Source organism: Nostoc sp., from assembly GCF_036916985.1.
Classification (GTDB): Bacteria; Cyanobacteriota; Cyanobacteriia; order Cyanobacteriales; family Nostocaceae; genus Nostoc.
In genome coordinates this window covers 57,672-173,014 of the sequence record NZ_JBALFD010000027.1, presented here as the reverse complement: position 1 = coordinate 173,014, position 115,343 = coordinate 57,672, and the positions used below count along the sequence as shown (strand labels likewise).

General features: G+C 41.9%; 101 protein-coding genes and 1 pseudogene (1 of these 102 only partly in view). 58 read left to right on the top strand and 44 right to left on the bottom strand.

The features are described 5' to 3' along the window. Positions 1-217: 217 nt before the first annotated feature. From V7L07_RS10950 to V7L07_RS10940, 3 genes are read right to left on the bottom strand one after another with little or no spacing between them, the layout of a single operon-like run. On the bottom strand, positions 218-1,597 hold the full coding sequence (locus tag V7L07_RS10950) for a DUF1802 family protein (RefSeq protein WP_335057644.1): 1,380 nt from the start codon (positions 1,595-1,597) through the stop codon (positions 218-220). 10 nt (positions 1,598-1,607) lie between these two features. After that, entirely contained in the window at positions 1,608-3,512 is a 1,905-nt protein-coding gene (locus V7L07_RS10945; protein ID WP_335057642.1) for a hypothetical protein, read from the bottom strand. Positions 3,513-3,550: 38 nt separating this feature from the next. Beyond that, positions 3,551-4,198, bottom strand: a complete 648-nt coding sequence (locus tag V7L07_RS10940) for a hypothetical protein (RefSeq protein ID WP_335057639.1) — start codon at positions 4,196-4,198, stop codon at positions 3,551-3,553. Positions 4,199-4,674: 476 nt separating this feature from the next. On the opposite strand from V7L07_RS10940, the gene V7L07_RS10935 reads away from it, so the two are divergent. Together V7L07_RS10935 and V7L07_RS10930 are read left to right on the top strand one after the other, a co-directional pair. Then, complete coding sequence (locus V7L07_RS10935) at positions 4,675-5,163, top strand: hypothetical protein (RefSeq protein WP_335057636.1); 489 nt, start codon at positions 4,675-4,677, stop codon at positions 5,161-5,163. Positions 5,164-5,258: 95 nt separating this feature from the next. Further along, on the top strand, positions 5,259-5,615 hold the full coding sequence (locus tag V7L07_RS10930) for a translation initiation factor (protein ID WP_335057634.1): 357 nt from the start codon (positions 5,259-5,261) through the stop codon (positions 5,613-5,615). 419 nt (positions 5,616-6,034) lie between these two features. Here V7L07_RS10930 and V7L07_RS10925 read toward each other — a convergent pair whose 3' ends face one another. From V7L07_RS10925 to V7L07_RS10910, 4 genes are all read right to left on the bottom strand, one after another. Then, on the bottom strand, positions 6,035-6,250 hold the full coding sequence (locus V7L07_RS10925; RefSeq protein WP_292776191.1) for an NAD(P)H-quinone oxidoreductase subunit O: 216 nt from the start codon (positions 6,248-6,250) through the stop codon (positions 6,035-6,037). An 86-nt stretch (positions 6,251-6,336) separates the two neighbouring features. Continuing rightward, positions 6,337-7,197: a DNA-formamidopyrimidine glycosylase gene (locus V7L07_RS10920; RefSeq protein ID WP_335057632.1), complete on the bottom strand. Its 861-nt coding sequence runs from the start codon at positions 7,195-7,197 to the stop codon at positions 6,337-6,339. Between the two features lie 251 nt (positions 7,198-7,448). Next, entirely contained in the window at positions 7,449-7,664 is a 216-nt protein-coding gene (locus V7L07_RS10915) for a photosystem I reaction center subunit IV (RefSeq protein ID WP_069073932.1), read from the bottom strand. A gap of 280 nt (positions 7,665-7,944) precedes the next feature. Beyond that, positions 7,945-8,529 (bottom strand): PAP/fibrillin family protein, encoded by a 585-nt coding sequence (locus V7L07_RS10910; protein WP_335057630.1) that lies wholly within the window; start codon positions 8,527-8,529, stop codon positions 7,945-7,947. Between the two features lie 244 nt (positions 8,530-8,773). On the opposite strand from V7L07_RS10910, the gene V7L07_RS10905 reads away from it, so the two are divergent. Together V7L07_RS10905 and mraY are read left to right on the top strand one after the other, a co-directional pair. Beyond that, positions 8,774-9,013, top strand: a complete 240-nt coding sequence (locus V7L07_RS10905; RefSeq protein ID WP_334776108.1) for a DUF3134 domain-containing protein — start codon at positions 8,774-8,776, stop codon at positions 9,011-9,013. Between the two features lie 79 nt (positions 9,014-9,092). Further along, positions 9,093-10,184, top strand: a complete 1,092-nt coding sequence (gene mraY / locus V7L07_RS10900) for a phospho-N-acetylmuramoyl-pentapeptide-transferase (RefSeq protein WP_335057629.1) — start codon at positions 9,093-9,095, stop codon at positions 10,182-10,184. Between the two features lie 119 nt (positions 10,185-10,303). Here the strand turns inward: mraY and V7L07_RS10895 are convergent, their stop codons facing one another. The 5 genes from V7L07_RS10895 to V7L07_RS10875 form a co-directional block, all read right to left on the bottom strand. Then, positions 10,304-12,055 carry a diguanylate cyclase gene (locus V7L07_RS10895; RefSeq protein ID WP_335057628.1) on the bottom strand — a complete coding sequence of 584 codons (1,752 nt, stop codon included), beginning with the start codon at positions 12,053-12,055 and terminating at the stop codon, positions 10,304-10,306. A gap of 136 nt (positions 12,056-12,191) precedes the next feature. Next, entirely contained in the window at positions 12,192-12,704 is a 513-nt protein-coding gene (locus V7L07_RS10890; protein WP_335057626.1) for a MogA/MoaB family molybdenum cofactor biosynthesis protein, read from the bottom strand. Between the two features lie 99 nt (positions 12,705-12,803). Next, positions 12,804-13,145 (bottom strand): photosystem II reaction center protein Psb28, encoded by a 342-nt coding sequence (gene psb28, locus V7L07_RS10885; RefSeq protein ID WP_292853702.1) that lies wholly within the window; start codon positions 13,143-13,145, stop codon positions 12,804-12,806. Positions 13,146-13,257: 112 nt separating this feature from the next. Next, complete coding sequence (gene dtd, locus V7L07_RS10880; RefSeq protein WP_335057624.1) at positions 13,258-13,701, bottom strand: D-aminoacyl-tRNA deacylase; 444 nt, start codon at positions 13,699-13,701, stop codon at positions 13,258-13,260. A gap of 103 nt (positions 13,702-13,804) precedes the next feature. Then, positions 13,805-14,911, bottom strand: coding sequence for a CobW family GTP-binding protein (locus V7L07_RS10875; protein WP_334699317.1), 1,107 nt, complete (start codon positions 14,909-14,911; stop codon positions 13,805-13,807). Between the two features lie 137 nt (positions 14,912-15,048). Here V7L07_RS10875 and cysS point away from each other — a divergent pair, with 137 nt between their 5' ends. From cysS to V7L07_RS10860, 3 genes are all read left to right on the top strand, one after another. After that, on the top strand, positions 15,049-16,542 hold the full coding sequence (gene cysS, locus V7L07_RS10870; RefSeq protein ID WP_335057621.1) for a cysteine--tRNA ligase: 1,494 nt from the start codon (positions 15,049-15,051) through the stop codon (positions 16,540-16,542). A 109-nt stretch (positions 16,543-16,651) separates the two neighbouring features. Then, positions 16,652-18,091: a TldD/PmbA family protein gene (locus V7L07_RS10865; protein ID WP_335057618.1), complete on the top strand. Its 1,440-nt coding sequence runs from the start codon at positions 16,652-16,654 to the stop codon at positions 18,089-18,091. A 62-nt stretch (positions 18,092-18,153) separates the two neighbouring features. Next, positions 18,154-19,500, top strand: a complete 1,347-nt coding sequence (locus V7L07_RS10860; RefSeq protein WP_335057615.1) for a TldD/PmbA family protein — start codon at positions 18,154-18,156, stop codon at positions 19,498-19,500. Positions 19,501-19,874: 374 nt separating this feature from the next. Here V7L07_RS10860 and V7L07_RS10855 read toward each other — a convergent pair whose 3' ends face one another. Both V7L07_RS10855 and coaD read right to left on the bottom strand, forming a co-directional pair. Continuing rightward, a complete protein-coding gene (locus V7L07_RS10855; protein ID WP_335057613.1) occupies positions 19,875-20,543 on the bottom strand; it encodes a DivIVA domain-containing protein in 669 nt (222 codons plus the stop codon). Continuing rightward, complete coding sequence (gene coaD, locus V7L07_RS10850) at positions 20,453-21,004, bottom strand: pantetheine-phosphate adenylyltransferase (RefSeq protein ID WP_334699322.1); 552 nt, start codon at positions 21,002-21,004, stop codon at positions 20,453-20,455. Before coaD ends, V7L07_RS10855 begins: the two co-directional genes overlap by 91 nt. 309 nt (positions 21,005-21,313) lie before the next feature. Between coaD and lgt the strand changes: the two genes are divergently transcribed. The 5 genes from lgt to V7L07_RS10825 all read left to right on the top strand — a co-directional run bounded on the left by lgt (position 21,314) and on the right by V7L07_RS10825 (position 25,517). Further along, positions 21,314-22,189 (top strand): prolipoprotein diacylglyceryl transferase, encoded by an 876-nt coding sequence (gene lgt / locus V7L07_RS10845; protein ID WP_335057611.1) that lies wholly within the window; start codon positions 21,314-21,316, stop codon positions 22,187-22,189. 222 nt (positions 22,190-22,411) lie between these two features. Then, complete coding sequence (gene cobM / locus V7L07_RS10840; RefSeq protein ID WP_335057609.1) at positions 22,412-23,236, top strand: precorrin-4 C(11)-methyltransferase; 825 nt, start codon at positions 22,412-22,414, stop codon at positions 23,234-23,236. A 142-nt stretch (positions 23,237-23,378) separates the two neighbouring features. Beyond that, a complete protein-coding gene (locus tag V7L07_RS10835) occupies positions 23,379-23,732 on the top strand; it encodes a phenylpyruvate tautomerase MIF-related protein (RefSeq protein ID WP_335057607.1) in 354 nt (117 codons plus the stop codon). Between the two features lie 78 nt (positions 23,733-23,810). Beyond that, positions 23,811-24,905: a 23S rRNA (adenine(2503)-C(2))-methyltransferase RlmN gene (rlmN, locus tag V7L07_RS10830; protein WP_335057605.1), complete on the top strand. Its 1,095-nt coding sequence runs from the start codon at positions 23,811-23,813 to the stop codon at positions 24,903-24,905. Between the two features lie 78 nt (positions 24,906-24,983). Continuing rightward, entirely contained in the window at positions 24,984-25,517 is a 534-nt protein-coding gene (locus V7L07_RS10825) for a hypothetical protein (protein ID WP_335057603.1), read from the top strand. A gap of 421 nt (positions 25,518-25,938) precedes the next feature. Here the strand turns inward: V7L07_RS10825 and V7L07_RS10820 are convergent, their stop codons facing one another. Both V7L07_RS10820 and uvrC read right to left on the bottom strand, forming a co-directional pair. After that, the gene (locus V7L07_RS10820) at positions 25,939-26,118 is read right to left on the bottom strand and encodes a replication restart DNA helicase PriA (protein WP_334977755.1); all 180 of its coding nucleotides are present in this window, start codon (positions 26,116-26,118) and stop codon (positions 25,939-25,941) included. A 528-nt stretch (positions 26,119-26,646) separates the two neighbouring features. Then, positions 26,647-28,524 carry an excinuclease ABC subunit UvrC gene (gene uvrC / locus V7L07_RS10815; RefSeq protein ID WP_335057601.1) on the bottom strand — a complete coding sequence of 626 codons (1,878 nt, stop codon included), beginning with the start codon at positions 28,522-28,524 and terminating at the stop codon, positions 26,647-26,649. A 762-nt stretch (positions 28,525-29,286) separates the two neighbouring features. On the opposite strand from uvrC, the gene V7L07_RS10810 reads away from it, so the two are divergent. After that, positions 29,287-29,466, top strand: a complete 180-nt coding sequence (locus tag V7L07_RS10810; RefSeq protein ID WP_335057599.1) for a hypothetical protein — start codon at positions 29,287-29,289, stop codon at positions 29,464-29,466. Between the two features lie 21 nt (positions 29,467-29,487). Here the strand turns inward: V7L07_RS10810 and V7L07_RS10805 are convergent. The 7 genes and pseudogenes from V7L07_RS10805 to V7L07_RS10775 all read right to left on the bottom strand — a co-directional run bounded on the left by V7L07_RS10805 (position 29,488) and on the right by V7L07_RS10775 (position 37,432). Then, positions 29,488-29,911: pseudogene (locus V7L07_RS10805) on the bottom strand (response regulator). Between the two features lie 544 nt (positions 29,912-30,455). Further along, positions 30,456-31,412 (bottom strand): NF038130 family PEP-CTERM protein, encoded by a 957-nt coding sequence (locus V7L07_RS10800; RefSeq protein WP_335057597.1) that lies wholly within the window; start codon positions 31,410-31,412, stop codon positions 30,456-30,458. A gap of 778 nt (positions 31,413-32,190) precedes the next feature. After that, positions 32,191-33,429 carry an LL-diaminopimelate aminotransferase gene (locus tag V7L07_RS10795; RefSeq protein ID WP_335057594.1) on the bottom strand — a complete coding sequence of 413 codons (1,239 nt, stop codon included), beginning with the start codon at positions 33,427-33,429 and terminating at the stop codon, positions 32,191-32,193. A gap of 45 nt (positions 33,430-33,474) precedes the next feature. Continuing rightward, positions 33,475-33,810: a thioredoxin family protein gene (locus V7L07_RS10790; RefSeq protein WP_179067658.1), complete on the bottom strand. Its 336-nt coding sequence runs from the start codon at positions 33,808-33,810 to the stop codon at positions 33,475-33,477. Between the two features lie 151 nt (positions 33,811-33,961). Then, a complete protein-coding gene (locus V7L07_RS10785; RefSeq protein ID WP_334767305.1) occupies positions 33,962-34,744 on the bottom strand; it encodes a PspA/IM30 family protein in 783 nt (260 codons plus the stop codon). Between the two features lie 342 nt (positions 34,745-35,086). Continuing rightward, positions 35,087-35,842 carry a PspA/IM30 family protein gene (locus V7L07_RS10780; protein ID WP_335057913.1) on the bottom strand — a complete coding sequence of 252 codons (756 nt, stop codon included), beginning with the start codon at positions 35,840-35,842 and terminating at the stop codon, positions 35,087-35,089. A 234-nt stretch (positions 35,843-36,076) separates the two neighbouring features. Beyond that, positions 36,077-37,432, bottom strand: a complete 1,356-nt coding sequence (locus tag V7L07_RS10775) for a hypothetical protein (protein WP_335057591.1) — start codon at positions 37,430-37,432, stop codon at positions 36,077-36,079. Between the two features lie 222 nt (positions 37,433-37,654). On the opposite strand from V7L07_RS10775, the gene V7L07_RS10770 reads away from it, so the two are divergent. Continuing rightward, the gene (locus tag V7L07_RS10770; protein ID WP_335057589.1) at positions 37,655-38,194 is read left to right on the top strand and encodes a DUF721 domain-containing protein; all 540 of its coding nucleotides are present in this window, start codon (positions 37,655-37,657) and stop codon (positions 38,192-38,194) included. A 442-nt stretch (positions 38,195-38,636) separates the two neighbouring features. Further along, positions 38,637-38,951, top strand: coding sequence for a hypothetical protein (locus V7L07_RS10765; protein ID WP_335057587.1), 315 nt, complete (start codon positions 38,637-38,639; stop codon positions 38,949-38,951). 127 nt (positions 38,952-39,078) lie between these two features. Here V7L07_RS10765 and menB read toward each other — a convergent pair whose 3' ends face one another. Further along, positions 39,079-39,912, bottom strand: coding sequence for a 1,4-dihydroxy-2-naphthoyl-CoA synthase (gene menB / locus V7L07_RS10760; RefSeq protein ID WP_334699338.1), 834 nt, complete (start codon positions 39,910-39,912; stop codon positions 39,079-39,081). 51 nt (positions 39,913-39,963) lie between these two features. Here menB and V7L07_RS10755 point away from each other — a divergent pair, with 51 nt between their 5' ends. The 8 genes from V7L07_RS10755 to V7L07_RS10720 all read left to right on the top strand — a co-directional run bounded on the left by V7L07_RS10755 (position 39,964) and on the right by V7L07_RS10720 (position 50,174). Then, on the top strand, positions 39,964-40,122 hold the full coding sequence (locus V7L07_RS10755) for a hypothetical protein (protein ID WP_335057585.1): 159 nt from the start codon (positions 39,964-39,966) through the stop codon (positions 40,120-40,122). A gap of 847 nt (positions 40,123-40,969) precedes the next feature. Further along, on the top strand, positions 40,970-42,787 hold the full coding sequence (locus tag V7L07_RS10750) for a cytochrome b5 domain-containing protein (RefSeq protein ID WP_335057583.1): 1,818 nt from the start codon (positions 40,970-40,972) through the stop codon (positions 42,785-42,787). 86 nt (positions 42,788-42,873) lie between these two features. Next, positions 42,874-44,184, top strand: a complete 1,311-nt coding sequence (locus V7L07_RS10745; protein ID WP_335057581.1) for a type III polyketide synthase — start codon at positions 42,874-42,876, stop codon at positions 44,182-44,184. A 58-nt stretch (positions 44,185-44,242) separates the two neighbouring features. Then, entirely contained in the window at positions 44,243-46,090 is a 1,848-nt protein-coding gene (locus V7L07_RS10740) for an ATP-binding cassette domain-containing protein (protein ID WP_335057580.1), read from the top strand. Between the two features lie 143 nt (positions 46,091-46,233). Next, complete coding sequence (locus V7L07_RS10735; protein WP_335057578.1) at positions 46,234-46,431, top strand: hypothetical protein; 198 nt, start codon at positions 46,234-46,236, stop codon at positions 46,429-46,431. A gap of 87 nt (positions 46,432-46,518) precedes the next feature. Next, complete coding sequence (locus tag V7L07_RS10730; RefSeq protein WP_335057576.1) at positions 46,519-48,102, top strand: efflux RND transporter periplasmic adaptor subunit; 1,584 nt, start codon at positions 46,519-46,521, stop codon at positions 48,100-48,102. 112 nt (positions 48,103-48,214) lie between these two features. Beyond that, complete coding sequence (locus V7L07_RS10725; RefSeq protein ID WP_442936042.1) at positions 48,215-49,504, top strand: ABC transporter permease; 1,290 nt, start codon at positions 48,215-48,217, stop codon at positions 49,502-49,504. Position 49,505: 1 nt separating this feature from the next. Then, positions 49,506-50,174 (top strand): ABC transporter ATP-binding protein, encoded by a 669-nt coding sequence (locus V7L07_RS10720; protein WP_335057574.1) that lies wholly within the window; start codon positions 49,506-49,508, stop codon positions 50,172-50,174. Here V7L07_RS10720 and V7L07_RS10715 read toward each other — a convergent pair. Further along, the gene (locus V7L07_RS10715) at positions 50,171-50,626 is read right to left on the bottom strand and encodes a helix-turn-helix domain-containing protein (protein ID WP_335057572.1); all 456 of its coding nucleotides are present in this window, start codon (positions 50,624-50,626) and stop codon (positions 50,171-50,173) included. The genes V7L07_RS10720 and V7L07_RS10715 overlap by 4 nt on opposite strands. Before the next feature lie 1,232 nt (positions 50,627-51,858). Here V7L07_RS10715 and V7L07_RS10710 point away from each other — a divergent pair. From V7L07_RS10710 to V7L07_RS10700, 3 genes are all read left to right on the top strand, one after another. Next, positions 51,859-53,577, top strand: a complete 1,719-nt coding sequence (locus tag V7L07_RS10710; RefSeq protein ID WP_335057570.1) for a diflavin flavoprotein — start codon at positions 51,859-51,861, stop codon at positions 53,575-53,577. A gap of 136 nt (positions 53,578-53,713) precedes the next feature. Next, positions 53,714-55,426: a diflavin flavoprotein gene (locus V7L07_RS10705; protein ID WP_335057568.1), complete on the top strand. Its 1,713-nt coding sequence runs from the start codon at positions 53,714-53,716 to the stop codon at positions 55,424-55,426. Between the two features lie 686 nt (positions 55,427-56,112). Beyond that, on the top strand, positions 56,113-56,292 hold the full coding sequence (locus V7L07_RS10700) for a hypothetical protein (protein WP_334709481.1): 180 nt from the start codon (positions 56,113-56,115) through the stop codon (positions 56,290-56,292). 40 nt (positions 56,293-56,332) lie between these two features. On the opposite strand, the gene V7L07_RS10695 is transcribed toward V7L07_RS10700, so the two are convergent. Next, positions 56,333-57,625 (bottom strand): dicarboxylate/amino acid:cation symporter, encoded by a 1,293-nt coding sequence (locus V7L07_RS10695; RefSeq protein WP_335057566.1) that lies wholly within the window; start codon positions 57,623-57,625, stop codon positions 56,333-56,335. 193 nt (positions 57,626-57,818) lie between these two features. Here V7L07_RS10695 and V7L07_RS10690 point away from each other — a divergent pair, with 193 nt between their 5' ends. Both V7L07_RS10690 and tnpA read left to right on the top strand, forming a co-directional pair. Then, positions 57,819-60,494: a DNA polymerase III subunit alpha gene (locus tag V7L07_RS10690; protein WP_335057564.1), complete on the top strand. Its 2,676-nt coding sequence runs from the start codon at positions 57,819-57,821 to the stop codon at positions 60,492-60,494. Between the two features lie 270 nt (positions 60,495-60,764). Continuing rightward, positions 60,765-61,175: an IS200/IS605 family transposase gene (gene tnpA, locus V7L07_RS10685; RefSeq protein ID WP_335057561.1), complete on the top strand. Its 411-nt coding sequence runs from the start codon at positions 60,765-60,767 to the stop codon at positions 61,173-61,175. Between the two features lie 131 nt (positions 61,176-61,306). Here the strand turns inward: tnpA and V7L07_RS10680 are convergent, their stop codons facing one another. Together V7L07_RS10680 and V7L07_RS10675 are read right to left on the bottom strand one after the other, a co-directional pair. Further along, the gene (locus V7L07_RS10680; protein WP_335057909.1) at positions 61,307-63,040 is read right to left on the bottom strand and encodes an Rqc2 family fibronectin-binding protein; all 1,734 of its coding nucleotides are present in this window, start codon (positions 63,038-63,040) and stop codon (positions 61,307-61,309) included. A 37-nt stretch (positions 63,041-63,077) separates the two neighbouring features. Beyond that, complete coding sequence (locus tag V7L07_RS10675) at positions 63,078-63,254, bottom strand: hypothetical protein (protein WP_335057559.1); 177 nt, start codon at positions 63,252-63,254, stop codon at positions 63,078-63,080. Positions 63,255-63,822: 568 nt separating this feature from the next. Between V7L07_RS10675 and V7L07_RS10670 the strand changes: the two genes are divergently transcribed. The 8 genes from V7L07_RS10670 (at position 63,823) to V7L07_RS10635 (ending at position 70,933) form a co-directional block, all read left to right on the top strand. Further along, the gene (locus V7L07_RS10670) at positions 63,823-64,428 is read left to right on the top strand and encodes an alpha/beta hydrolase (protein ID WP_442936047.1); all 606 of its coding nucleotides are present in this window, start codon (positions 63,823-63,825) and stop codon (positions 64,426-64,428) included. 154 nt (positions 64,429-64,582) lie between these two features. After that, positions 64,583-64,795 carry a protein IsiD gene (gene isiD / locus V7L07_RS10665; RefSeq protein WP_179064795.1) on the top strand — a complete coding sequence of 71 codons (213 nt, stop codon included), beginning with the start codon at positions 64,583-64,585 and terminating at the stop codon, positions 64,793-64,795. Positions 64,796-64,891: 96 nt separating this feature from the next. After that, complete coding sequence (coaBC, locus tag V7L07_RS10660; protein ID WP_335057557.1) at positions 64,892-66,103, top strand: bifunctional phosphopantothenoylcysteine decarboxylase/phosphopantothenate--cysteine ligase CoaBC; 1,212 nt, start codon at positions 64,892-64,894, stop codon at positions 66,101-66,103. 223 nt (positions 66,104-66,326) lie between these two features. After that, complete coding sequence (locus tag V7L07_RS10655; protein WP_335057555.1) at positions 66,327-66,857, top strand: pentapeptide repeat-containing protein; 531 nt, start codon at positions 66,327-66,329, stop codon at positions 66,855-66,857. Positions 66,858-67,140: 283 nt separating this feature from the next. Further along, positions 67,141-67,536: a response regulator gene (locus V7L07_RS10650; RefSeq protein ID WP_335057553.1), complete on the top strand. Its 396-nt coding sequence runs from the start codon at positions 67,141-67,143 to the stop codon at positions 67,534-67,536. Positions 67,537-67,621: 85 nt separating this feature from the next. Beyond that, positions 67,622-67,873 carry a hypothetical protein gene (locus tag V7L07_RS10645; RefSeq protein WP_335057551.1) on the top strand — a complete coding sequence of 84 codons (252 nt, stop codon included), beginning with the start codon at positions 67,622-67,624 and terminating at the stop codon, positions 67,871-67,873. A 517-nt stretch (positions 67,874-68,390) separates the two neighbouring features. Beyond that, positions 68,391-69,905 carry a DUF1565 domain-containing protein gene (locus V7L07_RS10640; RefSeq protein WP_335057905.1) on the top strand — a complete coding sequence of 505 codons (1,515 nt, stop codon included), beginning with the start codon at positions 68,391-68,393 and terminating at the stop codon, positions 69,903-69,905. Positions 69,906-70,141: 236 nt separating this feature from the next. Continuing rightward, positions 70,142-70,933: a hypothetical protein gene (locus V7L07_RS10635; protein WP_335057549.1), complete on the top strand. Its 792-nt coding sequence runs from the start codon at positions 70,142-70,144 to the stop codon at positions 70,931-70,933. A gap of 25 nt (positions 70,934-70,958) precedes the next feature. On the opposite strand, the gene V7L07_RS10630 is transcribed toward V7L07_RS10635, so the two are convergent. Beyond that, entirely contained in the window at positions 70,959-73,028 is a 2,070-nt protein-coding gene (locus tag V7L07_RS10630; protein WP_335057547.1) for a tetratricopeptide repeat protein, read from the bottom strand. Positions 73,029-73,339: 311 nt separating this feature from the next. On the opposite strand from V7L07_RS10630, the gene V7L07_RS10625 reads away from it, so the two are divergent. Together V7L07_RS10625 and V7L07_RS10620 are read left to right on the top strand one after the other, a co-directional pair. Further along, positions 73,340-73,600: a hypothetical protein gene (locus V7L07_RS10625; RefSeq protein WP_194043036.1), complete on the top strand. Its 261-nt coding sequence runs from the start codon at positions 73,340-73,342 to the stop codon at positions 73,598-73,600. A gap of 258 nt (positions 73,601-73,858) precedes the next feature. Further along, positions 73,859-74,518 carry a class I SAM-dependent methyltransferase gene (locus V7L07_RS10620; protein WP_335057545.1) on the top strand — a complete coding sequence of 220 codons (660 nt, stop codon included), beginning with the start codon at positions 73,859-73,861 and terminating at the stop codon, positions 74,516-74,518. Between the two features lie 78 nt (positions 74,519-74,596). On the opposite strand, the gene V7L07_RS10615 is transcribed toward V7L07_RS10620, so the two are convergent. Then, positions 74,597-75,553 (bottom strand): aldo/keto reductase, encoded by a 957-nt coding sequence (locus V7L07_RS10615; protein ID WP_335057543.1) that lies wholly within the window; start codon positions 75,551-75,553, stop codon positions 74,597-74,599. 240 nt (positions 75,554-75,793) lie between these two features. Here V7L07_RS10615 and V7L07_RS10610 point away from each other — a divergent pair, with 240 nt between their 5' ends. Both V7L07_RS10610 and V7L07_RS10605 read left to right on the top strand, forming a co-directional pair. Further along, complete coding sequence (locus tag V7L07_RS10610) at positions 75,794-76,654, top strand: Tab2/Atab2 family RNA-binding protein (RefSeq protein WP_335057541.1); 861 nt, start codon at positions 75,794-75,796, stop codon at positions 76,652-76,654. A gap of 352 nt (positions 76,655-77,006) precedes the next feature. Then, positions 77,007-78,320 (top strand): TldD/PmbA family protein, encoded by a 1,314-nt coding sequence (locus V7L07_RS10605; protein ID WP_335057902.1) that lies wholly within the window; start codon positions 77,007-77,009, stop codon positions 78,318-78,320. A gap of 217 nt (positions 78,321-78,537) precedes the next feature. Here the strand turns inward: V7L07_RS10605 and V7L07_RS10600 are convergent, their stop codons facing one another. After that, positions 78,538-79,203, bottom strand: coding sequence for a class I SAM-dependent methyltransferase (locus V7L07_RS10600; RefSeq protein ID WP_335057539.1), 666 nt, complete (start codon positions 79,201-79,203; stop codon positions 78,538-78,540). A gap of 67 nt (positions 79,204-79,270) precedes the next feature. Between V7L07_RS10600 and V7L07_RS10595 the strand changes: the two genes are divergently transcribed. After that, positions 79,271-79,678 carry a hypothetical protein gene (locus V7L07_RS10595; RefSeq protein WP_334777985.1) on the top strand — a complete coding sequence of 136 codons (408 nt, stop codon included), beginning with the start codon at positions 79,271-79,273 and terminating at the stop codon, positions 79,676-79,678. Positions 79,679-79,718: 40 nt separating this feature from the next. On the opposite strand, the gene V7L07_RS10590 is transcribed toward V7L07_RS10595, so the two are convergent. After that, positions 79,719-80,186: a hypothetical protein gene (locus V7L07_RS10590; protein WP_334777981.1), complete on the bottom strand. Its 468-nt coding sequence runs from the start codon at positions 80,184-80,186 to the stop codon at positions 79,719-79,721. A gap of 113 nt (positions 80,187-80,299) precedes the next feature. Between V7L07_RS10590 and V7L07_RS10585 the strand changes: the two genes are divergently transcribed. The 4 genes from V7L07_RS10585 (at position 80,300) to V7L07_RS10570 (ending at position 85,619) form a co-directional block, all read left to right on the top strand. Then, positions 80,300-81,073, top strand: a complete 774-nt coding sequence (locus tag V7L07_RS10585; RefSeq protein ID WP_334777980.1) for a hypothetical protein — start codon at positions 80,300-80,302, stop codon at positions 81,071-81,073. A gap of 263 nt (positions 81,074-81,336) precedes the next feature. Further along, on the top strand, positions 81,337-83,448 hold the full coding sequence (locus V7L07_RS10580) for an O-linked N-acetylglucosamine transferase, SPINDLY family protein (protein ID WP_335057537.1): 2,112 nt from the start codon (positions 81,337-81,339) through the stop codon (positions 83,446-83,448). A 78-nt stretch (positions 83,449-83,526) separates the two neighbouring features. Next, complete coding sequence (locus V7L07_RS10575; protein WP_335057535.1) at positions 83,527-84,612, top strand: DUF4350 domain-containing protein; 1,086 nt, start codon at positions 83,527-83,529, stop codon at positions 84,610-84,612. 56 nt (positions 84,613-84,668) lie between these two features. Continuing rightward, positions 84,669-85,619 (top strand): AAA family ATPase, encoded by a 951-nt coding sequence (locus V7L07_RS10570; protein WP_335057533.1) that lies wholly within the window; start codon positions 84,669-84,671, stop codon positions 85,617-85,619. A 468-nt stretch (positions 85,620-86,087) separates the two neighbouring features. On the opposite strand, the gene V7L07_RS10565 is transcribed toward V7L07_RS10570, so the two are convergent. Further along, positions 86,088-87,971 carry a protein kinase domain-containing protein gene (locus tag V7L07_RS10565; protein ID WP_335057531.1) on the bottom strand — a complete coding sequence of 628 codons (1,884 nt, stop codon included), beginning with the start codon at positions 87,969-87,971 and terminating at the stop codon, positions 86,088-86,090. 686 nt (positions 87,972-88,657) lie between these two features. Here V7L07_RS10565 and V7L07_RS10560 point away from each other — a divergent pair. From V7L07_RS10560 to V7L07_RS10550, 3 genes are all read left to right on the top strand, one after another. After that, on the top strand, positions 88,658-89,932 hold the full coding sequence (locus V7L07_RS10560) for a DUF4255 domain-containing protein (protein WP_335057529.1): 1,275 nt from the start codon (positions 88,658-88,660) through the stop codon (positions 89,930-89,932). Continuing rightward, the gene (locus V7L07_RS10555; RefSeq protein ID WP_335057527.1) at positions 89,929-91,920 is read left to right on the top strand and encodes an ATP-binding protein; all 1,992 of its coding nucleotides are present in this window, start codon (positions 89,929-89,931) and stop codon (positions 91,918-91,920) included. The genes V7L07_RS10560 and V7L07_RS10555 overlap by 4 nt, the downstream gene beginning before the upstream one ends. A 100-nt stretch (positions 91,921-92,020) precedes the next feature. After that, positions 92,021-92,659 carry a lysophospholipid acyltransferase family protein gene (locus V7L07_RS10550; protein ID WP_335057525.1) on the top strand — a complete coding sequence of 213 codons (639 nt, stop codon included), beginning with the start codon at positions 92,021-92,023 and terminating at the stop codon, positions 92,657-92,659. Between the two features lie 254 nt (positions 92,660-92,913). Here the strand turns inward: V7L07_RS10550 and V7L07_RS10545 are convergent, their stop codons facing one another. From V7L07_RS10545 to pilM, 4 genes are all read right to left on the bottom strand, one after another. Further along, positions 92,914-95,079 (bottom strand): AMIN domain-containing protein, encoded by a 2,166-nt coding sequence (locus V7L07_RS10545; RefSeq protein ID WP_335057524.1) that lies wholly within the window; start codon positions 95,077-95,079, stop codon positions 92,914-92,916. Positions 95,080-95,218: 139 nt separating this feature from the next. Further along, positions 95,219-95,989 carry a pilus assembly protein PilO gene (locus V7L07_RS10540; RefSeq protein ID WP_335057522.1) on the bottom strand — a complete coding sequence of 257 codons (771 nt, stop codon included), beginning with the start codon at positions 95,987-95,989 and terminating at the stop codon, positions 95,219-95,221. Then, on the bottom strand, positions 95,986-96,762 hold the full coding sequence (locus V7L07_RS10535) for a PilN domain-containing protein (RefSeq protein WP_335057520.1): 777 nt from the start codon (positions 96,760-96,762) through the stop codon (positions 95,986-95,988). The genes V7L07_RS10540 and V7L07_RS10535 overlap by 4 nt, the downstream gene beginning before the upstream one ends. A gap of 4 nt (positions 96,763-96,766) precedes the next feature. Then, entirely contained in the window at positions 96,767-97,873 is a 1,107-nt protein-coding gene (pilM, locus tag V7L07_RS10530; protein ID WP_335057518.1) for a type IV pilus biogenesis protein PilM, read from the bottom strand. A 152-nt stretch (positions 97,874-98,025) separates the two neighbouring features. On the opposite strand from pilM, the gene V7L07_RS10525 reads away from it, so the two are divergent. Next, positions 98,026-99,324: an ABC transporter substrate-binding protein gene (locus V7L07_RS10525; protein WP_335057516.1), complete on the top strand. Its 1,299-nt coding sequence runs from the start codon at positions 98,026-98,028 to the stop codon at positions 99,322-99,324. A 69-nt stretch (positions 99,325-99,393) separates the two neighbouring features. Here V7L07_RS10525 and V7L07_RS10520 read toward each other — a convergent pair whose 3' ends face one another. The 3 genes from V7L07_RS10520 to V7L07_RS10510 form a co-directional block, all read right to left on the bottom strand. Further along, the gene (locus tag V7L07_RS10520) at positions 99,394-100,716 is read right to left on the bottom strand and encodes a bifunctional folylpolyglutamate synthase/dihydrofolate synthase (protein ID WP_335057514.1); all 1,323 of its coding nucleotides are present in this window, start codon (positions 100,714-100,716) and stop codon (positions 99,394-99,396) included. Between the two features lie 287 nt (positions 100,717-101,003). Beyond that, complete coding sequence (locus V7L07_RS10515) at positions 101,004-101,129, bottom strand: photosystem II protein Y (RefSeq protein ID WP_179067906.1); 126 nt, start codon at positions 101,127-101,129, stop codon at positions 101,004-101,006. Between the two features lie 211 nt (positions 101,130-101,340). Further along, positions 101,341-101,868: a gamma carbonic anhydrase family protein gene (locus V7L07_RS10510; RefSeq protein ID WP_335057512.1), complete on the bottom strand. Its 528-nt coding sequence runs from the start codon at positions 101,866-101,868 to the stop codon at positions 101,341-101,343. Positions 101,869-102,110: 242 nt separating this feature from the next. Here V7L07_RS10510 and V7L07_RS10505 point away from each other — a divergent pair, with 242 nt between their 5' ends. The 5 genes from V7L07_RS10505 to map all read left to right on the top strand — a co-directional run bounded on the left by V7L07_RS10505 (position 102,111) and on the right by map (position 108,001). Further along, positions 102,111-102,620: a TIGR02652 family protein gene (locus V7L07_RS10505; RefSeq protein ID WP_442936046.1), complete on the top strand. Its 510-nt coding sequence runs from the start codon at positions 102,111-102,113 to the stop codon at positions 102,618-102,620. A 162-nt stretch (positions 102,621-102,782) separates the two neighbouring features. Continuing rightward, a complete protein-coding gene (locus V7L07_RS10500) occupies positions 102,783-103,226 on the top strand; it encodes a VOC family protein (RefSeq protein ID WP_335057510.1) in 444 nt (147 codons plus the stop codon). 137 nt (positions 103,227-103,363) lie between these two features. Next, positions 103,364-106,264 (top strand): M16 family metallopeptidase, encoded by a 2,901-nt coding sequence (locus V7L07_RS10495; protein WP_335057900.1) that lies wholly within the window; start codon positions 103,364-103,366, stop codon positions 106,262-106,264. A gap of 97 nt (positions 106,265-106,361) precedes the next feature. Continuing rightward, positions 106,362-106,886: a plastocyanin/azurin family copper-binding protein gene (locus V7L07_RS10490; RefSeq protein WP_335057508.1), complete on the top strand. Its 525-nt coding sequence runs from the start codon at positions 106,362-106,364 to the stop codon at positions 106,884-106,886. Between the two features lie 287 nt (positions 106,887-107,173). Next, complete coding sequence (gene map / locus V7L07_RS10485; protein ID WP_334983560.1) at positions 107,174-108,001, top strand: type I methionyl aminopeptidase; 828 nt, start codon at positions 107,174-107,176, stop codon at positions 107,999-108,001. Positions 108,002-108,084: 83 nt separating this feature from the next. On the opposite strand, the gene V7L07_RS10480 is transcribed toward map, so the two are convergent. After that, positions 108,085-109,590, bottom strand: coding sequence for a hypothetical protein (locus V7L07_RS10480; RefSeq protein ID WP_335057506.1), 1,506 nt, complete (start codon positions 109,588-109,590; stop codon positions 108,085-108,087). 411 nt (positions 109,591-110,001) lie between these two features. Between V7L07_RS10480 and V7L07_RS10475 the strand changes: the two genes are divergently transcribed. Next, positions 110,002-111,405, top strand: a complete 1,404-nt coding sequence (locus tag V7L07_RS10475; protein ID WP_335057504.1) for an amidase — start codon at positions 110,002-110,004, stop codon at positions 111,403-111,405. A 2-nt stretch (positions 111,406-111,407) separates the two neighbouring features. Beyond that, a complete protein-coding gene (locus V7L07_RS10470) occupies positions 111,408-111,629 on the top strand; it encodes a hypothetical protein (RefSeq protein WP_335057502.1) in 222 nt (73 codons plus the stop codon). Positions 111,630-111,700: 71 nt separating this feature from the next. On the opposite strand, the gene V7L07_RS10465 is transcribed toward V7L07_RS10470, so the two are convergent. After that, positions 111,701-112,240: a GNAT family N-acetyltransferase gene (locus V7L07_RS10465; protein ID WP_335057500.1), complete on the bottom strand. Its 540-nt coding sequence runs from the start codon at positions 112,238-112,240 to the stop codon at positions 111,701-111,703. A gap of 354 nt (positions 112,241-112,594) precedes the next feature. Beyond that, a complete protein-coding gene (locus tag V7L07_RS10460) occupies positions 112,595-113,461 on the bottom strand; it encodes an aldo/keto reductase (RefSeq protein WP_335057497.1) in 867 nt (288 codons plus the stop codon). 356 nt (positions 113,462-113,817) lie between these two features. Between V7L07_RS10460 and V7L07_RS10455 the strand changes: the two genes are divergently transcribed. Continuing rightward, positions 113,818-114,369: a hypothetical protein gene (locus V7L07_RS10455; RefSeq protein ID WP_335057495.1), complete on the top strand. Its 552-nt coding sequence runs from the start codon at positions 113,818-113,820 to the stop codon at positions 114,367-114,369. Between the two features lie 343 nt (positions 114,370-114,712). After that, a complete protein-coding gene (locus V7L07_RS10450; RefSeq protein WP_179067550.1) occupies positions 114,713-114,976 on the top strand; it encodes a DUF3146 family protein in 264 nt (87 codons plus the stop codon). 112 nt (positions 114,977-115,088) lie between these two features. On the opposite strand, the gene V7L07_RS10445 is transcribed toward V7L07_RS10450, so the two are convergent. Next, positions 115,089-115,343: the 3' portion of a resolvase gene (locus tag V7L07_RS10445; RefSeq protein WP_334697721.1), read on the bottom strand. Its footprint extends 198 nt past the window's final position; 255 of the gene's 453 nt are visible here — the last part of the coding sequence; its start codon lies beyond the right edge, outside the window; the stop codon is at positions 115,089-115,091.

Sequence of the window (115,343 nt, the reverse complement as noted above, 5' to 3'; positions counted from 1 at the left end):
TAACATTTACTGAGAAAAAGATTAAGGATTACGATACCTGGAGTTGCCTGAACTAAGCTTTTTGTTATTTATCATAAAATAAAATTAAGTCAATAGATAGTATTAATTATTTATGAATGAATCAACCGCAAAACAATCTGCACTTCAGTTATTTTGAAACGAACCGCAAAGTACGCAAAGAGCGCGAAGGGAAGAAAAGGGATATATTTTGCTACATTTAGTTAATAAGTAAATCGCGGAGAAAGTAAAAGCGATCGCTCTTCCAATCACTACCCTTAATTCGCCCCAAATATCCTGTTAATGGTGAAGAAAGTTCAATCAGAATTTCGTGCATTTCTAGTGTTTTTATTGGCTGTGGCGGATGTGAGCCAAAATACGCACCATGTAGAGATTCAACACCAGCAGATTCTATACCTGAGTTTTCTAAATAGTTTTTGACAAGCTGAACAATGTGCGATCGCAACTTAATCTCTCTCTCAGCTTTATCAATATATTCATCAATTTTATAGTCAATTTGCCCAGGTTCTAGATATTGCTGCAATTCGACTAAGTTAATAGCACCTGGATATTTTGCCTTTAATTCAACTAGCTTTTGTAGAGTCATTACATTTATAATACTGATTTTAGATATCTGAGCAGATTCTTTCAGATTTTTAGTTGGTTGGCCTGGGCCAATAATCAACCGCATAGCTTGAAGATAATTTTCTTTAAGATGCCTTTTACCAATCCTATCTAATTCTTCTACTGCACGATCAGGAATGCTTTTACCTGCTTTACATTCGCAAACAAGAGGATAAGGTTGTGAGCAAAATAAGTCTAAGCCACCTGCACCGCCTTTGTAGTTTTCTTCAACTTTGAATCCTAAAAAATTAAGGCTACGGTGTGCGATGATTTCAAAATCTGTACCAGCTTGATAGTTGCTTTTACCCTCATCTTTTTCTATGCTGCGATCGCCCAATTTTGCAATATCATTTATCCAAGCTAAATTTGAGTCGGGTTGTGTAATTAGCTTGTCACTACTCCAACCTAAGAATACTTTGATATCGTCGTCTAATTGTTTCGCTGCTGGTTGGCTAATGCTTAGGGATGCGATCGCACTCTGCAATTCCTCCAATTCAGGATGTAGCGGGGGTTCTAGCTTTTCTAATTGGCGTTTGCGTTGGGCGAAGGTGCGATCGTTTATTACTGGCTTTTCTTCAGAAACCGTTAGAGAATTAGGTAAACTAACAAATTTTCCTAACTTTTCCTGAATGTTGGGATTAACTGATATTTCTTGCAACTCAGATAACTGATAGACGCGCAAGTAAGCCAGGAAAAGATACTGTTGTTTTTGTAGTATCTCCTTTAATACTTTTGGTGTCCATATTGTTAATTTAGACAAAATATCTAATGGCTTAGTCTCGTCTAAAATTTGGCAAAGTTCACATTTAGCCCAAGCTTTAATTGAAACTGAAGAGTCAGCAGGATAAAGTGCAAATCTCTGCCCAGGACGAATAAACATTTTGGGTAAAGCTGCAATTGTTCGTCCCTGTATTAAAGCTTCAATATCAGGGACGGGTAGACATAGTGCTGTTGGAATTGAAAACTGCTGATTCATTTCTAGTTAGCTATAGATTTAGGTCGATATTATCAGCATTAGCAATAGGCTGAGGAATACTAATAGGTAATCCATCATCAGTTAAATTAGTAGGTTCTTGCCCAGAAGGATCGCTGAGTATTTCTCGAATCAAAGGATTATTTATTGCTAGTTTTTCTTGACCGATAAAATCAAATATCTGTTGATCTGTGAGTTCGTAACTCTCACTGTTATACCAAACAAAGTAGATAGCTAAAAGAGGTTTAATGTCTTGGCTTTGCAAGCCTACCCATTCTCCACCCTTTTCTTGTAAGAGTATTCTTAGACGTTCTCTAGCTAATTTTGCACCTGAATTAATTTTCTTTGATCGCACCAAGCAACCGCGAGTTATATTAAATTTTCTGTAATCAGTTAGCCGCTTTAATGCAGCACCTATAAACTGACCATCTTGCTGAACTACGCTTACTCCAATCCTCACTTTTCCCTTACTGCCGATAATTTTAAAATCGATAAAGCGTTGGTCTGCCGTACTAACTTGAATTTCTTCAATTTCTTCAATTTTAACTCCTTCTACAGTTTCACCAGTTAAGGTAGTGAAAGCCAGCCAAAGGGCATCAGCAATTGTTGCTTTTTCTTCCATTAATGAATCAATAGAAGCCTCAACTTGTACTAATTCATTATCAAAATACGGTTTAACTGGATGTGCTGGTGGTGTAGGCGGTATTACAGGTAATGGTGTAGGCGGTAATCTTTTCCCACCTGGAGGTAAAGGAGGTACAAAATTCTCTGCACACCATTTTAAAACTGACCTTACAGTAGGTCTACTCTTACCAAGTTCTCTGAGTTTAGTTTCATCAAATGGATAGAGAGGATGAGGCGGGATTTGTTGATGTTCCTCATAAAAATCTTGTAACCATTGACTAACTAGAGCAACGATATCATCAGAATTGAGATACTTTAATGCAATTGGTTGCCTCTCAACTTGTTCACTTGCTAATCTATCTATAACTGCTTCCGCTTCTGGTAAAGCCTTAATTTGGTCTTCCCAGGTACGAGGATACATTGCTAACAATAAAACACCTTGTTTTAGACTGTTATATAAATCCTTAACTAAATTTGCAATAACTTGTGCTGCTAAAAATCCATTATCAGCAGCATCGGCTATATCTAATTCGTCAAAACAAATCACTGGAACTCGATAATTACTAGTGATATCTAGAATTTGACGAACAGTGCTTAATGCTTCAGCTTCTCTATCTTCACTTTTAGGATTTGGCAACCCCATTTCTTCAGCTTGTGATTGTGCTAATTCCAAACCAGATAACCAATAGCTTGCATAATTAATATGGGCTGGAGAAAGTGTCCATAAAATTGCTTTCACTATGTAAGGGTTGGTTATTTCAGGCTTGACTTTCAGAACACTTTCTGTCAAATGAACTATCGCCTTACTTGAGTGTTGGCTCAACCAACCTGGATACATATTAATATACTGTTGTGGTGTATATTCCCACTGTTTGGCTTCGTTAATTAAAGCTGCTGCAATTTCCTGCCATTGCATTACTTTTTGACTACCAAAAGCTCTGAGACTAGATGCGACACTTTGCAGAAACAGAGACTTAATTTGATTCAAGTTATCATACTTACTCATATAGATAAATAAGCTACCATCCCCTGTCTGTAATTGGTGGCGAATCCGACTAATAATATGGCTTTTACCTAACCCTTTTTCTGCTGTAATTGTGATACCTACAGTTTCACGTTTGCGTTTACGGACTTTATCAACAGCATCAAAAACTGCATTAGAAGCATGAGCATTAATTGAGGGAACATCAGGAAAACTTTTACCCCATATTTGTTGCGGTCTGACCACAATATGTCCTGCAAAAGGGTTTTGATTTCTAATCAGATCATCAATGGTAGATGTGGTGACAGTCATAGTGTTATGAAGCTAATGTGTGAAGAGTCAAATAAGGTTTAAGGTTTCAGGCGTGTGGCGTAGCAGCGTAATCCATCTAATTCTGTAGCTACCGAATCTTCAATTTTGTCGGGTGCGCTGTCTTCTACACTCCCGCCCTGTAGTTGCAAAATATCGTTAGCTTGCGTTTCCAGCAGCCAATCATTAAACTCTGTACGACTCACGCGATCGCCAATTCCTCTTCTAATGCGATAAATTGGCACTAGATTATTAAAGTTGTACTCATAGTTCAGCTTGTCGTAGACTTCCAACGCCACAGATTTAAACTCGTCGTAAGAAGCGATCGCACCTTTCCCATTAACCAGTACATCTGCACCAGTCACCGCAACATCAATCTGACTAATCCACTTCACCAACGCATTCGCCGCCCAAGTACCGACAATCGTCCCTTCAAACTTAAAATCGCTACTTCTCAAACCCTCACCCAATACCTCTAAACCCTTGCCAGATGTCAGAGAATATCCCTTTTTGGAGATTGCGATCGCACCCTCTTTCTGTAATTCCTCGAATATGCCCTGATAATCTGCTACCTTCTGGCTTTTCAATACAATTCGCTTTGTAAGCTGACCTTTCTTAACTTCCTGCTGCGTTCCTCCCAAATCCCACAAAGCTAAAAGAAGACGAGTGCTAGTATTTTTTGATGTCATATTGAGTGTACTTTTTGACAAAAAGTATCATAGTAACTGTATCTTTCTAAATTATTTACACAGAAAAAATAACCGAGAAATTGCTGAATATTTCGGCGTTTCAGCTAAATAGACTCATCAAAAATCAAACTGCAACCCCTAATTAATCCGTGAGATACCACGCCCACTAATCGAGTATGGTTTGAATTAGTCCGAAATCATAAAATTTTTTCCCACTCGTAAGAGCAAGGTCTTTACCAAAAAACTCTTTATCAATGACCAATGACTAATATATTTCCTTGGGATGAATGCAGTTTCTCTCAAAGGCAGGATGGAATACTTGAGAAAATCCACGATCATGATAGAGAAACGCTCTAGCTGTGCAGTTGTAAATTAAGTGGTATGTGTTTTTTCAATTCCCCGCGAAACAACAGGAATTCCAACTTTGTTTTTGCAACAGCAGGGCTTTTAGCAAATACAGGTGAGAACGAAAACCAATGAACACAATATATAAAGAACGTAAAATAGTTTCGCGTCTATTTGCAGTGATGCTTTCAGCATTGCTAATGGTGCCCTTGCTGAGTAGCTGTGGAGGCGGTTCCAGAAACGCTTCAGTTCCACCACCAGTGGATGATACCGTCAGTAGAACAGTAAGCGATCGCACCAACCAACCCGAAGCGAAGAAGGGCTTGTCTACAGGGCAAAAAGTTGCTATTTTGGCAGGAGCAGCTGGACTTTATTACCTCTACAACCAGCATAAAAATGCTTCCCAAGAAGGAGCGCAAGGTAAATACTATCTTTCCAAGAATGGTCGTGTATACTACCGTGACGCTGAACATCGCGCTCACTGGGTAACGCCACCATCAGAAGGAATTCGCGTACCAGAATCAGAAGCACAAAAGTATCGGGAATTCCAAGGCTATAACCGGAGTGCCACGGGTCGCGATCTCACTGGTATAACTTCATCCGCAGCACCAGCACTCTAGATCGGCGAGGCGTGTGTAAATAAGAAAGCGGGTTTCCCAGAGGATAACGCCGATCGCGCCCGTCGGAAACACGAACTTAAATCAGGAGACAGATTATGGTAAATGAATTTTTCCAAAAGGCGAAAGACTTACTTTTGGGGTCGAACAGCGATCAAGCTGAAGAAGATGCCAAATTGCGCGATGGGCAACGCCCCGCCGGAGGCGATCGCAATGTACGTCCAGCCAGCGAAGATCCTTATGGCGATCCCGCAGATCCCGCATCTTACGGCAACGTTACCCCAGCCAGTCAAGACCCCTACGGCGACCCCGCAGATATCGCGTCTTACGGCAACGTTCGCCCCGCTAGCGAAGACCCTTACGGCGACCCCGCAGACACAGGGGAGTTTGGTGATGTCCGTCCAGCCAGCGAAGACCCCTACGGCGATCCCGCAGATCAGGATTCTCGCCGCTAACGCCAAACCAATCTGGTGATATTGGTTTTCATAGGGTAATGAATTTTGGAATAATAAGGAAGGCAGTGGGATTTGAACCTACTGCCTTTTATTTTTGCTGCTATTTCTAAAAATAATGAGTTATATCATGTCCGCTTGATTACTTACTAAATTCCAAGAACCCATTAGTGTCAACTTAAGCTCAAATGCTTATCCCACAGACGTTTTACCCCCCTTAATCCCCCCTTGTAAAGGGGGGAAAAAGAAATCAGGTTCCCTCCCCTTTACAAGGGGAGGGTTAGGGTGGGGTAACGTAGTGAGTAATACTAAGCAAGAGAATTGAATATCACGTCTTGACAAGGGTTTCACGTTAAGTTGATACCAATGGCGAGACACCCACCCCACAAGAAGTAATTGAGGATTTTTTATGTGGAAGTCCCTTATTTAAACTCTTCGAGTTGATCCACACGTAACCAAATATTAGGTGTTGGCACTTTCCCAAACTTAATCAGGGCGTAATCACCTTTGATATCTACAATTTCGCCCTTGGTTTCAAACAAATAAGAAGGAAAGCGAGGATCACTGGCTTTAGCCTCCAGACTGTTTTCTAATTTTTCGCGCACAGCGCGAACCATATCCCCTTTTTTTACTGCCATGAATTCCTCTCTGAAATTTGTAACGTCTTTCACCTGCATTTTAAAAGAGTTCTGAGTTAGAACTCCTAACTCTTGCAAAGACGGGATTAATCGCGTCTCCTAACTCCCCCCAGCGTTTGACACTGGGAGCAAAAATGACTAGATCGCCCAGCTAACCTGATCCGTTGAATTGCTGTACCACAAACTCGACAGGGTTCACCAGCGCGGTTATAAACCCAGGCTACACCACCATAATTGCCGTTAGTGCCTTTAACATTTAAGAAATTACTAAATGTCGTACCCCCAGCCTCAATACTGGTTTCTAACACTTGAATGATGGCGGTTCGCAAAGGCTTAATTTGCTTTAGCTGCAAATCTATACACAAGGTTTCAGGTAAAATCCCACTCTTAAATAATGCCTCATCAGCATAGATGTTACCTAATCCTGCCACCACCGATTGATCCAGTAGCGCAGTCTTAATCGGACGGCGGCGGTTTTGGAGTTTGCTTGCGAGATATTCAACAGTAAATTCTGGTGAAAATGGGTCTACTGCCAATTTTGCCAAACCAGTGATAATACTTTCTACAGCAACACCAGGCGGAACCCACCATATTTTACCGAAGGTACGCTGATCGACAAAACGTAATTCCTGCTGATCCCCAAAGAATAATCTAACCCGCGTGTGCTTGTGTAATGGTTCATCTCGATGTAACCACAGTAGTTGACCGGTCATTCGCAGATGAACCCCTAGCCAGCCGGAAGATGAGGAGAGTTCGGCGAGGAGATATTTACCGCGACGATGCCAAGTAGCGATGGCATTTTTTTCAATTCCATTAATAAACTCACCAACAGAAAACGGGTAGGCGATGGTGCGATCGAGCAACACATCTCCACCCGTGATTTCTTGGTTGAGGGTCAATTGATTTAGACCCCTTCGGACTGTTTCAACTTCAGGCAGTTCAGGCATTCAAGCTGAGTTAAGCAGGCAATTGTGATTTATTTGAGCGATCGAGGAAGAAGAGATGGGGTAGTAACTTACATAGCCGTATATAGCTCGTATTACTACCCAAGAGAAACCGTAAATACCCGCAGGGCGGCTCTCACAGATTAGGGTAGGCTAGGATGAAGAATGAATGAACTGAAAATTTCAGATTTCATACTTCAGACTTAAGACTACCCTTCATCATCGCATCAAACAACCCCTTTATAGCGTTGCTGCTATTTTTTAGGTGGTTTAGCCTTTGGTGCTTCAACCTCGACTAATTCATCCTGAGCAAAGTTGTTGGTATTGATACCAGAGTAATTGACCTTTTCAAAGCGGACAATTACAGGGTATTTGATGCCGCTTTGGTCAATGGAAGCCACAGTTCCTAAATCCTGAAACCAGTAGGATTCAGGGCGGAGAATACGTACTTTAGAACCACGTTGAACCATGATTATTTTCCCTTTTAGTTATCAATCGCCAATCTAGAGGGCTAATTGATTTCACTCTACATCCTCAAGGTCGCAGCAGGAGTATTTGTTAAGTTATTTGTCTGAATTGGGGGCTGGGGATTGGGGATTGGGGATTGAATATTAGTTATTCTTTCTTCCTTCTCTCCCCTCATCTCCCCGATCACATAGCACATCTAAAATTGCAAAAGGTATCATACCCTACTTGACAAGGTAGACGTTATAGTGTACTTTCATTCGCAAAGAGCTATTTTGTAAAAGCTTATGTTTTAGTTAAGACAAACACACTTCCCTCGTTACCTCTGCTGATCCGTAGGTCGTTATCTATATAAGTGATATCTAACCAGCCTTGCTGTTTGTCACTTTTTATAGCAACATCAATTCCGGGAAATTTTCTACCTTCTTCAATTTGTTGGATAAAAGTTACCGGAGAATTGTATTCTATTAAACGTTGTAAGCCGATAATAGAACGCTCAAATTTCACTTGGACACGCCGACCTGAAACAGGCTCAAATTTAGCAGCAACGCTGACTAATCCTTCTAAATAAGGTAAGCCATAAATCTCAGCTATGTTGTAAACACTGGTAGTCTCTACCCGGATACACTGATAGATTTGACCCAGTTTACATAAAGGTAGATGATCTAAGTTTAAAAGAGCTTTGCTAGTGGTGTATAGTAATCGCCAATTGCCATCTAGCAAATTACTAGCTTCCACCGGACGGGGTGTAGGATTAAAGTCTTCTAAAGTAGCGATCGCTGCTAAGATAGCCTGTTTCTGTGCTTCGGTCGCTAGTAGACCGCGATTTGTACCAGCGATCGCATCGATAAGAGCCGCTTTTCCCATCATCGCCTGTCACCTCTAAAATCACTCACTTTCCATCAGCATAAACAAGATATTAATGACATATATGTAGAGCCATAAAAATTACTAAGAATCGCTTGGACTAAGCCTTATGCTTATTAAATAAAAAAATTTCTATCTGAATGCGGATTTATTAACCAAAGGGTTGAAAAGATAACTAAATTAATCCGTGCCAAGTGATAGACTCTAAATGTCAACTTACGTCAACCTTTTCTTGTCCTCACTCGATATGTTGAACTCTCCATTACGTGAAGAACCCCGTAACCAGCGAGCCGATGTCATCCCCCTAAAGCCAGAGTCTTCTTTGTTGGACTGGTTACAAAATAATGGTCGCATCATTGCGCGTGACGTTCACGAACCGGATTTTCAAGCTGACGAAGAAGGAATAGACTCTCTAATGGGTGTAGAAGATGGAATTGGCTACGACCTCGATGATGATGATGACGATATAGGAATCGCTGAAGATTAGCCTTTTGAGGCTAGGGACTTGGTAGTATCCCTAGTTAATAGTATTCAATTTTACAAGTGTGGAGTGAAGGGAAACTTTTGTGGACGCTAAATTATCTCCTGAGCAAGGATTAAATATTTCTGGAATCGCTCTCGCCTCTTTATTAGCCATAGGGCTAGGTACAACAGCATTTTTCTTGGATTCGATGGCCAATCGGCTCCCCTGGCAAAGCGTGTCGCTAACTCTGCCACTGCTGTTGTGTGCGGTGGGTTCAGCTGTGGTGGGCTATTGGGTAATACCTTTACTTCAAGCACTTAAAACTGGGCAAATAATTCGCGAAGATGGGCCCCAAGCTCATCTCAAAAAGGCAGGCACTCCCACAATGGGCGGTATATTTTTTATACCTGTATCTGTGCTGCTTGCCTGTATATTGTCTAACTTTTCTCAACAGGTAGTTGCAGTTTCGGCTTTGACAATCAGCTATGGATTGATTGGCTGGCTTGACGATTGGCAAATTCTGCGCCGGAAATCAAATAAAGGTATATCTCCCCGGACAAAACTAGCTTTGCAGGTGAGTTTTGCGGCTGTGTTTTGTCTATGGCTGATGTTTAATCAACCTTCTAATATTACAAATATTGCTTTGCCTTGGGTCGGCTTCACACTACCATTAGGATTTCTATTTTGGCCTTTAGCTGGTTTTGTGCTAGTTGCAGAAAGTAATGCGACTAATTTAACAGATGGTATTGATGGCTTGGCAGCAGGAACAGTTGCGATCGCACTTTTAGCATTAGGTGCTTTAGTCGCCCCAACAGCACCAGGATTGATGGTTTTCTGTGCTGCTTTAAGTGGTGGGTGCTTAGGTTTCTTAGCCCATAATCGCAACCCAGCCCGCGTTTTCATGGGTGATACTGGTTCCCTAGCACTGGGAGGAGCTTTAGCTGCTGTAGCATTATTAACAAACACCTTAGTAGGTCTGTTTATTCTCAGTGGTATTTTCTTCGTAGAAACCCTTTCGGTAATGGCACAGGTAAGTTATTACAAAGCCACGAAAGGCCCCGATGGCAAAGGTAAACGTCTCTTTAAAATGGCACCTTTACATCATCATTTAGAACTTACTGGCTGGTCTGAATTGCAAGTAGTTGGAGTATTTTATATAATCGCTGCTATCTTGGCTACCATCTGTTTAGCGTAGGTACAGCCCGCCGCAGACCTCGCTCCATTCTGAATGTTTTAAAAACTGCTTGAATATTAAAAAACAACTCCCAAATCTTCAGGGAGTTGTTTTTTTGGTAGGAGGAAAAAATGCCGAAATTAATTATAGGTATTTACATACTCCCTAACCCGATTCTTCCCTGTTCGCTTTGCCTCAAGCATCGCTTGATTTGCCCGATTCAGAAAATCATTAACCGTAATCCCTGGTTCTGATACAGCTATTCCAAAAGAAGCAGTGATGCCTTCGAGGATCTGATCACTGTCCTTCAATTGCATTTGTTCAACATCTAGTCTTAATTGTTCTACCCGCTTCCTAAGCGTTTCCAGTGTTATATTAGGCATCACAACCACAAATTCTTCACCACCCCATCTGCAAGCAATGTCAAAGGAACGAATAGATTTTAACAGTAACTTTGCTAATCCCTGGAGAACAATGTTGGCAGTCAAGTGCCCATAACGCGAGTTGTAAGATTTAAAGTTATCGATATCAAGGAAAATAATACTAAGAGGTTGTCCCGAACGTTCAGCTTCAGCTAACCTTTGTTCCGTTATACTCTGCATATAACTTTGATTGAATAGTTGGGTCATCCCATCCCGCAAGTTATCATGGGTTAGACGTTGTTTTATCGATAAATTATTCAGTGCAATACCTAAAGTTCTAGCAATAATCTCAATAATTTGTTGATCTTCTGGACTGATTTCTTCAAGCGCATCGATGTGTAAGATCCCAACTACTTCGCCTTGTGCAAACAATGGAACACACAAATGTGTCCCGCTAACTGGCTGTATTAAGTGACTGCACATCAGTCCTGAATTACGAGGCGATAAAAGATTTAATTTTCCTCTCCGCAATGCCCAACAATCAGATAGTGAAAATATTTCTTTACTGCTTCTTTCACCTCCCCAAAAACTATTCATCTGAACATAATTTTTGGAATTGGAAATGATATAGATAGAACCACTGATATTCGGAAATAGCTTGGAACAAGTTAAAGCAACTACTTTATATACCTCATTTTCAGACTCGCAAGAATAAAGCATATCCGCCATATCTGAGAGAGATATAATTTCTCGTTTTTTTGCCTCTAATTCCAGTGTTTTTTCTGCTAGCTGCCGATTTAGATCAGTGAGCGATCGCTGTGCTTCTATGGTTTCTGTAATATCGATACTGATCCCACCGATGCGGTTAGCGCCTGTTGCATAATCGCTAAACGGAAACTTAAATGATAGCCAGTAGCACGGCTGATTATTACCACGTATCTTTACCTGTTCAATCAGCTTCAAAGGGCGTACAGTTTTCAAAACGACTTGATCGTTTTCCATTACCCGCCGCCCCTCTTCTGGATCTGGCAAGAATTCGCTATCCGTTTTCCCCAACCATTCTTGTGGATCTACTGAAAATCTAGACTGTATTTCCTGGTTGTAGTAAAGCACTCTAGATTGGTCATCTTTGATATAGGCTCCAAACGGCCCCTGATCTAGAAATAGCTGTTGCATCTGCTGGCTGCGTTGAAGTTCGCGGGTATCTTCTTGAGATTTAGCGATCGCCTTTACAACTAGATAAGCGGTTGGTATCAGGTAGAGTAAGGCAGACAAAGAAATAAATGCCATTACATCTAGCACGCCTAAGTGTAGCAGCGATACTGGCATATACGGCTCAAATATCGCCAGTAAATGATGAAATCCGCAAAATAGCACGAATCCACCTGATAATAAAAAGGCTAGCCAAAACTTAGAAGGGATAGTTGCCTTAGTTTTAGCAAAGAAAACCCCTATGACTGTGGGGATGCCAAAGTATGAAAATGCAGTGATGCCGTGAGCAATTATGCAATTCCAGTAAATAGGCTCCATGCTGATCTGATATTAAAATTTCATTCGCTTCACTATAATTCTGGGTAGCCTCAAGATGTAACGATAGAAAGGATGATTTCAGTGCCTCATGCCTCAGTTTTACAAAAGTTATCATGGTAACTTTCTAAACGGCTGCTCATGTTATCCCCTTACCAACCTGACTTACCAAGTGAGTGAGTTCGGGTAAAATGAGTTTTTCCATCGCCAGGCGTACAGCATTACTGGAACCAGGAAGCGAGAAAATTAATTTATCTTGATAAACACCAGCAACAGCGCGAGAAGCGATCGCCCGCGAACCAATTTCTTGATAACTTAAAAAACGAAATAACTCACCAAATCCCGGCAAAGTCTTCTCCAGTAGCTTCTCAATGGCATCATAAGTGGTATCTCTTGGTGCAATACCTGTACCACCATTGAAAATTACAGCATCTAAATTTGCACTTTTACCCAGATTTTCTATCTGCCCTTGAATTTGTGTTGGTTCATCTTTGATAATCGTGTAGCCTCCCACAGTATGGTTAGCACCAAGAAGTAACTGCTGAATTAGCTGGCCACTTTTGTCCGTTTCAAAAGTGCGTGTATCGCTAACAGTAACCACAGCACAAGTTACCGTAATTATCGGCGAGTCTGGGTGAGGTTGTGGCGTCATAAGTCAGTCCTGAACGTTTGATTGTGGATATTGGGCATGGGGAATGGCGCATTGGGTATGACAATAATTACCGATGCCCAATGCCCAATGCCCTATACCCTATGCCTCATTTTTGCTCAGTCCCAGATCGTTTTCTTCAGCATATCGCTCCATGAAGCGTATAAAGCGATCCCATTCTTGAACAGATTTCATCACGTAAAGTGCTTCTAATTCTTCCGGTTTCCCGTTGACAAATTTAGCTTTGACTTCGCGGGTAATTATCTCTCCTTCTTCGTCAATCAAGTACATCCCGGTAATATCTTCGGTGCTACCTTGATCTAAAATCTTTGGATTCGTAAAAATAAATGTTGCTGTACCACTATCGCCACTGCGCGATCGCGTCAAGCGCACATCTGGAGTTACTTCTTCGTCAAGACCTCTAGAAAACTGGATTTTCGCCATGATAAATGAATTTAAATTTTGGTGATGGTTAATTTAATATTCTCTCATCAATTAGAACACCACGGTCTAGAAGCTATTGTTATTCCTCTTTGAGTGTATATACTTAGGCTAGTTATTTTTCCAGTAACAAAGTTACGGGGCCATCATTTTCAATTGTCACTTGCATCATTGCACCAAATTGACCTGTTTCCACCTGCAAACTGCTAGCTCTTAATTTGCTAACAAAACGATTATACAAATCTTCTGCTGATTGGGGAGCCGCTGAACGGTCAAAAGAAGGACGACGACCTTTGTGGCAGTCACCATAAAGCGTAAACTGACTAACTACCAACAAATCACCGCCAATTTCTTGTACAGATTTTTGCCAACGGTAATCTTTTTCCTCGTCAGTAAATAGCCGCAATTCTAAGCACTTTCGCACCATCCAGTCGATTTCAGCATCAGTGTCGGTATTGGCAATACCTACAAGTAAATTTAGCCCCCGCCCAATTTTGCCGATAATTTCACGATTAACTGTAACTTGAGATGATTTAACTCGCTGGATAACAACACGCATTTTAATCAGAACGCTTAAAATTGATGGCAGAGTCATTAAGAATGCATTCCCAGGTTCCACCTGGGAACGAGTAGTAAGTAGGTAAACTTCTCACTCCTAACTTTTATTTGCCAAAGCCTTTACCGCGAGAGGTTGAAGGTAGACAAATACAGTTTTCGAGTTGACTGATTAAAGCCTCACGATCTAAATTTTGACCAATCAGCACTAACTGATTTTTCAATTTACCTTGCCATTCATCATCATCCAAAGTGAAGCGTTTACCGCAAAGGTGGAAAATATGACGCTTCGGACTTTCATCAAACCACATAATACCCTTGGCTCGGAAAATATTTGAGGGTAGCTGGTTATCTAAGAAATACTGAAACTTCCTAATAGAAAAAGGCTTGTCACTTTGGAAAGAGATGGAGGTAAAACCATCATTTTCTAAATGGTCAGAATGATGGTGATGATCGTGGTGATCGTGATCATGGTCATGATGATCGTGACCGCATGTTGAGTGATCGTGGTCGTGATGGTCATGATCGTGATGGTCGTGTTCATCCACCACTGTGTCAAAATATTTATCAGACTCAAACAGACCAACACTCAGAATTAAAGGAAGTGGAACTTGCGATCGCGTTGCGCGAATGATTCTCGCTCCTTCCTTAACTTCGTTAATTTTTCTTTCTAACTCCTTCAAAGTGGCTTCATCAACTAAATCAGCCTTGTTCAGCACAATCACATCACCATAAGCAATCTGGCTGTACGCTGCCTCGGAGTTAAATAAATCTAGGCTGTAATTCGCCGCGTCTACCACGGTAATAATCGAATCCAAACGGGTTAAATCTCGTAATTCTGTGCCCAGAAATGTTAAAGCGACTGGGAGCGGATCTGCCAATCCAGTTGTTTCCACTACGAGATAATCTAGATTTTCTTGGCGTTCTAAAACTTTGTAAACTGCATCTACTAAATCATTATTAATAGTACAGCAGATACAACCATTATTTAGTTCTACCATGTTCTCACCAGTGGAAACAATTAGCTCGTTGTCGATGCCAATTTCGCCAAATTCATTCACGAGAACAGCGGTTTTTAAACCCTGTTGGTTGTTGAGGATATGATTAAGTAAAGTCGTCTTACCACTACCGAGGAAGCCCGTAATAATTGTTACTGGCATCCCTTGTTTAGGCGTATCCATTGCGGAAGATTCGGGTGTAACTGCTGATTGCATAGCGCTGTTATCAAATAGTCAAAAAATAGTAATGTAGCGGAAATAGTCCAGAAAACACTAGCATAGGGATGCTGGACTGTCATCCCAGCTGCCTTACCCTATTATTACGTATCTCCTTATTTCAGCATTACTCTGTTATGACCCTAACTCTTTACAATACCCTCACCCGTCGTCAAGAACCGTTTGAAACAGTCGAACCAGGCAAGGTTAAGATGTATTACTGCGGCGTGACGGTGTACGACTACTGTCATTTGGGTCATGCTAGAGCTTGCATCGTTTGGGATGTAGTGCGCCGATACCTCCAGTTTATCGGTTATGAAGTCCGATATATCCAAAATTTTACTGATATTGATGACAAGATTCTCAATCGAGCTTGTGTTGAACATTCATCAATGGAAGCTGTAGCCGATCGCTTCATCAAAGCATATTTTGAGGATATGGCGCGGCTGGGAATCAAGGAAGCTGATGAATATCCCCGCGCTACCCACACAATGAATGGCATTCAGCGGTTAATTCATGAATTGGAAAATAAAGGTTTTGCCTACCCTGCTGATGGCGATGTGTATTATGCAGTACGAAAGTTTTCTGAGTATGGCAAGCTTTCGGGACGCAAGTTAGAAGATATGCAGGCGGGGAAAAGCGAACGCGTCAACGTCGAAGATCCAGAATATCAGAAAAAGAAAGATCCCTTTGATTTTGCTTTGTGGAAAGCAGCAAAACCGGGAGAACCTGCTTGGGAATCAGCTTGGGGCGCAGGTCGTCCGGGGTGGCATATAGAATGCTCGGCAATGGTGCGCGATCGCCTGGGTGATACCATAGATATTCATGCTGGTGGTGCTGACTTAATTTTTCCCCACCACGAAAACGAAATTGCCCAATCTGAGGCTGTCACTGGAAAACCTTTAGCGCGTTACTGGTTACATAACGGTATGGTGAAGGTAGATGGTGAAAAAATGTCCAAATCTTTGGGCAACTTTACCACTATTCGAGAATTACTGGATCGAGGCGTTGACCCGATGGCGGTACGCTTGTTCGTGTTAACCGCTCAATATCGTACACCGATAGATTTTACCGACGAAGCGATCGTCGCAGCAACCAATGGCTGGCACACCATTAAAGAAGGTTTACTCTTCGGCTACCAATACGGCAAAAAACTAGGTTGGGATTTAGGGACTGGGGACTGGGTATTGGGTACTGGGAATATCCCAATACCCAGTACCCAATACCCAGTAACCAATCCCTATGTTGAACGCTTCCAAGAAAGTGTAAATAACGACTTTAATTTTCCCGGTGGATTAACAGTATTGTTTGAATTAGCTAAAGAATTGCGCCGTGAGGGAAATATTCTTGTGCATGAAGGGAAAACCGAAACGTCAGCAGAGGAGTTACACCAGCAATGGCAAACACTCGTCACATTAGCTGGAGTCTTAGGTTTAGAAGCCGAGATAGAAACCGAAACTCACACGAGTAATGGTTTAAGCGATGCGGAAATTGAGGCGAAAATTCAGCAAAGGCAAGAAGCACGTCAAGCCAAAAATTTTGCCGAAAGCGATCGCATTCGTGACGAACTTCAAGCACAAGGTATTACGCTAATTGATAGCCGTGATAGCACGCGCTGGCATCGTAATTAGAGAAGACTGAGGACTGGGTACTAGAGACTAGGAATTGAATTCTTCCCAATCCCCAATCCCCAATCCCCAATCCCCAATCCCCAATCCCCAATCCCCAATTCCTTAAATTATGTGGTCTGAACTTAAAAAAGCGATCGCTAGTTTCGATATACCCGCTGATTGGATTGGTATTAGAGCCGTAAAGGAAACTTCTACTACCCGTTTCGTCCGTGACGCCTTACCCCAACTAAACGGCAAATCCTTCACTGCTGGAGCCATGCTGGAAGTTTTGGTTAATGGCAGTCTGGGTTATGCAGCTACTAACTCTCTGGAACTATCTTCCCTGCAAGCGGCTGCTCAAACAGCCTATAAACAGGCACTAGCAGCTAGTGAATGGTGGATACATCCCTTCCGTGAAAGTGAGCGTCCGAAAGTCGTTGGTGAATATAAATCGCCATTTCTTGAACCATTAGATGCTCTGAGTCCGGGAGAAATCAACGATTTACTAATTCGGATTTGCCAAACGCTCAAAGTTGACGACAAGATTGTGCAAACCATAGCCAGTGCCAGCACCACCGAAAGAGAATCTTGGTTTGTCAGCAGCAATGGCTCAGAAGTTTATCAAAAAATACTATCTATAGGCACTAATTACGGAGCCACTGCCCAAGATGGAGCAATTGTACAGCAGCGCAGCAATAACGGCTCCCAAGCAAACTGCTACCAAGGTGGACTCGAACTATTAAAACAAGAAAATTTATGGCATCGGGTGCGGCAAATTGGCGAACAAGCAGTAGAACTTTTGACAGCAGAAGAATGCCCAACCACCCGTACAAATTTAGTTTTAGCCCCAGATCAAATGATGCTGCAAATTCATGAAAGTGTCGGGCATCCCCTAGAAATTGACCGAATTTTGGGAGATGAGCGTAACTATGCTGGAGGCAGCTTCGTTAATAAAAGCGATTTTGGCAACCTAGCTTATGGTTCGCCCCTGATGAACATTACTTTTGATCCCACCGTGGCTGGTGAATTTGCTAGCTATGGCTTTGATGATACGGGTGCTGTCGCAACGCGGGAGTACTTGGTTAAAGAAGGTGTACTGCAACGGGGTTTAGGCAGTCTGGAGAGTCAAGCAAGAGCTGGTGTAGCAGGAGTTGCCTGTGCCCGTGCTTCCTCATGGAATCGACCTGCGATCGATCGCATGGGTAACTTGAATTTAGAGCCTCTCAATGCTACTTTTGAAGACATTATTGGCGGGATAGAACACGGCGTTTATATGGAATCTAACCGTTCTTGGTCAATTGACGATCGCCGCTACAAATTCCAATTTGGTTGCGAGTACGCTAAATTAATTGAAAACGGTAAACTTACCAAAACCCTCCGTAATCCTAACTATCGCGCCACAACACCAGAGTTTTGGCATAGTTTAATTAAAGTTGGAGATGCCACAAACTGGCAAATGTATGGTACTCCTTATTGTGGTAAAGGAGAACCAAATCAGGCCATTTGGGTAGGACATGGTTCACCTGTCTGTGTATTTGCTAACGTCGAAGTTTTTGGTGGAGGAACTTAGATAATTCGTAATTCGTAATTGCGTCATCCCATCTACCTATTCCCTATTAATATTTAATATCCATGAAAATTGAGGAATTATCTGCATTAGAAGTCAGCTTTAATCGACTGATTGAAAGTTTGCTGATCAAAAAAGCAGAAGATGAACAATTTACTGTGAGACTCAGCAGTGAAATAAGTCAATTTACTCGTTTTAATCATGCGAAAGTGCGACAAACTGGTTGTGTTGCAGATGGTTGGATCGAACTGACTTTGATGAAAGAGCAGCGCAATAGTGTTCGGCAGTTTCCCTTTACTGGAAATTGGGAGGTAGACTGGCAGTTAGCATATACCGCTTTGCAGGAATTACGCGACGAACTTATTCTACTACCCATCGATCCATATCTAGTTTTGCCATCAGGAAATAATACCAGTCGAGAAATAAATTCTGGGAATTTATTGGTGGCTGAGGCAGTAGTGTCAACTGTGCTAGAACTAGTTGCTGAATTAGATTTTACCGGGATATATGCAGGGGGAGTGGTAATTAAAGCTTATGGTGATTCTAGCGGTCAAAAACACTGGTTTGCGACTGATTCTTTTACCTTAGATTATTCTCTATTTTCCACCTCTGGACAAGCCGTTAAAGGCACGTTTGCCGGGAGTGATTGGGATGAATCTGCTTATATCGCCAAAATTAGCGAAGCGAAAAAACAACTAGAATTGCTTGCCCGTCCAGTTAAAGAATTGCCACGGGGACAGTACAAAACTTACTTTGCACCTGCTGCTGTTGCAGATTTATTATTAATGCTTTCTTGGGGATCTGTGAGCGAAGCTGATATTCAGCAAGGAAACAGTTCTTTAGCTGCTCTATGGCGTAAAGAAAAACAGCTTTCCACTGCATTTAATTTGAAAGAAAACTTTCAACGGGGATTAGTACCACGCTTTAATGAGTTGGGAGAAATAGCAGCACCGGAGTTATCTGTAATAGAAAAAGGATATTTAGTAAATACTTTAGTGAATTCTCGGACTGCTAAGGAATATCAAAAAATTGCCAATGGCGCTAATGGTTCGGAGACTTTACGAGCGCCAGAAGTGAGTCCAGGAAATTTAGTATTTGAGCAGATTCTTCCGAGTTTAGATACAGGATTATATGTATCTAATTTGCATTACTTGAATTGGAGCGATCGCCACACTGGTAGAATCACAGGTATGACCCGTTATGCTTGTTTTTGGGTAGAAAATGGAGAAATTATCGCACCCATTGAAAACTTGCGTTTTGATGAAAGTCTTTATCGCTTCTGGGGAGAAAACTTAGTCGATTTGACTACTTTTCAAGAATTCATTCCCGAAGTAGGAACTTATGAAAGTCGCCAACTGGGAGGTAGTTTGGTTCCCGGTATGTTGGTGGAAGATTTTACATATACTTTGTAATTAGGTGTTGAATTGTAGTTTTGATGAATTTTAAATATAAATATAGCAATCATATTTGATTTGTGAGAATTGCAAGCCCCAAATCCCTGACTTCTCAAATAAGTCGGGGATTTGTTTGATCGCAAATGCTAAAATCATCCACCTCTACAAACTGCATTAATTACAAGCCAAAATTTTAAATCTATTAAGCTAAAAAACATCTAATTTGCATAATTGAATTCAACATAACTCCTGTGGAGTGGGCAATATGAGCGCCCAGCTTATGCAATTTAAATATGGAACAGCTTCCCAAAAATTCTTCATTCACGAGGATTTTTGGGTTAGGCAGTAGCGAAACCCAACCGATAATTTTTCCCCATTTCTTGTTAAAACCTCTATCTTTTTTTGCTAGGAGGTGAATTACGCTGGGTGAGGTTATCAATTTGTAGTTGTTGCCGTCCGTTGGTGACAATTCGCAACATCTCTTTGAGATCCTGCTCAATATTTCCCAAAAGTCCATCGGCATATTGATCGGCACCATCTTCAATTTCTTGAGCCTGAGCGATCGCAGTTTGTCGCATCATCTCTAACTCTTGCTGACAAGCATACCGCTTACGTTCAATCTCAGCGAGGGTTTCTTGCATTATTCCCTCACATTCTTGTTGCACTTGTCGCCGCAGTTGTTCAGCTTCTTGTTCTGCTTGGTGAATAATATCGCTTTCAGCTAAAATTTGCGCTCTTTTTGCTTGTGCAGCCTCAACAACCTGCTGTCCATACTCTTCCGCTTCCAGCAAAATTTCGTCCTTTTGCTCAAGAACTGCTGCTGCTTCTTGAAAAAGCGATGGTAAAGCCACCCGGATGTAATCAAGCTGATCCAGGAACTTTTCTTCATCGATGAGCGTGCGTCCCGTCAGCGGAATCCTAAGACTAGAGAGAACTATTTCCTCTAGGCGGTTGAGTTCTTGTTGAATATCTATGCTTCCCTCTCCACCGAGATATTCTTGAGGGGGGGGATTGCTTCCGTTGAGATTGGGTTCAACATTGGAGATTTCTGATTGTAGCATTGGTATATATCCAGGGCAATGTGTGGGGGAACGAGATGATCGATAGAGCCACCAAACCTTGCAATCTCTTTTACCACACTACTACTTAAAAAACTATATTCATTTGAGGTTGCAAGAAAAACTGTTTCTATTTCGGTAGAAAGAGTTTTATTGGTGTGAGCCATTTGCAGTTCCACTTCAAAATCTGACACAGCCCGTAAACCCCGCAGCAAAACTTGTGCTTGTTGCATTTGAGCATAGTTGACGGTAAGACCATCAAAGCTGTCTACTTCTACATTCGATAAATGTTGTGTAGAATGGCGTATCTGATCTAGCCGTTGCTCCACACTAAAAAGTGGCATCTTGTTGGGGTTCCGCAGTACAGCGACAATCACCCGCTCAAACAGCCGGCTACCGCGCTGGATGAGGTCAAGGTGTCCCAAGGTGATGGGGTCGAAGCTACCAGGATAAATAGCGATCACAATTTTAAATATATCAAAGTTGTTTAGGTGATTATATCGAAACCGTTTTGTGTAACTTACTCAAATCTACCATCTTGCGCTCTGAGTAAGGATGCTAAATTCAATTGTTTTAGTGACACAAGTTATGCTCAACTAGGCGTTAGGAACTAGACTCCTAAATCTAGACTCCTAAATCTGGATACGGGATTTTTACCTACATCCCCACAATATTGTGGAGAATTCAAGGGTAGTTCCAGTATTCGAGATGCAAGAAACTCCGTACTTAGCAAAGTGCGAGGGTAGTTAACGAACTCTTCTAGGTAATTTTTCATGGCACTGGATTTTTCCACCTTGCCTTTGGCATTTCAATTCACCTCACCAGGGCCAATTCTGGTGAAAATAGGGCCACTAAGTATCCGTTGGTATGGCTTGTTGATTGCCACAGCAGTATTAATTGGCGTTATCCTTTCCCAGGAATTGGCAAAGCGCCGTAATGTTAATCCTGAGTTGCTAGGAGATTTGTTTTTTTGGTTGCTGATTGGCGCAATTCCTAGCGCACGACTATATTACGTTTTCTTTGAATGGCCAAAATATGCCCCAACTCCAGAAAAAATCTTTGCAATCTGGGAAGGAGGTATTGCCATTCACGGAGCGATTCTTGGTGGCGTTGTGGCTGCGTTAATCTTTGCCAAAATCAAGCAGGTTTCTTTCTGGCAACTAGCAGATTTAGTAGCACCTTCGCTGATTTTAGGGCAAGCGATCGGACGTTGGGGCAATTTCTTTAATTCTGAAGCTTTTGGCGATCCGACTGATTTACCCTGGAAGCTCTATATTCCACCAGATCGTCGGCCTCTAGACTATGCTAGTTTCGATTATTTTCATCCCACCTTCCTCTACGAATCTCTGTGGGATTTAATGGTGTTTACGCTACTCATAACGTTGTTTTTCCGGTCTTTATCCGGTAAGCCACGCCTGAAGGTAGGCACACTATTTCTAGTTTACTGGCCAGCCTATAGCTTAGGACGCTTATGGATTGAAGGCTTTCGCACTGATAGCTTGATGCTGGGGCCATTAAAAATGGCACAAGTAGTCAGTAGTCTAGGAATTTTATTGGGATTAGTTGGATTAGCTTGGCTTTACTTACTCAAACGCCCTTTGCCCGATGTAGTTCCTACTCTTAAGGGTAATGGGGAGAGTGGGAGATGAGGGGGATGCAAGGGAGCAGGGAGCAAGGGAGAAGAGTTTTTTCCCCTCCGCCCCCTGCCCCTCTGCCTCTTTTTAATGCCCAATGCCCAAAAATAAAAAATGCCCCAGAGTATTCTCTAGGGCTTAACCAGGGTGCATCTACCATTACTATCTACTAGGGAAAGAAGATGAATCCGGAAACATACTGAAGAATTTGCCACAAAAATTTTTTGAGGGATTGCCGTGTGTTCTTTTAAAAGTGAATATACAGAAGACTATAGTGATAAAAAAACACTATATGGTTTAGAACCATCTGTGTATATTGTGGGAGCGGGGCCTGGAGATCCTGATTTATTAACGGTGAAGGCGCAAAAACTACTGGCTGCTGCTGATGTGATTTTATTTGCTGATTCTTTAATACCCGAACAAATTTTAGAACTTTGTCGAGAAGATGCGGAGATCATTAGAACTGCGAATCAGACTTTAGAAGAGATTTTGGCGATTATGATCGATAGAGTGCGATCGCAGCAAAAATCTCTAGTCCGTCTTCATTCTGGCGATCCTAGTCTCTACAGCGCCATCCACGAGCAAATGCACCTCCTCGCAGAGGCAGATATTCCTTTTGAAGTTATACCTGGTATCAGCGCCTTTCAAGCCGCTGCTGCCAAACTAAAAATAGAACTGACTGTACCGGGTTTAGTCCAAACCATCATTTTGACACGCATCAGTGGACGTACAGAAGTCCCCGCCACTGAAGAATTAGCGACTCTTGCAGCACATCAGGCTAGCCTCTGCCTATACCTCAGTGCGCGTCATGTCGAAAATGCCCAAGCTAAATTACTCGAACATTACCCAGCCGAAACCCCCATTGCGATTTGCTTTCGCATTGGCTGGCCTGATGAAAAAATCAGGGTTGTCCCTCTGACTCAAATGGCAGATTGTACTCATAAAGAAAAACTAATTCGCACTACACTTTATATAATCAGCCCAGCACTCTCGACAACAACAGGGCGATCGCGTTTATATCATCCCGAACATAGTCATCTATTTCGCTCATCTCATAACTAAGTGTTGGGCATTGAAAAGAGTCAGAGGGGCGGGGGGCGGAGGGGAAAATTCTTCTCCCTTGCATCCCCCTCATCTCCACACTGCTTCTGCATTTCGATAAACTTAACAATGTCAATAAAATTCAAAATCCCAATTCGGTACTATGCCTTTAATTAAAGTGCAAACTTCTGCATCTGCTCCTGAAAAAGCTGAAATTGAGTCGATGCTTTTAAACCTATCAGCCAAGTTGGCGAAACATTTGGGAAAACCAGAATCTTATGTAATGACTGCTTTTGAACCAGGAATCCCCATGACTTTTGCAGGGAATACTGACCCGGTTTGCTACATAGAAATTAAAAGCATCGGTACAATGAAGCCAGATCAAACCACAGCAATGAGTCAGGACTTTTGCCACCAGATTAACCAAACTCTAGGCGTGCCGAAAAATCGCATTTATATAGAGTTTGCGGATGCTAAGGGGGCAATGTGGGGCTGGAATGGCACAACCTTTGGTTAATTAACCATTTTCTTTGGTCAAGACTAACTTGATCTGGCAGGTGTAGGATAGAGATTCAACACCAACTCGTGATTTTTTATGTCTGCTACGCCTCTTGTATCTCAGGTTGACTCACACAACCCAGAAAAATCAGAATTAATCTCTCCCCTTCTCGGTGCTTCTTTGGCGGAGTTAACTGCTTGGGTTCAGCAGCAGGGACAACCTACTTACAGAGGAAAGCAACTGCATGAATGGATCTATGACAAGGGAGTGCGATCGCTAGCTGATATTTCTGTCTTCCCCAAGCAATGGCGTGCAGAATTAGCAGAAATCCCTATTGGGCGCTCAATTTTACATTACCGCTCTGAGGCCCCCGATGGTACAGTTAAATATCTTTTACGATTAACGGACGGACAAATTATTGAAACTGTTGGTATCCCCACCTTCGCAGAAAGGGGAGAAGGCCCAAAAGCCCGGTTGACAGTTTGCGTCTCTACTCAGGTGGGTTGCCCGATGGCGTGTGATTTCTGCGCTACTGGGAAGGGAGGCTACAAACGCAACCTAGCACGGCACGAAATTATCGATCAGGTGTTGACTGTCCAAGAAGATTTTCAGCAACGGGTTAGCAATGTCGTGTTTATGGGACTTGGTGAACCGTTGTTAAATACTGAGAATGTTCTAGCAGCCCTGAAATCTCTGAATCAAGATGTCGGTATTGGCCAGCGATCGCTTACAGTTTCTACAGTTGGCATTCGCGATCGCATCCGTCAGTTCGCGGAAAATAATTTGCAAATCACTCTGGCTGTGAGTCTCCACGCCCCCAATCAAGCACTACGAGAAAAACTCATCCCCAGCGCCCGCGCTTATCCTCTAGAAGATTTGCTGGCTGAATGTCGGGAATATGTAGAAATCACTGGCCGCCGGGTTACTTTTGAGTACGTTCTTCTCGCTGGTGTTAATGATTTACCAGAACATGCATTAGAACTTTCAAAATGCCTGCGAGGATTCCAAAGTCATGTAAATTTGATTCCTTACAACCCCATTCAAGAAGTAGACTACAAACGCCCCAACCGCGATCGCATTGAAGCATTTGTGAACGTCCTCAAGCAGCAAAATACTGCTGTTAGTGTCCGTTATTCTCGTGGTTTAGAAGCTGATGCTGCTTGTGGGCAATTAAGAGCAAGTAAGAATTAAATCTGTTGCATTCAGTAAATTGAATTACTTTGACCTTACGTATATCTACATATTAGTCGCAATTGCTGCAAGAAGACGGTGGTAGAAATTGTTATATTAAGGTTAAGCGATCGCTCAACCAAACCTATAACAACTAACCGTATGTTGAATCGCTCATTGACGCTTAAACTATGGGTACTAGCAATTGTTCTTGCAAAAGCTTTGCCGATGAATTCTCCTGCTTATGGACAAATAATTCAACCGATTCCTCAGCAACCTGAGTCCTTTCAAGAAAGAATGAGACAACAACAAGAGGAACGAAATCAGCAAACACAAGAGCAATTCAAGGATACATGGCTACAGCTAAACCTTCAAGAACCACAACTACAACAACAACAGAAAATACAACAGCAAGAATTTACACGACAACGGCAAGAACTGATACGCCAGCAACAATTTAGATTACAACAGCAAGAAACAAGACTACAACAGCAAGAATTTACACGACAGCAACAGCTGAGAATACAAGATCAACAACTCAGACAAGATCAACAAATTAGACAACAGCAAGAATTGAGATTACAAGAACAGAGACAACAGCAACAATTCAGACAACAGAAAGACAATCTATGAAGAGTGCTGAGTTCCGAGTGCTGAGATGAAAGACCTCGCCACTTGTGGGCGGGGCTTTTATCATAGTGCAAAAGTACAGAGTATTCAACTTCAAAACTCAGCACTCAGTATGGTAACTGTTCAAAATTTCTGTTGAAGAAGAATTCAGAACCGCCACTAATGTATATAAACCGCTAAATCCTATCCGCCAGGACTCCAATTCATACTAAATTATGACTCAATCAATACGCTTGGGTTGATGCCTACTGGCAACAATTTCGGTTTTTCGAGACGCGATAAATCGCCGTTTCTACAAGTGTTTTGTTGCTCATTCTGAACTGTATTGAATTATGACTCCTGGATTCTGAATTCTGTTTTTATAAATAACTTTAATTATTAAAAATTAGAGAAAACTTTCTCCAATTTTTAATTTTTTTATTAACTAGCGGTGTGCATGAATTCCTGGGGCATAAGCCTCAATAACTTTGCCAGTGAGAGTGCAACTAATCATCAAGTAGTCACAACTTGGGCATTGTGTCCGAGTTAATTGACTATCAGAAATATAATAACGCTCCGCATGGCTACCACAATTTGGGCAGTAAATCTTTTGTACTGTCTGCATTTTAAAAAACCCCTAGTTGTAATTATTTTTTATTTAGTAAAGCCACAAGTTAAACCAAGAAAAATTTTGGTTCGACCCAACTTAACAAATTGCTGCAATATTGGCTGATTATTTTAAACAAAATTTCAGGTTTGAAAAGTTTTTGATATCTTTATCTATTATCCTAAAACTTAAGTGATTTTACTCTCCTACTTTAGATACATAAATTGATTTTTAATTAAATTTTGCTTAGAGATTTACTGATCCCTATGATTAATGCCTTGAGAGAGCCTTGTTTATAGTCATTTAGAACGAATACAAAAAAGCCGTTCTTGTATTCAAAAATTAAAACCCATAAATTACTGTATATTTAGTCACAAAATATCTATCTTAAGATTTAGTTAATATTTGCTGACAAGATTTATGAAATGAAAAAAGAATTCAGGAGTCAGAATCAATACCCTTTGCTGGGAACTTTGGGAATTGCTCAAAGTTCTATGTACTTTTTGTTTTCACCTACTCTCACCTTGAAGAGTAGGTATTTTTACTTTAAGCAGGATGAAAATAATCGTAAATTTCTTGAGCCAAACGCGGTCCAATTCCTGCTACTTCAGCAAGTTGTGTGGTTGTTGCTTGCCGAATATAGTCAACTGAGCGAAAATGTCCTAGTAGCTGCTTTTGTCGATGATGTCCTAAGCCAGGAATTTCATCTAAACGCGATCGCTTCAATTTATCACTACGTTGTTGACGATGGAAACTCACTGCAAACCGATGCGCTTCATCCCGCAGTCGCCGCAATAACTGTACCCCCGGTTGTTCTGCATCAGTTGTCAAGGGTTTAGATTCTCCCGGTAAAAAAATCTCTTCTCGCTGCTTTGCTAAACTCACAACTCGCAAGTCTTCTAATAAATTCATCTCTTGCAAAACGGCGACAACCGATGATAACTGACCTTTACCACCATCGATCATGATTAAATCCGGCCAGTCAGGATTACCCAAACGCGCTAATTGCTGATCTTCGGCATATTTACGGAACCGCCGTTGGATAACTTCAGCCAGACTAGCAAAATCATCTGAATGTCCTGCTGTCACCGTCGGATTTTTGATTTTATAGTGTCGATAGTGCTGTTTTGCAGGTAATCCGTCGATAAATACAACTTGCGAAGCGACAGCATTTGACCCTTGAATATGGGAAATGTCATAACCCTCGATGCGGTGAGGTGCATCGGGTAAATCGAGAATGGTAGCTAAATCTTGCATTGATTGGTGATTGCGATCGCCAAATTTCTGCATTCTTTGCAATTCATACTGAGCATTTCGCTCTACCATCTCAATTAATTCTGCCTTAGTTTGCCGCAAAGGAGTCAAAATTGTGACTTTTTTGCCTTTGCGTTGAGTTAAGACATCTGCCAATATCTCCGCATCTGGTAAATCATGCTGTACCAGAATTTCTAAGGGTATTTCCACCGAGTCAGCAGTTTGGTAATGTTCCTCTAAAGCTCGTTGTAAAATAGCTCCTGGTTCTGCATGAGCATCCGCTACAAAGGCTAAACGTCCTACCAATTGACCCGCGCGAATCTGGAATAGTTGAATGCAGGCGTGTTGTTCGTCGGCTGCCAGTGCGATCGCATCTCGTGAAACAGTATCATCCGGTAAGGATACTTTTTGGTCGGCTGTCAGCGACTTTAACCCAGAAATTTGATCGCGAATCCGCGCGGCTGACTCAAAATTCAAGTTCTCGGCGGCTGCATTCATCTGTTGGGTCAAAATCTCAATCAATTCCTGAGTTCGACCTTGAAACACCATCGCCACCTTTTGGACAATTTTACGATATTCTTCTGGTGAAATCAGCTGTTGACACACACCCGGACAACGCCCTAAATCATAATTTAAGCAAGGACGGTCTTTAAAAAGTGGTTGAGGTCGTTGTCGCTGGGGAAAGATCCGCTTGCAGATGCGGACAATTTCTCGTAACAAACCAGCATCAGTATAAGGCCCGTAAAATTTATCCTTTTCTTTGCCGAATTGGCGCTTACGAGTAATAAAAATTCGCGGATAATCTTCTGACCAAGTGATGCAGAGATAAGGATATTTTTTATCATCTTTGAGCAGCACATTAAAATATGGCTGGTGCTGCTTGATCAAATTAGCTTCTAGGGCTAAAGCTTCGGCTTCAGTATCAGTGACGATGAATTCAATTTCTGTCACCAACTTAACCATCGTAGCAATACGTTCACTCTTGTTGTAGCCATCCCGGAAATAGGAACGGACACGCGATCGCAACTTACGTGATTTACCTATATATATAATGCGATCGCTCCTGTCCCGCATGAAATAAACCCCCGGTTCCGGTGGAATTTCGGCTAGACGGTTTTCTAGTCGTTCTGGATCTTTAACCAGTGGTAATATTTGAGTAGATATTGTCACAACCAAAATTAGGTAATCTTTCTCTATTTTAAGAAAAATTGTTTTTTCGTGCCGATTTAACAGACTATTTATGAAGTAAAGATGAAATAGCCATCAAAAACTGCATACGCCAGAACAGATGAAAGAGGTACTGGGAACTGGGGAGAATAATAACTCTTAACTCCTAACTCAGCACTCTCAATTCCTAAGTAAGTCAGGTAGACCTTTAGTCTGCACAAAAAAAGTCTGCTGTAGCTACTTTTGCAGCTTCCCGCAGGGTGAATTAGTTTCCAAGCTAGAAACTTGTCAGAAAACTTATCGCAAGCATAAAAACTTTGTAGTCAACGAGAGTTGATCTAGCTGCGACCTTAGTTCTTTACTGCTACTGTCAGAATAAAAACTTTGCTTTTTCAATCTATTATTAACTTTTTTAAATTCATGATACAGCAGATTTCAGGTAAATGAGGTACAAAATTTCATCAAAAAGCCATATACCAAGAGACTTTCAACTCTGTTCCCTGTTCCCTGCTGTATTTTATTATCTGGAGCTTTCCATTTTAAATAAAAATAATATTTTGTGTGTTGATTTATCTTTATTTAAAAATAAAGAATGCGTTTAGATAAGGCTTATATGAATATCAGATAAAATCTTTGTCAATTGGCAATATTTATGTTTATTTATTGAATTTATAATATTAAGCGAATTAACGGATTGAGTTAGTTAAATTTACGATTATGATTGAGAACATAGTTATTATAATGATTTCAAACAAGAGCTAGACCATGAATTTACAAGATTTTGAAGTACAGTATCGTGAGGCTATGGCTGAAACTCTCAATGAACTACAAACAGCTGTTTTATTGTTAGCGCAAGTACAACAGAAAATCTCAACTATTGGCAGTTCCATACAAACTCTTAGTGAGCGCGTTGAAGAGTTTATTGCTGACCAAAAAGCAGAATAAATGCACGCCTAGCAGAAAAGCTTATCTGTGGTGACAAGTAAATTGTTCTTCAATTGTAAGGATGAGATCCTTAAGTTTTAAGGGTTTGACAAAATAGCTACGTGCGCCCAAACTCAGGGCTAGTTCTTGATCTGCTTTAAAAGCAAAGGCTGAAACCACAATGATCGGTATTTTTGACAAATCAGGTTTTTGCTGGACTTGTTTTAAGAGTGAGTAACCATCAATATCTGGTAACTTCAAGTCTAATAACATTAAATCTGGCTCGAATTTCTCTACAGTTGAGAAAAAAGTAGAGCCTTCTGATAAACTTTGGACTTCGTACCCACAGTGACTTAGATAGTCACTAAGTAACATCCGATTGAGATAATGATCTTCGACTAGTAAAATTCGTCTAACTTTATGTGACTGCAATGGCTTATCTCTCATTGAGTAATTGTGCTGTCATTGCTACCTATTATCTGATAATTTTAAGTAAAAGCCAACAATTATTACCATAAACTTAAATGCTAGTGTTTTTAAGTTTATGGTGAAACGAATATAAACCTGACTTGTATAATCTAGTCGAAAATCTGAATAGATTAAATTCAATCGTACTACAATTTTTGCAAAAGTAATACAACGAAGCATAATTTAATCAAAAATTAAGCTTTTTTTTACAAGCTTTATCTAAGTTATGATTTTAAATCAATGACTACTTCTAAATATGGAACCGCCAATAGCGTATGAGTAAAAACACTTAAGTAATACTGAAAATAACGGTATGTAAATTGTCTTTCTAAAACAGTTTGTATCTGGATGTTAGGTTAATTAATACCATTTCACAAAATACTTATTACAAATATCTTACTAGAGGCATACAGGTGTATAATCTTACAACCAATTAATTTTTTGCAAATATTTTTAGAAAAAGTATAATCTAAAAAGAAATTATTCATCGAAAAAGGGAGCAATTAGCTCCCTTTCTTATTTGTAGTTTTGAACCTGCAATCTTAAATAGATACTTTTTTAAATTTGCGTTGTGTCACAAAGACGCCAGCAACACCCAACAAACCCAGTATTATAGATGGTTCTGGCACTGCTGCGGGAGGCACAACACCTTTGATGCTAACTTCATAGTTGCCACTGTGAGATACTCCATCAGCACCTTTTCCTAAACTGTTGGTTAGCCCACTGTCAGTAGCAGAAAAGCTGTAAAGGAAATCAGTCTTGCCATTATAGGTAACTTTAACAACTTCACTAGCTTGGAATCCATCTTTGAGGAAATTACCCAATTGTCCTAATAGAGGTGCATAGTAAGTTTTTAAATTTAAGTGACCCGCTAACCCAATTTTAATATCGCCAGTAGTGTCATTTTGGTTAACGTAAGAGATATTAGGGTCGCTGGAGCGTTGGAAACCATTGATGCCGAAAAACGCATTATAGGCTTGCTGGCGGATGAAGCTGCTAGGGGTAGAACTCGGTAGACCCAGTGCCAATTTAATTGTAGATTCATTGGCTGCTAGACCAGCTGCGTCATAAAATTGGCTAAACCAAGTATTTGCCAAGTTATTTGCTCCATAGGCTGTACTCAATCCTGACGCAGTACTAAACCAATCTGCTGATGTCAGGCTGCTCAAAGTAATACTTTGTCCACCAATTTGCCCTGTCAAGCTGGTATTTTTGGTGAAATCAAAATTCGCTTGTTCACTGCTAGCTCGTAACTCTACGTTTCCAGTAGGATTTGCGGCGTTTCCATCCAGTACTTTTTGTACATTTGCTAATTTTGAGGCATCGTCCAAGAGTATGGTGCTTTTACCTTGAACATCATAGACTGAATAATCACTGGCTGCTGTTCCACCAATAGTAGCGCCAGTAAGCGTTCCAGCCTGTGCTGGTACAGTGGCAAGAGCGCTCACACCAATAGCCATTGAGGCACCAATTACAAGTTTCTGGAAAGTCATTTTCATTGTTTTTAAGTCTCTGTCAGTTTGGAAGTTAAGTTTTAAACTACTGCCCTTTTTAGGCTTGGTTTGTTTTGACTACAGGCTTTTTGGCAATACAGCTGCTTAAAAAGACAAACTGTATTGTTAACCATCTTTGGTATCTCAGCGCACAAACCCAGTTTAAGAAACATGAAGACCTAATTGGGTAAAGTTACTGCTGATTATGAATTAAAAGATGACGAATCTTTCGATTTTTTTATACGTTTAATTACATACTCTGCCGAAAATGTTATGTATTTAAAAATTACGGTGTTATATTTTGGAGTTCAGTATAATACGGAGATTTGTAGGAACGTATATCAATACTGCGTAGATTTTGCCATTTCTCTCCAACTTGCTGCGCCGATCTAAAAAGGCGTCTCGTGGAGAAGTTAGGGAGAAATAGGCACTCTGGAATTAGGGACTCTTTACTAGAGGCTGGACAAGAAATTTATTTACAACAGTTTTTATGTATTTGAACCACATCTGTCGTCAGGGCACAGCATTGCTCATTGGTGTCAACTTAAGCTAAAACCCTTTTCAAATCTCGTTTCTAGCCAGAGGCTAGAAATGCTGCTCCTGGCGGCAGAGCCGCCAGGAAGAGAAGCGGAGCCTTAAAGACGAGGATTCCCAGTCGAAGACTGGGAACGAGGCAATCTAAAAGCTAGTTATAGAATTGCTTTCACGTTAAGTTGACACCAATGAGCATTGCTGTCAACTTAACGTGTGGTTTATTTACGCCGTGCTGTACTAAGTTCCTATTTCAATGAAGAAACTCGGCAATTCTTTCTACAGCAGTTTCTAACAAAGGTGGCTCATGCACCAAAGCAAAACGCACATACCCTTCTCCAGATTTGCCAAAGCCTGCACCTGGAGAAGCGGCTACACCAGTTTGTTTGACTAGTTGGGTACAAAATTCTATGGAATTTTGACTCCAATGTGAAGGTAATTTTGCCCAAATGTACATTGTGGCTTGGGGAGTAGGGACATTCCAGCCGATGCGGTGTAAAGCATTGATGAAAGCATCACGCCGATTCTGGAAGGTAGCGACGGCAGATTTGACGCCAGCTTGCGGGCCAGTTAGGGCAGCGATCGCACCATTCAAAATTCCCCGATACTGATTAAAATCAACGGCGGCTTTTACCTGGCGTAAGGCGTTAATTAACTGGGCATTACCGATGGCGTAGCCAATGCGGAAGCCGCCCATATTATAGGACTTGGAAAGGGTGAAAAATTCAATGGAGACGCTTTTCTCTGGATCGGCTTGCAGAATTGAAGGGACTAGGGATCGGGTATTAGGGATTGGGGATTGGGAAAGATTTTTTCTAGTCCCCAGTCCCCAGTCCCCAGTCTCCCCAAATACCAAATCTACGTAGGGGAAATCGTGAACTAGGACGAGGTTGTGTTGCTGACAGAAGGCGACAGCTTCTTGGAAGAAAGATAAAGGCGCGATCGCAGCCGTGGGATTATGAGGATAACTTAATACCATCATCCGCGACTGGGCTAAGACTGGAGCAGGAATATCAGCAAACACTGGTAAAAAACTGTTTTCTGCCAGTAGTGGCATTGGGTAGATTTGACCACTGGCTAGATGGACTCCCCCAGCATGAGAGGGATAGCCTGGATCGAGCAACAGGGCAAAATCTCCGGGATTGAGTATTGCTAGAGGTAAATGGGCTGTGCCTTCTTGAGAACCAATTAGAGGTAGTACCTCAGTTTGAGGATCGACTTTGATGCCAAATTTTTGTTCGTACCAGCTGGCTGCGGCTTCGCGAAATCCTTGAGTACCGTTAAACAACAGATAGCCGTGAGTACTGCGATCGCTAAGAGACTGGGCGATCGCCTCAATTACATGGGCTTCGGCTGGTAAATCAGAAGACCCCAATGACAAATCAATTACCTGTCGTCCAGCGGCCAAAGCGACTGCCTTGGCTCTGTCCATATCAGCAAATACATTTGATTGTAGGGGTTGTAAACGTTTTGCAAATCGCATATTAGTCATTAGTCATTGGTCATTGGTCATTTGATACGGACTATGAACTATTGACTAATTAGTATTTAAGTGGGTATCTAGGAGAGCTAGTAATTTATCTTTGCCGATAACTCCCTCGGTGGATATCAAAACTTCTTGACCTTGAAATAGTCTGAGGGCGGGTACGCCTTCAACTTGGTACTGCTTAACAGTGAGGGGGTTGGGGTCAATTTCCATTTTAACGACTTTGAGGCGATCGCTATATTTGCTAGCAGCTGAGTTAATTAGGGGCGACATCAATTGACAAGGCCCACACCAGGAAGCCCAAAAGTAAACTAATACAGGCTGCTCGGCTTTTAACACTTCAGTTTCAAAATCAGCATCGGTTATGGTGATTACAGCCTTACTCATTGCAGTCTCCATCAGGTGGCGATCAAAGTTGGCACACACAATACTTTATCCCAAAGTCGTCAATAGTCCATAGTCAATAGCAAATAACTAATGACGTAAAATCCCACAGCCAACAGGTGTGGGACTAGCTCAAATAAGTTTTCTACCAATTTTACAGTTGATCTAATTGTTTGCGTAGGGAATCCAACTCGGCATCAACCACCTCATTAGACTTAGGATTAGGAGCAGGTGTTTGTTGTTGCGGTGGCAGTTGGGCTTGATTTTGGGGAGTTGCGGGTGGTAACATTTGCGCTTTCAAAGCTGCCAATTCATCATCAACATCGCTACTACCTTCCAACCGGGCAAATTGGCTTTCTAAATCTGCTCCTGCTAATTCTCCTGCTGACTGGGCACGGGCTTCTTGCATCAAGACTTTTTCTTCCATCCGCTCAAAGGCAGACATGGCACTGCTGGTATTCATCCCACTTACCATGTTTTGGAGTTGCTCTTGGGCTTTGGCAGTGGTGATTCTCGCTCTCAGCATTTCTTTCTTGGTCTTAGCCTCAGAAATTTTGCTTTCTAGCTGGATTAAGTTGCGCTTGAGGGTTTCAACTTGAGTGCTTTGGGTATCTAAACTAGCTTTGAGAGCAGCACTAGTATCCGTATAAGTCTTTTTCCGTTCTAAAGCTTGTCGTGCTAGGTTTTCATCACCTTTTTGCAGCGCCAGTTGAGCATTGCGTTGCCACTTATTGATTTCATTTTGAGCATCACTGTACTGTTTCTCACTACGTTTTTGGGCGGCGATCGCTTGCGCTACTCCCTGACGCAGCTGCACCAAGTCTTCCTGCATTTCCAGGATTGCTTGCTCTAGCATTTTTTCGGGGTCTTCGGCTTTGTTAACCAGGTCGTTGAGGTTAGAACTAACTACTCGCTTAATGCGATCGAATAATCCCATAACTTTGTTTTTCCTTGTGTAATTTACGCTTTTTGTTGGACAGTTAGCTTTTTTACTTTTTTATAGCTACCTATTTCAATGTAATCTTTCCAGTTTGAATCAGTATCTCCTAACAACTCCTAATTGTTAAGATATGCCAAACCGGGGTAATTAGTCGAACTTCAAGAAGAGGCAGGGGGAAAAGGAGCAGGGCTAAATAACCCAAGCTTTGAGCCGACAAGCTTTGCAAAACATGGATCTGATTCCCCCACTTATTACTAAGTGGTTACCGAACAGGGAAGGGTCGAATCCCCTTTCTGCTCCCTGCCCCCTGCCCCCTGCTCCCCGCCCCCTGCCTCTTTTTCAAGAGTCCTGAGTTTTGGGTAACTGCTGTTGTTGGGGAAGTTGCGCTGTCTTCTGGCTCTCCTGAATGAGTAGACTTTCGTGCTGTGTGTTTTCCGCCTGGTTGAGAACCTGTACCTTCATCGCTGCCAATTCGGTGTCTACATCATTAGATTCCAAAGAAGTAAATTGTGTTTCCAAGTCGTCGCTACTAAGTTGAGCTATGGCTTCTGATTGAGCTTCTATCTGTAAAACTTTTTCTTCCATCCGCTCAAAGGCACTCAGACTGCTAGTGGTAGAAGTTGTACCGAGCATTTCCTGGAGGCGATAAGATGCTTCAGCAGAACGGGCGCGAGCAATATACATATCTTTTTTAGTTTTTGCCTCGGCAATTTTTAACTCTAGCGATCGCATATCCTTTTTTAGCCTAACTACTATCTCGTTTTGCTGCTCTATCTGGGAAAATAGGGCTGTAGTAGTTTCTTTATAGGCTTGGCGCTTAGTCAATGCTTCGCGTGCTAGAGGTTCGCTGCCTTGTTGTAGCGCCAATTGGGCACGACGATACCATTCTTCTGTTTGAGACTGGGCAGCCGCCGCCTGGCGTTCAGTGCGTTTCTGGGTAGCGATCGCTTGTGCAACACCCTGCCGCAACTGCACCAGATTTTCCTGCATCTCCAAAACAGCTTGCTCCAAAATCTTTTCTGGATCTTCTGCACCACTAATCAAACTATTGAAGTTAGCGCGAATCACCCGCAGAATACGGTTGATTAATTCCATGTCGGCTCTCCATTCACAAAATCCAAATCCAGTGCTGAGTGCTGAGTATTGAGTGCTGAGTGGTGAGTACTGAGTGATCAATTTAGTTATAGAGTGCTGAATGCCCAACTAAAGTCTTGAGTATAAGAATTATTGTCGTAGGGTCGTTAACAAATAAAATTTTGTCCCTACTACTCAGCACTCATTGACTCAGGACTCTTATCTTATGGTATCGTAAATTTTTACAACTCATGGCTACTGAACCCGTGCCTTGATTCCCCTTGCCTGTAAAAGTTGCATTTGTTGTTTTACTTGCTCTTTAGTTTTAAAAGCACCCAGATAAATCAATTCTTTGTTGGGTGATAAATAAGCATCAGGAATTACTTGCCGTGCTGACGCAAAAGCCGTGCCTTTATTATCTATCACTATATGATAAAACCCATCTGTTCCTGGTTTGATTTCTGCATTCGGTTTTGGTGAAGTTGCGATCGCATTAGGCGAGGTTTTTATCGGTGGAGTGGGAGGCAAATTCAGAGGTGGCAAGGATTGTAGCGTCGGTACTGGTGCTAAGGCGATCGGATTTGTCGGTTTTAAGGCTGTGTTGGCCTCAGGTAAAGCTACTTGAGGATTTGCAGGGTTTTGAGGAACTACTGGATTAGGGACTACTGCGGGGGTTGATTGGACTTTGGGTTTTAAGCCAACTACATCATTAGGATCTCTCACCTCAGGAAACTCTTCATTAGCGAGATTGGGATATTTGGGCATAGATGTACTTGGTGGTTGGATTTGAGGTTGAACATTACTGCCAACTTCTTCAGTATTTCCTGGTGTGGGAGACGAGTTCCCATTAAATAAATTGCCTAAATTCCACTGTGGTAAGCTTTTGGGATTGAACACTACATAACCCAAGGTAAGACTCGCCACCAGTAGTAGCAACATCGAGCCAATTCCCAAAGGTGATAACAGAGTGTCACTAGAATTACTTGGATTCTTGCTTTCTGGTTGTTCTTCTGCCAAACTTCGCAGCAGTGCTTCACTAGATTCTAAATAGTCATCTGGGTGCTTAGGGGTGTTATCTGGTTGCAAGAGATTTTCGCTTTTAGTCCCTTTAACAAGTGCTGGCACAATGCTGCTACTAAAGTTGGGTGGAGGTGGTGGAAGTTGAGTTTGTGTTTTAGCAGAATCGGAGGTAGAGGGCACATTAAGATTATTCAGTTCCTCGGTTTTTGCCGTAGCTAGTGCTGGGTTGATCTCAGGATTCACTGCTACAGATGTGGGTGGTACGTCAATTTTTGCCTGAGTTGGCGCTGAGGTTCCCTGATGATTAACGGGTACAGATGTCGGTGGCACAGTGGTTTTAATTTCCGTTACCGATGACTGAGTTGTGCCCGATGTTGTAGGAATGGCAGTTAATGGCTGGGATTGATTACTCATGTAACTTGCAACACGGGACTGGTTTGATACTAAACCAGTTCGTGTACGTCGATATCGAGCTAACTCTTGATCTAGCGGTACTTCTAAACTTGCTAATGCTGCTGCTAGTGCTGGTTTCAACCCAGGTGTTTTAGACAATTGATGATTATCGGAATCGTTCAAGGGGTTTTGAGTCATTGTTTCTGTGCCTCAAGCGTAGATTGTTGGAACTAACTTTTAGATATATTTGTGACAATAGTAGCGGAAATTATTTAAACAGATAGATTAGGTATTGGGCATAGGGCATTGAAAAGAGGCAGAGGGGCAGGGTGCGGGGGGCGGAGGGGAAAATTCTTCTCCCTGCTCCCTCATCATCTTCCCCAGTCCCCAGTCCCCAGTCCCCACTCCCCACCTTTAACGATGTCGTTGAAATCAATTAATGATATTTTAGGGATTCTGGAAAAGCAGGCTAAATGGCAGGAACAACCATTTCAACTTCTGCTTAAGTGTTGGGCAGAAGTTGCTGGCCCTGTGGTTGCTGCAAATGCTCGGCCATTGTCGATTCAGCGTGATGTTTTGTCGGTAGCAACTTCTAGTGCTGCTTGGGCGCAAAACTTGACTTTTGGTCGCACATCTCTACTTTTAAAGTTAAATAAAAAGCTGCCAACGCCTTTGCTTGATATTCGCTTCTCTACTGCTGGCTGGCAAAATCGATCTGTGGAGAGAAAACAGCAACAATCGGTTTCGCCCGATGAGCATCCCAGTTATCTTGGTGATGAGATTAAACACCCTGATGTTACACCCACGAAGGATGTGAATGAAGCTTTTGGACATTGGACGAAGATTATGCGATCGCGATCGCACGGCTTACCCCTTTGTCCCCAGTGTCAATCTCCCACCCCAGCAGGTGAACTCCAACGCTGGGAAGTCTGTTCTATCTGTGCTGCTAAACGGTTTTGAAGGCAAAATAGTTGAGCATTATTCGTTAAGCAGAATTTATCCTGAAGTAACTTGCTGCCATTACATCAAATAATTCTGAATCTTGAGAAAAAATATTATTTTACTGCCAAAATCTGCCGAATGTGGTATACAAAGCAGACTATTTATCTAAAATTATCTGCCTTTAGGCATCCTTAAGGAGGAAGTTAAAAGGCTGGAGAAATCAAAAGCTTTAGTTTTAATCTTGATCCCTAATAAGTTTTAGACAATATCTATATGTAACTGCTCTAATGATTATTTAAATATATAACAAGATTATAAAAATATCCTGAAGTTTATTTTTTACTTGGGATCGCTGAAACCTATAGAAAATAATGACTTTTTGGCTTTTCTCTGTCTTTATATATAGAAGCAGAATATAAAGATGAAATTCAGCCAGAAACGACACTAAAGATGAATCCTAATGAAACCCATTAAAGTTTTAGCATCTGCCTGTAAATATTGCCGTCATTACCAGCCAGAAGGTCGTCGTGGTGGAACGTGCCAGCAGTTGGGCGCACCAGTTCAAGCAGCTTGGAAGGCTTGCTCTTTGGCGCTTCCACCTTTTGCACCTTCTTGGGAAACCTTAGAGGATGCTTGGGGTTTGCCAGATGCAGCCCCAGTTTTAACATCTTGTCAATCTCTAGCTTCAGATTTAGACAATGCTGCTCTTGCCCCGATAGAGGAAATAACTGCTTCTATATCTGAACAGGTAAAGACTAAAGCAGTGGTTATTTAGTCATCCATTATTACTGGACTGAGTTTGTAGTCTACTTAAAATAAGATTTGTTTTTAAGATTTTTAGTGCTGTAAAAGTTGATATCTAAAAAAATCGCACCCTTTAGTGAGGTGCGATTTTTGGAATTCTAAGGCAACCAAGGGAAAGAGCGGAAATCTGGTGGACGCTTTTCGAGAAAGGCTTGTTTGCCTTCAGACCCTTCTTCTGTCATGTAATAAAGTAGGGTGGCATTGCCAGCGAGTTCTTGTAAACCCGCTTGTCCGTCACAATCAGCGTTGAAGGCGGCTTTGAGACACCGAATTGCGATCGGGCTTTTTTCTAAAATCTCCTGCGCCCATTGAATACCTTCCGCTTCTAGTTGTTCCAGTGGAACAACACAATTAATTAAGCCCATTTCTAGCGCTTGTTGTGCATCATATTGGCGGCAGAGAAACCAAATTTCTCTAGCTTTTTTTTGTCCCACGATGCGGGCGAGATAGCTGGCTCCAAAACCACCGTCGAAACTGCCGACTTTCGGGCCAGTCTGTCCGAAAATGGCGTTATCGGCGGCGATGGTCAGGTCGCAAATCAAGTGTAGAACATGTCCACCACCGATCGCATATCCAGCCACTAAAGCAATCACCACTTTCGGCATGGAACGAATCAGGCGTTGTAAGTCCAGCACATTCAAGCGAGGGATGCCAGTATCATCCACGTAACCTGCATGTCCCCGCACGCTTTGGTCGCCACCAGAACAGAAGGCATATTTGCCATCAGTATGTGGGCCATAGCCAGTAAATAGGACAACACCAATAGTGGTATCTTCACGAGCATTACAGAAAGCGTCGTACAGTTCAAAGACGGTTTCAGGACGGAAAGCATTGCGTTTGTGGGGACGGTTGATGGTGATTTTCGCAATGCCATCAGTTTTTTGATACAGAATATCTTCGTAGGTTTTGGCAGTTTGCCAGTTAATTTGCATTGGTATGGAGTGCGCTATTGTGCTTGAGAATTTTATCGCGGACGTAGGTACATGCGATACCTGCGGTGGGCTACGCCTACGCTAAATAAAGTTTTTCAAAGTGAAAAAGCATTTACAGAAACGCGGGTATATCAGAAGCGGTGTAAGAAAGAGCGCGATCGCTTCGTCCTGCGACTGTTAAAACGGCTATTTGGTGAAATTGCTGAATAACGTTGGAAACGTTAGCTTTGGCGTTGTTAGAATTGAGGAGGTTTTGGTGTAGTCAGATTAGCTACTTAAGATTTACTTTATGAATCAGTTCTTACAAGGCTCTGACTTTAAAATGCTCCTTCGATAAGTATCTATATAGATCCGTCTCACATCACATTTTCATGCTTGGTTGTGAAACTTGTTTCATCGGGACTGCCTTGTAACGAGAGGTAACTCACAGTTGGCTGTCTTTGTCAATGTGTAAGTTATATACTATTCAGTTAAGCCCAAAATCCTTGGTAAAGATGCGAAATTAGACTGGGAACTCGGTGCGCCAAGGTCTTTCTAGAATGGTTCTGCATAACGTGTAATTAATTTTACCAGATATCTTCCGCTGATTAGCATACTACTTAATACATTTAACACTCAAATTTAGATGTGCTTACCCCGTGCATCATCATGTATGCAGGATTACAGAAAAGTGCATTGTAATTCAATGGGTAATATTGCAAAAATACCAATTACAGATTCATCTCCCCTACTTCTCCCCGATTAATTTCTAATGTTAAAAGCATCAAATAAAACCTGTTTTGCAGAAGTATGGATTGCAGTTGATGGCGTGAAGTTTTCGTTTAGATACAACACGCACTTTGGAGGCACAGATGTGCGTCCCTGCTAGGAACGGCAAGATAAACACGCAGACTTCGCGTTGTAAATCGCTTTCGTTGGTAAATAAATTTATTTCCAAAGAAGTCAAATTACCCCTACTGAGCTTCCCAGGCTAAATAAGAGCTTTCAAACTTAATTTATGTGTTTGCTTGCATCTGGGCTAGATGCCTGCATAAGTTTACATTTGATGCATCAAGTGATGAAAAACTACACTGATGCTTCAGAAAAGATCCGTCATGAGCAGCATAATCACATTCAAAAACATTCAGGAGTATCAGGTATTATGAATGTAATAGTACAGGCTTTTAAGCACATACAAATATTCAGGAATAAAGAGAAAGATCAAAATATTTCCGAGCTTGTTTTTGCTCACGATGCAAGCATCGCTGAAGATATTAGTCGTGTAAATAATCAGGAAAAATCACAACTAACTGCTGATGCGATACCTGCGGCGGTGGACTACGCCTACACAAAAACGCCTCCACCTATTATGCCTAAAAGCAACACTCAGGAAAAGCCACAACTACCTGCTGATGAAATTGATAAAGCACCTCCAGCTATTATGCCTGATATCAACAGTCAGGAAAAGCCACAACGACCTCCTGGTGAAATTGGCAAAGAGCCTCCACCTGAGTTGCCTAATATCTGGATTTACGACGGCGAAGTATACGATCTATCCGACTTTATTAAGCGGCATCCAGGCGGTGAATTCTTCATTGGACGTATGAAGAATAGAGATATCACGACACTGGTTAATATTTTTCATCCTAATCCCGAAAAGTCCAAAAGAGTCCTCAAAAAATATGCTTTGGGGCGAAAAGCTAGACCTGAAGATGTTCATCCCAAATACAATGCTCCACCATTCTTGTTTCGTGAAGGTTTTGACGGGTGGAGAGATACACCAAAGTTTAACTTTCAAAACCAAGAGCAATTGCTGAATCGAATTAAGGCCAGGATAAACCAGCCAGAAATGAAAAAAAAGATTGAGCAAATGGACTTTATTTTTGATGTGGTGACAATCATTTTGCTCGTTGTCTATATCCTGGTGCAAGTGCTGCGATTAAATTTCATGCAGTATATGCCCATTTATCTCTTTGTTCCACTAATGGCGGCTCTGAGAATCTCTCTCACAGGTGCAGGTCACTATCTAATTCATCGCGCCCAAGTTCGCCTCAATAAAGTCTTTGCAAATATTTTTGATATTAGCTACGTTCCAATGGCTTTCGTAGTAACTGATGGTCATACTTTAATGCATCATCCATTTACCCAAAGTCAAGTTGATATCAAGAGAAATGTTTTCACAGCCATGTTAGAACTTCCTCGGTTCTATCGAATTCCGGTTCATACTGTACATAAACTTGGTCACGTTCTCACTGGCATGTTTGTGAGATTGATTGAGATATGTACACTGGCATTCAAGTTTGGTGTCAAAGATATGTATGGCTCTTGGCAACGAGGTTTGCCTCATTATATCGGCACTTTTTCTATGCGAATAATTCTTGTTGGCGAGTTGATTTTATTTTGGATGAATGGTGACTTTGGAGCTTGGCTAGCACAATTTGTTTTGACTCTATGGATAAGTACCTTCATGATTGTTGCTAGTCATGATTTTGAAGAAGAAGAAGTAGATCCGTCAGAAGATTGGGCAGTATCCCAAATTAGAAACTCCTATGATTTGACTATGATTGGGAACAAGTATATTGACTGCTTTCTATCAGCAGGTCTTAGTCCACACCGCGTACACCATGTACTTCCATACCAAAAAAGTGGTTTTGCAAATATTATCAGCGAAGATATTGTCCGAGAAGAGGCAGAGAAATTTAATGTTGTCTGGTCAAAACCAAAAAACTTTTTCTTTGATCGTCTGCCAATCTTGGTAACACATTACTTGTTAGGGCCATCAAGAGCGGCAAAAGAAAATAATTTTGGACTGTTAAAAGAACACTTTCACCCACAACAATTAATGACATCGGCGAAATACGTTATCCAAGGATTTCTTGGTATTGGTTCAATCTAATCAGAAAACACAGTTGTAATTCATAGCAACTGTGTTACAAAAAATCTCACATTGTCCAGAAATAACTGTAACTAGGAAAAAGAATTATGAATACTAAAACTACCTTAGTAATGCACAACGAAGTAAATAATTTGCCTGTTGTTAAACCAACTGAAATTAAAGCCAAATATAATGCTTCTGAACTTGGTACGATTAGGTTAAAGCAGTTTTTACCAATCATTGAGAGCATTGCAACTGGTACCCCCGACAACATCGTTCGACAATCTGACGCAGCTGGATTAGTTGCAAATATTCCTAGCTTGGAGCAAAATCGAGGCCGGATCGATAAGCTTTATAAAAATACTCGAATTGATACAAGACACCTAGCGGTAAACTTATTATCCGATGAAGCGATCGCTCACGGGCATAGTCAGACCATTCAATCTCGGATGCAGATGTATCAAGAGTTTGCTGTTCCCCTAGCTGAACGGGTTGCAAAAAAAGCACTCCTAAGCGCCTCTGAAAGTATAAAGACTAACAATCATTTGTACTCAGATACGAACATCAAAGATCACATCCGCCTGATTGTTTTTGTATCGAGTACAGGCTTTGTAGCACCAGGAATAGATACAGAATTGATTAAAAGCCTTGGACTCAGGCGAGACACAGCTAGAGTAACAGTGAATTTTATGGGTTGTGCAGCCGCAATGAATGGACTGCGTGTTGCTAGCGATCATGTGCGAGCTAATCCAACACACAAAGTCCTTGTAGTATGCCTGGAACTAAGCTCAATCAATGCAGTGTTTGAAGATGAGATGAATGATGTGATCATTCATAGCATTTTTGGTGATGGATGTGCCGCAGTAGTTGTCGGAGCTTGTCAACCAGAGCAAGCAATCGGTCAAGGTAAAGTCGTCATTAGAGATCATCTAAGTTACCTGGTTGAAGATACCGAAGACGGCATTGTTCTTGGCATACGGGATAATGGAATTACTTGTCAGCTTTCGCGTCAGTTGCCTGACTATATTAAGACTGGTGTTAATCCAATTATCGAACGTTTTTTAGCAAGCCATGAGCTTACTAAAGAGAATATTGATCTTTGGGCTATTCATCCTGGTGGCACACGCATTATTCAGAATTCACAAGATTCTTTGGGACTCACTGATAGTCAGGTTGCTGATAGTTGGGAGATACTTCGTCAGTATGGCAATATGCTTAGTCCCTCAGTACTATTTGTCATGGAACGTATGCTGTTTAGCAGTGAAAATAATTCTTCTGCTGATAAAGAATATGTGGGGTTAGACAACCCAAATCACCATTGGAAAGATTCAACTAAACAAACAAAAGCATTAACTGGAATTGCCTTTTCATTTTCACCTGGAGTTGGAATAGAAGGAATTCTGTTTCAAAAAGTTTAAAAGAATCATCCTGATATTATCAACACCACAGTTTTGAGCAATCTGAAAGGACACAAGTATGAGATTTATTCGGTTTCTTTGGGAAATATCATGGCGGAGTATCTTAATTGCAACTATCACAGGCTTAATTAGCGGTGGTAGTAATGCAATGCTGATTTCACTCATAAATCGGGCTGTCAGTCAGGCATCACTCCCCAATGCACTATTATATTTTGCGGCATTAGCTGTTTGTACTCTCTTCACAAGTACTGTCGCACAATTCATGTTGATTAATCTCTCGCAGAATGCCATCTACCAATTGCGAGTTAGGTTAGGTCAAAATATCTTATCTTCACCTTTAGAACATCTAGAAAGACTTGGAGAAAATCGTTTACTTGCAACACTAACTGATGATGTTCGAGTTCTTTCCCACGCTGTATCAGCAATTCCAAGTATCTGTATCGATCTCGCTACTGTTTTGGGATGTTTATTCTACTTGTCTTTGATTTCCAACATTATATTTGTATTGACGATCGCTACATCTGCTATTGCTATTTGGTGTGTCCAAACTAGACTCGGCAAAGCACAACATTTGTTCTCCATAGCACGTGAAGAGGAGGATAATTTATTCAAGCATTTTCAAGCTATCACTAGAGGTACTAAAGAACTAAAACTGCACAAAACCAGACGAGAAGACTTTTCCTCTAAGAACTTGCAAGGTAGTGCCACAAAACTGCGTCAGAAGAATACTACCGCAATGCAAAGTTTTGCGATCGCTAATGGATTAGGGCAATTTTCACAGCTTTCTACTTTAGCTTTGATGCTTTTCATATTGCCCTGGTTTATGCATATCCCAGTTGCAATGTTGTCAACCTATGTCCTCACTACTACCTATCTATCCCTACCACTCCAGAACCTATTACGCAGATTACCCGATCTTTTACAAGGTAATGTTGCATTGCAGAAAATTAACATGATGAAGCTGTCATTAACCAGTCAAGCAGAAGTTGATACAACAATTAACTCCTACATTGTCAAACAACCTAGTCAAATTGAACTGAAACTTGAACTCGATCGGGTGAGCTATTTGTATCACCCTAATATTGATGAGAAAGGGTTTCTCTTAGGGCCAAACAATCCATCTTTGCCCCCAGCACATAAGTCTGGAAAAGGACGTAAGCCTAGAGATATGCATCCGCCTCGTGGCAAAGAAAAAGAGTTTCTCTTAGGGCCACCGGGACATCAGCCCAGAGATATGCATCCCCCTGCTGACGATGAAAAGGGGTTTTTACTAGGCCCAATTAGTATAACTTTGCAGCCGGGACAAATAACATATATTGTCGGTGGTAATGGTAGTGGCAAGTCAACGCTAGCTAAATTAATTACGGGATTGTATCCACCTAAAAATGGGTCAATTTATCTCGATGGAGTATTGATTACAGATGAAAATCGGGAATGGTATCGCCAGCATTTTTCCGCTATCTTCTCTGATTTCTACCTTTTCGATAGCTGTTTGGGATTCAATCATCCGAATCTCGATCGAGAAGTGGAAAATTATTTGAGGCAATTGCAGTTAGACCATAAAGTTAAAGTCAGGGATGGTGTTTTATCAACAACTAACCTATCCCAAGGGCAGAGAAAGCGCCTCGCATTACTCACAGCTTATCTAGAAGATCGCCCGATTTATTTATTTGATGAATGGGCATCTGACCAAGAGCCACACTTTCGCGACCTATTTTATCGGCAGAGTCTTGTCAAACTCAAAGAACGTGGTAAAGCCGTGATAGTAATCACCCATGATGACCGTTACTTTCACCTCGCTGATCAAATTATTAAGCTCGATTATGGTAAGGTGCAACCTGACTATGTGCCGACAAATAGCCATCTAAGTGAAAACAAAATTGATGAAGTAAAATTATCGAGTTAATAATCATAAGCTTCTAGATTTAAGATGGCTACATCAAGTTAATATTACCCAAATGACTCTGAAAAGATGTGTTGATATTGCAGGCTTTAACCCCTTTGATTTGTGATATATCATGTCGGAATTATATCAACTAGGTAAAAAATATGAGCGTTAATGAACAGGAATGTAATTATAGGATTCATAATGAAATGACTCAAATTCAAATTGATTTGGAGAGAGCATTAAAAAACATCCTGGAACAAGCTGGTAGTAAAATTAAGCCAGAAAAACAAGAAGAATTAAAGAAGGAAGTTGAAGGTACTAAGCAAATTATCGAACGTTTTAAGAGTAGATATGCTTGAAATTTTCTCGGCAATAATTGTGTGGGAAAAGCGATTACAAATCTCAGCTAAACAGAGGCGGGTCTGGTTTTTACTCAAGGAGTGAACATGGCATTTAATCATTACCCAAATTTACCCAAGCTAACTGACTCCACATCTTCACTCCCACCCATCAAGAAACAAGGTCTAACAAAATGGTTAATTGGATTTATCTCCCTATTTTTACTTGTGGGTGTCAGTTATCTTATTCATCACCAGCTTGTTAAACAACAACAGCAAGCAAATCTACGCTTGGCGGTAGTGCCTTTAAGACGGACAAATTTTTCTATCACTGTCTCAGCCAATGGGACTGTTAAACCTGAGCGGGCAATCAACCTCAGTCCTAAAACGGCAGGTACTTTAAAAAGGCTGCTAGTTAAGGAAGGTGATTATGTCAAAAAAAAGCAGGTGTTGGCTTATATGGATGATTCTAATTTGCAGGGACAATTGATCCAAGAGCAGGGGAGACTGGCTCAAGCAAAGGCAAATCTACGCAAACTTATGGCAGGTAATCGCCCTCAAGATATTGCTCAGGCGCAAGCCAAACTGGAGGAACTAAAAGCAAAATTACGCAAACTCATGACAGGTAATCGCTTTCAGGATATTGCTCAAGCCCAAGCCCGTTTAGAGAGATATCAAGCTACTTTGAGCCAAGCAAACGACGACTTTCAGCGCAATCAGAAACTTTACGATGCTGGAGCAATTTCTCGGCAAGCTTTAAACCAAAAACGTGCAGACCTCGCCAGCGCCCAAGCCCAAGTAGCGGAAGCGCAACAAGCACTATCTCTGCAAAAGGCGGGAACCCGTCAAGAAGATATTGACCAAGCCCGTGCAGAAGTAAAACAGCAACAACAAGTACTATCTCTGCAACAAGCGGGAACCCGTCAAGAAGATATCGACCAAGCCCGTGCAGAGGTGATATCTGCTAGCGGAGCGTTACAAAACATCCAAACTCAGATTGATGACACACTGATTCGCGCTCCCTTTGATGGGGTTGTCATTCGTAAGTATGCTGACCCAGGGGCTTTTGTTACGCCAATGACAGCAAGTAGTTCGGTTTCTTCTGCAACTTCATCATCGATTCTGGCATTAGCTGATACAAATCAGGTTGTGGCAAATATTTCGGAGAGCAACATTTCTGAAATTCAGATCAATCAACCAGTGGTAATTAAGGCAGATGCTTACCCTGGTAAAACATTTCCAGGACGAGTCTCGCAAATCGCGGCTCAGGCAACAGTAGAGCAAAATGTTACTAGCTTTGAAGTGAAAGTTACTCTGCTTTCAGATTCCAAGAAGTTATTGCGCTCTGGAATGAATGTATCTCTGGAGTTCAATGTTGGTGAGTTGCAAAACGCCCTGACTGTACCAACGATCGCAGTGACACGTCAACAAAAGGTAACAGGTGTTTTTGTGGCACGTAAAAATCAACCACCTGTATTCACTCCGATTACAACTGGAGCAACGGTTAACAATCGTACCCAAGTCAAGGCTGGACTAAACGGTACAGAAAAGGTTTTGATTAGCTCCCCGCCCCAACCTCAAAATAAGTCTAGTATTTCTTTTCCAGGTTTACCCGGAAGCTCTAAAGCGGGCAGTTCTGAACAAGAACCGCCAATGGGGCCACCACCTGGCGCTGCTCCTCCCGCTCATTAAGGGACTTACGCAAGAACTCTCTGAAACTCTTATTCCTTTGTGTCCTTTGCGTCCTTTGTGGTTCGTTTTATCATGATTTTGCGTAAGTACTAATTAATTCAAGGTACAAAAAATGACTATTTCCTTTCGCTTACCTCGCAGAATAGCGACTTCTCGTCGTGCCCATACTGTATCAGTAACCGAAATCTTATCAATGGCAATGGAGGCACTATGGCGCAATAAACTCCGTACTAGTTTGACGATGTTGGGTGTAATTATTGGCATTACTTCTGTGATTGCAATTACCTCCGTTGGACAGGGTGTACAAAAAGCGACAGAACAGCAAATTCAATCTTTAGGAACCGATGTTTTGCAGGTTTTTGCAGGAGCCGCCCGTTCTGGTGGGATCAGTCAAGGAATGGGTTCTAGTTCAACACTTACTTGGGAGGATGCCAAAGCTATCCAAGAAGAGGCTCCTGCTGCTCAAGTCGTTTCTGCCTACCTCCAGCGTCCGGGGCAGGTGGTTTATGAGAAGTTGAATAATTCTACTAATATTGTCGGAACCGATTTGAACTATCCCGAAGCCAGAAATACTTCCCTTACCCAAGGTAGGTTTTTTACCCAAGAAGAAATGGACAACGCTAAATCAGTGGTTGTACTGGGGCAGACAGTTCGGGATGAACTATTTGGGACTGGTAAAAATCCTGTCGGCGAACAGATTCGCATTCAAAGTAACATTTACGAAGTTATTGGCGTATTTGAGAAGAAAGGTTCAGAAGGGCCAATGGATCGGGACGATCAAGTTTTCATTCCCCTAACTAATATGTCAAGTCGGATCGTGGGGAATAATGCTTTAAAAGGTTTTGCAATCAATGGCATTTATGTAAAACTGGCCAATCAAGAGCAGTCAGCAACGGCTCAATTTCAGGTTGTGAATCTTCTGCGCCTACGTCATAACCTCAATTCATCCCAGTCTGATGATTTCAGCATTAGAAATCAGACAGATGTGGTTAACACCTTCACGACTGTGGTGGGCTTGTTTACGATGATGGTAGTAGCGATCGCTAGTATTTCTCTGTTAGTAGGAGGCATTGGCATCGCTAATATTATGCTGGTTTCGGTGGTTGAGCGAACCAGAGAGATTGGGATTCGCAAAGCCGTTGGTGCAACTAATTCCGCCATTTTAAATCAGTTTTTAGCCGAATCCATTGTGATTTCTACTGCTGGAGGCGGTATTGGTATGGGAATTGGGATTGGCATTGCCTTTGGCGCTGCGATGATTTTCCATTTTCCCTTTATCGTTTCTGTGTGGTCAGTTGTGTGTGGATTTGGATTATCGTTCATTGTCGGCTTACTGGCTGGGGTGATTCCGGCTCGGAATGCCGCTCAGTTAGACCCAATTGCCGCCTTACGGAGTGATTGAGATGACAACTATGATTTGGATGCAGGCGATTAGCAAAACTTATCGCTTGGGTGAAGTGACAGTACCCGTGTTGAAGCAGATTGATTTAACAATTGAGCAAGGAGAATATGTTGCCATTATGGGCACATCTGGCTCAGGAAAGTCTACACTGATGAACCTGATTGGCTGCCTAGATTGTCCAACGGCCGGACACTACGTTTTAGAAGGCAGAAACTTGACTAGTTTCGGCAATGACGAACTGGCGCATATCCGCAATCAGCGCATTGGCTTTGTATTTCAGCAATTCAATCTGTTACCAGGTGCTACCGCGCTGCAAAATGTTATGCTGCCGATGATTTACGCCAATATCCCTAAGCAAAAACGTCACCAGCAAGCAATTCAAGCACTGACAAGGGTGGGATTAGGCGATCGCTTGTACAATTTTCCCAACCAGCTTTCTGGAGGACAACAACAACGAGTAGCGATCGCTCGTGCTATTGTTAACCGGCCAGCACTGATGCTAGCTGATGAACCAACGGGCGCTTTAGACACTCAAACATCCCAGGAGGTAATGAATTTATTCACCGAACTCAACCAACAAGGTATGACGATCGTCATTGTCACCCATGATCTGGCGATCGCTGCTCAAACGAAACGAGTAATTCGAGTCCAAGATGGTTTAATCAGCTAATTATGCTGTTCCTGGGTTGGTGTACATGTGCTTCCAAACCTCCTTCCCCTTTTTTTCAATACCCGTCGTAAGCGATCTGCACTCAAGTTTACTTGACGCTCAGACGCCAGTTTTTTAGCTAATTGTTTAGAGTTATAAGTCTCTGACTCTTGAGCCAAACAATTTTCGAGATAAACTAAATCTGATTCCGAATATCGGGGTTTTCCTCCTCGACCAGGAGCATCCCATAAACCTGCTAAACCCATCTTTTCCCAACGATGAAGGGTTTGACGCACTGTTGAAATCGCCCAGTTCAAACCTTTTGCAATTTGCTCATTTTTTAAGCCGCGAGTATTCAGCAGTAAAACTTGAGCGCGATCCTTGGTACGTTGAGGAACATCTTTGGCTTTTCTCAACTCTTCTAAAGTTAGCTTTTCTTCTTCAGTTAGAAACACTTTTAATCGGCATCCCATAAACAATAACCTGTTACACTTTTTTTGTCTATTTACGCCTACATACTTAATAAGTTAAGTATGTATTTACACGCCTAAAATTTGACTACAAGTATTAAAGATGTTGGCATTCAAAAGTTTGCAATTTATCATCAAAAATGGATTTTTATAAAAAGTTAGGTATATCAGAGATGACACCATTAACCTGCTTATATAGGCAAACCTATTCTTGTCGTAGCTTGAAGCTACAGCTTCAAGCTACGACAAGAATAATTTGTTGGTGTTAGTCCTGATGAATGTCTAAAGTCGATAATAAAGGACTGTATCATTAAATTTCTGAGATTATTCGTATAGTTACGGAGGTTTATCGAAACTTTAAAAATTATTTTTATGCTAGTTTCCCTTTGGATGAGTAGAAAAAGATATACAGACCTTGTTCCTTTTTATTCAACTAGTCTCTGGAAATTTGCCTTGGTTATCTCCAAAACAGTATTTGTTTTCTCCACTTTACACAAAGTTTATATTTTATGTCACCAGATTTTGATTGAGACAACAACATATTCAACACTCATTGGATTAACTAGTGTTAACAGCTTATGTGATGCTTGTTGAAAGCCTAAAAAAGGTTTACCCACTTTTCCTACTTTTCCTACCTTTCCTAATTATTTTTAAGGCAACACATTTCAGACACAAAGATGTGATGAATCGCGTCTCTTGCCTTAACCGAGCCGGATTGATTTAGGGTTGGTAAATCAAATGGCAATAAAATATGGTTCTTCAGTAGGTGTTATGCTGAAATTTTAATTAAACCCCAAAGTTTTCCTTTAAAATCAAGGCTTGCAGGCGATTATAAACTCAATTTCAGCACGAAGGCTCAAATGGTAATCATAATGCCTGTTATTATTGACCAATAAGGATTTGAAACTTATTTACAGGCATTTTTAGCATAACAGGTACGGAAGAGCCTAAAATATTGTTTAAACTATGCCTTTATTGTCAAAAAATATAATTGGTATGATATTTTGGAATTAGGATGAGACGAGACAAATCAGCAAAATTCAATACTCAGTAAACTTGAAATATTTAATTAATATTTAGTAGGTTTTGAAGATTCATAATTATTGCTAAAAAACAGCAATAATTGATACAAGTTAAATTTTTCAAAAACTGATATTCATTACACATTCAACATTAAATAATAGAGACAATGGGGGCAGAAGAAAAACCTGTTAATTTGCGCTCGGAGACGAATAATGGTAGCGATCGCAGAGAACGTTCAACATCGGCTAACTATACAAACTGTCGAAATTGCCCCTAACACAACGGCGATTCGCTCTCTTGATTGGGATCGCGATCGCTTCGATATCGAATTCGGACTGCAAAATGGCACAACCTATAATTCATATCTAATTAGGGGCGAACAAACAGTTTTGATTGATACTTCTCATCAGAAGTTTCGCAATCTGTATTTAGAGACTCTCAAAGGTCTTGTTAACCCCAAGACAATTGATTACATAATTGTCAGTCACACAGAGCCAGACCATAGCGGCTTAGTAGAAGATGTTCTCCAGTTAGCTCCTAGAGCTACCGTTTTAGCCTCAAAAGTTGCGCTTCAGTTTTTAGAAGGCTTAGTACACGATCCTTTTTCTAAACGGGTTGTCAAAACTGGCGATCGCATCGATATTGGTAAAGGGCACGAAATCGAATTCGTAAGTGCGCCTAACTTACACTGGCCGGATACAATCTTTAGCTTTGACCGCAAAACCCAAATTCTCTACACCTGTGATGCTTTTGGGATGCACTTTTGTGACGATCGCACCTTTGATGAAGATTTAGAAGCGATCGAAGCTGACTTTAGATTTTACTACGACTGCTTGATGGGCCCTAACGCTCGTTCTTTGGTGAATGCCATGAAGCGAATGAACGAACTAGGGAAGATTAATATTATCGCCAATGGTCATGGGCCTTTATTATACCACCATCTAGATGTTCTAACTGGGTGCTATGAAAATTGGAGCCAAAAACAAGCTAAAGCAGAAACCACTGTCGGCTTGTTTTTTGTCTCAGAATATGGATATGGCGAACGCCTTGGTCACGCAATTGCCGAAGGTATCCTGAAAACTGGCGTTGGCGTAGAAGTACTGGATTTGAGTACTGCTGGCAGCCAAGAAATTCAAGAACTAGCCGGGAGAGCAGCTGGGATAATTATCGGTATGCCCTCGACTACCGCCGCCGCCGCCCAAGCTAGTATCAGTTCGGTGCTAGCTGTCGCCAAGAACAAGCAATTTCTTGGGCTGTTTGAATGTTACGGTGGGGATGATGAACCCATTGATACACTCCGCAGACAATTTCTGGACTCTGGCATCAAAGAAGCTTTCCCACCGATTCGGATTAAAGAGGCTCCCACAGCATCAACATTCCAGTTGTGTGAAGAAGCGGGTAAAGACATCGGACAATTGCTAGTGCGCGATCGCAACATCAAGCAAATTAAGTCCCTTGATGTCAACATGGAAAAGGCGCTGGGTCGCATTAGCAGCGGACTATATATAGTCACCACCAAAAAAGATAACGTCTCAAGTGCAATGCTGGCATCCTGGGTAACGCAAGCGAGTTTGCAACCATTAGGATTCACAATTGCCGTTGCCAAAGACCGCGCCATTGATTCCTTAATGCAAGTAGGCGATCGCTTCGTCCTCAACGTTTTGGAAGAAGGCAATTATCAAGAACTCAAAAAACACTTCCTCAAACGCCTGCATCCTGGCGCTGACCGTTTTGCAGGAGTAAAAACTCAAACAGCGAAAAACGGTTCCCCGATTCTGACAGATGCTTTGGCATACATGGAATGTGAAATACAGACCAGTATGGAATGCAGCGACCACTGGATTTTATACTGCACCGTCCAAGAAGGTCGTGTCTCCAAAAACGATGGATTGACAGCTGTTCGCCATCGCAAAGTAGGTAATTACTACTAAGGAATTGGGTATTGGGTATTGGGGATTGGGAAAACTCTTTCCTTGTCGCTAGTCCCCAGTCCCCATTCCCCATTCCCCAGTCCCTAGTCCCCTAGTCCCCAATCCCTAGTCTCTGTTCCCCAACTATAAAACAGCTATGACCAATTCCAAGCCACGCGACGTACAAGTTTTACCAATTGCTACAAATACTAAAGCTATCAGGGCACGTAGTTGGTCACGTCTGCGGTTTGAAATTGAATACGCACTTGAAAGAGGTACAACCTCCAATTGCTATTTAATTGAAGCTGATAAAACCGCACTTATTGATCCACCGCCAGAAAGCTTTACCGAAATTTATTTAGAGGCATTGCGGCAGACTTTAGATTTGACAACTTTGGATTATATTATCCTGGGTCATTTCAACCCCAACCGAGTTGCAACCCTCAAAGCAATTTTAGAACTAGCACCACAAGTAACTTTTGTCTGTTCTCTTCCCGGTGCGAACAATTTACGTGCTGCTTTTCTAGAACAAGATTTAAATGTCTTGGTGATGCGGGGGAAAGAAACTCTGGATTTAGGCAAGGGTCATGTTTTAAAATTCTTCCCCACCCCTAGTCCGCGCTGGCCGGAAGGACTTTGTACCTACGACCAGCAAACCCAAATTCTCTACACAGATAAGTTATTTGCAACTCATCTCTGTGGTGATGAAGTGTTTGATGATAACTGGGAAGCGCTCAAAGAAGACCAGCGTTACTACTTTAACTGCTTGATGGCTCCCCAAACTCTTCATGTGCAAGCAGCTTTGGAGAAAATCTCAGATTTGCAGGTGAGAATGTATGCTGTGGGTCATGGCCCCTTGGTACGCAGTAGCTTAATTGAACTCACCAAAGCTTATGGAGAGTGGAGCCGTTCTCACAACGAGCGCGAAATTTCCGTTGCCTTACTTTACGCTTCAGCTTACGGAAATACGGCGACTTTAGCACATGCGATCGCTCTGGGACTAACTAAAGGTGGAGTTGCAGTTAAATCAATCAACTGTGAATTTGCTACCCCTGATGAAATTCGCATCAACCTAGCACAGTCAGAGGGTTTTATCATTGGTTCTCCTACCATCGGTGGTCATGCACCAACTCCCATTCACACTGCTTTAGGAATTGTGCTATCGAGTGGTGACAATAGCAAACTCGCCGGGGTTTTTGGTTCCTACGGCTGGAGTGGCGAAGCATTTGACTTAATCGAAGGTAAACTCCGAGATGCCGGATATCGCTTTGGCTTTGACACCTTGAAGGTGAAGTTTAAACCTGATGATGTCACTCTCAAATTCTGTGAAGAACTAGGTACAGACTTTGCCCAAGCACTGAGAAAGGCTAAAAAGGTACGCGTGCCGCAACAAGCCGCTACCCCAGTGGAACAAGCTGTTGGTCGGATTGTTGGTTCCGTTTGCGTGGTGACAGCGAAACTTGGAGATGTGTCTACGGGGATGTTAGGCGCTTGGGTTTCTCAAGCCACCTTCAACCCACCTGGACTAACTGTTGCGATCGCCAAAGACCGAGCGATCGAATCTTTGATGTATCCAGGCGGTAAGTTTGCCTTAAATATTCTACCTGAAGGCAATCATCAAGATTACATGAAACATTTCCGTAAATCTTTCGCCCCTGGAGAAGATCGATTTGCCAACTTTAGTACAGCAGTTGCAGATAATGGCTGTACCGTCCTCACCGACGCTTTAGCATATTTGGAATGCTCAGTCAGCCAACGTCTAGAATGTGGCGATCATTGGGTCATTTATGCAACTGTAGACGAAGGTAAATTACTCAAGCCTGATGCTGTTACTGCCATCAACCATCGTAAAACAGGCACTCATTATTAGAGAGTGAGAAGTTTAACCTCACAAAACTGCTTTTGATAAAAATTCTCTTTTTTATTGTGGGACTGGCATCTTGCCAGTCCCATTTTTTTGTCTACCACGCTAGCTGCTGCTAATTTTAATCGTGAGTTTGATAAGTCTTATTTGTCCTCTCCCCCAGCCCCTCTCCGAGGCGGAGAGGGGAGCAAAAAACGGAATTTTTCGTTGCTCCTCCCTTTCCGTTTCGGAGAGGGAGGCTAGGAGGGAGAGGTTTATCGAACTCACGTTAATTTTACTAACAGGCGTACCGAGTTAAGATTTTGGATGGCGATGCGATCGCTAACAAACATTTTTGCAAAAAATGAACCGGGTATAGGCTAATACGGTTCAGATAAGCTTTTTTCTCCCCCTCTGTATCCCTTGCATCCCCTCTGCCTGCCTCAACGGATAAATTTCTTAACCCAAGTGTATTGGGGTATAGGGGCAGACATTTGTACGCTTGTACCAACGTATCTGACTTTTCCTGGGATGTAGAATCAAAAAAAAAAAGGTGCGTGCAATTTCAGTATTAAAGCGGAAATAACATAAATTTACCTACGGAAATTCCGCAATTGCCACAAAGACAATTGCAAAAGCACAGTGTAGCCTTTAACTAGAAAAACACTATCAGGCAGTTTCTAGACAAAACTTTTATATTATTTTTTGTTCTTATGACTCCAAAACACACCAAAATTAAATTTCCTCTTTGGCAATATCTGAACCAACCTTTATTTAGCCGCGAGACTAAATTAGTGTTGAATCCCCAGCGCTTTGTCTTGATCTGGCGTCTACAACTTCTAGAACGTTGCTGGAGTAAAGAATGTGACGCCAAAGGACCTCAACAGCATTAGATATTTGAAAAGCTGCTGCACTCAACTAAAAGCTGGCAAACTAAGCCTCATCTAAAGAACGTGGCTTTTTACCATCAAGTAAAGCACTGACAGTCATATCTCCCATGACATTAATTGCGGTGCGGCAGCGATCCAAAAACCAGTCTACAGTAACTAGCAAAGCAATGTACTGGGTAGGTAAGCCTACAGAAGTGAATACCAGTGTCATTGTTACCAGTCCAGCATTGGGAATATTTGCCGCACCTACCGAGGCAAATATCGAGGTAAGGATGACAACTAACTGCTGTGTTAAACTCAGATGTTGGCCAATTAGTTGGGAAATATACAACGCAGACATTGCTTCATAGAGGGCAGTACCATCATTATTGAAATTTGCCCCGACTAATGCCCCCAAGGCAGCAGAAGATTCCCTTAAACCGACTTTTGTTTGCAAAACCTCAAAGGTTACGGGCATTGCTGCCGCCGAGGAAGAAGTTGAGAAAGCTGTTAAAAAGGCATCAGAACCGCCGGCGAGGAATTTTAGCGGGTGTACCCAAGAACCAAATTTTACTCTGGTGAGGTAGTAGCAAGCCTGCAATACCAGTGCTAACAATACAGCTACGATGAACGCACCCAAAGATTTAAACGGTGCAAAGCCCTGCATCGCAATAGTTTTAGCTACAATTCCAAAGACTGCGAACGGCACTAAGGCAATTACCCAGTTGAGGATGCGGACTACCGCTTCAAATAAAATTCCGATGACATCCTCTATCGGCTGGAATCCATTCTTGCCTTGGGCGATTTGTTCAGATTTTAATCCCCGCAGAACGATGCCAAAACTCAGGGCAATTACAATCAGTTGGATGACATTATTATCAACCAATGGCTTGAGGACAGCTTCCGGGACAGCATCTTTGATTATTCCCCAAGGATCGAGACTCTGAGTAGTTATTGCCGTACTGGTTGAGGTGGCTACATTGCCCCAAGTCCCAGGACGCAGAACATTGGCTACCAAAAGTCCCACTAAAATAGCTACAGTTGTGTTGGTTAAAAGTAGTACTGCTAACCGCCGCCCAGCTGTACCAGGGATATTAGTAGTCATCAAAGTATGCAGCACCGCTACCAGAATTAGAGGTGTAGCCAAGGCGCGGAGAGCCTTTAGCACCAATTCAGCCGGAATTGCTAAATTGTTGATTAAAGCCGCGTTGCTGGGGTTGGGATTCCCCGCACCAAGGGCAATTCCGACGCTGACTGCGGCGACTAAGGCGATGAGAATTTGCAACGTGAGAGGGATACGCTGCCACCAAGGGCTAGCTTTGGTTGCAGGCGAAGTAGTTCTCTCTGTTTGACTCATTGGCTAGGTACTGGTTAACTGCTGTAACTATTAAAACAACAATAATGATAGTGACAATTCCCGAAAAAGAACAGCTTTAATTTTGGTTAAAAACTGTTAATCTAATATTCCGTTGCTTTGCAAAATCTGGCTCAAAAGGGTATACCACAAGGTAGACCCCTAGAGGTATATTGGCTTGTGGTTGGAGATGCTTATGTCCTTTGTTCCTTTACATATTCACAGTGACTATAGTTTGCTCGATGGGGCAAGTCAGCTACCAGAGTTGGTGGATCAAGCGATCGCACTGGAGATGAAAGCGATCGCCCTTACCGATCATGGTGTCATGTATGGAGCCGTTGAACTGATCAAAATCTGCCGTAGTCAAAATATTAAGCCGATAATCGGCAATGAAATGTATATAATTAACGGCGATATTGAGAAACAAGAACGCCGCCCCAAATATCATCAAGTTGTTTTAGCTAAAAATACCAAAGGTTACAAAAATTTAGTTAAATTAACTACAATTTCTCACCTCAAAGGTGTTCAAGGTAAAGGAATTTTTTCTCGACCTTGTATTAATAAAGATTTATTAAAAGAATATCATGAAGGCTTGATTGTCACCAGCGCTTGTTTGGGTGGAGAAGTCCCCCAAGCGATTCTCAGTAATAGACCAGATGCAGCTCGGAAAGTTGCTCAATGGTATAAAGATGTATTTGGTGATGATTATTATCTAGAAATTCAAGACCACGGCTCCCAAGAAGACCGGATTGTAAATGTTGAAATTGTCAAAATTGCTAGGGAACTAGGAATTAAAATTGTTGCAACTAATGATTCGCATTTTATTTCTTGTTTTGACGTTGAAGCCCACGACGCTTTGCTATGTATCCAAACTGGCAAGTTAATTATTGAAGATAAGCGGATGCGTTATAGCGGTACTGAGTATCTCAAGTCTGGTGAAGAGATGCGGCAGCTATTTCGTGACCATTTACCAGATGATGTGATTGTAGAAGCGATCGCTACTACTGAAGAAGTGGCTGATAAAGTCGAGCCTTACCATATTATGGGTGAGCCTCAGATTCCTACACCTCCTATTCCCCCTGGTCATACTGCTGACACTTACGCCGAAGATGTTGCGTGGAGTGGACTTTTAGAACGGTTAAATCGCAAATCTCGCCAGGAAGTCGATTCCGTCTATAAAGAAAGATTAGAATACGAACTGAAAATGATTCAGCAGATGGGTTTTTCCAAATACTTTTTAGTTGTATGGGACTACATCAAATTTGCTAGAGATAATAATATTCCTGTGGGGCCAGGTCGGGGTTCGGCGGCTGGTTCATTAGTTGCTTATGCAATGCGAATTACCAATATTGACCCTGTACATCATGGGTTACTATTCGAGCGTTTCTTGAACCCAGAACGGAAATCCATGCCTGATATTGATACGGATTTCTGTATTGAACAACGGGATAAAGTGATTGAATATGTAACTGAAAAATATGGTGCAGATAGAGTTGCCCAAATTATTACTTTTAACCGTCTAACTTCTAAAGCAGTTTTGAAAGATGTCGCCAGAGTATTAAATATTCCCTACGGGGAAGCTGACAAAATGGCGAAAATGATTCCTGTGGTGCGGGGGAAACCAACTAAACTTAAGGTGATGGTTTCTGATAAAACTCCAGAACCAGAGTTTAAAGAGAAATATGATAAAGAACCCCATGTTCGTCATTGGCTTGATATGGCGATGCGAATTGAAGGAACTAACAAAACTTTTGGTGTTCATGCAGCAGGTGTAGTAATTTCCGCCGATCCACTGGATGAAATTGTCCCATTACAGAAAAATAATGACGGTTCTGTAATTACCCAATATTTCATGGAAGACCTGGAATCAATGGGTTTGTTGAAAATGGATTTTCTGGGTTTACGGAACCTGACGCTTATTCAAAAAACTGTTGATTTAATTCAAGAAACGAAAGGATATCGGATTGATCCTGATGAAATTCCCCGCCAGGAAAGAAAAGCCCAGAGAATATTAGCTAAAGGTGAACATAGCACTTTACCAAAAGATGTCCAAAAAACTTATGATTTATTAGAAGCAGGTGAATTAGAAGGGATATTTCAATTAGAATCTTCTGGGATGCGTCAGATCGTGCGAGATTTGAAGCCTTCTAATATAGAAGATATTTCTTCAATTTTGGCACTTTATCGACCCGGACCATTAGATGCAGGACTAATTCCTAAATTTATCAACCGCAAACATGGTCGAGAAAAGATTGATTATCAACACCAAGTTCTAGAACCAATATTAGATGAAACCTATGGAATTATGGTCTATCAAGAGCAAATCATGAAAATTGCTCAAGATATGGCGGGATATTCTTTAGGACAAGCTGACTTGCTGCGTCGGGCGATGGGTAAAAAGAAAGTTTCTGAGATGCAAAAGCAGCGAGAAAAATTCGTAGATGGCGCAGCTAAAAATGGCGTTCAGAAAAAAGTTGCAGATGAATTATTTGAGCAAATGTTGAAGTTTGCTGAATATTGTTTAAGCTATGACACGGAAATATTAACTGTAGAATATGGATTGCTGCCGATTGGAGAAATTGTCGAAAAAGGCATTGAATGTACTGTATATAGTGTTGATAATCATGGGAATATTTACACCCAACCTGTAGCACAGTGGCACGATCGCGGACAACAAGAGGTATTTGAGTATTGCTTGGAAGATGGTTCAATAATTCGGGCAACAAAAGACCATAAATTTATGACTGTTGATGGTCAAATGTTGCCAATTGATGAAATATTTGAACGCCAATTAGATTTGATGCGGGTTGAGGGTTTGCCAAATTCATTGGTTTACCAACCAGATCGCCAGGGAATAGAATTCGCTGTCTAATGGTGCAAGAGGACTAGAAAAAACTTGGTTTAATTGTTCACTAGTTTCACCTAGTCGTCTGAAGACGACTTTAGCTTTCAGACAGGGAATTTCATTCCCTGGCTGGCTACTGGCTGGCTGCTGCCGGCTGGCTTGGTGAACTGGCTGATTTTCTGGCTCATTCCTGATTCCCTAGCTGACTGGCTGACGGACACTGCTAATATGATAATTTTTTCCAGCAATATGGGAAACATAAATGTATGTAGATAAATACAAAATTTAAAAAATATTATGTCTCTGTGGCGACTTTATTATCATATTGTTTGGGCAACAAAAGAACGCCAACATCTAATTACCTCCGATAAAGAAACTGATCTTTATAATTACATCATTGATAAATCCAACAGTTTAAATTGTAGACTCCATGCCATTGGAGGTATTGAAGACCACATACATTTAGTAGTATCTATACCGCCAACAATCGCGATTGCAGAGTTTGTGAAAAAAATTAAAGGAAGTAGTTCTCACCATTTCAACCACAATCTTTACCCTACATCAGAAAAATTTGCTTGGCAAGAAGGATATGGTATATTCTCTTTGGGCAGTAAGCAACTTGAGCAAGCTGTTATATATGTTCAAAATCAAAAAATACATCATCTTGAATGCACGGTAAATTCTCATTTAGAAAAAGCAGGTGCATAACCAATAAAAAGAAATTGCTAATATCTACGGGCAACTCAAAGCTAATTGATTAAATCAATTTGCACCCAGAGAAAAAAGCAAGCGGAGAAAAACTAAAATAACGGATTTAGGTTTTGGTGAAGTAGAGAGCGTCATTTGGAATTTTGAATTGTTAATTGCGGTTTTCCCCAAAGTATGGTTTCCTGCTTGTAAATAGCAATTCCCGGTTTTGCGCCTTTGGGTTTGTAGACGTGTTTTAGCTGAGTGTAAACTACTGGCACTTGCTCACTTTGACGGGCGCGACTGTAGTAGGCAGCAAGATTAGCTACAAATTGTAAATCAGCTTCTTCTGCTACAGCGCCCGGTTCTAAACGTAGTAACACATGACTCCCTGGAATTTCTTGAGCGTGGAACCATAAGTCATAATCCCCTGCTACACGAAAGGTCAACTGGTCATTCTGGCGATTGTTGCGACCGATTAATACTTCAAAACCGCCAGGGGTAAGATAACGATGAAAGTTAGTGCTGGGGGCTTCGTTTGCACTGCGGCTGCGGTATTCTGGATCTTCGAGATACTTTTGTCCAATCAACTCTTCGCGGATTTCTTCTAAAGCTCGCAAATCTTCTGCTGTTTGGTAAGTGTCTATCTGAGCGATCGCAGCTTCTACTTGCTCTAAATACTCAATTTCTGTCTGTACTTCCAATAGTAGCGGTTCCACAGCAGCACGGGCGCGTTTCAGCTTTTGGTGCTGTTTGTAAAGACTTTGGGCATTTTGGACGGCATTTTTATCTGGCTGAAGTGCGATCGCAACTGGTAAATTTGTCTCAAAATCTGCAAGGATAATTTCTTTCATCCCCGGTTCCCAGTTTTGCAGGTGAGCCATCAATAAATCTGCTTTTTGCCGATACTCATCGGCTCGATCTGATTGCTGCAAGCGCGTTTTAAAGGTTTGAGCTTTATTCTTTAATTTCGCCAGAATATTATGCAATTTCTGACTCAATTGATGGCGCAATTGCGAAAATAACTGTTGATCAATCTGGTTACTGTAGTAGTGGTTGAGTAACTCCTGAATATTTTTGACCTTTTCAACTACACCCCAACCCATTACGGTGTAACCATCTTTTGTCCAAGCGGGTTGAAATTTATTGGAATCTAAGGCTTGCAGCCATTCTTGCCAACGCTCAAACAGCCGTCGCCAGTCGTCGGGGTTGAGAGTATCCGTTGATGTTTCTGGGGCGATATTTGCTTCTAGCAGCATTAATTCCAGTAGTGCGGCACTCAAGCCACTATAACTTTTGAGTAATTGTCGCTTAATTGCCCCTGGTACTAGACTTGCCCGTTCTTGCCAACGTTCTTGAGATTCGTTCAAACTGGGGACGGTTCCAGTCAGTTTTGGCGGTGTTTCATAAGGTTGTCCGGTTTGGATGGGACGGACACTAGATTGTTGCTGACTGACTTGATGGGCGGCGGTGATAATTATATTGTTAGCGTCGGTGAGAATCACATTACTATACTTGCCCATGATTTCTGCATAGACATGATATAGGGCACTTTCTCCAGGACGACGGGCAAATTGCAAATCAATAACCCGCTCCCAAGGGGCGATCGCTTCAATCGCTACCAATGCCAAACCACCCAATTGGTGTATTAATTGTTGACTAAAGGTAAAGGTATCAGGCGATCGCGGTGGTGGATCGCCAATACAAATATGTGCCGCTTGGGGATGCCAAGAAATTTGTAGCCAATCCCGTTGTTTCAGGGTGCGTAATGCTATAGCAATAGTGTAGCGATCGCGTTGATAAACTTGTTCTGTCCGCGAGGGCAGCCAGTTAGCGCGTATTTCGCTACAGGTAGCTGTAAGAGTAGTGAAGTCAACTGGTTGCATAGCCATTCGCGTTCAAAGGTCGATGCTCAGTATACTTCTATATATTGATATTAGCGTAGGTGTAGCCCGCCGTAGGCATCGCCATCAGTTCCAAAGCTAGGTTTGTTGGAATTCCCCTTGCTTCTAGCCGCTTCAATTCTAAAACGTCAATACCTGCTGTTAATCCATCCAAATACTCTTCTACAGTCACTCCCAAATTTTCAATTTCCATCATGAGTATAATTTTCTATTTTTTGTTCGATGTTTCAGCCGATGTCTTTAGTTAAGAGATTGACAAATAAAAAAACATCCCAAATTTTCTTGTGGGATGGGCAACATGAGTGCCCTAAATCTGAGACGGGTGGGGACACCCATCCCACAAGATGGATAATTTATCCGTGATTAGCGCTCTATCACTCTAAGCAGAGAAAATAGGAAATGGTCGGATTGCGAGTTGCTATTTTAGACACCTCGCAATCCGATCAATCAATGCAATTATAGCGATCGCACACGAAATTCTGGTGTTGCTGAATCGAGGTATGAATTTGGATGTAGAGACGTTGCATTGCAACGTCTCTACTCTACAAGGATTTTGAAATAACGCAAAATTATTTTTCATACCACAGTCAGCAACGCCGAAATTCTTTACCAGAGAAAGTTTGTAAATAATTTCCCCTAAATTACCTTGATGACATCGCATTCTTTAGTCCAACAGCAAATACCGCTAAATACTAAGCTGCTTGAAGAGATAGGATCTATGTACAAAAGTAGAATTTAGGAGTAAACCTCTGTCTTTACAAGCTATTACCGTTCCCACAGCAACTTCTCAACCCCCCGCAGGCTTAATTGTCACTTTGCATGGTTGGGGTGCTAATGCTGAGGATGTAGCATCTTTGTTACCCTCGATCAACTTACCTAATTACCAGTTTGTATTGCCTAATGCACCTTTTCCTTATGCCTATTCCCCGATAGGGAGGGCATGGTATGACCTACGGGTGGAAAATATGTATGAAGGGTTGCCAGAAAGTCGACAACTGTTAATAGATTTCTTGGAATCTTTAGAAAGTACCACTGGCATACCTTTATCACGCACCATTTTAAGTGGATTTTCTCAAGGCGGAGCAATGACTTTGGATGTTGGCTCAAAATTACCCCTAGCAGGTTTAGTTGTCATGAGCGGATATTTACATCCTGATGCACTAACAGCAGCTAAAAGTAAAATTCCGCCGACTTTAATCACTCACGGTAGATATGATGAAGTTGTGCCCCTGCAAGCTGCTTTGAAGGCACAGGAAACTCTCAAGTCTCTAGGAGTGGCGGTAGAATACCACGAATTTGATATGGGGCATGAAATACATTTACCTACGTTAGAAGTGCTACGAAATTTCGTTGTCAATACCATTGGCTAGTCAGCATTACGAATTTTTGATAAATTCTGGTACAAATTCTGACAATTTTCACGAAAATAATGGTCTCTAATGAGTAATATATATTGGGTGGCTGCGTTTGGCGCAACTTAACCCAAGCTGAAGGCGAGTGCTGCATAAGGGAGGGGCAAGCATTATGACAACTCTAAGCATTTCCCAAAAAGAAATTGCTGCCATGAGTGCGGCAGAAGTAGAAGAACTAGCTACACGTCTGGAACTGGATAATTATAGTAATGCTTTTGAGGGTTTAAATGATTGGCATCTATTGCGAGCGATCGCATTTCAGCGTCCAGAGTTAGTTGAACCCTATATCTACCTCTTAGACTTAGAACCCTACGATGAAGCGTAGTTGAGGTTGAGAGTTAGGAGTTAGGAGTTAGGAGTTGGAAATTAATATTCAGTAACTACTTGCTCCTAAGTTACTACTTACTCCTAAATTTTTACCATGACTAATCCAAAATTGAACAGGGTTCTAATTGGTGTAGGTGGCGGTATCGCCGCCTACAAAATTTGTGAACTGGTTTCGAGACTGTTTAAAACTGGGGTGGAAGTCCGAGTCATCCTCACCCATTCGGCACAAAAATTTATCACGCCTCTGACAATAGCCACCCTATCTCGTCATCCCGCCTACACAGATGATGATTTTTGGCAAGCAACTCACTCTCGTCCGCTGCATATTGAGTTGGGTGAATGGGCTGATGTGATGGTAATTGCCCCTTTAACAGCCAATACATTAGCCAAGTTAGCCTACGGGATGGCGGATAATTTACTCACAAATACCGTGCTGGCTTCTACTTGTCCCGTACTGTTAGCACCCGCAATGAATACGGATATGTGGGAACAGCAATCGGTGCAGCGGAATTGGCAACAGCTATTGATCGATAGCCGATATCATGGAATGGGTACAGCATCAGGATTATTAGCGTGCGATCGCGTCGGTGCTGGTAGATTAGCAGAACCTCCAGAAATATTCGCTCACGTCCAATCGTTATTACACACTCAAGGCAAACGAGATTTAGTCGGTAAACAAGTCTTAATTAGCGCTGGAGGAACGCGAGAGTATCTTGACCCAGTGAGGTTTATTGGTAATCCTTCCACAGGTAAAATGGGATTAGCTTTAGCGCAAGCGGCACTTCATCGAGGGGCAAGTGTCACCTTGGTACATGGCCCAGCTAATTGGGATGTACCATTGGGAGTACAAGCAATTCCTGTCATTAGTGCCGAGCAAATGCAGCAGGTTATGGTCGAATATTTACCCAATGCTGATGTCATTGTGATGTCGGCAGCCGTGGCAGATGTGAAGCCACGAGATTATAGTACAGAAAAATTGCCCAAGCGATCGCTCCCCCAAGCCTTACCCTTGGAACCAGTACCGGATATAGTCGCCCAGTTAGCACAACATAAACAGCCGCATCAAATATTAATTGGTTTTGCTGCACAAACTGGGGATATTGTCAAGCCAGCGTTAGAAAAATTACAGAATAAAAAACTCGATGCGATCGTTGCCAATCCCATCGATCAACCTGATAGTGGTTTTGGTAGCGATAATAATCAAGCGATATTTTTAGATAGTCAAGGAAATCAGCTAGAAATTGCACCTTGTTCTAAATTAGAAATGGCCCATCAATTATTTGATTTTGTCATTACTGAATTTTAGATTTTAAATCTCTCAACATCTGTCTTAAGTGTGAAAGTAACTCACAACTCTAGGTAGTGGCGCTAGTAGTTAAGGATGGCTAATCTAGATAAAGTTGATTCAATATTCACTCTGGTTTGATTCACCACACAAATCTTCAATGGCGCGTGCTGGAGATTTACTGCCTGTCTGGATAGCCTCAGTTAATAGCCTCAATTAAATGTTCTTTAGCATAGCGACAAATATGAAAGCAGATCAACTTCTGAAAAACTATGCCGCAGGTGTCAGAGATTTTACTGGTGTTAACTTGAGCGAAGCCAACTTAAGGGAAGCCGATCTCAGTGGTGTAATTTTAGATAAAGCAATTTTAGATGGAGCTAATCTGAGTCACGCTAATCTAAGCCACGCCAGTTTGATTGAGACAGATTTAAATGGAGCAGATTTAAGCAATGCGGATCTCAGTGGTAGCAACCTAAGTGGAGCAATTTTGGATGGAGCTATCTTGGATGGAGCAGCAATGGAAGGAGCTAATTTGAATCACGCTGATTTGACGGTTGCGAAACTGATTGACACTAACTTGAGTGAGGCAGATTTGCACGAAGCAAGCTTGATAGCGGCTAATCTAGATGGAGCCGATTTAAGTGGTGCAGATTTAACTGTAGCTGACTTATCTCAGGCAAATCTCACTCAAGCAGATTTGAACCAGACTAATTTGAGCGGAGCAAATTTGGATGGAGCCAATATAGAAGGAACAATCCTTGATGAAAATGTGTAACGCGTTCCCTATAACTAAAATTTTCTTCCTTCTGGGCGTAGATATAGCGTAGCTGACACCAGGTGCAAGATAGTAAAATTCATTCTAAAGCTGAGGTTTACAGTCTAATATTAAGAATATGAAAACGTATTGCATCTGTATGAGCTTACGTAATGTTGTAAGTTATTAAGCTTGCAACTAAAAAAAGAAACTCACCTCTTGACATATTGGGACTAGTTCGTAGCTCCTCTCGAAGTGCCACTAGCTGCTTTTCTAAGCACGGTTACACATTTGGAGGGTTTTAATGTCTCAATCAATAGTAAATTCTATCAGACGTATATTAATTTGTGATGATGTCGCTGATAACTGTTTTTTGCTTGAAGCGATTTTGCAAGCGGAGGGTTGTAAAATAGAAATCGTTGATTCTGGTACAAAGGTATTGAACAAGATTGAAACTGACCCGAAACTACCTGACTTGCTAATACTAGATGTGTTCATGCCAGAAATAGATGGATACGAAGTTATTCGACGTATCAGACAGTCAAATAAATTTGACTGCCTTCCTATTTTGTTGGTAACAGCTTTTGATCAAAATGATATTAAATTATCTGATATTATAAAGATTGATGGATTCATTCAGAAACCCTTTGAACCAGATTTAGTAATTTTTAAAGTGCGAGAAATTCTAGACCGAACATGATCAAAGTATATTTAATTTAGTAAGTGATTTAGTTAATTGTCAGTTGATGCCTAATAAGGAATATTGGTGAGCATAATGATTAACTATGGATAATTCTTCTAAAGATTTAGTAGCTGTAGAGGAAATTTTAATAGCTGTGGAAGTTTCTGACTTGAATGATGTAGTTATCCTTCAAGGCCAAGCAATTGTTGATTTAGCTGAATTTGAATTAACACCTCAAGAAACTGTGAAGTTTAAAAAAATATTTGAAAAAGTGAATACCAAACTGGCAGAGTCTCTGTATGAACAGTTTCCTGCTACTTCAGTTATTTCTGAGATTCGAGTAAAACCGCAGTGATTTTAACATTTTAAAAGCCTATACAGTAATACTTTCAGCCTATCTTGCCCCTAGTGTCAGCTACGCTATATTTACCGAAGAAAGGCAGAGGGCAGATGGCAGAAGGGGATTTATGTGTCGCAAACATTTTTTGAATTGGTATAACTTGTGTGTACACACGATCCACTTGTAAGAAAAAATAAGGTGGATATATTTCAATACCCTTGGGTTAAGGGCGACTGGCAACAATTTTGAGTTTTCGAGACGCGATAAATCGCCGTCTCTACAAGTGTTTTGTTGCTCATTCTGAGCGGTTCTCCATTGCGTGAAATACAGACCTAACCCCCAGCCCCTTCCCTGCGAGGGAAGGGGAGTGAGCATCAAAGCCTCTCTCCTTTTAGGAGAGAGGTCAAAATGTATTGCATCCATTCGAGAAGCGCTATATTTTCTACACACAAAGATACTACTTTGAAAAAGTTTGCTAGAAGTAGTGTTACTTATGATTGTCATAATTAAAACAATTGACTCTCAACTATCAATGGTGAACTCTACCCTCGTTGTCACACTCTATGTCAACCCTCTGACAGGGAATGATACCAATACTGGTTCACGGTTGAGTCCGTTTAAAAGCCTCACCCGTGCCTTAAAATTAACCAAAATCCCGACGATAATTCATCTGGAATCAGGAAATTACAGCGCTGCTAGTGGTGAGGTGTTCCCATTGGTCATCCCTGGAGGGACGACAGTGGTGGGTAATGAAGCAAAAAAAGGTGCAGGGATTTTAATTTACGGGAGTGGTGAGCATCAAAGTCCCAGCTTTGGTATGCAAAATATTACACTGCTCTTAGTAGATAATGCCTGTATTTTAGGTGTAACTGTTACCAATCCTTCAGTCAGAGGTACTGGTATCTGGATTGAATCGGCTGTACCTACTTTAGCTAACAATACTTTGAGTGACTGTGGGCGAGAAGGTGTGTTTACCACTGGTACTGCCAAGCCCACAATTTCAGATAACATATTTGTGCAAAATACTGCTAGCGGTTTAGTGATGGCAGGTCATAGCCAGGGAGAAGTACTGCGGAATGTATTTCAAAGAAACCCTTTAGGCATAGCAATTAGTGATTTTGCGGCTCCGACGATCGCCAATAATAAATTATCAGAAAATCGCACAGCGATCGCACTTTCTCGTAATGCCCAACCTGTGATGCGTCAAAATCTCATTGCTCAAAATACCCAAGGTGGTTTATTAGTCAATGGCAATGCAGTCCCAGATTTAGGCAATACCCAAGATCCCGCCAATAATATTTTTCGTGATAATTATGAATTTGATTTATATAATGCTACTACACAAAAACTAGTTTCCGTAAGTAATCAATTAAATTCTTCTCTAGTCAAGGGCTTGGTAGAATTGATCCAAATTAATCAAGTAGCAGTTAGCACTAGTTATTCTGATACCCCTACACAATCCCCATCTCAAAAAATTTTCGCATCTCCCGAATTAGATGGACATTGGGCAGAACCATTTATTCAGGCATTAGTGAGCATGAATTTAACTCATGCTTTTGCTGATAGTAGCTACCAGCTAGATAAACCCATGACTCGCGCCCAGTATGCAGATATGGTGGCGATCGCCTTTAACCCATTTTCCAAAATTCTAGCACCTGATTTTACGGATGTACCCAAGGATTTTTGGGCTTATAGCGCTATCCAAATTGCGGCTAGCAGTGGCTTTGTTGGCGGATTTAGCGATCGCACTTTCCGCCCCGATCAACATGTGCAGCGGCTACAGGTAATTGTCTCCCTAGTGAATGGACTGGGACTACCAGCTGTTGATAGCGATATTTTGGAAGTATATAGCGATCGTCATACCATTCCCAACTATGCCCGAAAAGCCGTTGCTACTGCTACACGATGGGGAATAGTTGTCAACTATCCAGATCCGAAAGTCCTTGCATCTTCACGTTTAGCAACACGCGCCGAAGTTGCAGCAATGGTTTATCAGGCATTAGTCGCCATCGGGCGAACACCGCCAATTAAAGAGCTTTTCAACTAATTAAAGTACACTAAGTCCCCAATCCCCAATCCCCATCTCATTCGTAGTGTAAATAATTGAAAATTTCTGTAAATCAGTCTATATAGGGTTGCATTCTAGGAGTTGACAAGTAAAATAGGGGACACTGCTTATCGTTTTGGTAACTTGTGGAAAAAAAACCATGTAGTTAAAAGCACGTTAGGCTAATATGCAGTGGGTGACAAATCTTAGACCTATTGCCTAAAGCTAATAGCCCCATGTTAACAACACTTCCAGATACTTCTGCCAACTTGGCGATCGCCTTATTAATTAACTACAGTTTTGATCTCAGTGGATATAGTGCCAATGAGCTAGTTGAGCGTTGGCAAACGCAATACCCACTTAATTGGCTACACCTGGCAGTGATTGAGGCACTATATCAAGGTCGTTATAAAGCGGTTTCTGTGCAACAAATTTTAGTATTTTGGCAGCGCCGGGATCAGGCTACATATCATTTCAATATGGAATTTGAACGTATGGTTTGTAGTAAGTTTCCCCAAAGCTTAACCTCACCGCCGACACCAGCCCTAGCGCCAGCGAAGAAAAATCCCACTGTAGAGAGAGTGACAAGTCCTCAATTACCACCATCAAAGATTCGCAACGGCTATCAATACAGCAATACTGCAACTCTACAACTGAAAAGCTCCCAACCAAAGGCATCTTTAGCTGAAGAAGAAGGGAAGCAGGAAGATAGAGAGAATAAAACTGCTTTAAAGTCTTCGCTTTCTGGGAAATTTGCCTCTTCGGCAACCCTTCAGCTAGCATCTGCTGTCAGCCAAAGGCAAACTTCACAAGAAAGTCCCCCACCTTCCCCATCACTAAGCCATCATCAGCGACAGCCAAAACTGCTGCCACCTGCTACTATTCATGCCCCAATTGGGCAATTTACTCCAGAAACAAGCGATCGCTCTGACTCTTTTACCTCTAAACTTAAAGCGATGTCTGGGGAAGGGGGAAGAGGAGCAGAGGAGCAGGGGAGCAGGGGAGCAGGGGAAGCAAGAGCGGAATAACTAATGCTCAATGCATTTTAGATTTTTATTCTGTAACTAAGAGCTTAAAGCGCTCATCCTCGGCAATCTCATCAAAATCTAGGTCACTTGCTGCGTCTTCTTTATACCTGGGATCGAGTTCAATTGCTTGTTGTAGAGTTAGCAGAGATCGTTCAACTTGTCTTTGCAGTGCGTAACAGGCTGCTTTGTTGTAATGGGCACTGGCATAATCTGACTTAATTTCTAAAGCTTTGTCAAAACTAGCGATCGCTTCATCATCGCGTCCCAATCTCACTAAAATATAACCGCGTTTATCCCAGATTTTGGGAGAATTTGGTTGGAATTCTAAAGCTCTATCCAAGGAGACTATTGCCTCTTCATATTGTTCTAATGCTATTAGAGAAAGACCGCAATTCAACCAAGCAACGGCATCATCAGGCTTGATTTGTGTAGCTTTCTCAAATGAGGCAAAGGCTTGCTGATGCTGTTGTAAGTTTCCCAAAGCAACGCCGCGATCGCACCAAGCTTGATGATAATCTGGTTGAATCTGAATAGCGCGATCGTAGGACGAAATTGCATCTTTGTAGCGTTTTAACCTTCCGAGAGTTAGCCCTCGTTTTAACCAAGCCACAGGTTCATTAGCTTGGATTTTAACCGCTTGGTTGTAAGCTGCGATCGCATCTTCATAGCGCCTTACAGAAAACAAGGCATCTCCCTGTTTTACATACTCATCAGCAGTGAATTCTGGTTGTTGTGGATGTTCCTGTATTTCTTTTTCAACTTCAGAATTTACCACCTCTGGAATAGATTCAGGTATAACTTCAGTTAATTCTTGAAGGATCAGATTCTTTCTTTCTTGAGCATCTAACTGTAACTCAGAGAGTTGAGAGACAAACTCAGTTTCTAATCTTTCTAACTTCTCCAAAATTAGAATCTTTTGTTGTTGAGCATTCCATTGTAATTCTGAGAATTGCGAAGTAAATTCAGAACCAGATTTCTCTAAGTTTTCAATGATTAGCTCTTTGCTCTTTTGAACATCTACTTGCAACTCAGATAGCTGAACCGCAAACTCTGACTGCAATGCCCCTAAATTATCAACAATTTTATTTTTTTTCTCAACAGCATCTATTTGTAATTCAGATAATTGAAACTTCAATTCTTTATCGAATATTCTTAAATTTTCCAGCGTGATATCTTTTTGCTTTTGAGCATCTACCTGTAATTCAGATAATTTTCCAGCAAATTCTGACTGAAATTTATTTAAGTTTTCAAAAGCTATATCTGTTTGCCTTTGAGCATCAGACTGCCATCCAGAAAGTTGAGATGTAAACTCAGACTTTGATACTTCTAAATCAGCAATAGCTAATTCTTGCTGTTGTTGCACACCTAACTTTAAATCAGCTAGTTCTTCTGCTATGACAGATGCTAATTTTCCGAGATTCTCCAGTGCTATATCTCTTTTTTGTTGATAATCCAACTCTAAATTAGATAGACTAGAAGCAAATTTAGACTCTAAATTTTCTATATTTTCTTGAGATTTGCTGAGTTCAGCTTCTAATCTACTTAATACCTGTGATTTAGCTAAATCTAGCTCAGATGTAAGAATAGATACATTCTCTTGTTCACTTTTAATTTTTTGTTGTAAAGCAATAGTTTCCTGTTCTAATTCATAGTTTATTTTTTTAGCTTCTTGAATAACATTTTCAGCCTCTTCTTTAACGGTGGTAAGCTGATTTTGTAATTTTTCCATTCCCTGTAGTTGTTGCATTGCCCTATCAACAATTTCACGAATTACCGTTCGTCGCAGAAGCCATAACGAGGCCAAGACTGCAATGGGAAATAGACTCAATATAACTAGCCAAACATCAAATAAGATAGTTGTACGGCTAAAAGCGCTATTAAGATCGGATTGGACTTGCTGTTGAATTCGCTTTTCCGTTCGTAGTCGTGCTAGTTCTTCCCGTTCCTGATTCGATAACACCGGAGTAGGAGTTAATGCTGGATTAGGTGATGGTGCAGATTGTCCACTGGCAATTCCAACGGATAACAGTAAGGGTAAAAAAACAATAGTGCTTTTGACAATTAAAGCGAAAACAGCTTGATTTTTGCTCTTCATAACAACCATCTCAGTCTGTTGGTCAGTTTTTGAAGCGGCGTGCCTCTTTTCAATCTATAACAGAATTAAGTAGTGAAATGTTGTAGAGGCAATGAGAAATGCTGAACAATCCTTAACTAATTTGTTTCTTCGTACCTTATTGTACATACAACTTCCGTAGTGGAGTGTAGTCATTTTTGGGATTACTATTATAACATTACTTAAGTTGTATTTACTGCCAAAGAGGACAAAAACCAATTGGCACTAGCGTTAGATTATCTAGGGTAAGCAGATTACTCATCCGAAAATTAACTTAACAAAGGCGGTAAAAAATGGGTCGCATCAATCCTTATACACTGCAATTGCAGATTACCCGAATGTTTGAACAAGGGCAATCATTTTTTGCCACAACCAAGGTACAGGAATGGTTAAAAGAACGCAAACATAATCCAGAAGATTATGACATTATCTTCCATAAAAAACCTGCGCCTCCTGGTTCCAAAGAAGTGATGGTAGTGGAAATTGAATTACGCCGTAAAGATGGACAACCTGTAGATCCTTGGTTGCAAGAACAAGCAAATCTCCATGCTTGATCTTAGTAACAAGCAATTTTCAATTTAAATCCATACTATCTTAACAGAATTTACAAAAATAGAGCGTTCCCAATTGCGGAACGCTCTTTATTATCTTTAGATGGAGCATAAATATCTTTTAAAGTATCTAAAGTTAATCCGAATCACCCTATTAGGTGAATCTAATGGGTGAGGCATAAAAAATACAAAATATAGTACCTTGAGGCTAGAAATGGTTGCTTGGTACAGCAATTTATAGACTCAAAATTTAGGAAGTAGATGATGACTGTAAACCAAATTATGGGAGATTCACCAAATCAGATTTATGGCAATTTTGGTAAGCGTTTTTTTGCCTGGATGATGGCGAAAAGTAGCGGCACGTATGATGAAATTATCGGCGATCGCAAACGTTCTCTTTTTGCGAATCTCCAAGGTAAAGTATTAGAAATTGTCCCAGGAACAGCCCCTAATTTACCCTACTACCCTAAAGATATCCACTGGATAGGAATTGAGCCAAATCCACATACCCATTCATATCTCAAAAAACATGCAGAAAAACTTAATTTAAACATCGACCTCCGCATTGGTAATGCTGAATGGTTAGATGCAGAAGATAACAGCATTGATACTGTTGTTAGTACATTAGTTTTGTGTTCAGTGCCGAATATAGACTATACATTACAGGCAATTTTAAGAGTACTGAAACCAGGTGGACGCTTCTTATTTATTGAACATGTCGCTGCACCTCAAGGAAGTTTATTGCGACAACTGCAAAACAGAATTAGTCCGATTTGGAAAGTAATCGGTGATGGTTGTCATCCAGATAGAGAAACTTGGATAGCTTTAGAAAATGCTGGTTTTTCTAGTGTAAATTATGAGCGATTTGATGCAAAATTGCCGATTGTTAGTCCTCATATTATTGGCGTAGCGACAAAGTGAAAAAACTTTTTGGGTTTGCAGAATAAAATTATGAATAACCCCACAGATCAAGCTGTGGGGTTTATAATATAAGATATTTTAGGGATTCTCGCGCAAGAAATCAGTAATCTTATCTAATTCCTGCTGATTGAGGCGAAATTCCCCAGCACCGATGATTCCTTCCACCTGCTTGGAATTGCGTCCGCCAACGATCGCAGCTGTCACCGCCGGATTGTTTAAAGTCCAAGCGATCGCTACTTCACCTGGCGATCGATCGTTTTGTTGACCAATATGTTGCAACACCTCCACCAGCTTCAGGTTACGAGATAGGCGTGGCTCCTGAAATTCACTACTATTCTTGCGCCAATCATCATCTGGGAAATTAGCAACCCGTTCAGGTGTAATCGCTCCTGTGAGCAAGCCAGACTGCATCGGTGAATACACAATCACGCCGATATTATTTTCCTTGGCAAAAGGCAGAATTTCCTTTTCGACATCGCGCTTCACCAGAGAATAAGGCGGTTGCAATGACGTAACTGGGGCAATTTTCTGAATACGCTTCAACTGTTCTACATTGAAATTTGAAACCCCGATATAGCGAACCTTTCCCTCATCCTTGAGTTTTGCCAAAGTTGTCCAGCCTTCTTCAATGTCTGAGTCAGGGTTGGGCCAGTGGATCTGGTAGAGATCAATGGTTTCAATGTCAAGTCGGCGCAGACTGGCTTCAACCTCCTGCCGCACAGAATCCGCCTTCAAGCTGCGACCAATTTCGCCCTTTTCATCCCAAATCATTGAGCATTTCGTGAAAATGTAGGGGCGACTAGATCGACCTTTGAGCGCCTTAGCAACAACCTCTTCCGAATGTCCCAGACCGTAAATAGCTGCGGTGTCAATCCAATTAACGCCGAGGTCGAGAGCGCGATTGATCGCTTCAATGGATTCCCGATCGTCCTGCGTTCCCCAACCAAAAGCCCATCCACCTCCACCAATTGCCCAGGCACCAAAGCCAATTGGGGTAATGTGAAGCTCTGAATTACCAAGCTGTTTGGTTTGCATATCTACCTTCTTCAAGAATTTTTGAGTCAATTGCTAGTTTAAGCTGCAAATATTTTCTCAACAGCTATCTGAAGTGTGAATTACTACTAGTACAGCAAGGCGGAATTCAAACGTTCATCACCCACTCCCCAATCCCCAATCCCTAATCCCTATTCCCAATTCCCAATGCCAAATGCTGCCCCAAGACTCGTATGATCAACATATCAGGAAAACATAACAGCCAGCTTTTTACCGCAAAACATGGGCAGTATTTGGGAAATCGATTTTTACTCTCGTCCGATTTTGGACGCTAACCAAAAAAAAGTTTGGGAAGTCTTAGTCTGCGAAAGCCCCTTGGATATCGGCGCAAAAGCAGATTCTTTGTTTCGTTATGCTCAATATTGTCCCAGTACCCAGGTAAATTCGGGCTGGTTGCGGACAGCATTGCAAGAGGCTATTAATCAAGCTGGAAAAGCACCAATTAAAATCCGCTTTTTCCGCCGCCAAATGAACAATATGATTACTAAAGCCTGCCAAGATTTGGGCATTCCCGCCCAGCCTAGCCGCCGGACTTTAGTTCTCAACCAATGGTTAGAACACCGGCTGAAGGAAGTCTATCCCCAAGAACCAGGCTATCAAGGGGGAACTAATCCCTCAGTCCGCTTAGAGAAACCTTTGCCACAACGTTTACCAGATGCTTTGGAAGGACAGCAGTGGGTATTTGTCACCTTAGATGCTGCGGATTTAGCAGAAATGCCAGAATGGGAAATTGGCTTTGGTGAAGCTTTCCCTTTAGAGTTGGTGCAAGTGTCACCCGAAGCCCGTATTCCTGGTATTTTAATTTTCTCACCAAGAGCGTTGCCCTTGGCAGGTTGGATGTCTGGTTTGGAATTGGCTTTCTTAAGATTTGATACCAGTGAAGAGGCAAGATTACTTTTAGAAACCGGTGTGACTGAAAGCTGGATTGTAGCAAATATCAAAAAACCTCAAATTTTAGCAGAAGCCAAAGGTTTTGAAGAAGCCAAGCAAAAAGCTAACGGAGTGCATTTTATCGGTGTCCAGTCTGATCCCAAAGCCCAATCTTTTGCTGGTTTTTGGCTGTTGCAAGAGGTTAATCTTTGAATATGGGGATTGGGGACTGGGGAAGAAGCAAGAGGGCAGGGAGCAGGGAGCAAGGGAGAAGAATTTTCCCCTCCGCCCCCCGCACCCCGCCCCTCTGCCTCTTTTCAATGCCCAATTACCAATGACCAATGACTAATGACTAGAAACGTTGAGACATGGCAATGATTTGGGATAATTAACTGCGTCCATCAGTGTTGATCTGTGGTTTCAACGCAACTGCTGAAACATGCTGATGATTTTTGGATGGTTATCTGCGTTTATCAGCGGAAAGTCTAATCATCGGCTTTTGGCGATTCGGACTTTCTTGGACAGCGTTGATATGCGGTTCAAAATCCACAATTCACTAAGGGTCATGGGTTCTGAAAATTTGTCACAAGATACACTAGCAGAACAGCTGCTGGAACTAGCTATAAAATCTGGAGCAGAAGCAGCTGAGGTGTATCAGTCGCGATCGCTTTCTCGTCCAGTGTTTTTTGAGGCAAACCGACTCAAACAGCTAGAAACCAACCAATCTGAAGGTACAGCACTACGGCTTTGGCGAAACGGGCGTCCGGGACTCACGGTGGCTTACGGTTTTGTCACGGCCGATGTCATGGTGGAAAAAGCTCTGGCACTAAGTCAACTTAATCAACCGGAACCAGTAGAATTAGGCTCTAACTTTCAGCCCTCCTACCCAGATTTAGGGGAAAGTGTGCCTATAGAGGTTTTGGTAGATTGGGGCAAAGAAGCGATCGCACTCATCCGTGATTCCTATCCCGATATTGTCTGCAATGGTGACTGGGAATGTGATATAGAAACCACTAGACTAGTCAATACCAAAGGTTTAGATTGTCACTATACTGACACTACCCTCAGCTGTTATGTATCCGCAGAATGGGTACGTGGCGATGATTTTTTGAATGTTGCCGATGGACAAACTCAACGGGGTGGACTCGACCCGGAGAGATTAGCTAATCAAATTTTACAACGGTTAATTTGGGCTAGAGAAAATATCTCACCTCCGACTGGTCGCATCCCGGTTTTGTTCACTTCTAAAGCTGCCGATATGCTTTGGGGTACTGTGCAAGCAGCGTTAAATGGCAAGCGAGTCTTAGAAGTAGCTTCCCCTTGGGCAGAACACCGGGGTAAGGCAGTAGTTGCACCCAGCCTCACCCTCTACCAAGACCCGGAAGCTGGCCCTTATAGTTGTCCTTTCGATGATGAAGGCACTCCGACTCAATCTTTAGTATTTATCCAAAATGGAGTTTTACAGCACTTCTATGGCGATCGCACCACCGGACGCCAACTCGGTACTGACACCACCGGAAATGGTTTTCGCCCCGGTTTAGGCAGCTATCCCACCCCTGGTTTATTTAATTTTCTCATCCAGCCAGGTTCGGCATCACTACCAGATTTGATTAGACAACTAGATGATGGCTTAATTGTGGATCAAATGCTGGGTGGTGGCGGCAGTATTTCTGGAGATTTTTCGATCAACGTTGATTTAGGTTACCGCGTCCAAAATGGTCACGTAATTGGGCGTGTGAAAGATACGATGGTTGCAGGTAATGTCTACACAGCCCTGAAGCAATTGGTAACATTGGGCAACGATGGTGATTGGAATGGTTCTTGTTATACTCCATCTTTGATAGTAGAAGGGCTATCCACCACGGGGAGAAGCAATTGAAGAAGAATTCAGAATTCAGAATTCAGAATCACTTTTTTGTTGACCTTTGAGAGGTTAGTGGTGTTCAGATCCCCGACTTCGCAGAAGTTGTCGGGGATCTAGCAGCTCAACAAAATGAATTTGACGGTTAGAGAGACGCGATAAATCGCCGTCTCTACAAGGAATCTATCCATTAATTTACTCAGCACTCAGCACTCAGCACTCAATACTCAGCACTCTAAGGTCGCTTGATGGCTAAAGTAAGTCCATCGGCGATGGGGACAAGGGAGAGTGTTATCCGTTCGTCATGATGTAACTTTTTGTTGAGCGCCCGGAGTGCTTGGGTGCTTTCATCTTGAATTTGTTCGTCAGCAACTTTTCCTGACCATAAAACATTGTCAATGGCAATCAATCCACCTGGACGGACTAATTGCAGCGATCGCTCATAATATCCATCATAATTTTCTTTATCGGCATCAATAAAAGCAAAATCAAATGTCTCGGCTTGCCCAGTTGCCAATAACTGATCTAAAGTTTCCAAACCTGGTGCTAATCGCAAATCGATTTTATCGGCAACCCCAGCTTCTTGCCAATATCGCCGGGCGATCGCAGTAAATTCTTCACTCACATCCGCAGCAATGATTTTCCCATCAGCCGGCAGTGTCAAAGCGACAGAAAGTGAGCTATAACCTGTAAAAACTCCCACTTCCAGGGTTTTTTTGGCTCCAATTAACTGTACCAGAAGTCTCATAAACTGCCCTTGTTCTGGTGAAATCTGCATTCCACTCCGGGGATGACTGGCAGTTTCTTGGCGCAACTTCTTAAGAATCTCTGGTTCCCGCAGCGAAACGGATAAAAGATAATTGTAGAGTTGGTTATCAAGACCTATAGACTGTTTTGGCATGGTAGATGAGAAAATTAAGAGAATCTACAGTTATACTATCGCTGATAAGTGGAATCTCAGGAACAACATGGTGCGGTTAGTTTTGACAGCAATATTGCTAGTGTTAGTAACAGCTTGTGGCAGTATTGGACTGCTACCGACTAGCGAATTAGTGCAAAAAGCGATCGCACTTGGGCTAGAACAAACTCAACAAAAACTTAGCCAACAGTTGGATTTAGATTTTCAAGGATTTGAAATCAAGCGGCTATCAATTACCCAGGAACAACCCTTAACCATTGAAAATTTACCAGCTTTCCACGTTCGGGGAACCTACGACTTGATTGTTAAGTTACCAAAACGGCGCTTGACGCAACCACAAAAACCCTTTGATGTTTACCTGCAAATTCAGCAAGAAGGTAAAACTTGGCGATTGCTGCTTCCAGAAAAAGGTAGTAAAAATACTCAATCAACTTGGCGTAGCTATCTCATCCAATAGTGACAGGGAAAGGTTTGAATTGCCTCACTCTTTTGCCAAACTACAGGTTAAATTTTGTGTATGCGGTACCATCATCTTTTGCAAGAATTATAAAATCGAAAGATTCAACTAATGCTTGTATTGCCCCAGTTCCGCCATAAGGATAGCTAAAGGGTTCAAACTCCAGTCTAGCTCTGTCGGCAGAAACCATTCTACAAGCAATTAATTGATATTCACCATTTTTAAAAGCATCAAACATAGAATAAAAGTCCCAAGGAGTTTTGAGGCTATGATCTGTCCGCCTCTGTTTCACAGGTGTTGCAAGCCAGCGACGGAAATATTCAGTCCTTTCCTTTTCACTAGGCCACCAAAAATGTGATAGCGCTTTGCGATCAAAAAAAATTAGCCAATCTTCTTCATTACGCCAAGAATTGTTGTCTTTATCTTTTTTAATTTCGTTGAAAACTTGACAAAGAGCATTGAATCTTTTGGAATCATCTACTTGAAACTCTAAAAAGAAGTATTCCATTATTTCTCCCTTCTTTTATTATGTGCAACTAGAAAAACCATCACAAATATATCTGTATAACTGAGAACCCCTAGCCATAATTAAGGTGATAGTTTCACTGAGGACGGGGCAAAATGTATATTAACTTTTTCATCAGTTCTATAGCTGGAATTGTGGTTGTGGTACTGGCGGCTTTTGGCTTACTGCAATGGCTGCACATCCCTGCGGGTAACTTTCTTGATTGGGTGATTGGTGGTGCTAGTTTTTGGTGGCTGTTGGTAATTGTCACCGTACCGTGGAATGTGCATTTTCAAGCCAAAGAAGTCTTAGCAGAAGCAGCACAATCAACTGAGAAAGGAATTGCAGTCGATGAGAAACAGGTGAAGTATGTCACACTTTTGGCCAAGCGATCGCTCTGGGTTGCCATTGCTTTACACTTATTCTCAGCTGTTGGTCTTTATACTCTGGCTGCTACAGGTATTAGTACAGTGGGATATATCAGTTCTGGTGCAGCTTTGTTATTAACAATTCTGCGTCCCGCAATTCGCGCTTATGAGTATTTATATGCACGGTTAGCGATGATTCGCCAAGAATGGAAGTATCCCCGCGAAGATATTTTTGAACTGCGCGATCGCTTCTCTACGTTGGAACAAAAAATTCAGTCGTTGGAAGATCAACTCAACCCAGAACAGCCCTATTCCTTCTCTGCAACTCAACAACGCTTTGCTGAAGAGACTCGCAGAGACTTAGCCCGAATTGCGGCTAACTTGGAGGAATTACGGGCGACAAATCAAACCGAACATGAGCGTTTGGCAAGAGAAGCCAGAAATGCGATCGCGCAACTTTCCACCGACGGACAATTTCTCGATCATGTCCGCGAAATTATTCGATTTTTTAAGACTGCTTAATTATTACAATGAAAGTCAAAAATGTAACATTCAAATCGCCTTGCTTGGATCGGAGCGATCGCTTGTGCAATTTGAGTGATATTATGTGCAATCAAATAGCTTTGGTAATTCTATTTGATTTGCAAATCCCTATAACCTCAGATATCTGACTTATTAAAGAAGTTGGAGATATTTTTGTTCTGGTATTACTGATGACATCGCTGTAAAAACGTATATAGTAGTGCCTATATGCAAGGCAGATTGTCATTAGTAATTGCAACGCTATGTTAATTAATGAATTAAGAGATATTAATTTTATTATTTTTCCTGATTGGTCTAATTTAGAAACTGCGATCGCAGAAGACTTGATGAATGTTCTCAGAACTCTTTCCACACATCCAGCTAGACAAGATATAACACTGCTAATTGACAGTCAAAGTTTATCTGATGAATTACAAGATAATGCTAACTCATTACTTTTTGAAACAGTTCTAAAACTTAGTTTAGAAGAGGATATCTCTGAAGACTTTAATGTAGGGCTTACAGGTCAGTTAACCACCCAAGAATGGTCTATTATTAAATCATTAATTAACTTTTGCATCGCAATTAATAACGAAGATCGCTACATTATCCAGCAGCAAGAAATTGCCAAAGTTCCTAGATGTGAATTGTCAGAAATTAAACAGCGAACTATTTATGAAGCGGCTCGCCTAGAATCTTGGCACAGATGGGGTGACTATTTCGCAGACAGTGAATCGCCTGAAAACGCTATCCCATATTACAGCAAGTATTTATCCAGTTGTCCGCACCAGATTAGCTATTATCTTAAGCTAAGTAATGTTTTGTATAAAATTGGACAGATGCAAGCAGCTATCAAAACATTGCAAAATGGTATTAGCAATTGCCCTCAAGCAGAAGAACTCTATTACTGGCTGATTATTCGTCTAAAGCAAAGCCACAACTATCTGGAAGCTCGTAACTTCGCTCAACAGGTTACAGAGAAGTTTCCTGAAAACTACATATTTAAGATGTTGAGCTATCTTATGCTCCCAGAAACTTATCATACTCCTCAAGAAATTGATATCTACCGGGCATGGTTTCAGCATGGGCTAGAAAAACTAATTCAAGAAATAACAATCAATAGCCCCGATGAACAGAAAAAAGCTTTAATGGGAATCAGCCATCATACAAATTTTTTTCTTGCATATCAGGCAAAAAATGATCTCGTGTTACAGCAGCAGTATGGACAGCTAGTTAACCAAATTATGGCGGCAAATTATCCGCAATGGAGTCAGAGGCATCCGATTTCTTCTATTAGCAACAATCAAAGAATTAAAATTGGCTATCTTTCCTATTTTTTATGTAGCTGGAGTGGAACAGTTTTGTTCTTAAACTGGCTGAAATATGCAGATAATCAAAAATTTGAAATTTATTCGTATCACATAGGGCATCAAATTGATACTGCTACTCAATTATTCCGGTCTTATAGTAAAAAGTTTTATCATTTGCCAAATAATTTAGAACAGGTTTGTCAACAAGTTATTGACGATCGCCTTGATGTGTTAATTTTTCCCGAATTAGGTATGGATGCCACCACACTATGTATTGCTGGACTCCGTTTAGCACCGATTCAATGTATGGCTTGGGGGCAACCTGTCACTTCTGGACTACCCACCATTGACTATTTTTTATCTAGCGAACTGATGGAGCCTCTGAATGGCCAACATCACTACACCGAAAGCCTTGTACGTTTGCCTGGTGTTGGGATTTCCTATCCTACGATCAAAGTGGACTCAGTTCGCCGCAACCGATTATTTTTTGGATTACGAGAAGATGCGATCGTCTACATCTCTAGTCAAGCTGCCTATAAATATCTACCGCAGTACGATTACATTTATGCAGAAATTGCCTGTCAAGTTCCCAATGCTCAGTTTATGTTCTTGCGCTCTGGGATTTCTCAAGAACGTTTGAAACGGGCATTCGCGGCTGTAGGGTTAGATAGTCTTAACTATTGTGTATTCTCTCCTGTTCTACCGCGTGATGATTACTTTGACTTGCTTTCTTTGGCAGATATTTACTTAGATACCTTCGACTGGGCGGGTGGTAACACAACACTGGATGCGATCGCCTGTCATTTACCGATTGTCACTTGTCCTGGTGAGTTTATGCGGGGGCGTCATTCTTATGGTTTCTTGCAAGCTATCGGTGTAACACAGACAATTGCAGATGATACCTCGCAATATATTCAGATTGCAGTGCGATTAGCCGTAGATATTGATTGGCGATACTCAGTTCGTGAAGCCCTAAAACTCTCAAACAACCTTCTGTTTGACAATCCCACTGCTACCCAAAATTTAGAAGCATTCATCAAGCAGGCGATCCCTTTGAAAAACTAAAGCAAGTATATTTTGACTTTATCTGAAAAATAAGTAAGTATTAACACTAGTAATATTCAAAGGCAATGAAAGTCGAATATGAAACGTCCAAATCGCCTTGCTTGGATCGGAGCGATCGCACTATTTGCGATGGTTTTACTTAGTTTGTTCGCGGCTCCCAATAATACTAAACTTAATGCTGGTTCTACTTATAACCGCGCCCCTGATGGCTATGGTGCTTGGTATGCTTTTATGCAACAGCAGGGAACTTCTATTAAACGCTGGCAAAAACCTTTTAGTGATATTGAGCCAGAGAATAGCCCAGTTACCCTCCTCCAGGTAGGTGGGGGTACGATACTGGGTAGTCAAGAGCGTGAATGGGTAGAAAAAGGAAATACTTTGGTAATTTTGGGTGCGGGGGCGCGGGTTACTGAAGCGGAGTTTAGCACTATGCAGAAATCTCCCCAAGGTAATATCAAAATTGACACACGTAGACGAAATAAGAAAGCTAAACAGGAGCAAGTTGATTTAGGCGATCGCTTTGGTGCTGTTGTCTGGAAAGAAAATTACGAACAGGGAAAAGTGATTTTTTCTACCACTCCTTATTTAGCCGCCAATGCCTACCAAGATAATTTAAGTAATTTCAAGTATCTAGCTAGTCTAGTAACTGAAAAAAATAACACAATCTTTGTCGATGAATACATCCACGGTTATAAAGATGCCGATGTCAGGAAGAAAGAAAACGAAGGAGATTTATCTAGCTTTTTTGCTAAAACTCCTTTATTGCCAATATTGGTGCAGGTAGGTATCTTGCTATTAGTGCTAATTTGGGCGCAGAATCGCCGCTTTGGTAAGCCAGTAGCTTTAGATACACCAGTTGCAGATAACAGCGAGGCATACATCCAAGCTTTAGCTGGAGTCTTACAGAAAGCTGATACCACCGACTTTGTTGTAGAAATGGTGGGTAAACAAGAACAACTACAACTCCAAAAAGCCTTGGGATTAGGGCAAATACTTTTAGAACGTGAAGCCTTGATCAATTTTTGGATAGAAAAAACAGGTGTAAGTGCAGCAGAACTAGATGCAGTTTTAAAGCTACAATCTCGCAAACAACCCATCAGTGAACAAGACCTGTTAAGCTGGTTGGGGAAATGGCGAACCATTAGATTAATTCGTAATTCGTAATTAATTTTTGGAATTATACATAATATCTTTGCGTTAGTTATTTATCAATAAAAAATATGAGCGAAACCCATCCAATCTTAATTCGCCTTGGTCAAAGTCTTAATCAAGTAATTGTCGGACAATCTAGCCTAATACAACAAATTTTAGTAGCATTGCTAGCAGGTGGACACGTAATTTTAGAAGGAGTACCGGGAACTGGTAAAACCCTCCTAGTAAAAGTGTTGGCACAGTTAATTCAAGGGGAGTTTCGCCGAATTCAATTAACACCAGATGTTTTACCTTCAGATATTACTGGTACAAATATTTTTGATTTGAATAGCCGCAATTTCACTTTGAAAAAAGGGCCAATATTTACTGAAGTGCTACTAGCAGACGAAATCAACCGTACTCCTCCCAAGACACAAGCGGCGCTACTAGAAGCAATGGAAGAGATGCAGGTAACGTTGGATGGTGAAAGTTTGCCATTACCAGATTTATTTTGGGTGATTGCAACCCAAAATCCTCTCGAATTTGAGGGCACTTATCCTTTACCAGAAGCGCAGTTGGACAGATTTTTATTTAAGCTAGTGGTAGATTACCCCGACCAAGCTGCTGAGAAACAAATGTTACTCAATCGTCAGGCGGGTTTTGCAGCAAGGCGTTTGGATATTAGCCGTTTAAAACCAATTGCAACAATCGCTGACATTTTGCAAGCACGACAAGCAGTCAAAGAAGTTAAAGTATCAGAAGCGATCGTTGATTATTTGTTGGCGTTGGTGAGAACATCACGTCAATATCCTGATTTAACTTTGGGCGCATCGCCTCGCGCTGCCGGTGCTTGGTTGCAGACATCTCAAGCCCTAGCATGGTTAGCTGGAAGGGATTTTGTCACACCAGATGATGTTAAAGCAGTTGCATCGCCACTACTACGTCATCGCCTGATTTTGAAACCAGAAGCAATGCTGGATGGTTTACAAATTGATGCGGTAATTGCCTCGGTAATTAATCAAGTACCAGTTCCAAGGTAAAAAATTATTTGGGAACTCCAAGACAAAAATTATCCAATATTGTGGGGTGGGCATCTTGCCATAGGTGTCAAGTTAAGCTCAAACTTCCTATGTCAATAAGCATTTATGCTGATAAATTCGGTTTGAAAGGGACAAAAAACGAACTTTTTCAGGGACTATTAATGCTTTGTTTATTAGCATCACTCCCAGCTTGCCTATAAAAGTTAGAAAAAAGTTCACCTTTATACTTCGTTCCTAACAAAACCCATCGTTGACAAATGGGTTTTAACCTTAAGTTGACACTAATGACGAGACGCCCATCCCACAAGAGTTATTTCTATGCAATAGTAAATTCTGACATACGAAATTTTGGTTTTAAGGCAATATAATTCAGATAAGCCCAAAACGCTTGTAGAGACGGCGATTTATCGCGTCTCCAAAACCTGATTTTTAACCGTCCTTTGGGTTGATGAGTTCTAAATTCGACTATTATCTAGGTAAACCTTGCTGGTTGCTTGGCTCTTTACGAGATTGCGATTGAGTATATATATAGGTTACTAATGCTAAAGTCACTCCAATGGCCAAGATCACTCCCAGGATTCGCAAGAAATTGGGAGTAATTCTCGTAGCTAGCTGCTCATTTAGCCTTGGTTGGTAAATAGTGTCATCCGTTCGCACTTGTGGTCTGCCTTGATGAGATGCAGTCCGAGGTTGATACAATGTTACATCTGGTGGTACTTGTGGTCTGCCTTGATTAGACGCTGGTCGTGGTTGAAACAGCGTTTTATCTGGCTGCACTTGTTGCCCACCTTGATTAGACGCCTGTCGTGGTTGAAACAGCGTTTTATCTGGTGGTACTTGTTGCCCACCTTGATTAGATGCCTGTCGTGGCTGAAACAACGTTTTATCTGGTGGCACTTGTTGCCCACCTTGATTAGACGCCTGTCGTGGCTGAAACAACGTTTTATCTGGTGGCACTTGTTGCCCACCTGGATTAGATGCCTGTCGTGGTTGATACAACGTCACGTCTGGTTTGCTGGTGTTCGGATTATTCACAGGACTCTGTTGATTTTGCTCAACTGGGTTAAATGGTCTGGGAACAGTTTCGTGATTTGAACCTTGATTGTACTCAGGCTGAAGAGGAGGAACAGTTTCCTCAGGTTGGTTTTGCTCAATCGGGTTAAATGGTCTGGGGACAGTTTCGTGATTTGAACCCCGATTGTATGCAGATGGAGGACGCAGAATGGTATCGTCGTTCGATTGTCTGGGAACAGTTTCGTGATTTGAACCCTGATTGTATGCAGATGGAGGACGCAGAATGGTATCGTCGTTCGATTGCCTGGGAACAGTTTCGTGATTTGAACCTTGATTGTCGGAAGATTGCGATCGCCCAATAATCTGTCCGGGTACACTAGTATTGTCCGTAACAAATTTGGCAGCAGACTGCAAAGCCTGACTGAGTTCTTCTACAGTTGCAAATCGGTTAGCTGGGTTTTTGTGGAGGCATTTCATCACCACGGCTTCCAATTGTACGGGTAAATGCTCACATCCTGGTTGCGATCGCAGTGGTTTTGGTGGCTCATAAGCATGAGCTAATACCCAAGAAGCCTCACTAATATGACTACCCTTAATACTTATTCCAAATGGGTCAGCTGCACTCAGCATTTCATAGAGGATAATCCCTAAACTGTAAATATCACCCCTGGCATCCAGGTTTTGATCGCTTTGGATTTGTTCAGGAGGTGCGTAACGAAATGTACCAATAAATGTACTAGTTATATTTGTAATATTGGAATTTTCTGAAGATTCACTACGAATTTTGGCAACACCAAAATCCAAAACCTTGACCCACTCTCCCAAATCTGTGGGCGTCAGAAATATATTATCTGGCTTTAAATCGCGGTGAACTACCTGAATATGCTCAGTAGTTTTGCCGCCTTCCCGTTGCAGAGTAACTCCTTGATGGGCAAGCTGTAGACCCTTACAAACTTGCGCCATAATCTTTACAGTCCGCTCAACAGATAGCCGCTTTTCACGCAGCAGTAATTGTCTGAGCGTTTGCCCCCGCAAATATTCCATCACATAAAATGGAAAACCTTCTGGAGTTACACCACAGTCACTAATTTTGACGATATGATCGCTTTGCAAAGCCGCACAAACTGCCACTTCACGCTCAAAACGCTTTCTCATTTCTTGTGATGCCACCAGTGTATCTTTGAGCAGCTTCAAAGCTACCTGTTGACCGACACGGGTATCCGTTGCTAGGAAGACTTCTCCCATGCCACCCCCGCCTAACCGTCTGTCTAAACGGTATCGCTGGTTATCACCTACTAAGCGACCATTCCAAGAATTTGAAGAAGGTGGGGATTTCATCTGGGGCAACCCATCTTTAGTTACGTTAAAGTTTTAACTTTAGTCAGAGATAATACTATTATTACAAATATTACATTTTTACTTGCTTCGTAGGTTAAATTAATATTTGTAATATATGCTACTAGCTGTTTATCTAATTATACTCAGCTTAACATAAAACTAAGACTGACAATTTGATAAAATGTTTAAATATAAGACCTTTGGTAGTTGAAATTGGTTCCTGATGTGAAGTTAACGTAAATTTAGGCTGGGGATTGGGAACGTGAGAATCCCAAATGTGTAAAAACATATTTTGTCATTGCGAGCGTAATGACAATCTGTTATCTTTGTCAATTTGCAAAATTGGGATGGATTAGGGATTGGGGCTGGGAAAATTTGGTGGGAGATTTACATACAGTACTTACGCAAAAACTGCCAAAAATCTTAATCTATCGAACCCCATTTTCTACGAAATACTACGTCTAGCTTGCTTTTTTGCAGGGTTACGCGCAGCCTCTTGTAGAGAAAAGAATAATTCATAGAATGTGTGTAAATCCTAATACATTGTATTATCGCAGAACTTATAGATACTTAGTCCCCAGTCCCCAGTCCCCAACCCCCAGAATATTTAAAGTTTTGCAAAATATATTCTGTCAATGTACTCTGGCATACATGATTAGTATGTGCTATTGCCATGAGGAATGAGGATGAGTAATATGCTCTCTATAGCCGCCGTGACAGCAGTACTAAAAGTCTTGCTGGAAAATGGTTTAGTCAGCGATCCGATCGCTGCTAGTGTTGGTGATGTGATTGTAACTGCCCTACCACCCGATCGAATTTCAGTTGAAGCCGATGAGCGCGCTCAACTTAACCTCTTTCTCTATCAAGTGACACAGAATCGCAATGTCGATTGGGTATCTCAGGAATTTCGGAGCAAGCATTCACGTATAAATAAAAACTTGTGTTCTCCGACTCCCCCACTAGCGCTTGACCTCCATTATTTGCTAACAGCCTACGGAGCCAAGGATTTTCAGGCGGAGCTTTTACTGGGCTATGCGATGCATTTATTACACAAAACCCCGGCGATCACATCTAATATTATTGAAAGTACTTTGATTAATGCATCCACAACCAATACTTCAAGTGCTTTTTCGCAAGCTGTAGCAAATGTGTCTGTATCCGATTTAGCTGAACAAATTGGACAGATAAAACTGACTCCAGAGTTTTTTAACATGGAAGAAACTTCTAAGTTATGGTCTGCTTTACAAACGCACTATCGACCTTCAGCTACCTATCTGGCATCAATGGTATTGATTGAGAGTAGCAAATCTGACAACCCCGAAGGTTTTTACATGACGCCATTATCTCAGCCGATTATAGAGCAAGTGATGGCTCCAGCAAATACTGAGCAAATGATTGTTGCAGGCACAACATTAGTAATTCGTGGTAAACGGTTACGCGGTGAAATCACACGAGTTCGTCTGGGTAATACGGAGACATTACTAGTACCTCAAGAAGTTAAAGAAACCCAAATCAGCTTGTTAGTTCCGCTAGATTTGTACCCAAGTGTGCAGGGTGTTCAAATCGTACACCTGACAATGGGCAACGGGGGGCAAATGGATCATCTTGTTGAATCAAACGTTGCGGCTTTTGTCCTACATCCAACAATTACAGCATTCGTCACCCAAGTGGAAAATAGTGGCGACAATTTACGCACAGCAGAAATTAATGTTAAATTCCAGCCCAAGGTAGGTAAAGCACAGCGAGTAGTTTTACTACTCAATGAAGTGTTAGATAATACTCCATCTGCTTACTCTTTCTTTGTGCCATCACGCCCTGAAGATACTGATGCAATCACTATTCCGATCAAAAATGTCAAGCCAGGAACTTATATTGTCCAGGTGCGGGTAGATGGCGCCCAAAGTCCACTGCACAAAAATCGGTCTGGGGCTTATGATTCGCCACAGGTGACTATTTTATGAATGCTACAACAATTAATCGCAATTGGGATGAGGCAAACTACCGCTACCTATCAGCAGCTCTCGCCGTGGTGCGTGGTATTTTAGAAAATCACACGGCAAAAGAGCAAAATCAAGCTCCAGAGAAAAACCAAGCGCTTTTACAGCAAGCTTTACAGCAAGCTGCTGCTGCTATGCCTGCACCATCGGCATTGGAGAGAGTAGGCAAAATGTTTAGCCTCTCATCCTTTGAATGTGATTTGTTGCTGTTGTGTGCAGGTATGGAATTGAATGGGGATTTTACCAAAATATGTGCTATAATCCACGGGGATTCGCAACGAGCTTACCCAACTTTGGGTTTAGCTCTGGCAGCTTTACCCGATGTCCACTGGGATGCGATCGCACCAAATGCTCCTTTACGTCATTGGCGATTAATTCAAATTGGTGATGGTCATGCCTTGACTCTCAGTCCCATAAGAATTGATGAGCGGATTTTACATTATCTCACGGGCATTCAATATCTTGACGAACGCTTGGCTGGCATCATTGAACCATTACAAGAGGTTAGTGATTTAGTACCCTCGCACCAAGATTTAGCAGAGCGAATAGCAGTAATTTGGTCACAAGCTTCCCAGGTTAATAGCTTGCCAATTGTCCAGTTATGTAGTAAAGAAACTACTAGTAAACGTGCTATTGCCGCCAAAGTTTCTCAACTTCATGGTTTAAATCTCTGGGTAATGGCTGCACAAGCCATTCCCCTAGCGCCTGGCGAGTTGGATAACCTCATCCGCTTGTGGACTCGCGAGACGATTTTAAGTAAGAGTGCCCTACTAATAGACTGCAACGAACTGGATATTAATGATATAGCGCGGCTAAATGCGATCGCTCATTTCATCGAACGCACCAAGGGCTTTTTAATAATCACAAGTCGAGAACGCATAGGTTTATCACAAAGCCTAGTGGTTAATTTTGACGTACATCAACCAACTAGCAAAGAACAAGGTGCAGTTTGGCAAGATGCGCTAAATGGGATTGCACCAAGAATGAATGGGCAAGTTAAAACCCTAGTGGAGCAGTTTAACCTAAGTGCTGCAACCATTCGTGCCGCTTGTGCAGAAGCCGCAGGACAGTTAGCACAAACACCAGAAACCGATATCGGTAATATTTTATGGGATGCCTGCCGTGTGCAAGCACGTCCACGCTTGGATGAACTCGCCCAACGAATTGAGCCATCTGGTGATTGGGAAGACTTAGTATTACCAGAGGCACAGAAACAAGTTCTTCAAGAAATTGCGGCTCATGTGCGCCAACGTAGTACTGTATATAATAATTGGGGTTTTGGGGGCAAGAGTGCTAGAGGATTGGGAATCAGCGCTCTATTTGCAGGCGGTAGCGGCACTGGTAAAACATTGGGCGCAGAAGTGCTGGCTCATAAATTACGCCTCGATCTCTATCGCATTGACCTATCATCGGTAGTTAGCAAATATATTGGCGAGACAGAGAAGAATTTGCGTCGGGTATTTGATGCCGCAGAACAAGGCGGGGTGATTTTGTTATTTGATGAAGCTGACGCTTTATTTGGTAAACGGAGTGAAGTTAAAGATGCCCGCGATCGCTATGCCAATATAGAAGTTAGCTACCTATTGCAACGGATGGAAAGTTACCCAGGTTTAGCAGTCCTGACTACCAACTTGAAAAGTGCAATTGATACAGCATTTTTGCGGCGGATTCGCTTCGTAGTCCAGTTTCCCTTCCCCGATACAACGCAACGAGCCGAGATTTGGCGACGCGTCTTCCCAGATGATACACCAACCACAGGTTTAGATGCTCTGCAACTAGCACGGCTCAATGTCGCTGGCGGGAACATCCGTAACATCGCCTTAAATGCAGCTTTCCTCGCTGCCGATGCTGGCGAAGCAGTGCAGATGAAACACGTATTGCGGGCTGCTCAAACAGAATATAGTAAGTTAGAGAAACCTTTAACTGAGGCAGAAATTGGAGGATGGACGTAAGGATTCTATGCTTCCCCTATTCCCGATTCTTTCAATTTTGCGTTTGCTCTGGGGCTTGCGATCGCTTATGCTAAGTTGAGTTTGATTTGCATTATCTTCTGTGGACAGAAACCGCGAACCGTTTATCAGTCTGGCACTTTACCACGCCTTTAAATGGTCAGTCGTCAGCCCCATGTTTCACGCTTACTTTCGGGGCCAGATTTATGGTACGGAAAATGTCCCCCAATCAGGGCCGCTAGTGGTAGTGAGTAATCACGCTAGTTATTTTGACCCGCCGATTGTCTCTAATTGTGTACGTCGTCCAGTGGCGTATATGGCTAAAGAAGAGTTATTTAATATTCCCATTTTGGCGCAAGCGATTAAATTGTATGGCGCTTACCCGGTGAGTCGGGGAAATGCCGATCGCAATGCCATCCGTTCTGCTCTAGAATATCTCGATAACGGTTGGGCTGTCGGTGTTTTCTTGCAAGGTACTCGTACCCCAGATGGTCGGATTACAGACCCGAAAAGAGGTGCGCTGCTGCTGGCGGCGAAAGCAAAAGCCCCAATATTGCCGGTGAGTATTTCGGGTACTGAGGGGATTTTAGAAAAAGGCTCGAAAATCCCTCGCGCAGTTACCATCACTGTGAGAATTGGTAACTTGATTGATGCTCCCAGTTCCACAAATAAAGAGGAATTAGAAGCGTTGACACAAAAGTGTGCGACAGTAATTAACGAAATGCATGATTTAGGACGTTGAATTTAGGGACTGACAAATAAAAAAATATCCAATTAACTCTTGTGGGGTGGGCATCTTGCCATTGGTGTCAACTTAAGCTGAAACCCTTTTAGACTTGCTTTCGTGTTAAGTTGACACCAATAGCTCCTTAGCCTTTGTATGACCTCTTGCAAAAGTGCTTTTTGCACTCTTATGGAAAAAGAGGAAAGGATGTATTCAAAACCTTTCCCCTTTAGCCGAAGCATATTGAGAGGTGACTCACCAATTCATTACCTTTATTGCCTACCAGGAAGCTTCAAACCTCGACGCTCAAGGATTTGCCGCACCTCTGGGCTGGGGTTGTAGTTATAGCCATAAGAGGAGTTCTCAGAATCATCCATAATTTGAGGTGTGAGCAACACAATCACCTCATTGCGCTGATTATTTCTGTTTGTACTTCTAAATAGCGCACCAATCAGGGGAAGATCACCCAAAATAGGAATCTTGGAGATAGTTGATCGGTCTTGGTCTTGAATGATACCTGAGAGAATGAGCGTTTGACCATCTCGTAAACGAATCAAGCCAGAAGTGAGGGAGCGCTCAGACACTAAAATAATAGTTCCACTTCCTGTATCTTGTGAGCCTGAAGGAGCGCTGACAGTAGGAGCAACCGATAGAGAAACGAACCCATTATCGTCAATCCGCTCAATTTTCACATTCAAGGTTAAGCCAACTTTTTGTTTCTCAATTGTTCTTTCTGTCCTAGAACCACCAGAAGTATCCGTTGTTTGAAGGGTTATATTTCCCACTACTTCTTGAGTCAGGTTGACCAGAGCCGTCTGGCCTTCTTGCACAATTAAGGTTGGGTCGGTCAAAATCTTGGCATTGCCATTTGTAACCTGAGCCTGCAAACTAGCGAGAAGACGTTTGGGAAATGTTATCGGCGCTGCAACAGTGCTAAGAACATCATTGACGATCGGTGTACTAGTCAAGCTAGTTCTCGCTTCATTACTAGTAGCTGGTCTGGAACCGCCAAAATTCAGAGATGCGACACCACCATCATTGCTAAAGTAGTTGTTACCAACCCCAAAAGAAAAGCTAGTGTTGTAGTCCTGAATGTTCAAGAGGTTAACATCGATAATCTTGACATTAACTACCACTTGGCGACGGCGGATATCAAGCTGAGTGAGTTGAGCCATTGCCATCTCAACTAGCCTGGGAGGACCAATCAAGGTCAAAGAATTAGTGCGCTGGTCTCCTAATGCCTGTAGACCTCGGAGTAAAGGCGTTGTGTATTTAGAGTCCTCAAGGGTTAGACGTTCAATTTTGGTTTCCGTGGTCGTTTGAGTTTGAGTGATGGGAGCAGCTGCATTCCCAACAGCCACAGCACTAACACTGGTAACTTGTCGTTCTCGGCTGACAGCACTTTCTGCTCCCAAGCCGACCAAAAAGTTTAGGGCAACATCGACTGTTACCTGATTGAGTCGCAGGTTACGCATAACCATGTCACGGGTGGAATTGGGTAATTTAGGCCCAACAAAAATTGTGCGATTACTGCGATTAGCCTCTAAACCACTGAGGCGCAAGACGTAGTTAAACACATCTTGTACTGGCTCATTTTCAATATCTAGGGAGATTGTTTGAGAGGTTGCTGGTGCAGCACCACCTTGACCTCCAGCAGCTTGATCGCCTGCGATATAAGCCAAGTTCAAATTAGCAGCACGGGCAAGCAATGACAAAACCTCACGCACCGGCGCATCTCGCAGCACTAAACGAGGAACGCGTTCCTGACTTCCCAAGTCAATAGTGCTAGGAGAAGCATCAGTATTAGAGATGGCAATATCTCCTACAGGTGGGGCGACGGCTCTGGGTAAGAAAGGTGGAGCCTGACTCAGAGGTTGACCTGGCCCGGCAGCTTGTGCAGGTTGTCCGTCAATGGTGACTTGGGGGTTGGGAACGAGAACACCTGAGTTTTGACCAGGTTGGGCTGGAGTCGTAACAGGCGGTGCTGTAGATGTTGGTGCTGTTGGCGTAGGTGCTGATGCTATATTGCCTGCCGATGGGCTAAAGCTGAGTGTAATTCCATTTGGCGATCGCACCACAGGTTGACTGTTAGGTGTGTTGTTACTACCAGTTACCGTCACCCGAATGCTATTGGCATCAAGCTGACTAACCTCAACAGACGCAATTCCTGGTGCTGGGGTATCTTGACGAAAGCTATTACCTTGTGGTAATCGTAATTGAGTATTGATAACATCTGCGACTAAAGCCTTGCCTCTTTTCGTAGTGAAAACTTGGGGGCGCGACCCTGAAGATGTTTTCAAAGCAACGCTAATTCCACCATCAACTGGATTTAATTGGACATCAGTCACTTGACTAATTTGTGCCCAAACTGGTTGACTTGCCAAAAAGACAAAAGCGGCAGTACCTAAAATAAAACTATTACCGTGAAGCTGTTTCACAGTTCATTCCTCACCTGATAAAACCTTGTTTACAAACAATTATGAGAAGTTGGGAGTTAGGAGTGAATAGTTAGGAATGATAATTCGTAATTCATAATTCTTAACTCCTAATTCCTAACTCCTAACTTCTCATTCTTAACTACTTTTTCGGAGCTGCTTTTGCTGCTGCTGCTGCTGCTATTTCTTCTGGACTAAGTGGCATCAACACCTGTAGCTGGAATAATGTATTAATCGCTGCTGGGCCTATTGGCTTTGGCGTTTTATCTAATGGAGATATTGCTTCGGCTGGAGCCAAAGTTGATTGATAATCTTTAACTATTAACAAAGGCTGTAACCGCTCAATGTTACGAATTATCGATTGTGTTTGTTCATAAGTCCCTGTAATTTGGGCATTGATAATGCTGCGTTTTAGCTTGTTGTCAACCTGTAGCCCTAGACTTCCATCGGCAACGGGTTCTGGTTTTTGGGAAACTGGCGTGAATTTATCCAGTTTGGCTCTTACCGTACTAATAGAGTTTGGAGTATTGCCAGACTCTATTAAGCGGTTCAAATCCAACAACAATGTATCTAAGCTTTTTTCGTTAGCAAATAAACCTAAAACCTGAACTTTTTGCTGCTTTGCCTGCGCTAGTTCGTCTTTAACTTTATCAATCTGTTTGATATTGGCTTTTTTTTGCTCAATTTGCCCTTGTAGTTCTGAGGTTTTGGCCTGCTGCTGCTGATAGTTTTCCCAAGCTGGCATCAGTAGGCTTACCAATATATAGCCTGCTATCCCTAAACCAATTACTCCCACCAAAATCCCAATAATTTTTGGTGTAAAAGTAATACCAAAGACCACGGGGGATGCTGGCGTTGCCTGCTCAAATTCCCCACCTTGTTCGCCAAAATTTAAATCATCACTCAGCGTCATTTTAGAATGACTCCTGTTTGTTGGATACTACGAATTCGAGTCACTAAACCCACTGTGCCTTTTTTCTCCAACTCCCGAATTAATTCGGAAGCTGGAACATCGTTCATGCTGGACTGAATAGTGTATTCAACTACTTGTGGCGGCTTAATTATTACACCATTAGTAGGTTGACCCACACTTGGAGGTAAAGGGGCATTTACTAATCCTGCGGTGATAATTCTGGTTTCTGTGGGCTTCAAAAACTGAGATTGTTGTAAACTCAATAAGAAATCATTGACATCATTAAAAGAACGAGCCAATCCGGTAATTTCTAATCCCCCGGCGGGATTGTTTGGTGGCTGACCTGCCGCTACTGCAATGGGTGGGATTTGCTTAATGCTCTTAATTTGCACTGCTGCGGGGATGCGATCGCGCAAATCTTGCAGCATTGCCGACCAAGGGCGAATCTGGTCAAAGACAGTGACTAAAGCTTGAGTCTCCTCTTTAACTGACTTCGTTTCGGCTTTGATTTTGTTAAGATTTCCGATTTCTGTATCTAACTTTTTGCTTTGCTGATCTAGTTGTGCAACTGTCCCCTCTAATTCCACAATCTTCCCTTGCAATAACCACCAACTAACTCCCAATAAGGCTGGAAGACCTACACCTACTGCAACTCCCACATACACTAGTGTCAAATCCCCCGTAGGAAACTTGAAGGCTATTCCTCCCTTTCCCTCAGGCTTTTTCTGGTATGCTGGGCGGTCTTTAAGAAAATTAACATCTAGGCTGTACATTTTGTTACACCTCCCGCATTCCTAGGCCGAGTACGATCGCTAAACCAGAGCGTTGTACCTGTGGATATTTCTCAGTGTCAACATCCAAAGACAAAGCCCCGATTGGATCTATTTGGGTAGTTGGCAAGCTCAATCGTTGAGTAAAAAATTCATCTAGCTGTTGCAGTCCACCTCCTGGCCCAGCTAATAAAATCTGCGCTACTTCCAAATTTTCACTTTGATTGAGGTAAAAATCGATGGAACGGCGCAGTTCATCCGTTAATTCTCCCAAGACTCTCAATATGGCAGCCATGCCAGGATCGATTTCAGTAACGCCAGTTTTACCGCCGTCTAGGGGAGTTGGGGGAATGACCATTCCGTGTAACAGTTCCATATCTCGTGATGTGGGTAAGCTCATTGCCCTTGCTAAGGCAGTTTGCATTTGATAAGTCCCGATTGGGACTGTGCGCGAAAATTGCGGCACTCCGTTAACGATGATGGCGATTTCCGTACTATCGAACTCGATATCAACAAGTACTGCTGCTTCTTGCGGCCCAAATTGTCGCAGTTGTTCGCGAATAGTCCGAATTAAAGCAAAACTGTTAATTTCTAAAACATCAATTTGTAATCCTGCCTGCTCGAATGTACTTATATAGGTATCCGTGATCTCCTTACGGGTGGCAACTAGGAGTACGTGTACTTTTTCAATGCCATCTTCATCTACAAAGTACCCAAGTTTCTGATAATCTACATCAGCCTCTTCACGAGGATAGGGTAAATACAAACCTGCTTCATGGTTCAGAACCATTTCTCGCAGTTCTTTATCATCTAACTCTGCGGGCACTGGTATAATCCGAACGATAGAATCTCGTCCTGGGACACCAGTAGCAACGCGAGAAGTTTTGATTTTGCTTTCAGCTAGCGCCTGCTGGATTAATTGCGCCATCGCTGGAGGGTCGGTAATTTGACCATCGGTAACTATGCCTTCTGGAACTGCTACCGATATAAAAGTTTCTAGTTTCAAGCCTTGACCCTGCTTGCGTAGTTGAACTACATTTACCCGTTCGGGAGCAAGTTCAATACCGACCCCTTTTTTCGATTTGCCAAACAGACTAGTGAAACTTTTTACCACAGTTGTGCCCGCTGGACTACTAAATTGAAAATTTAAATTTATTGTGATAGGGACGTTATATATTACGTCTCTACAGGTAATTTATTTAGCCTATAATCTCAACAATTCTGTCTAAGCTTTTCACACTGAGCAAGCGTAAAAATACTGGGAAAATGATTCAATTGCGAAAATTTAAACAACTTGTTGCTTTCGTACTGCTTGGCTTATTAACCACTTGGATTGTAAGTTGCAGTACAGGCAATGTTAGTAAAAGTACAAAACAAGCTACTTCAGGAGTGGCAACTGTTGAGTTTTGGACAATGCAACTCCAACCTCAATTTACCGACTACTTCAAAAGCCTAATTGCAAATTTTGAATCGCAAAATCCAGGTATAAAGGTTAACTGGGTTGATATACCTTGGGCAGCAATGGAGAACAAAATATTAACAGCTGTCTCCGCAAAAACGCCACCTGATGTAGTTAACCTCAATCCGGGTTTTGCTTCCCAACTTGCCGGACGAAATGCCTGGTTAGATTTAGATGCGAAAGTCCCCAATGATGTACGCTCCTCCTATCTGCCGAATATTTGGAAAGCAAGTGTGCTGAATGGCAAGAGCTTTGGGATTCCCTGGTATCTCACCACACGGTTAACCATTTATAACACTGATTTATTAAAACAGGCAGGTATCAATAAAGTACCTGCAACATACGGAGAATTAGCACAAGCAGCCCAACAAATTAAAGATAAGATAGGGAAATATGCCTTTTTTGTGACTTTCGTACCGCAAGATTCCGGTGAAGTGCTGGAATCTTTCGTGCAAATGGGAGTTAACCTTATAGATGCTGATGGGAAAGCGGCATTTAATTCAGCACAAGGGAAAGCCGCATTTCAGTATTGGGTAGACTTGTATAAAAAAGGGTTGCTTCCTAAAGAGGCTTTAACCCAAGGACATCGCCACGCGATCGATTTATACCAATCTGGTGAGACAGTGCTTCTAGCTTCTGGGCCAGAGTTTCTCAAAACGATCGCAAATAATGCCCCAAAGATTGCTCAAGCTACAGGAGTAGCACCTCAACTGACTGGTGAGACAGGCAAGAAAAATGTCGCGGTAATGAACATAGTTATTCCTCGCGATACTAAACAACCAGACGGCGCTGTGAAGTTTGCTTTATTTGTTACCAATGACGAAAATCAGTTAGCTTTTGCGAAAGCTGCAAATGTCCTACCTTCTACAATCAAAGCATTGTCTGATAGTTACTTTAAAGATATTCCAGCTAATGCTTCAATCATCGAAAAAGCGCGAGTTTTGACTGCCAAAGAACTACAAAATGCAGAAATATTAACCCCTACTTTAAAGGATTTCAACAAACTGCAAAAGGCAATTTATGAAAACTTGCAAGCAGCAATGTTAGGCGAGAAAACTGTAGATAAAGCTGTAGAAGATGCAGCGCAAGAGTGGAATCAGAGGTAATGGGGATTGGGGACTGGGGACTGGGGATTGGGGAAGAAATTTAATGCCCTATTCCCTATTCCCTATTCCCTATTCCCTACTCCCCATTTGTAAAAAATCACCTACTAAATAAAGAGAGCCGCACAAAACGATTAAATTGTCTGTGGTAGCGGCTTCTAGGGCTGTGAATAAATCTGGATGGATTTGGCGATCGCTTAATTCGGGACAGAGGTTGTAAGCTAGGTTTGATAAGTAGTCTAAATCGGCGGAAGTTCTACCGGGGAAGGGTTCTACTGGTATTGGTACTAAAAAAAGGCGATCGCCTGGTCGCAGTAAAGCGGTAAAAATATCAGTATGATCCTTATCGGCAAACATTCCTATAATCCAATTGACTGGCTTATGAGTAACTGCGTCTAAGCTATCAATATACTGGCGGAGAACTTGGGCGGCGGCGGTATTATGAGCGCCATCAACTAATAATTTATGGTTTTTCCAAGTAGTCCATTGCATCCGCCCTGGCCATTTAGTTTTTGCCATACCGTTTATTATGGCTTCTTCAGAAATCTGCCAACCTTGTTGCTGGAGAATTTCTAACGCAGCTAAAGCTAAAGCTGAATTAGTTAACTGAATTTGTCCCGCTAATGGCAAAGGATATTTAATAGAGTGATGGGCTGATTCTTTAATTTCTCCCTCTGCCCCTCTGCCCCTCTGCCCCTCTGCTTCATATCTATACTCTGCCCATCCTGTAGCGATTTCATGGGCGGGTTGAGGCGCAAAAAGCGGACATTCTAATTCTAAAGCACGCGATCGCACCACCTTGTCTGCCTCTGGTGGCAATGGCCCAACTACAACAGGACATCCAGGTTTGAGAATACCTGCTTTTTCTCTCGCAATGTCAGCGATGGTAGGGCCAAGTTGCTGCCAGTGTTCCCGGCTAATGGAAGTGATGATTGTAACTAAAGGTTCTAAGCAGACATTGGTCGCATCTAAGCGTCCTCCTAGTCCAACTTCTACCACAGCCACATCAACTTGCTGCTGGGCAAAATATAACCAAGCAGCTGCCGTAATTATTTCAAACTGAGTTGCTGATTCTTCATCAGGGCGAATCACTGTTTGGACTTTTTCTAATAATTGACTCAATTCCTCAGAGGAAATTGGCTGTTCATTCAGACAAATACGTTCAGTCCAATCAACTAAATGGGGGGAAGTGTAGCGTCCTGTACGATAACCAGCCTCAGTGAGTACCGAGGAAAGATAGGCACAGACTGAACCTTTGCCATTAGTGCCAGCAACGTGAATCACCGGGACTTGATGATGAGGATTGCCAAGATTTGCCAATAGATTGACAATGCGATCGAGTCCGAGATGGACACCAAAGCGTTGCAGGGGTTGTATTACAGAATCGATATTCAAGGAAGGGAGTGGGGAGAAATCAATTCAAAATTCAAAATGACGCTCTCTACGAGACGCTAAAAGCGTAGCTTGCTTCTCTGAAAGAGTACGCGGACTCGCTCTAAGCGTTCGCGCAGCGTCTCGTAGAGAAGCCATGCCGTTGGCGGAGCCTCTCGTAGAGAAGGCTTTACGCTGCGCTAACAAAATTCAAAATAAAGGGAAGAAGTAGCTTAGGGGAGTGAGGCAGACAAGGGGATGAGGGAGAATATTAAACCCCATACCCCATGCCCCATGCCCTATCAATGAATTTAGGCTTCCTTGTCCAAAAAGCCTTGAATTTGTCTTAAAGCGGCAGCGCCAATATTAAACACTGCCCAACCAGCGGCAATGGCAACTGGTGCTAAAACGATCGCTATACGGAAATCGATATCCATATCTAGAACCCCTCTCTTAAGTAGAAATTAAAGTTTTGTCAACTGCTCTCATTTTTATTTTTAGCTGAAGTGGGCAATTTTTCCAACTAGATATGTAAAGAATATTTAAATTGTGGGGTATTGGGCATTGGGGATTGGCATGGGGCAGAGGAAAAAAACTTACTCCAACTTCTCCCCCAGTCCCCAGTCACCAGTCCCCAATCCCCAGTCCCTAAGCCTTGCTAAAACCAATATCAGTACCCTTACCAGCATGAACTAAAGCTAACTTTTGGTAACGTTTAGCGTGTTCAATCAGTTCTGCGGCTTCAACTTCTGTTACTTGGCGTAATACTTTACCAGGAATACCGACAACTAGGGACAAAGGCGGTACATTTTTTGTCACCACTGCACCAGCACCAATAATACTACCAGCACCTACTCTTACCCCATCTAAAATCACTGCGCCAATGCCAATCAAACTTCCACGCTCAATGTAAGCAGAATGTACCACAGCCCGATGTCCTACGGTAATATAATCTTCTAAGATTGTTGGAAAACCAGGATCGCCATGTAGAATTGCACCATCTTGAATATTTGTGCATTCGCCAATTTCAATCCGTTCTACATCTCCCCTAACCACTGCTCCATACCAAATGCTCACTCCTGGTGCTATATTTACCGAACCTATAACAACAGCATTATCTGCGATAAAGGCAGCTTGAGAAAAATCAGGAGATGTCCAGTAAGAAGCGGTAGACACGATAGAATATGAATATGGTACTCAGGAACACTGGAGAAACTCCAACCTTTGAGGCTGGTTGCATAACCAGAATATCACAGCGTCAAACCTCTACGCTGAGGAAAACACTAGTGAATAATGTTCCTGCCGCAACACCGTTTCTATGCAGCAGTGAGCAAGTAACCCAAAGTGGTTGAGCCGAATTGTATAATCCAACCCACTAGTGCTGGTGAAGACAAAATTATGTTTGTATGCACTTCATGATGAATCCAGGTTTGCAGTACCCGATGTTTGGGCCGGAAATACAGTGTCCCCATTGTCGCCAGACTATTCCGGCGCTGACACTAACAGATACTTATTTGTGTCCTCGTCATGGCGCCTTTGAAGCTAATCCGAAAAATGGAGAGTTAATCCATTTGCAATCGGGGCGTCATTGGCGGAGGTGGAATAATGAATGGTATAGACAGCATACTCATCCCGATGGTATTCGCTTTGAAATTCACGAAGCATTAGACAAGCTCTATACCCAAGGCTTTCGAGCAACACGAGTGATTATTGCCCGACGCTATCAGGAATTGATGAGTGGCTATTTAGAACGCAGCACGCCTTGGCGTTCTGGACAACCAGAAGCGACTGCTGCGCGTTTGTACGGCTTACCCGTGGAGTTTAGCCCCGATACCTCAGAAGATCCCTCTTGGGAAGTAATTAATTTTGACTTGGAAAAAGAGCCTGGCGTCCCTGTGCGCTACCCTTATTTCAGGTTGTTTGAGTAAAGGTGAGTGCTGAGTAGTGAGTGCTGAGTGCTGAGTGATGGAGAAATAACTCCTGCTCCCTGCCCCCTGTTCCCTGCCTCCTGTCCTCTGTCTTCTCTTGTAAAGTCTTACTCAGCACTCTTTACTCAGCACTCGTTACTCAGCACTCAGCACTACTTTCTTATGCACCACGCTTCTATTCGGACTGCGAATATTCATCGAGCGATCGCTTTCTACGAATATTTAGGGTTTACAATCTCGGAACGCTTTACCACAGGCTACACCCTAGCTTGCTGGATGGAAGGATTGGGCGGCAGAATTGAACTAATCCAAATTCCCGAACCCAAGCCAGCCCCAGATACCTTTAATGATGAGCATTATGTGGGGTATTATCATCTCTCGTTCGATTTAACTGACATTACACCAGATTTACCTAGCTGGTTGACAAATTTACAAACGCGTGTATTACTTGCTGCTGAGAGTCAAACCCAAGAATTACAACCATTGAAGATACTTTTAGAACCGACACAACAGCAAATAGGCGATCGCATTTACGAAGTAGCTTTCATCGCTGATACCGATGGCTTACCTCTGGAATTCATTCGGGTTTTAGCAAAATTACCATAATTTAGCTTTTTATTACCTTTATTGTTAATATATTATTTTTCTGTATTGTTGCTGAGGTAAAAGATTTTTTTACCAGGTAAAACTGTAGTCACTCAAAAAAATATGTAGCTTATTTTACAGATATATCTTCTAGATACATATATGGATTTTCCAAATTTTATAGATATCCTTTGCCGTTATTAATTTTAAGCTTATGGCTACTAGCAGTTTTGTTATTGAGCGATCAACCTGCTCATGGCCAACATTCAGTTATCTCTAATAAAGAAAAATATCAGTCAACCTTGCTAGTAAAAAGAATAATGCCCTCAACACTGACAGAAAATGTCCGCAAGACAGTGCTAGAAAATGGTCTAACTGTCCTGACAAAGGAAGTACATACTGCGCCAGTGGTGACGGTGCAGGTGTGGTACAAGGTTGGCTCACGTAACGAAGAACCGGGCGTGAATGGCATTGCCCACCAGTTGGAACACATGATGTTTAAAGGCACTCGAAATCGTCCGATTCAATTTGGACGTTTGTTTAGTGCTTTAGGTAGTGATTCCAATGCTTTTACCAGCTATGACCAAACGGCATATTACGGTACTGTGGAACGAAACAAGCTAAAAGCGCTTTTAGTGCTAGAAGCCGACAGAATGCAAAATTCCCAGATTGAGCCAGAGCAACTAGCGAGTGAAAAGCGGGTAGTAATTTCCGAGTTGCAAGGTTACGAAAATAGTCCAGAATATCGCCTTAACCGCGCCGTCATGCAAGCAGTATTTCCCCATCATCCTTACGGTTTGCCTGTAGGCGGTAGCAAAGCTGATGTCGAGAAATTTGAAGTTGAGCAGGTAGAGAAATATTACCGCAATTTTTACAATCCCGATAATGCCGTCTTAGTAATTGTGGGAGATTTTCAAACTGCAAACACTCTAGAAACAATTAAAGAGACGTTTGGCAAAATACCCAGGGGGCAGGAGGCAGGAGGCAGGGGGCAGGGAGCAGGGAGCAGGGGGCAGGGGGCAGGAGCTATTTCTCCATCACTCAGCACTCATTACTCAGCACTCACTACTCAGCACTCAGCACTCAACACTCAGCACTCAGCACTCGGCACTCCCATAGTATTGCGAGAACCGGGAGTAGGGCGACTGTTACAAGTTGTGTATCCGCTACCAGATGCAAATCAACCGGATGTACCTGCGTTGGATGTGATGGATTACATCTTGACTGAGGGAAGGAATTCTAGACTTTATCAGGCATTAGTGGAATCAGGTTTAGCGAGTGAAGTTACGGCATCCGTTACCAGTTTGCGAGAATCTGGCTGGTATGAGGTGTTGGTGACGGCTGGTTCTAAACAAGATTTGAAAAAAATTGACTCAATGTTGAGTAGTGCGATCGCTAATGTAGCAGAAAAAGGCGTAACATCTGAGGAAGTTGAACAAGCCAAAACCCAATTAATCGCAGATGTAATTTTGAGTAACCGTGATATCACCTCTCAAGCCATGCGATTGGGCACTGATGAGACAACTGCTGGTGATTATCGCTACACAGACCGCTATTTGGCAGCTGTCCGGTTGGTGAGGCCGACAGATGTTGTGAATGTAATTAACAAATACCTCACAAAAGAAGCGCGGACAGTAGGCTTTTTTGAACCAACTCAGAAACTAATAACAGAAGTTGGCGACAAACCAGACTCAGCCCAAACTACAGAAAATTTCTCTCCTCTAGCACCTGTGCTTCCTTCTGAGGTGATGAAATACTTACCACCTGTGGATTTGGCTACAGATGCAATTGCTCAAGTATTACCACAGGAATTTAAATTTACTAACGGATTGCGGATATTACTGTTACCTGATCGTAGTACTCCCACCGTTACCCTAAGCGGCCACATTCAAGCCGGGACGGAATTTGATCCAGACAATAAAGCTGGATTGGCTGCTTTTGTAGCAGAGAACTTGCTAAATGGCACTAAGAACAAGGATGTTTTAAATATTGCCAAAGTTTTGGCAGAAAGAGGGGCGAGTTTAGACTTTCAAACCCACCGAGAAGGTGTGCATATTGAGGGCGATAGTTTAGCAGAGGATTTACCGATACTCCTAGAAGTATTGGCAGATGTTGTGAAAAATAGTACCTTTCCAGTCAAAGAATTGGAACTGCATCGCCAACAAACTTTAACCGATTTGCAATTGGAATTAGATGAGCCATCAGAAGTAGCCAGAAGGATATTTGTTCAGTCAATTTACCCGAAAAAACATCCCTTACATACCTTTCCCACAGAGGAGAGTTTACAACAGATTCAGCGTCAGGATGTGATTGATTTTAAAGCTAAACATTATCGTCCAGATACGACAGTGTTAGCGCTGGTGGGAGATTTTGATCTAGACAAAGTGCGATCGCTGATTAAAAATGAGTTTGGAGACTGGGAAGTTAGTGGCCAAGCACCTATATTAAAATATCCCACGGTATCAATGCCGGAGAAAATAGTGAGTGTCAACCCGGTTTTACCAGATAAAACCCAAGCTGTTACATATATGGGTTACACAGGTATTAACCGTTACGATCCTCGGTTTCATGCCGCCTTAGTATTGAACCAGATTTTGGGAGGCGATACCTTATCTAGTAGACTGGGGGCAGAAGTGCGCGATCGCCAAGGTTTGAGCTATGGAATTTATAGCTACTTCCAAGCCGGGAAGAACGCGGGCACTTTTTTGATAGAAATGCAAACTAGTCCTGAAGATAGCAGTAAAGCGATCGCTAGTAGCCGCGAAATTCTACAGCAAATCCATCAACAAGGCGTTACCACCCTGGAAGTCGAAACAGCTAAACGCACTCTCATCAGCAACTACAACGTTTCTCTGGCCAACCCAGAAGAATTAACAGATAGAATTCTGATGAATGAGGTGTATGGACTAGATAAAGTAGAATTGCACTCCTTCACTGATAAAATTCAGAAAGTCATTCTTGACCAAGTTAATCAAGCGGCTCGTGAGTTACTCCACCCAGATAAAATCGTGGTTGTTACTGCTGGCCCATCTGTATTAGCAGAGAAAAACATTAGGTGAAAATAGGCATTGGGAATGGGGCACTGGGCATGGATAATGAAGAATATCTATTAATTAATTGTTTCTACTCATCACCATTGCCTTTTGAGAACTACCGATGAAAATTTACAACCATTTATCCCAAATTGTAATTACATCTCTTACTTTTGCCGCTACTACTTGGCTACAAATATTACGGCGTAGCTACGTGATATTTACGTTGCTTTTGGGATTAAATTTCATCGTTGCTACTCCAGCAATGGCGGCAAATTTGTCTGGCGATTTGCTCAAGCAACCAGCTACAGAAATTACAATTAGCTTGGGTAATTCGGCTAACGAACTGAAGTTTGAACCAAATCATCTGGAATTCCTAGCGGGCAAACGCTATCAACTAACGCTTACTAATCCCAGCCAGCTGAAACACTATTTTACTGCTAAAGATTTTGCCGATGGGATCTGGACACAAAAAGTCCAAGCAGGCAAAGTAGAAATCAAAGGAGCCATTCACGAACTAGAACTCAAGCCAGGTGCGGAGGCAGAATGGGTATTTGTGCCTCTAAAATCTGGTAATTATGGCTTACGTTGTACAATACCGGGACATACAGAAGCCGGTATGACTGGAGAGATTGCCATCAAGAATTAAAAAATAAAAATTATTAGCCTCAGTATTTGGCAGCAGTCTAATGTTTCAATTAAATATAATTTAGCTAAATTTCGTAGTGTGCAGTGAAAAATAACTTAGGGCGCTTTTGATGCAACTCCAACACATTGGGAGTATGCGAATGTGTTATTCTATATACATTAGCGCCTAAGCTGGAAGAATCCCTATCAGGGACTAAAATAACTTAAATTATAGATATTATTTCTCAAGGAATCTAGAGAAAGCATTGATACTTTAGCAGTAAAGCCACCAGTAATTATTAATTTCCTATGAACATTTTCAGTAACTTACTTTCTCAAACAACTCAGCCTGCAACTGCAAAAAAACAGCGCCGAGGAATTGAAATTAAATCGCCGCGTGAAATTGAAATCATGCGGCAATCAGCGATAATTGTGGCAACTGTCTTAAAAGAAATTGCCGAGCTAGTAAAGCCAGGAATGACAACGGCTGATTTGGATACTTATGCCGAAAAACGCATCCGTGAAATGGGTGCGACACCGAGCTTTAAAGGATATCACGGTTTTCCCGGTTCTATTTGTTCCAGTATTAATAATGAAGCAGTACACGGTATTCCTAGTCCCAAAAAAGTGATTCGCGTTGGTGATGTATTAAAAGTAGATACGGGCGCTTATTACCAAGGTTTTCATGGTGATTCTTGCATTTCAATTGCTGTTGGTGAAGTGACACAAGAAGCTGCGAAATTAATTCGGGTAGCAGAAGAAGCTTTATATAAGGGCATTGAACAGGTTAAGGCTGGTGTATACCTGCTTGACTTAGCTGGAGCAATTGAAGACCATGTGAAAGCTAACGGCTTTAGTATAGTCGAAGAGTTCACTGGACACGGTGTCGGTCGTAATCTGCATGAAGAACCTTCAGTATTTAACTATCGTACCCGTGAGATGCCAAATGTTAAACTCCGTGCGGGGATGACGCTGGCAATTGAGCCAATTTTAAATGCAGGTTCCAGACACACACGGACATTATCTGACCGTTGGACAGCAGTCACTATGGATAATTCTTTGTCGGCTCAGTTTGAGCATACAGTTTTGGTGACAGAGACAGGTTATGAGATTTTGACTGACCGTTCTAAGGTGTAATTGTTATCTGATTTGTGAAAATTCGCGCTGTCCAGATCCCCGACTTCTTTAAGAAGTCGGGGATCTAATTTTTAATGAATGATTTAGTACTGGTATATTTGACTGATAGCTGCATAATTAGTTTTATAAATAGGAAGCATTTCTTTAGCCTGTACAGAGACAAAAGTACTCTCTGGAATCGCTTTTAATAAATTTATTGCTTGCTGCCATTTATCTTGTGCTTGTTGCCGACTTAGTTGTGAATGAGGTGAATCTGTGACAAATAAATTAGCTTCTATTGCTAGTTTTTGGGCTGACTCTAAGTTTGCTAAGGCTTTCTTTTCAATTAACACTCTTTGACTGATAGATTTATAGTTAATCTGATAGTAAGCCAATTTCTTCTTTGCTTGGTCATAAACTGATGTCTTGTGAGGAATGCTATCTAACAAGATGATTGCCTGATGCCATTTGTTTTGTGCTTGTTGCCAGACTTTTAGAGGATGCGGTGGCTTTTGAACCAGAGAAGCAGCCTCCATGCCAAGTTTTTGAGCAGATTTAAAGTTAGCGATGGCTCCGCCATCGTCTGCGACGAACGCACTTCCTTCTTGAGTTAAATTTGGACTCATCTGCTGCAATTTTGAACTTTGCTCTTGAATTTTCCAACCACAAAAACCCAAGATTAATAAACTTGAGGCTATAAGCAAAGCTGAACGCACTATTTTTGGCGTTGAAAACTTTGGAGCTATTTCTACTTTCTGGCTAACAATTGGTTCTTTATTAATTTTTTGCTCTATATTTTTTAGGGCTTGTTCCGACTGTTCTATTAAAGTGTCACCCTGAATTATTAAGGTAGAAATTTGTTCTTGAAAAAAATCACAATCATTCAGGATATCTGTCAATTCTTGGAATTTACCTTCACTCGATATAATTAATTCGTGGTCGTCATCTAACCACTCTAAAGCGAAGCCAGATTTACCATAAAAAGCTGATACGCCTAATAAAATATTTAATAAACTACGACTATTCTTAATAGTATCAAAAATATAATTTAATTTTTCTTTTAACTGTAATAGTTGTTTTTTGCAATTGCCAATCTGTTGAATTTGATGTTGTAAAATATTAGATTTTTTCACATCTAAGCTAATATTTAAACTTTCAGCAATTGTTTTAAATTCACTAGGTATACTTGGATGAATAATATCAGAATTTAGTTGATTTACTAATTTAACTTCACTGAGAATATCAGCCGCTATTGCTTGCAAAAAATAACCCCATTCAATCCAACTATCAATTTTTGATTGTAAATCAGTCAATGAAATTTTAGTTTCTGAGTTCCCAAATTTTTCTATTATAACTGGATCTACTAATCCCAGACGAGGTATAAACAAAGTAGCTACTGTAATTAATCGAGGAAGTGTTGCGATCGCAGAATTTTTCAGGTGATCAAACTGCAATTCCTGAGCGATTATTTTTTTAATATTACGTAGTTTTTCTTGAGCATTATTAATTATGATAATTTGTTCCATGATTTGATTAGAATCGCCAATAGTCAGTTTTAGACTCTGAATTAGTGTTGGCAATTCACTAACAAGTATTTCTAGGTTAGCCATAAATACCCCTTAGGGATTTGTCGAAAGTTTATCGAACAGAATTCAGGAGTCAGTAGTCAGAATTCAGAATGAATTCTGTGCGACTGGCGGATGAATAATCGGGTTTAATATCCCCACCAAATTTTAAATTTGGTGGTCTTCAATCAGTCGGGGATTCAGAACCACTACTGATAGCGCAGCGGTAACGAGTATTTTCGAGTCGCGTCTTGATTCTGACTCCTGAATTCTTCTTCAAGCGAAACAATTAAAATGGCTTGAGTAAGAATATAACCACGCCTGTTGCATCTGAGCATCCTAGTTGAGTGCAAATCTTAGGTAGCTATAAAATGTATAATTCCCCTAAATCCTGCTAAAGTAACAATTTCAGTTTAAAAATCCCAGAGAAAGACAAAATTACCCATTCACTAACCTATGAATGAAGTTGATTTAGCATTTACCCCAGCACTAGAGTTGGCGCAATTAATTCGTCGCCGAGAAGTATCACCGCTAGAGTTGGTAGAAATATATTTAGAACGGATTGGGCAGTTAAATCCTCAATTAGGAAGTTATTTTACGGTGACAGCAGAATTAGCGATCGCAGATGCCAAAGCCAAAACCGAATTATTGACAACTACCTCAGAATTACCGCCATTTTTTGGCGTGCCGATTTCCATTAAAGACCTCAATGCTGTAGCAGGTGTTACCTGTACTTATGGAAATCCGGCATTACTGAATAATATTCCTAACTATGATGATGGGGTTGTGACAAGGATTAAGCAAGCTGGATTTACTATTCTCGGTAAAACAGCCACTTCCGAATTAGGTTCATTTCCATACAGTGAACCTGCGGGTTTCCCCCCAGCGAGAAATCCGTGGAATTTAGAATACACCCCTGGCGGTTCCAGTGGTGGCGCAGCGGCGGCGGTAGCAGCGGCATTGTGTGCGATCGCTCAAGGTTCTGATGGCGGTGGTTCGATTCGGGGGCCTGCGGCTTGTTGTGGTTTGGTGGGACTCAAACCATCTAGGGGCAGAGTGAGTAAAGCACCCGTAGGCGAACGCCTGGCTGGAATTGCCGTCAACGGCCCCATCGCCCGGACTGTCGCTGATGCTGCGGCTCTTTTGGATGCCATCTCTGGCTATGTCACAGGCGATCCTTACTGGTTGCCAGATCCCGAACCATCATTTCTCGCCGCCACTCAGACAAAACCTGGTGCTTTGCGAATTGCCTTTGACACTAGCATTTCTCCTTTGGGAGAAGCTGACGCTAACTGTCAGCAAGGTGTCCGCCAAACCGTCCAGTTATTAGAACAACTCGGCCACCACGTTGAACAAAAATCCCCAGATTTCAGTGCTTTAGTTGAACCTTTTCAAATCGTTTGGCAAGCTGGGGTAGCGGCGGCGGGACTTCCGGTTGAAGCCTTGCAACCATTGAATCGCTGGCTATTTGCACGCACAGGTTCCGTTGCCCATTACCTCCAAGCAGTTTCTCAAATGCAGGTAGTGGCACGGCAGATTGTGGCGTTTTTCGATACCGTGGATGTGCTAGTATTGCCGGTTTATCTACATTCACCCATCCGCGTGGGGGAATGGGCTTCGCTGAGTCCAGAAGAGACATTCCAAAATATTATTGAGTGGGTTGCCCCTTGTCCCCCTGCAAATGCAACTGGACAACCTGCGATCGCAATTCCTGTAGGCTTTGACAATAATGGTTTACCCATGAGTGTGCAGCTAATTGGTAAACCTGCCGCTGAAGCCACAATTATCAGCCTAGCAGCACAACTAGAAGCGGCTAACCCTTGGATTCATCATCGTCCAGCCTTGGTAATATCGGGCTAATCATGCAGGCATCCCTGGAACAACTTTCGCAAATTATCGTGTTTGCGGGTTTAGAAACAGCAGAGAAGATAGCTTTGCAGCCGTGCAAAGCTATCGCAAAAGAGAGATTATTCTCCATGAAGGCGATCGCTTACCAGCAAAACTCTATGCTGTTATCAGTGGATCAATTCAAGGGTTTAAGACCCCTACATCTACATATAGCAACCATTTCAGTCGGGATTTAAATCCCCGTCTGAAATGTCTTTAATTTTGAATTGTTAATATATTGTCTCTGAGGTAGCTCATAGAAGCAGTATTAGTTTGCTTTCCATTCGTGGTCAAGGATAGCGTAAAGAAAGTTGTCGTACCATCTACCTTTCATTAACTCTTTTTCTCGCAGATGACCTTCACGACGCATACCAATTTTTTCTAATACTTTTATAGAAGCAAGATTCTCTGCAACACACCAAGACCAGATCCGATACATTCCCAGTTCTTCAAAGCCGAACTTTAAAATGGCGTATGCTGCTTCTGTTGCATAACCTTGTCCCCAATATTGAGTATTTAGTTCATAGCCGATATTTGCTTCCCGCATTTCTGGGTCATTTACACGGATACCACAATTGCCAATAAGCTGATTTTCTTCTTTGAGGATAATAGCTAACTGAAACTTTGTCCGTGGTTGCTCTTTTTGCTGATCAATAAACATCTGGATAAACTCGCAAACATCCTTCTGTGTGCGGTGTGTCCAACAGGTGTAACGTAAGTACAAAGGATCTGATTGATAGGCAAAAACCGCCTGCCAATCTGTCTCTATAAAGTCACGCATTAGCAAGCGGTGTGTTTCTAAGATCATGCCTTTTTTTATGCGCTGAGTGCAGGTAATCAAAGAGTTTATACAGCTAAACAAGCCACGAAAATCTTAGGCAACTTCTACACATCTACGTTAGCTAGTACCGCAAGGCGGAATTCAAAATGACGCTCTCTACGAGACGCTAAAAGCGTAGCTTGCTTCTCTGAAAGAGTACGCAGACTCGCTCTAAGCGTTCGCGCAGCGTCTCGTAGAGAAGCCATGCCGTTGGCGGAGCCTCTCGTAGAGAAGGCTTTACGCTGCGCTAACAAAATTCAAAATTCAAAATTAATACAGCGTAAGCGTTTCATTGATTTTGAATGGGTGGTTTATTTACGCCGTGTTGTACTAGTGGAATGATTAAGTTGCCCGATCAATTTTTTGCACTTCTTCATCAGATAGTTTCACATTGAGAGCTTGTACGGAGTCTTCAATACTGGAAACCTTGCTAGCACCGGGAATTGGCAAAATAGCTGGTGACTTGGAACGCAACCACGCCAGAACGATATTATACACCGACACGCCTTTTTCTTTCGCTAACTGAGCGATCGCAGCAATATCTTGCAAGTCCTGATGGCGACGCCTACCACCAAAGGGACTCCAAGGCAAAAAGGTCAATCCTTGCTGTTCGCAATACTTCAACACGCCGTCATTTTCTGGCTGTCGTTGCCAGGGACTATATTGATTCTGCACTGAGACAATATCTACCACATCCCGCGCCCGCTTAATTTGTTCAACGGAAAAGTTAGAAACTCCCACAAAGCGAATCAAACCAGCCTCCACTGCTTCTTTAACTGGTGTAAGGGATTCTTCAATGGTGTATTTAGGATCGGGCGAATGGTATTGCCAAACATCGATGGGTTTAGCACCACCCAAAGCCTCAAAACTAACGCGAATTGTTTGGCGTAAATGTTCTGGGTTGCCGTTACTTGTCCAGTTGCCATCGGGACGCATCAAACCGCCCTTCGTTGCCACAAGTACTTGACTAACATCGCCTTTATAACTACTAAGTGCCTTATGAATTAATTGCTCATTGTGATGTTTCTCTGACTCATCTTTGCAGTAAGCATCGGCAGTGTCAATAAATGTAATACCCAAATCCAACGCCCGATGAATAACTTCGATTGATTGCGATTCGGGAGGGCGATTAGCAATTGACATGGGCATACCGCCCAAACCGATCGCACTCACAAAGATACCAGTTTTTCCTAGCTGTTTGGTTTCCATGCTTTTAGCTATAGCTTTCTGTCCCAATTATCCATCAGTTAGGCATTCATCATAAATCCTCCCTAGTACTTATACTTGGTGATCGCTAAATGGGCAACAAGGGGAATACTCTACTCAGGGGTTAAGTATTATATACACACGTATCGATGAAAATTGTCGCGGAAACCCATACCAAATTACAGCTAAAGCATCGACCATTTAGCTATTGGTTTAGTGGATGGTCTATTTTTATTATCTTTTTAAGCTTTTTCATTTACTGCTTAGTTTTTGATTCTGCTTCACTTAGTCTCAGTTGCATTCGACCTTCATCAAACCAAATTAATTGTGAATTGAAGCGGTTTAATTTGCTGGGAAGTATGGATAAACTTAAAATATTTGATCTTCAGGAAGCATACATCCTGACAAAAACTGGTAGTAAAGGGAGCAAAAGCTATCAAGTTATAATTGTGACTCCATTTGGAGAATTTGCCCTGCTATCGCATATTAGCTATCAAGAGGATGAGGAAGTTGTTTTAAAAATCAATAATTTTATCAACTCTGGGCAAGTTTCTCTATTAGTGCAGCAGAATCAGCAAAGTTATCTATTTTTCTCAAGTTTATTTACATTATTTGTAATGGCGATCGCTGCTTATTTTGCTACATCGCCGGCAACGACCTGCACTTTCTATAAGAGTATCGATAAGGTATTTATCGAACGGAAAAGTTTGCGTGGCAACCAAATTATTGAACATCCTCTAGGAAGCATTCTGCGTTTTGATATTCAAGAACAGCAATATAAATCCTCCAAAGTTTATCGAGCTGTAATTATGCTGAAATCTGGCGAGGAAATTCCAATTAACCCACAATATACTGATGAAAAGAGCATCAGATATGCAGTTTCTAGGATACTCTCATTCCTGAGAAACTAAAAAAATTATCCGCTCTAAGTGCCTCAGCACCATCACAGGAGATATCAAAAACTCAGAAACCTCTAATTTTTTGTGCGCGATCGCTTGACATCTCCACCCGAAACCTGATAAACCCCAACTTAGGTTATAAAATCCGCCCAGGTTATAGCCGCAACTTCAGTATCCTGAAGTCGTTTGGCTCATGAACAACTTCAGTATCCTGAAGTCGTTTGGCTCATGAACACAACTTAGTCAACTACAAATACCCACTTTGTCAGTTTGTCTAATTAAGCTATGTTTGTTAAATAAAATAAGTAGCCAGCCTATATGAGCGGCTGTTATTCCACAGTTGACATAAAGCATTGTGAGTGCAAAACGTCTGCCAGAAACCATTGCCCATGTCAGAATTACTCGCCAATCCTGGCAACACGGTTTCCTTGAAGGTGAAGTGAGTGCAGGTGAGTTTGAGTGGCATTTCCAGTGGCATTTTCGCCGAGGAGAACTTGCTGTCAAGCCTTCCCAAGGCCGTGCCCTAATCAAAGAACCTCTCGGTCGATTTTTGGAGCAACAAGATTACCAGCTAGAGCCTGGAGGAGATTATGCTTTTACTATTCGGGCGCAACTTTAAAAGTTAGAAGCCATTCAATTTTGGATTTTAGATTTTAGATTTTAGATTTTTTCTTCAATCTAAAATTTAAAATCTAAAATTGATTTTCAATCCAAAATCCAAAATTCCAAATCTAAAATTGATTGACTGCTGATTCAGTGAGGCGATTTAAGTATCTTTCAATTAAAAGAATGGCAACAATATCATCTATGGGTCTTGGTGGCTGTCGCAGACCCTTTGGCAATAGCTTTATTAGCCCTGTGGGCGGAAACATTTGCCAATAGCGATCGCGTGCTTCTAGGGTTGTATAACGCTCATCCACTAAAATAATACTCAGCGGTTCTGTCAACTCCTGATATAGTTGCTGCCTCCACTGCTTGGCTGTAGT

Coding starts and splice junctions, on each gene's coding strand:
- V7L07_RS10475 (WP_335057504.1), top strand. CDS start 110,002: ATGAATGAAGTTGATTTAGCATTTACCCCAGCACTAGAGTTGGCGCAA.
- V7L07_RS10790 (WP_179067658.1), bottom strand. CDS start 33,810: ATGAGTAAGGCTGTAATCACCATAACCGATGCTGATTTTGAAACTGAA.
- V7L07_RS10735 (WP_335057578.1), top strand. CDS start 46,234: ATGAGCGTTAATGAACAGGAATGTAATTATAGGATTCATAATGAAATG.
- V7L07_RS10795 (WP_335057594.1), bottom strand. CDS start 33,429: ATGACTAATATGCGATTTGCAAAACGTTTACAACCCCTACAATCAAAT.
- V7L07_RS10710 (WP_335057570.1), top strand. CDS start 51,859: ATGGTAGCGATCGCAGAGAACGTTCAACATCGGCTAACTATACAAACT.
- map (WP_334983560.1), top strand. CDS start 107,174: ATGAACATTTTCAGTAACTTACTTTCTCAAACAACTCAGCCTGCAACT.
- V7L07_RS10575 (WP_335057535.1), top strand. CDS start 83,527: ATGAAACGTCCAAATCGCCTTGCTTGGATCGGAGCGATCGCACTATTT.
- V7L07_RS10855 (WP_335057613.1), bottom strand. CDS start 20,543: ATGCTACAATCAGAAATCTCCAATGTTGAACCCAATCTCAACGGAAGC.
- V7L07_RS10950 (WP_335057644.1), bottom strand. CDS start 1,597: ATGAATCAGCAGTTTTCAATTCCAACAGCACTATGTCTACCCGTCCCT.
- V7L07_RS10725 (WP_442936042.1), top strand. CDS start 48,215: ATGACTATTTCCTTTCGCTTACCTCGCAGAATAGCGACTTCTCGTCGT.
- V7L07_RS10730 (WP_335057576.1), top strand. CDS start 46,519: ATGGCATTTAATCATTACCCAAATTTACCCAAGCTAACTGACTCCACA.
- V7L07_RS10580 (WP_335057537.1), top strand. CDS start 81,337: ATGTTAATTAATGAATTAAGAGATATTAATTTTATTATTTTTCCTGAT.
- V7L07_RS10585 (WP_334777980.1), top strand. CDS start 80,300: ATGTATATTAACTTTTTCATCAGTTCTATAGCTGGAATTGTGGTTGTG.
- V7L07_RS10810 (WP_335057599.1), top strand. CDS start 29,287: ATGAATTTACAAGATTTTGAAGTACAGTATCGTGAGGCTATGGCTGAA.
- V7L07_RS10455 (WP_335057495.1), top strand. CDS start 113,818: ATGGATAAACTTAAAATATTTGATCTTCAGGAAGCATACATCCTGACA.
- V7L07_RS10755 (WP_335057585.1), top strand. CDS start 39,964: ATGCGATACCTGCGGTGGGCTACGCCTACGCTAAATAAAGTTTTTCAA.
- V7L07_RS10605 (WP_335057902.1), top strand. CDS start 77,007: ATGGGTTCTGAAAATTTGTCACAAGATACACTAGCAGAACAGCTGCTG.
- V7L07_RS10615 (WP_335057543.1), bottom strand. CDS start 75,553: ATGCAAACCAAACAGCTTGGTAATTCAGAGCTTCACATTACCCCAATT.
- V7L07_RS10465 (WP_335057500.1), bottom strand. CDS start 112,240: ATGATCTTAGAAACACACCGCTTGCTAATGCGTGACTTTATAGAGACA.
- V7L07_RS10875 (WP_334699317.1), bottom strand. CDS start 14,911: ATGCAATCAGCAGTTACACCCGAATCTTCCGCAATGGATACGCCTAAA.
- V7L07_RS10775 (WP_335057591.1), bottom strand. CDS start 37,432: ATGACTCAAAACCCCTTGAACGATTCCGATAATCATCAATTGTCTAAA.
- V7L07_RS10785 (WP_334767305.1), bottom strand. CDS start 34,744: ATGGGATTATTCGATCGCATTAAGCGAGTAGTTAGTTCTAACCTCAAC.
- V7L07_RS10695 (WP_335057566.1), bottom strand. CDS start 57,625: ATGAGTCAAACAGAGAGAACTACTTCGCCTGCAACCAAAGCTAGCCCT.
- V7L07_RS10570 (WP_335057533.1), top strand. CDS start 84,669: ATGAGCGAAACCCATCCAATCTTAATTCGCCTTGGTCAAAGTCTTAAT.
- V7L07_RS10720 (WP_335057574.1), top strand. CDS start 49,506: ATGACAACTATGATTTGGATGCAGGCGATTAGCAAAACTTATCGCTTG.
- V7L07_RS10905 (WP_334776108.1), top strand. CDS start 8,774: ATGTTGAACTCTCCATTACGTGAAGAACCCCGTAACCAGCGAGCCGAT.
- V7L07_RS10500 (WP_335057510.1), top strand. CDS start 102,783: ATGCACCACGCTTCTATTCGGACTGCGAATATTCATCGAGCGATCGCT.
- V7L07_RS10565 (WP_335057531.1), bottom strand. CDS start 87,971: ATGAAATCCCCACCTTCTTCAAATTCTTGGAATGGTCGCTTAGTAGGT.
- V7L07_RS10890 (WP_335057626.1), bottom strand. CDS start 12,704: ATGACGCCACAACCTCACCCAGACTCGCCGATAATTACGGTAACTTGT.
- V7L07_RS10750 (WP_335057583.1), top strand. CDS start 40,970: ATGAAAAACTACACTGATGCTTCAGAAAAGATCCGTCATGAGCAGCAT.
- tnpA (WP_335057561.1), top strand. CDS start 60,765: ATGTCTCTGTGGCGACTTTATTATCATATTGTTTGGGCAACAAAAGAA.
- V7L07_RS10610 (WP_335057541.1), top strand. CDS start 75,794: ATGGGCAGTATTTGGGAAATCGATTTTTACTCTCGTCCGATTTTGGAC.
- V7L07_RS10765 (WP_335057587.1), top strand. CDS start 38,637: ATGAAACCCATTAAAGTTTTAGCATCTGCCTGTAAATATTGCCGTCAT.
- cysS (WP_335057621.1), top strand. CDS start 15,049: ATGACCCTAACTCTTTACAATACCCTCACCCGTCGTCAAGAACCGTTT.
- V7L07_RS10800 (WP_335057597.1), bottom strand. CDS start 31,412: ATGAAAATGACTTTCCAGAAACTTGTAATTGGTGCCTCAATGGCTATT.
- V7L07_RS10915 (WP_069073932.1), bottom strand. CDS start 7,664: ATGGTTCAACGTGGTTCTAAAGTACGTATTCTCCGCCCTGAATCCTAC.
- V7L07_RS10705 (WP_335057568.1), top strand. CDS start 53,714: ATGACCAATTCCAAGCCACGCGACGTACAAGTTTTACCAATTGCTACA.
- V7L07_RS10555 (WP_335057527.1), top strand. CDS start 89,929: ATGAATGCTACAACAATTAATCGCAATTGGGATGAGGCAAACTACCGC.
- V7L07_RS10860 (WP_335057615.1), top strand. CDS start 18,154: ATGAAAATTGAGGAATTATCTGCATTAGAAGTCAGCTTTAATCGACTG.
- V7L07_RS10490 (WP_335057508.1), top strand. CDS start 106,362: ATGAAAATTTACAACCATTTATCCCAAATTGTAATTACATCTCTTACT.
- V7L07_RS10595 (WP_334777985.1), top strand. CDS start 79,271: ATGGTGCGGTTAGTTTTGACAGCAATATTGCTAGTGTTAGTAACAGCT.
- V7L07_RS10930 (WP_335057634.1), top strand. CDS start 5,259: ATGGTAAATGAATTTTTCCAAAAGGCGAAAGACTTACTTTTGGGGTCG.
- V7L07_RS10945 (WP_335057642.1), bottom strand. CDS start 3,512: ATGACTGTCACCACATCTACCATTGATGATCTGATTAGAAATCAAAAC.
- V7L07_RS10935 (WP_335057636.1), top strand. CDS start 4,675: ATGAACACAATATATAAAGAACGTAAAATAGTTTCGCGTCTATTTGCA.
- psb28 (WP_292853702.1), bottom strand. CDS start 13,145: ATGGCGAAAATCCAGTTTTCTAGAGGTCTTGACGAAGAAGTAACTCCA.
- V7L07_RS10690 (WP_335057564.1), top strand. CDS start 57,819: ATGTCCTTTGTTCCTTTACATATTCACAGTGACTATAGTTTGCTCGAT.
- V7L07_RS10645 (WP_335057551.1), top strand. CDS start 67,622: ATGGATAATTCTTCTAAAGATTTAGTAGCTGTAGAGGAAATTTTAATA.
- V7L07_RS10600 (WP_335057539.1), bottom strand. CDS start 79,203: ATGCCAAAACAGTCTATAGGTCTTGATAACCAACTCTACAATTATCTT.
- V7L07_RS10715 (WP_335057572.1), bottom strand. CDS start 50,626: ATGGGATGCCGATTAAAAGTGTTTCTAACTGAAGAAGAAAAGCTAACT.
- rlmN (WP_335057605.1), top strand. CDS start 23,811: ATGTCTGCTACGCCTCTTGTATCTCAGGTTGACTCACACAACCCAGAA.
- V7L07_RS10675 (WP_335057559.1), bottom strand. CDS start 63,254: ATGATGGAAATTGAAAATTTGGGAGTGACTGTAGAAGAGTATTTGGAT.
- V7L07_RS10515 (WP_179067906.1), bottom strand. CDS start 101,129: ATGGATATCGATTTCCGTATAGCGATCGTTTTAGCACCAGTTGCCATT.
- V7L07_RS10820 (WP_334977755.1), bottom strand. CDS start 26,118: ATGCAGACAGTACAAAAGATTTACTGCCCAAATTGTGGTAGCCATGCG.
- V7L07_RS10650 (WP_335057553.1), top strand. CDS start 67,141: ATGTCTCAATCAATAGTAAATTCTATCAGACGTATATTAATTTGTGAT.
- V7L07_RS10925 (WP_292776191.1), bottom strand. CDS start 6,250: ATGGCAGTAAAAAAAGGGGATATGGTTCGCGCTGTGCGCGAAAAATTA.
- V7L07_RS10505 (WP_442936046.1), top strand. CDS start 102,111: ATGAATCCAGGTTTGCAGTACCCGATGTTTGGGCCGGAAATACAGTGT.
- V7L07_RS10540 (WP_335057522.1), bottom strand. CDS start 95,989: ATGACGCTGAGTGATGATTTAAATTTTGGCGAACAAGGTGGGGAATTT.
- V7L07_RS10460 (WP_335057497.1), bottom strand. CDS start 113,461: ATGGAAACCAAACAGCTAGGAAAAACTGGTATCTTTGTGAGTGCGATC.
- lgt (WP_335057611.1), top strand. CDS start 21,314: ATGGCACTGGATTTTTCCACCTTGCCTTTGGCATTTCAATTCACCTCA.
- V7L07_RS10480 (WP_335057506.1), bottom strand. CDS start 109,590: ATGGCTAACCTAGAAATACTTGTTAGTGAATTGCCAACACTAATTCAG.
- isiD (WP_179064795.1), top strand. CDS start 64,583: ATGACAACTCTAAGCATTTCCCAAAAAGAAATTGCTGCCATGAGTGCG.
- V7L07_RS10920 (WP_335057632.1), bottom strand. CDS start 7,197: ATGCCTGAACTGCCTGAAGTTGAAACAGTCCGAAGGGGTCTAAATCAA.
- V7L07_RS10525 (WP_335057516.1), top strand. CDS start 98,026: ATGATTCAATTGCGAAAATTTAAACAACTTGTTGCTTTCGTACTGCTT.
- V7L07_RS10700 (WP_334709481.1), top strand. CDS start 56,113: ATGACTCCAAAACACACCAAAATTAAATTTCCTCTTTGGCAATATCTG.
- V7L07_RS10630 (WP_335057547.1), bottom strand. CDS start 73,028: ATGAAGAGCAAAAATCAAGCTGTTTTCGCTTTAATTGTCAAAAGCACT.
- V7L07_RS10560 (WP_335057529.1), top strand. CDS start 88,658: ATGAGTAATATGCTCTCTATAGCCGCCGTGACAGCAGTACTAAAAGTC.
- V7L07_RS10620 (WP_335057545.1), top strand. CDS start 73,859: ATGATGACTGTAAACCAAATTATGGGAGATTCACCAAATCAGATTTAT.
- V7L07_RS10865 (WP_335057618.1), top strand. CDS start 16,652: ATGTGGTCTGAACTTAAAAAAGCGATCGCTAGTTTCGATATACCCGCT.
- dtd (WP_335057624.1), bottom strand. CDS start 13,701: ATGCGTGTTGTTATCCAGCGAGTTAAATCATCTCAAGTTACAGTTAAT.
- V7L07_RS10640 (WP_335057905.1), top strand. CDS start 68,391: ATGGTGAACTCTACCCTCGTTGTCACACTCTATGTCAACCCTCTGACA.
- coaBC (WP_335057557.1), top strand. CDS start 64,892: ATGACTAATCCAAAATTGAACAGGGTTCTAATTGGTGTAGGTGGCGGT.
- V7L07_RS10740 (WP_335057580.1), top strand. CDS start 44,243: ATGAGATTTATTCGGTTTCTTTGGGAAATATCATGGCGGAGTATCTTA.
- V7L07_RS10635 (WP_335057549.1), top strand. CDS start 70,142: ATGTTAACAACACTTCCAGATACTTCTGCCAACTTGGCGATCGCCTTA.
- V7L07_RS10770 (WP_335057589.1), top strand. CDS start 37,655: ATGTCGTTGAAATCAATTAATGATATTTTAGGGATTCTGGAAAAGCAG.
- V7L07_RS10535 (WP_335057520.1), bottom strand. CDS start 96,762: ATGTACAGCCTAGATGTTAATTTTCTTAAAGACCGCCCAGCATACCAG.
- V7L07_RS10780 (WP_335057913.1), bottom strand. CDS start 35,842: ATGGAATTAATCAACCGTATTCTGCGGGTGATTCGCGCTAACTTCAAT.
- V7L07_RS10680 (WP_335057909.1), bottom strand. CDS start 63,040: ATGCAACCAGTTGACTTCACTACTCTTACAGCTACCTGTAGCGAAATA.
- V7L07_RS10590 (WP_334777981.1), bottom strand. CDS start 80,186: ATGGAATACTTCTTTTTAGAGTTTCAAGTAGATGATTCCAAAAGATTC.
- V7L07_RS10895 (WP_335057628.1), bottom strand. CDS start 12,055: ATGGAGCCTATTTACTGGAATTGCATAATTGCTCACGGCATCACTGCA.
- V7L07_RS10835 (WP_335057607.1), top strand. CDS start 23,379: ATGCCTTTAATTAAAGTGCAAACTTCTGCATCTGCTCCTGAAAAAGCT.
- V7L07_RS10910 (WP_335057630.1), bottom strand. CDS start 8,529: ATGATGGGAAAAGCGGCTCTTATCGATGCGATCGCTGGTACAAATCGC.
- V7L07_RS10470 (WP_335057502.1), top strand. CDS start 111,408: ATGCAGGCATCCCTGGAACAACTTTCGCAAATTATCGTGTTTGCGGGT.
- menB (WP_334699338.1), bottom strand. CDS start 39,912: ATGCAAATTAACTGGCAAACTGCCAAAACCTACGAAGATATTCTGTAT.
- V7L07_RS10745 (WP_335057581.1), top strand. CDS start 42,874: ATGAATACTAAAACTACCTTAGTAATGCACAACGAAGTAAATAATTTG.
- V7L07_RS10625 (WP_194043036.1), top strand. CDS start 73,340: ATGGGTCGCATCAATCCTTATACACTGCAATTGCAGATTACCCGAATG.
- V7L07_RS10655 (WP_335057555.1), top strand. CDS start 66,327: ATGAAAGCAGATCAACTTCTGAAAAACTATGCCGCAGGTGTCAGAGAT.
- V7L07_RS10940 (WP_335057639.1), bottom strand. CDS start 4,198: ATGACATCAAAAAATACTAGCACTCGTCTTCTTTTAGCTTTGTGGGAT.